The sequence below is a fragment of the Streptomyces albiaxialis genome (assembly GCF_039530985.1).
GTDB lineage: Bacteria > Actinomycetota > Actinomycetes > Streptomycetales > Streptomycetaceae > Streptomyces > Streptomyces albiaxialis.
On sequence record NZ_BAAAPE010000016.1, the window covers coordinates 72493 to 185465 of the forward strand.

Here is a 112973-nt window from a genome sequence, read left to right on the forward strand (position 1 = left end):
GCCGCCCGCGAGGCCGCGGACCGGGCCGCGGACGCCCCCGCCGTGCCCCCGCCCCCCTCGGTCCCGCCGACCGCGGGCCCGCCGACCGCGGGCCCGCCGTCCAGGCCGCCGGTGCCCCCGCCGCCCGCCGCGCCGCCGGAGGAGCCCGGCCACGGCCCCGGCCACGGCCCCGGCCCCGAGGAGGCCGGGGTGCACGGAATGACGACGGTCACGGGCGAGCCCCGCGCCGACGCGCCGACCGCCCCGCCGTCGTACGAGATCCACCGGGCGCCCGAGCCCCCGTCCCGCCCCGGCCGGCGGCGCCGCGCCCTGGCGCTGACCGCCGGCGGACTGGCGCTCGCCCTCCTCACGGGGCTCGGCACCTACTTCGCCCTCGGCGCCCTCGACGACGGGGGGAAAGAGGGCGGGAAGAAGGAGCCGGCGGCCCGGGAGCCCGTGGAGAAGGAGAAGCCGGACGCGGGCGGCGCCGAGGCCGCACCCGAGCCCTCCGCCTCCCGGAAGGGCCCGGCTCCCGCGCCGGGCGGCGGGCTCCCGAAGGAGTTCCTGGGCGCCTGGCAGGCGAACGCGGAGGGGAAGGAGGCCGCCCGCCGGTTCGAGATCGTGCAGGGCGACGAGGGGGACGTCGTCGCCCAGGTGCACACCGTCTTCAAGGGCGGGGTGTGCACGGCCGACGCGGTCCTGCGCGCGTACGACCGCGCCACCGGCCGTATGACCGTGGAGAGCCAGAACGTCCAGGGCCTCCCGCCGGACACGAGGTGCACGTCGGCGGGGCGGCAGACGCTGCGGCCGGCGGGCGACGACAGCCTCGACTGGCGTCGCGGCAAGGGCGGCGCCGACAGCGGGAGGACGCTGGACCGGGTGTCGGACGCCGCCCGTCCCGTGCCCCTCGAACTGCTCCGGGGCGAGTGGGAGTCGGACGACAACCCTCCCGAGGGCAAGGCCCTCATGCAGTTCGAGCAGGGCCGTACGGGGACCGCGACAGTGGACCTGAAGGTCGAGTCGGGCGGCCAGGCCCTGTGCAAGTGGCGGGCCACCCTCGGCGCGGCCAACGGGAAGGTCCTGGCCTACAGCCCGCTCGACGAGCAGAAGCTGGGCAACGGCAGGAAGTGCCAGGACCGGGGTGACACCTCCTTCGAGGTGCGGGTGCGGAGCGACGAGGAGATCGTGGTCACGTACCTCGGCAGCGAGGACGAGACCCGCTACACCAGGTCCGGCTGAGCGCCCGCGCCGCGCCGCACGGCAAACGCCCCCGCCGGGGTTCTTGTCAGCGGCGCGGGCGGGACTTACGGTCACAACCTCACGTATATCTACGCGTGTCGCACGGTCACGGTGGGGCCGGACCCTTGGCGGGGTCGCGTGTCCGGCTGGGGGCCCGGGGGTCATCCCCCGGGCGATGCGGCACGCGTGTCGCACAGGCTTGCCGTCTCCATCGAAGGAGCTGTTCATGCCCGAGGTCGTACGAGCCGCGCTGGTGCAGGCCACCTGGACCGGGGACACCGAGTCCATGGTCGACAAGCATGAGGAGCACGCGAGAGAGGCGGCGAGGCGGGGCGCGAAGGTCATCGGCTTCCAGGAGGTCTTCAACGCGCCGTACTTCTGCCAGGTCCAGGACCCCGCGCACTACCGGTGGGCCGAGTCCGTTCCCGACGGGCCGACGGTCCAGCGGATGCGGGCCCTCGCGCGGGAGACCGGCATGGTCGTCGTCGCGCCCGTCTTCGAGGTCGACGGCTCCGGGTTCTACTACAACACCGCCGCCGTGATCGACGCGGACGGCACCGTCCTCGGCACGTACCGCAAGCATCACATCCCGCAGGTCAGGGGCTTCTGGGAGAAGTTCTACTTCCGCCCCGGCAACCTGGGCTGGCCCGTCTTCGACACGGCCGTGGGGCGGGTCGGCGTCTACATCTGCTACGACCGCCACTTCCCGGAGGGCTGGCGCGAACTGGGCCTGTCGGGCGCCCAGTTGGTCTACAACCCCTCGGCCACCTCGCGCGGCCTCTCCGCGTACCTCTGGCAGCTCGAACAGCCCGCGGCGGCCGTCGCCAACGAGTACTTCGTCGCGGCCATCAACCGCGTCGGCGTCGAAGAGTACGGGGACAACGACTTCTACGGCACGAGCTATTTCGTGGACCCGCGTGGGCAGTTCGTAGGGGAGGTGGCGAGCGACAAGGAGGAGGAGCTGGTCGTGCGCGACCTCGACTTCGGCATGATCGACGAGGTGCGGCAGCAGTGGGCCTTCTACCGGGACCGGCGGCCGGACGCGTACGGAGGGCTGGTGCAGCCGTGACCGCACAGAACGACCCGCACGACGACCTGCACGCCCGGCACCGGGCCGTGCTCCCCGACTGGCTCGCGCTCTACTACGACCGCCCCCTGGAGATCACCCACGGCGAGGGGCGGCACGTGTGGGACGCCGAGGGCAACCGCTACCTCGACTTCTTCGGCGGCATCCTCACCACCATGACCGCGCACGCGCTGCCCGAGGTCGCCAAGGCCGTCAGCGAGCAGGCCGGGCGCATCCTGCACACCTCGACGCTCTACCTCGACCGGCCCATGGTCGAGCTGGCCGAGCGCGTCGCCTCGCTCTCCGGCATCCCGGACGCGCGGGTCTTCTTCACCACGTCCGGCACCGAGGCCAACGACACGGCGCTGCTGCTCGCGACCGCGTACCGCCAGTCGAACCAGGTCCTGGCGATGCGCAACAGCTACCACGGCCGCTCGTTCTCCGCCGTCGGCATCACCGGTAACCGCTCGTGGTCGCCCTCGTCCCTCTCGCCGCTCCACACGCTGTACGTGCACGGCGGGGTGCGCACGCGCGGCCCCTTCGCGGGGCTGGACGACGCGGGGTTCACCGCCGCCTGCGTCGCCGACCTTGAGGACGTGCTCGGCCAGACGCACGGCAACGTCGCGGCGCTGATCGCCGAGCCCGTGCAGGGCGTCGGCGGCTTCACCTCCCCGCCGGACGGGCTCTACGCGGCCTTCCGCGAGACCCTGCAGCAGCACGGCATCCTCTGGATCAGCGACGAGGTGCAGACCGGCTGGGGCCGCACGGGCGACCACTTCTGGGGCTGGCAGGCCCATGACGCGGCCGGGCCGCCCGACGTGCTCACCTTCGCCAAGGGCATCGGCAACGGGATGTCGATCGGCGGCGTCGTCGCCCGCGCCGAGGTCATGAACTGCCTCGACGCCAACTCCATCTCCACGTTCGGCGGCAGCCCCGTCACCATGGCGGCGGGCAACGCGAACCTGGCGTATCTGCTGGAGCACGACCTCCAGGGCAACGCGCGCCGCGTCGGCGGGCTCCTGCTGGAGCGGCTGCGCGCCGTCTCCGCCGGGCTCGGCGTCGTCCGCGAGGTGCGGGGCCGGGGCCTGATGATCGGCGTGGAGCTGGTGCTGCCCGGCACGGACGCGCCCTCGCCCGAGGCCGCCTCGATCGTGCTGGAGACGGCGCGCGAGGGCGGGCTGCTCATCGGCAAGGGCGGCGGCCACGCCACCGCCAGCGTCCTGCGCATCGCCCCGCCGCTGACCCTGACCGTGGCCGAGGCGGAGGAGGGCGCCGCCGTACTCGAACGGGCGCTGCGCGCGGCCGAGACCGAGCTGGGAGGGACGCCCGCACCGTAGACACCCGAGAGCCCCCCTCGCGAGCCCTGCCGCGCGGTGGCCGGAGATGGCCGACCGGACCGAGCGCATGACCCCAACGGCGTACGATCGCTTCGCAGTTGACCGATGAACCACGGACAGCTCGGGGGAGTGGATGGAGCCGTTACGGGTGGGCGACCCGCGGCAGATCGGCGAGTACCGATTATTGGGGAGGCTCGGCGAGGGCGGGATGGGCAGCGTCTATCTGGCGCAGTCCTCGCGCGGACGGACGGTCGCGGTCAAGCTCGTACGGAGCGATCTGGCCCAGCATCCGGCCTTCCGGCGGCGGTTCGAGCGGGAGGTGCGCGCGGCGCGGCAGGTGGGGGGCGAGTGGACGGCGCCCGTGCTCGACGCGGAGACCGAGACGGCCCAGCCGTGGCTGGCCACCGGCTACATCCCGGGCATCTCCCTGGAGGACGCGGTCGAGGAGCAGCCCGATCCGCTGCCCGAGCGCACCGTCCGCATCCTCGCCAACCGGCTGGCACTGGCGCTGGGCAGCGTGCACGAGGCGGGGCTCGTGCACCGCGACGTGAAGCCGTCGAACGTCCTGGTCACCATCGACGGCCCGCGTCTGATCGACTTCGGCATCGCGCGGGCGATGGAGCCCCTCGGCGACATCCAGCTCACCCGGACCGGGGCCCTCGTCGGCTCCCCGGCCTTCATGTCGCCCGAGCAGGCGCGGGGGCAGCGGCTGACGGCGGCCAGCGACATCTTCTCCCTCGGCTCCGCGCTGGTGTTCGCGGCGACGGGCCGCGTCCCCTTCGGCGAGGAGTGCCTCGCCGCGCACGCGGTGCTGTTCCGCGTCGCCGAGGACGAGCCGGACCTGACGGAAGTGCCGGACGGTCTGCGGGAGTTATTGGCCGCGTGCCTCGCCAAGGACCCTCGGGCGCGTCCGGGGCTCGCGGAGATCCTCACCCGTACCGCCGACCCGACGGACGAGCCGGGGCCCGGCGGGCGGGGCGACGGCGCGGCGGAGCCGTGGCTCCCGGCGGGACTGGTCGCCCAGTTGGGGCAGCACGCCGCGCGGCTGCTGGACGCGGAGGTGCCGGGTGCGCGGGAGGCGGCGGACCGTGCGGCCTACGCGTTCGGGATGCCGCTGGCGGCGCCGGAGCCGGAAGAGCCACCGAAGGCGCCGGAACTGCCCCCGGAGTGGCTGGAGGAGCCCGCCCGCCCGGAAACGGGAGCGGCACCGGAGGCCTCACCCGCGGAGGATGGCCCGGAGGGTGACTCGGAGGTCGGTCCGGAGGACGCCCCGTCCGATTCCGACCGCTCCCGGCCCACGGAGCAGCGCCGCCCCCGGCGCGGGCGGGTCCTCCTCGGCGCCGTCCTGGCCCTCGCGCTGCTCGCCGGGGGCGGGGCCCTCCTCGCCGTACGGGGCGTCGATCTGCGCGGGGAGGACGGCGGCACCGGCTCCGGCGCTTCGCCCTCCGCAGTGGGCAAGGCGCGCGCCGAGCGGAAGAGCGGGGACGGGCCCCGGCCCGCGTCCGCCGGAGAGGTGCCGAAGGAGTACCTGGGCACCTGGCAGTCCGCCGTCAGGAGGCCCGACGGCGACGGGGTGGTCACCCAGCACGTCGAGATCGAGCAGGGCCGTAAGGGCGACACGGTCGCGAAGACCGTCAGCGTCTACAAGGACAACCTGTGCTACTCCGAGGCGAGCCTCGTCTCGCACGACGGCGCCCTGCGGCTCAAGGGCGAGATCTCGCAGAGCCGCGGCTCCCAGAAGCCCTGCCCGCAGCACACGCGGCAGAAGCTGGACCACAGGAACGGGGCCCTGGCCTGGAGCGCTCCCGGGGAGCGCGAGGCCCTCTGGCTCGACCGGGTCCGCGGCAAGCGGAAGAAGCTGGTGCCCGAGGCCATGATCGGCCAGTGGAAGATGACCCGCGAGGCGGCCAAGGAGGGCGAGGACATCCGTGTCGACTTCTACCAGGGGCCGGTGGGGGACGCCCTGATGAACTTCGAGTTCACCGGGCGGGGTGCGAAGGAGGCCTGCGAGTGGGTCAAGACGCTGGGCGCCGTGGAGGACGGCGCGTTCCTCTACGGCGGACTGACCGGGCCCATCGCCGCGTGCGGCGACGGCAGCGACCTCGCGGTGCCCATGGTGGGCATGACCATGCAGGTGCCGATGCGCGTGACGATGAACGGCGACGACGAGGTGCGGTTCAACAACCCCGTGGACCCCGGCAGGTCCGTCATCCTCGAACGGGCCGACTGACCCCTCACACCCCCACCACGTACGATCGCTGGGCGGTTGGCGACCACTACTCGGGGGGAACGGATGGAGGCGCTACGGGCGGGGGACCCGCGGCAGATCGGCGACTACCGGCTGCTGGGCAGGCTCGGCGAGGGCGGGATGGGCAGCGTCTATCTGGCGCAGTCCTTGCGCGGACGGACGGTCGCGGTCAAGCTCGTACGGAGCGATCTGGCCGAGGAGCCCGACTTCCGGCGCCGCTTCGCGCGCGAGGTGCGCGCCGCGCGGCAGGTCGGCGGCGAGTGGACGGCCCCGGTGCTCGACGCCGAGCCCGACGCGCCGCGGCCCTGGCTGGCGACCGGCTACCTGCCGGGCGTGCCTCTCGACGACGCGGTCCGGGCCCAGTCCGAGCCCCTGCCCGAGCGGACCGTGCGCATCCTGCTGAACCGGCTGGCGCTCGCCCTGGGCAGCGTGCACGGGGCCGGGCTGATCCACCGCGACGTGAAGCCGTCGAACGTCCTGGTCACCCTCGACGGGCCGCGCCTGATCGACTTCGGCATCGCGCGGGCCCTGGAGCCCGTCGGGGACACGCAGTTGACGCGTACGGGCGCCGTCGTGGGCTCGCCCGCGTTCATGTCGCCCGAGCAGGCGCGCGGCAAGCGGCTGACGGCCGCGAGTGACATCTTCTCGCTCGGTTCCACGCTGGCCTTCGCCGCGACGGGCCGCGTGCCCTTCGGCGACGAGAACCTCTCCGCGCACGGGCTCCTCTTCAGCGTCGCCGAGGACGAGCCGGACCTCGCGGGCGTCCCCGGAGGGCTGCGCGACCTGGTGGCCGCCTGCCTCGCCAAGGACGTCGCCGGGCGCCCCGGCCTCGACGAGATCGTGGCCCGCACGGCGGACCCGGAGGGCGAGCCGGGGCCCGGCGGGCGGGGCGACGGCGCGGCGGAGCCGTGGCTTCCGGCCGGGCTGGTCGCCCAGTTGGGGCAGCACGCCGCGCGGCTGCTGGACGCGGAGGTGCCGGGCGCCCGGGAGGCCGCCGACCGCGCCGCCGTCGCGGACGTCGTCCCGCCGCGCCCGCCCGAGCCGCCCCGCACGGGCTTCGGCCCGGCCCCCGACCCGGGCCCGGCCCCGGGGCAGGGGCCTGTCCCGGGCCCGGGTCGGGGGCCGGGTGCGACGCCCGGACCGGGCCGGACACCGGACCCGCCCCCGCCCGTGACGAACGTCCCGACGGACTCGAACGGTCCCTCCGGCCCCTCGGGTCCCACCGGCCCGAGCGGTCACTCCGGCCCGAACGGCCAGGCCCGCCCCGGGCGTTCGCGGCGTGCGGTCGTCCTCGCGGGTGCCGTGGCGCTCGTGCTGGTCGCGGGCGGCGGGACCCTGCTCGCCGTACGGGCCATGGACGGGGGCGGGTCCGGGGCGGGGGACGACGGCGGGAAGGCGGGCGGCGGTTCGTCCGCGCGGCCCTCGCCGGGCAGGAGCCTGGAGCCGCAGCCCGGCGGGGCCCTGCCCAAGGAGTTCCTGGGCTCCTGGCAGTCCGCCGCGAAGAAGCCCGAGGGCGAGGAGGCGGTCCTGCACCGGGTCGACGTCGAGCAGGGCGCCAAGGGCGAGCCGGTCCTGACGGCCTACGGCACGTACAAGGACACCCTGTGCCGCACCGTGGCGAACCTCGTGTCGTACGACGGCGTCATGCGCGTCCGCAGCGGCCCCTCGAAGCCGTACGAGGACGGGAAGACCTGCCCGCGGCGCGAGGTGCAGGACCTCGTGCACCGCAACGGCGCGCTCGTGTGGACCGCGCCCGGGCAGAAGGCGCCCGTGCGCCTCGCCCGCGTCCGGAACGGCAAGGAGAAGCCCGTGCCCAAGGCCCTGGTCGGCGAGTGGAGGATGACCGGCGAGGCGGCGAAGGGCAGTGAGGGGACCCTCGTCCGCTTCGACCAGGGCAGGGTCGATGTCGCGATGATGCGCTTCGTCGGCAAGGGGCGGAACGAGGGCTGCGAGTGGGCCAAGGTCCTCGGTGCCGCCGACGACGGCACGCTCGTCTACGCGGGGCTCCTGGGGGACAAGGAGGCGTGTGGCGGCGGGGACCAGGACATGGCCGTGCCGATGCGCGTGCGGATGAACGGCGCGGACGAGGCGCGGATCACCAGCCCCGTCGGGCCCGGACGGCCCCTCGTCCTCAAGCGCGCCCGCTGAGCCCGTCCGGCGGCGCGGGGGTTCTTGTCAGCGGCCCGGAGGCGACCTACTGTCGCAGCCTCACGTATGTCTACGCGTGTCGAACAGGCTTGCTGCGCTTGCTGCCCTCGTGAAGGAGCCGCTCATGCCAACCCCCGAGTCCACCGTCATCAGGAACGGCCTCGTCGTCACCGCCTCCGACGAACTGCACGCGGACGTCCTCATCGAGGGCGGCCGGATCGCGGCGCTCGCCGCCCATCACAGCGCCGCCGCCGAGTCGTTCGGCGCCGACCGGACGATCGACGCCACCGACCGCTACGTGATCCCGGGCGGCGTCGACGGGCACACGCACATGGACTTCCCGTTCGGCGGGACCTTCTCCTCCGACGACTTCGAGTCCGGCACCCGCGCCGCGGCCTGGGGCGGTACCACGACCATCGTGGACTTCGCCGTGCAGACCAAGGGGCACGCGCTGCGCGAGGGGCTCGATCTGTGGCACGCCAAGGCCGACGGACAGTGCGCCGTCGACTACGGGTTCCACATGATCCTCTCCGATGTCAACGAGAAGACGCTCAAGGAGATGGATCTGCTGGTGGAGGAGGGCATCACCTCCTTCAAGATGTTCATGGCCTACCCCGGCGTCTTCTACAGCGACGACGGGCAGATCCTCCGCGCCATGCAGCGCACCGCCGCCAACGGCGGCCTGACGATGATGCACGCGGAGAACGGCATCGCCATCGACGTCCTCGTCGAGCAGGCCCTCCAGCGCGGCGAGACCGACCCCCGGCACCACGGAGAGGTCCGCAAGGCGCTGCTGGAGTCCGAGGCCACGCACCGCGCGATCCAGCTCGCGCGCGTCGCCGGCTCGCCGCTGTACGTCGTGCACGTCTCCGCCGAGCAGGCCGTCGAGCAGCTCGCCATCGCCCGCGGCATGGACCTCCCCGTCTTCGGCGAGACCTGTCCCCAGTACCTCTACCTCTCGACGGACAACCTCGCCGAGCCCGACTTCGGCGGCGCCAAGTACGTGTGCTCGACGCCGCTGCGGCCACGCGAGCACCAGGCGGCGCTCTGGCGCGGGCTGCGCACGGGCGACCTCCAGGTCGTCTCCACCGACCACTGCCCGTTCTGCTTCTCGGGCCAGAAGGAGCTGGGGCGCGGCGACTTCTCGAAGATCCCCAACGGGATGCCCGGCGTCGAGCACCGCATGGACCTGCTCCACCAGGCCGTGCTGGACGGCCATCTGACGCGCCGTCGCTGGATCGAGATCGCCTGCGCGACCCCGGCCCGGATGTTCGGGCTCTACCCGAAGAAGGGCACCCTCGCGCCCGGCGCCGACGCGGACGTCGTCATCTACGACCCGCACGCCGAGCAGACGCTCTCGGCCGAGACGCACCACATGAACGTCGACTACTCGGCGTACGAGGGCAAGCGGATCACGGGCCGGGTCGAGACCGTCCTGTCCCGCGGCGAGACCGTCATCGACCGGCGGACGTACACCGGACGGGCCGGACACGGCCAGTACGTCCCGCGCGGCATCTGCCAGTTGTTGAACTGACACAGTCTGAACTGAGGGGTACCGCCATGGACTTCGGCCTCGTCCTGCAGACCGACCCGCCCGGCTCCGCCACCGTCGGGCTGATGCGCCGCGCCGAGCGGAACGGCTTCCGTTACGGCTGGACGTTCGACTCGCCCGTGCTGTGGCAGGAGCCGTACGTCATCCACAGCCGCATCCTCGCCCACACCACACGGCTCACCGTGGGCCCCATGGTCACCAACCCGGGCACGCGCGCCTGGGAGGTCACCGCCTCCACGTTCGCGACGCTCAACGAGATGTACGGCAACCGCACCGTGTGCGGCATCGGGCGCGGCGACTCCGCGATGCGCGTCGCCGGGCGCAAGCCGCACACCCTCGCCCGGCTGGGCGAGGCCATGACCGCCATCCGCGACCTCGCCGAGGGCCGCGAGACCGTGATCGACGGCACGCCGCTGCGGCTGCCGTGGGTGCGGGACGGGAAGCTGCCGGTGTGGATGGCCGCGTACGGGCCGAAGGCGCTGGCCCTGGCCGGGCGGGAGGCGGACGGCTTCATCCTCCAGCTCGCCGACCCCGTGCTCACGGCGTGGATGGTGCGCGCGGTCCGCCAGGCGGCGGCCGACGCGGGGCGCGACCCCTCGGAGGTCACGATCTGCGTCGCCGCGCCCGCCTACGTCTGCGAGGACACCCCGGAGGCGCTGGCCCACGCGCGCGAGCAGTGCCGCTGGTTCGGCGGCATGGTCGGCAACCACGTCGCGGACCTCGTCGCCCGCTACGGGGAGCACTCCGACATGGTGCCCGAGGCCCTGACCTCGTACATCAAGGAGCGTGAGGGGTACGACTACGCCCACCACGGGCGTGCCGGGAACCCGGACACGGCGTTCGTGCCGGACGAGATCGTGGACCGCTTCTGCGTGATCGGCCCCGAGCAGGCGCACACCGCCCGGCTCCGCGAGCTGGCGGGACTCGGCGTGGACCAGTTCGCGCTCTACGCGATGCACGACGCGAAGGAGGGCACGATCGACGCGTACGGCGGCACGGTGATCCCCGCGCTGGAGGCGGCGGGCGCCGCCGGCTGAGCGCCCCGGCCGGGCGCGCCGCCTCAGGCCGGGTCGCCGTCCTTCTCGTAGACCAGGTCCTGGTAGTCGGTGTGCTTGCGGATGTAGCTCGCGAAGAAGGGGCACACGGGGACGACCTTGAGCCCCTCCTCGCGGGCCGCGTCCAGCGCCGTACGGGCCAGGGCGCTGCCCACGCCGCGGCCCTCGTACGCGAGGTCGACCTCGGTGTGCGTGAAGGCGATGACCTCGGACGAGCGCATGTACTGCGCCGTTCCGGCGACGGCGTCCCCGATCCTGGCCTCGTACTGGCCCTCGCCGGGATTGTCGGTGACCGTCACGTCGTCGGCCATGGTCCTACCCTTCCTGAAGCTGAGCGGTGAACATCTCCGGCGTGACGGCGTGCCCGGTGCGGTCCAGGACCGCGACGGGGCGCTCGCCGAAGAAGACGGTCGGGGTCCCCTCGACGCCGCTCTCCCCGAAGGCCCGGGAGACGTCCTCGACCCAGGCCCCGAAGGCGTACTCCAGCACGGCGTTCTCGAACTCGGGGGAGCGCAGTCCCTCGACGTCGTTCGCGAGCCCCAGCAGCGCGCGGGGCTCCGCGAAGGTGTCGTGGTCCTCGTGCGGCTGGTTCGCGTAGAGCGCCCGCAGGTACTCCAGGAACTCGGCCTGCCCGGTGTTGGCCGCGGCTCCGAGGGCGTTCAGCGCCTGGTGGGAGCCCTTGCCGCCGAGCGCCTCGTCGAGGAATGTCGCGAAGTGGTAGTGCAGCCGGAACGTCCCCTCGTCGGCGAGCCGCCGGAAGGTCTCGCCGAGCCCGTTCTCCATGCGCTTGCAGTACGGGCAGCGCGGGTCGGCGTAGACGTGCAGGACCGGGCCCGCCGACTCGCCGTACACGACGGTCGTGCCGCCCTCGCCTGTGGTGTGCGCGGGGATCATGCCCCCAGCCTGGGCGCGCGCCCGCGCACGGGCAACGCGGACGGGCCATTGGTGTCACCCCGCGCCCGGAGGAGGGCGCCCCGCACGCGGTGCGGGGCGCCCTGCCCGGTCAGCGGCCGCTCACGTGTTCCGTCCGCAGGCCGGGGGCCTCGCGGACATCGCGCTCGCAGAAGCGCTCCTTCACCATGCGGCCCGTGGAGAAGAGCTCGGTCTGATCGCTGTAATGGGGCGAGTTCGGGTTCTGCGACTGGGAGTACGTCAGAAGGGTGCGGGCCTGCACGGGGCAGCTCTGGCCCTTGCCCTCACCTTTGCCCTTGCCCTTGCTGAAGGTGACGGCCTGGATGTAGCTGGAGCCGTTGTCGACCTCCCGGTAGCCGCCCTTCGCCTCGTCCCAGACGGCACGCGTCTGGTTCCAGGTGCCCAGGGACTCCGTGCTGCCCGGCATCGGGAGCCGCTCGCCGCCCCGTACCACGTACTGGTGGTCGCCCAGCCGCGCGTCGAGCGGGATGCCGTGCCGGTCCAGCTCGGCGACGGCGCCCGCGAGGGCCGTACGGAACGCGGGCGCGGCCGTGTTCAGGCCGCGCGGCGTGGTGACGGGCGACGCGGGGTCGAACGGGGTGCGCCACAGCTCACCGGGCTTCGCCGTTTCGCTCAGCTTCTGCCAGAACCGGTCGAAGAGCAGCGCGCCCTTGCTGGCCGTCTTCGCCGTGCGGTCCCAGTCCGCGAGGACCCGGCACGCGCGCGAGACGTCCACGGGCTTGCCGTCGCTGCCGGGCGCGGTGCCGCCGGGCAGGGCCGCGCACGCCTTCGCGGCGTCGGCGGCGGCCAGGTCGCCCGCGGGCACCCGGTTGGCGAACTGCTGCTTCCGCAGGTCCTCGACGGTCAGCCCGCCCTCGCGCGTCATCGCCGCGACGTCCTGGACGCCGCCCCTGGTGCGCAGCGAGCGCGGGGTGGCCTGGTCGCCGAAGATGCGCGGGTAGCCGGTGAGGGGGCGGTCGGCGTTGGTGAGCCAGGCGCTGTCGTTGGAGTTCTCCGCGTAGGGCGCGTCCTTGAGGACGGGGACCTCGGACGGGCCGAAGGTGCCCTTCTGGAGCGCGCCGGGGCCCGTCTTCGGGGCGCAGTCCGAGCGCGCGCCGTCGAGGACGGCGAGCCCGGCGGCCGGGAAGGTGAGCTTGCCCAGCGGCGTGTTGCAGCGCTCCGCCAGCGCGTCCGTGACGCGGGGCAGGACCTGGGACTGCGCGAAGTAGCTGTGCCCGGAGGAGTCCGCGGCGATGGTGTTGACCCACGGCAGCCCCTGCGTGGTGCGCAGGGACTCGGCCATGTCGTCCACGGAGCGGGCCTTGCTGAAGCCGAGCCCGGCCTGGGAGAGGCGGAGGTTGGCGGCGTTCGGGTCGTTCAGCGCGTACGCCGTCCCGGCCGTCCAGGGCAGGTCGATCCCCTCCACCGAGGTGACGACGGGGCCGTACCGGGTCCACCACTGGCTGCGGGTGATCCGCTTGCCGTCCTTGTCGCGGACGGTCACTTTCCGCTCCGTCATGCGCTCGGTCTTGCCGTCCACCGTGTACGCCGTGGGGTCGGCCGGGTCGAGCGTGAGCTGGTGGAGGTTGAGGGTGGTGCCGGTGGCGACGGTATGGCTCCAGGCCACGTGCTTGTTGTGCCCGATCGAGACGGTCGGGGAGCCCAGCAGCGAGCCGCCGGAGGCGTCCAGCTCGCCGGGGATGGTCATGTGCGACTGCCAGAAGCGCCGCCCGCCCGACCAGGGGTAGTGCGGATTGCCGAGGAGGGCGCCGCCGCCACTGGCGGTGGTCGAGCCGTGGAAGGCGACCGCGTTCGAGCCCATGTCGGAGTCGCGCCGGTCGAAGAGGCGCCGCGCGGCGCGCGCGGTCTCGCGCTTGCCGGGGGGCTCGGCGTCCTTCTGCGCGGTCGCGCCCGGCGGCTTCGCCGCGGTGATCCCGTCCACCGCGAGGCCCTGGCCGCCCAGGACGGAGAGCGCGAAGGCGCGCCGCGCGACGTCCATCGCGGTGATCGGCTTGACCCAGGGCTCGCCCTTGCAGGCGGGGTCGGTGATCTCGTCGCGGTGCTCGCGCAGCCAGGCGTTGTACCCGGCCGCCCAGCCGCGCGACAGCTCGCGCATCTCGCGGCTGATCCCCCGGGGCGGCGGCTGCCGCAGCAGCTTCTCGACCGTACGGGCCTTCCGTACGCCCGTGAAGAACTGGTCGCTCGCGAGGTTGGTGCTCGCGGAGGAGAGCGAGCCGTCGGGCTCGCCCCGGGCGCCGAAGTACCGGGAGCGCTCGCCGCGCAGGGTGGTGAAGCCGTCGGCGAGGACGCAGATCTGGTCGGTGGCCTGGGCCCACCCGTTGCCGAAGCCGAGCCCCGGATAGTCGTCGGCGGTGATGTGCGGGATGCCGTACTCGGTCCAGCGGATGGTGGCGGCGTATCCGGAGGAGAGTCCGGAACCGTGGTCCTGGGGGTCGTCGGCGCGCGGTGCGGCGGCGGCCGACAGGGCGCCCGCGGGCAGCGCGGTCGCGGCGAGCAGCAGCGCGGCCCCGCCGAGCGCCGCTCTGCGGACCTTCCGCGTCGTCTTCCGCGCCGTACTCCGTGCCGTCTTCCGCGTCGTCTTCCGCGTCGTCTTCCGTGTCGTGCGGACGGCTCTGAGCCGTATGCGCATCGTGCCTCCCAACGAGAGTGCGGGCAGGGCCCGTTGAGCGTACCGATCGGTCGGTATGGCGGGAAGACGGGCGGCGCGTTGACTTCAACCTCACTTCAAGTAGGAGGGTCTTTCCCAGGCGCCGCCCCACCGGGCGGCACGGAACGAAGGAGCATGCCGTGATTCTCGTGACCGGAGCGACGGGCAATGTCGGTGGCCAGGTGGCCGCGCAGCTCCACGCCGCGGGCGTGGACGTACGGGCGCTGGTGCGCGACCCGGCCAAGGCGAAGGGCGTCCTGCCCGAGGGGGTCGAGACCGTGCGCGGCGACCTCACCGACCCGAAGGGCCTCGACGCGGCGCTCGACGGGGTCGACGCGGTCTTCCTGATGTGGCCGATCTTCGGCTGGGAGGGCGCGGACGAGGTCGTGGCCACGATCGCCCGGCACGCGCGCCGCGTCGTCTACCTCTCCACGATCGGCGCGTCCGACGACGACACGAGCGAGCCGGCGGAGGGCATCCTCGGCTTCCACACCGTCCTGGAGCGGCTGGTGCGGAAGTCCGTCCCCGAGTGGGTGGCGGTCCGCCCCGGCGGCTTCGCCACCAACACCCTGCAGTGGGCGCCGCAGACCCGCGCGGGCGACACCGTCCGGATGCCGTACCCCGGCGCCGCGCGCTCGCTCCTCCACGAGGCCGACATCGCCGCCGTCGCCGTCAAGGCGCTGCTCACCGACGAACTCCTCGGCACCGCACCCGAGTTCACCGGGAACGACGTGCTCACCCAGGCCGAGCAGGTGTCCGCGATCGGCCGCGCGCTGGGCCGTACGCTGCGCGTCGAGGAGACGCCGCACGACGAGGCCGTCAAGGAGCTGATCGCCGGTGGCGTCCCCGAGGACTACGCGCTCGGCATCCTGGAGGCCCACGCCGAGATGCAGGCGCACCCGGTGCCGTCCACCGGCGTCTTCGCCGAACTGATGGGCCGCCCTGCCCGTACGTACGGTGAGTGGGCGGCGGACCACGTGGCGGACTTTCGCTAGGGTGCCCGCTGGTTGTGTGCCGGGTGGGGGTTGCCCCGTCGTGTGCGTCGCGGGCCGCGCGTGCGTCGTGGCTGGTCGCGCAGTTCCCCGCGCCCCTTCGGGGCGCACCTGTACCCGGCGCTCTGAAGCAGGCCCCGGAGGGGCCGCTACAGGGGCGCTAGGAACTGCGCGCCAAGCCATGAACTCGGCCGCGGCCGCCTAGTCGAGGGGGAGCGGGGCGTTCCCCGGGCCCTTTTCCTCGATGACGAGGAACGCCAGTTCGGCCTCGCCGATGTTCTTGAGGTCGTGCAGATGGTGCCGCCCCTCGGCGAGCGGGAAGTACAGGGTCTGGCCCCGCACGAACGTGACCTCGCGGCTGCTGCCGTCGCCCGCGTGCTGGCGGGCGTGACCGTCCGTGAGGGCGATCCAGAAGTAGTCCAGGACGTGCCGGTGGACGGGGAGGCGCTCGCCCGGGGCGAGGCGGGTCTCCCAGACGCGCAGCGTGCCGGTCTCCCGTACGAGCGTCTGGCCGGCCCTGCCGCTGTGGGCGAGTTCGGCGAACTCCTTGTGCAGCGGCTCGCTCCACCGCTCGAAGTTCTCGGCGACGACGGTGCTGATCACAGGTCGGCTCCTTCTAGAGGACATCGGACAGGGCCGCCAGGAAGGCGTCGTTCGCGCGGCGGCGGCCCACCGAGACCCGGCACGTGCCGGGCACGAGATGGCCGACGTCGGCGACCATGAGACCCGCCGCGCGGAGCTGGTCCATGGCGCGCTCGTGCTTGTGGAGGCGTACGAGCAGGAAGTTGGCCTCGGAGGGGAACACCCGCTCCACCGCGGGGTGACCGGTCAGCGCGGCGGCCAGCCGCTCCCGCTCGGCGTGGACGGCCCGCACGCTCGCGAACACCCGCCGCGCCTCGGCGAGCCGGGCCCGCACGGCGTGCTGCGAGGCGTCGGTGAACCCGAACGGCACCTGCACCCGGCGCAGCGCGTCCACCAGGCCGGGCCCGGCGAGGGCGACCCCGCAGCGGGCGCTCGCCAGCCCCCAGGCCTTCGACAGCGTCCTGAGGACGATCAGGTTGCCGTGCTCGGCGACCAGCCGGGCGTACGAGGGTTCCGCGCTGAACTCGACGTACGCCTCGTCGATCACCACCACGCCACGCGCACGCGTCACCAGCTCGCGCACCCGTTCCGGGTCGAGGCGGGTGCCCACGGGGTTGTTCGGGTCGCAGAGCAGGGCGACCCGGGGGTCGGCGGCGAGGATGCCCTCGACGTCCAGCTCGTCCAGGTCGGCGCCCTGGAGCGGCACTTCGACGACGGGGAGCCGCAGGACACGGGCGAAGTGGGCGTACAGCTCGAAGGTGGGCGGGGTGACGCAGACCCGGTCGCGGGGCGAGGCCAGCGCCGTCAGCAGCAGCATGACGGCGTCCACCGCGCCGCTGGTGAACAGCGCGTTCCCGGGGCCCAGCGGGTACGCGCCGCCGTGGCCCGGCACCTTTCCGATCGCGTCGAGGTACGCGCGGGCCAGCTCCCTGGTGTCCAGCTCGGGGTAGAGGGTCTCGGGGCCGAGGAACGGGTTGGTGTTGCCGGAGAGGTCCAGCAGGTCGAAGCGCGGACGGTTCCGGAACCGCGCCGGGCCCGGCACCGGGACGGACGCGACGGGCGGCGACGCGTACTCCGACACCCCGGGCTCGACGGCCGGTTCGCGGGGCCGCTCGGTGAGGCCCGGCGCGCGCAGCCAGTGGTCGAGCGGGACGAAGAGGTCGGCCCCCAGGCGGCGCGCGCCCTCGGCGTCGCCCCGCCCGAGGTGCACCCACGCCAGCCCGGCGTCCCGCGCGTGGTGGAAGAGGCGGTACAGCGAGGCCAGATGGAGGTTGTGCCGGGCCACGGGGTCGTCGTGGTCGGCGGCCTGCGTGAGGAGGTGCAGCCCGCGTCCGTTGCGCGCGGTCACCACGAGCCCCGCGTGCACGACGGCGCCGCCCCTGCGGCGTACGCACAGCGCGGCACGGTCCTCCAACGGGCCGCGCGCGAGCGCGTCGAGGGCCTCGGCGGTGTACGGGGTGCCCCCGCTGCCGCCCTCCCTCTCGGCGCGGCGCCGGTGGAGGTCCGCGCACGCGTCCCGCGCCCAGGGCCGGTCGCCGAGCGCGGTCAGCGGGATCCGCTCCCACGTCACCTCGCGGGCGACCGCGCGCTCGCGGCGGCGCAGGTCGCGCAGGCGCGCGCCGCCGAGCCGGGCCCGCAGCACGTCGTCCACCTCGCCCTTCAGCCGCACCACGCACTCGGCCCCGGCGTCCACCGGGACGAACCCGGCGTCCCGCAGCGCCCGCGTGTCCTCGTCGCGCCGCACCCCGGGCACGAGGACCTGGTCCACGCCGAGCGCCTCGGCGCGGCGCACGAGCGCGTCGACCGCGGGCGCCGCGGGCGCCGGGGTGCTCGGCCCGTACGGCGTGCCGGGGCCGACGAGCGTGGGGCGGGCGCGCGTCGCGGCGTCCAGCGCGGCGAACGCGCGCGCGTCCGCGCCCAGCCGGGTCAGGGGCGCCACGGGCGCTTCGGCTCCGAGCGCCGCGCACAGCGCTTCCTGGAGCGCTTCGGTCTCTACGGGCGTGCGCATACCGGGTCTCCACTTCTCCGGGTCGGGAGTGCCGCCGTCGTCATCGCGGTTGTCACCGCCGCCGTCACGCGTGCGCGTCGATCCGGTCGCGGTACTCCTCGAACAGTTCGGCCAGGGTGCGGGCGATCCCGGCCCGCCAGCCGATCTCGCAGTCGCCGATGAGGGCCCGGCGCTCGGTGTGGTCGAAGAGCGCGGTCTCGCGGCTGCGGTCGCCTCGGTCGTAGCGGACAGGCACTCCGGTGAGCGCGGACATGTGCTCCAGCAGGTCGTTGAAGCCGACCTCCTCGTCGCCGCCCCAGTTCACGACGCGCGCGGGCGCCCGCGCGACGTCCCACAGCAGCGGGACCTGGCGGACGACGTCGTCGGTGTGCAGCAGATTGCAGTAGTTCTGCCCCTCGCGCGGCACCGCGCAGGGCCGTCCCTCGCGCATCTGCCGGAAGAGGATCATCGGCACGCCGCCGTGCCCGTACGGCCCGTAGGCGATGTTGAGCCGGGCGATCACCGTGGGCAGGCCGAGGGCTTCGGCGAGGCCGCGCGCGACGCCCTCGGCGGTGAGCTTGGCGACGGGGTACGTCGGCAGCCAGGGCGCGGCGCCGCCCAGCGGGTCGCCGACGCGGTAACGGTGCGTGCTGTCGGCCCTGTTGTAGACGACCCCGGAGGAGACGAACAGGAACGCCTCGGCGTCCGCGCAGTGCGTCATCAGCCGCGCCGTCCCCGCCGCGTTGACCCGTGCGGTCTCCTCGAAGTCCCGCCCGTCGCCGCGCGCCACCGCCGAGTGCAGGACGTGGGTGAAGTCGCGGGGCAGGCCGTCCGTGCCGTCCGACGCCATGTCCCAGGTCACGGTGCGGGCGCCCGCGGCCTCCAGCGCCTTGCGCGCGTTCTCGTCGGTGAACCGGCCCAGGCACCACACCTCGTTGGCGGCGGCGAGCGCCTCCGCGACGGGGCGTGCGACCTGTCCCGTTCCCCCGGTGATGAGGATCTTCTTGCCGTGCATGCTTCAGCGGCTCCTGGTGTCGTCTGCGGAGGCCAGCTCCCGGCGCAGCGTGGCCTGGAAGGTCTGGACGTGCTCCGGGCTCATCAGCGTGTAGTGCTCGCCGTCGACCTCGATGTACGCGTTGGCGGTGCGGGTGAACGCGTCCCACGCGCGGAGCTGGCCGTTCAGCCACTCCTCCTTGGTGCCCTTGAGCGGGGTGCAGTAGAAGACCCGTACGCGCTCGACCGAGCCCGACGGGGTGTAGTCGCGGCCCAGGTGCACCATGTTCTGGGCGAGGTGCACCCAGGCGGTGAACCGCTCGACGGTCAGGTCGAGTTCGGCCAGCCGCCGCGCGGGCGCCCGGCCGACGAGACGCGCGAGCTGCTCGGCCTCGGGCAGCGGGCGGAGCGCGGCGGTGAGGCGGGGGACGTCGCCGGGGTCGATGAGTTCGAGGAAGAGGGCGAGGTTGATCGCGCCGTCGGTGAAGGTGATCTCGTTCATCCGGCCGGCGATGTGCGGCGGGAGGTTGAAGATCCCCACGAAACCGGCCTCGTCGCCGTCGGCCTCCAGCCGCTTGGCGATCTCGAACGCGACGGCCCCGCCGTACGAGTAGCCCGCGACCGCGTAGGGGCCGCTCGGCTGGACGCGGCGGATCGCCGCCACGTATGTGGACACCATCTCCTCGAACGAGCCGAAGTGCGTCTCGCCCTCCCCGAACCCGCGTGCCCGCAGCGCGTAGAAGGGCCGCTCGCCCGTGAAGTACTTGGCGAGGTTCACGAAGACCAGCACCTCACCGAGGCCCGGGTGCACGCAGAACAGCGGCGTGCCCTCGCCGGTGACCTGGAGCGGCACCAGCGGGTCGTAGGCCGCGTCGCCGCCCGCCCCGTGCCCGGCGGTCAGGCGCGCGGCGAGCGCGCGGACGGTCGGGGCCTGGAGGAGCGTCGCCATCGGCACGTCCTCGATGCCGAACGCGGACTGGATCTCGGCCTTGAGCCGCAGCACGTCCAGCGAGGTGCCGCCGAGGTCGAAGAAGCTGGCGGTCGCGGAGACCCTCGGGGCGTCGAGCACCCGGGCGTAGACGGCGGCCAGCGCGGTCTCCGCCTCGCCCTCGGGGGCCGCGTGGGCGCCGAGGAACCGGGCGCTGACCTCCTCGGCCCGGCGGGCCGCCCCGGCCAGGCGTCCTTCCTCGACGGCGGCGCGCAGCCGGGAGCGCTGGACCTTGCCGAGATTGCCGCGGGGGAGGTCGGACGGGGCGACGGGGAGGATCACCTGGGGGCGGAACCCCCAGTGCATCACCGTGGAGCTGCGCACCGCCACGAGGGCGCGGTAGACGGCGGCGTCGTCGGCGGGGTCGCCCGCCGGGACGAAGGCGAGGGCGAGCTGCTCGGAGTCGGCGCCGTCGGGGCGTACGGGAAACGCGGCGACCTGTCCGCGCGCGACCTCGTCCAGCTCGTCGAGGACGGCCTCCAGGTCGTGGCTGTGGTAGTTGACGCCGTTCACGATGATGGAGTCCTTGGTACGGCCCGCCAGCGTCAGCCGCCCGTCTGCGTCGAGGAATCCCAGGTCCCCGGTGCGGAACCAGCCGTCGGGGGTGAAGGCGCGGGCGGTGGCCTCCTCGTCGCCGTAGTACCCCTCGGTGACCATGGGCCCGCTGAACTGGACCTCGCCGGTGCCGCTCCCGTTCCCGCCGTCTCCCTCATCCCTCTCGTCCGCCTCTGCGGCGATACGGACGCGCAGGCCCCGCACCGGGCGGCCCAGCGGCGGGAACTCGGTGCCGAGGTCGCGCGCGGCGAAGTCCCGGTTGAAGACGCTGCCCGCGCACGTCTCGGTCATCCCGAACGCGGGCACGATCACGTCCTCGCGCAGCCCGTACGGCGCGAGCGCGGCGAGGAACGCGCGCACGGTCGCGGTCACGGTGGCCTCGCCGCCCGAGATGATGTGCCGCACGTGCGACAGGTCCGGCGCGCGGCGCGGGCCGCGGCCCTGGGCGAGGGCCTGGTTGATCTGGCCGAAGAGGAAGTTGGGGGTGAACGTCGCCCGTACCCGGTGCTCCGCGAGCAGCGTGAGGAACTCCACCGGGTCCGCCAGCACCGTCGCGGGCGTGACCATGACCTGCCCGGCGCCGGTGAGCATCGGCAGCAGATGCGCCTCGAACGCGGCGATGTGGTCGGCCGAGATCCAGTTCAGCACCGTGTCCTCGGGACCCAGCTCCAGGGCCTCCGCCTTGCCCGCCACCGCCGCCAGCAGATTGCCGTGGGTGAGCCGGACGGCCTTTCCGGCGCCGGTGGACCCGGAGGTGAGCATCAGCAGCGCGAGGGTGCCGGAGGAGACGGCGGGTGCCGGGCGGGACTCCTCCGGCGGCGGCCCGAACTGGCCCAGCTCCTCCACGGTGAGCGTCTTCAGCCCGACGTCGGGCAGTTCCCCGTAGGCCGACTTCGGGACGAGCAGCAGCGGGTCGTCCAGGAGGGTGCACAGGTGCCGCAGCCGGGCGTACCGGCGCTGGGGGTCGGACGGCGGCGCGAGCGGGCACGGCACGACGCCGCTGAGCACGCACCCCCAGAAGGCGGGGAAGAAGCTCTCCGGGTCCTCGGCGGTGAGCAGGGCGCGGTCGCCGGGCGCGGCGCCCTGCTCGCGCAGCCCGTGCGCGATCCGCCGGGCGCTCTCGGACAGCGCGGCGTAGGACAGGAACGAGCCGTCGGCGAAGGTGATGCCGCGCGAGGTGTCACGGGCCGCGCTCTCCAGCAGTCCCGGCAGCGTGGGGAAGGTACGGGTACGGGTACGGGTTTCCGGCATGACAGCGAAGACCTCCGTTCGCAAGGACAGGAAAGAGAAGGAGGAGTGAGGGCTATGCCGGGCTTTCCGCGGATTCCGGGAGCCAGGCCTTTCCGGCGCCGCCGGTCTCGTTGAACCGCACGATGTCCGCGATCAGTTCGCGCAGTTTCCACTCGTCCCGCTCGGAAACGAGCGCGCGTCCGACACTTCCGTACGGGCCGGCGGGCACTTCGGGGGACGCGGAATACTCGATCATGTCGAAGGGGAAATGGCGCTCGAAATCCCCCTGCGTGAGTTCTCCCTGACGGGGGCGCCGCAGCAGGACGTAACCGTGGAAGCGTTCGGGAGGCCGGTCGCCCAGCGGTACATGCGGCTTTTCTCCGAGCGCGAGGCTGATCTCCGCGTCGAAAAGGTCGATGCCGAATGTCGAATGCGCTGCCTGCGGTGAGAGGGCGCCGGGGAGGCGAATGGCGCATTCGCCGAACATGAGCCCCTGTTCCACCGCGAAGAATTCCATGTGGAACACGCAGTCGGGCGCCTCCAGGCTCGCGAGCACGCGCTCCGCGAGCGCCCGCGCCTCGCGGAACAGGTCCGGATGGCGCCGCTCGTCCATGAGGTGCGCGGCGAGCACACCGCCCTGGACGGCGCTCAGCGGGGAGGCGTGGTAGCGCGTGAGCGACGACCACCGCAGGGCGCCGCCGTCCCACACGCCGTCGAGGTAGATCTCCGGCGCGGCCACGTGCGATTCGGCGACGGCCTGCACGTCCGAGGCGCCGGAGAGGGGCTCCAGGGCGCGGGCGTACTCCTCGGGGGTGCGCACGACGCCGGTGCGCAGCGCCCCGGCGCCGTTCGCCGGTTTGACGACGAAGGGTTCCCCCAGCTCGTCGGCGAGTTCGCGGAACGGGGTGCCCGGCGGCACGTGACGGCAGCGCGCGCGGCGTATGTCGGGAGGCAGCGCGCTCTTCTGGAGGCACTTGTCGCGGAAGTAGAGAGTCCCTTTCGGGTCCGCGTTTCCGGGGAGGCGCAACTGCTGGCGCAGAAAGGCGGCCGTGAAGACGCCCATCTCATGGACGCTGAGCGCGCCGGCGGGCTCGGCGATGCCCGCGGCGAGCACCGCGCGCAGAACTTCCTGGGCGTCCTCCATGTCGGTGACACGGGCGAAGCGCCTGTTCCGCGGCGGGTTCGTCGGTTCCTGTATCAGGTAGTAGGGGTCCAGGTCCCTGGATCGCAGAGCCCTGTCGAGATCCTCGCGGTATCCGATGACGATAATCGTCGGCATTCTTGTCCCCCGCATTGCTGCTAGCCAAAACCTCGGTCGAGGCCAACAAGGAGGGATCCTTGCACAGGGGCGGCGGAGATGTGCATATGCCGAATCATGATTCTTTGTGAACGGGGGCGTGACATAGGTCACTTGAGGACGTCAAGAATTCCTCAAGTCTTCTCCGTGTATCGCAAAACGAGTCCGATGTCGTGCTACATGCGGAAATGGCGTCCAGAGCGCGGGGGATCGCGGCGAGCGGCGTGGCATACGGTGGCCGGAAGATCGTCCGGGCCCCGCTGCCCCTCGGCTCTGGAAGGAACGCACGCGCATGGCACACGAGGAATCCCGCGAGGAACTCCGCGAGGAACTCCGCGAGGAAGAGGTCCTGACCGGCGTCGAGGGGCGCCTCGGGCGGATCACGCTGAACCGGCCGCGCGCGCTCAACGCCCTCACGCACGGCATGGTCCGGCGCCTCGACGCCGCGCTGGCGGGGTGGGAGCAGGACCCGGCGGTGGAGGCCGTCGTGCTGACCGGCGCGGGGGAGCGGGGGCTGTGCGCGGGCGGCGACATCCGCGCGATCCACGAGGACGCCCGGGCGCGGGGCGGCGCCTCGGGCCCGTTCTGGCGCGACGAGTACCGGCTCAACGCCCGTATCGCGCGGTACCCCAAGCCGTACGTGGCGGTGATGGACGGCATCGTGATGGGCGGCGGCGTCGGCGTCTCCGCGCACGGGAGCCTGCGGGTGGTCACCGAGCGCTCGCGGGTGGCGATGCCGGAGACGGGCATCGGTTTCGTGCCCGACGTCGGCGGCACGTTCCTGCTCTCCCGGGCGCCGGGCGAGCTGGGCACCCATCTGGCGCTGACCGGCGACGCGGTCGGCGCCGCCGACGCGCTGCTGTGCGGGCTCGCCGACCACTTCGTGCCCTCGGCCGAACTGCCCGCGCTGCTCCGGGACGCGCTGGAGGTTCCCGTCGCGGAGGCGCCGCCCGGGGAGCTGGCGGCGGCGCGCGAATGGATCGACCGCTGCTATGCCGCCGACACGGTCGAGGAGATCCTGGAGCGGCTCCGCGCCGACGGCTCGCGCGGCGCCAAGGAGGCGGCCGGGACGCTGGAGCGCCGCTCGCCGACCTCGCTGAAGGTCACGCTGGCCGCGCTGCGCCGGGCCCGCGAACTGGCCACGCTGGAGGAGGTGCTGGAGCAGGAGTACCGGGTCTCGTGCGCCTGCCTCGACTCGCCCGACCTGGTCGAGGGCATCCGCGCCCAGGTCGTGGACAAGGACCGCAGCCCGCGCTGGAGTCCGGCCACGCTCGCGGAGGTGACCGAAGCCGACGTCGAACGCTTCTTCGCCCCACGCGAGCACGAGGGCCTGGGTCTCGCCCCCTGACCCCCCGGAGGGCACCCGCCCCTCCACGCGCCCGGCGCCCTCGCGCCGCAGGAGGGCTGGCCCCCCCTCCGCCGGGGGCGGAGATATTGCTCCGGGCGGGGCGTCCTCGTGCCGGAGGCCCGGCTCTCTTCCGCCGGCCCGGTGCCCTCTCGCCGGAGGCCCAGCCCCCTCCGCCCCGGGGCGTGGTCCTCAGGCGGAGGGTACGGGCGTCGTGGTGGGCTCGGTTGCGCAGTCCGCCGCGCCCTCCGAGGGGCCCTCGGGCGTGGCGTCACGTCCCGGGCGGAGGATCTGCACTGTGCTCAGCAGCTCTTCCACGATCTCGTCGATCTCCAGCCGCCGCTCGACCGTGCGCAGTTCGCGCATCGGGGCGCGGGTGGTGACGCGGGGCGGGGCCAGGAGCTGGCAGCAGTCCTCGTCGGGGAGGACGGAGATCTCGGCCGTGCCCAGCGACCGGGCCTCGTCGATGATCTCCTGCTTCTCCCAGCCGAGCAGCGGCCGCAGCACGGGCAGGGTCGCCGCCTCGTCCACGGCGGCCATGTTGGCGACGGTCTGGCTCGCGACCTGGCCGAGGCTGTCGCCCGTCACCAGCGCCTCGGAGCGGGCGCGGCGGGCCAGCGCCGAGGCGGTGCGCACCATCAGCCTGCGCTGTGCGACGACCTGGAGCCGGTCGGCGCCCGCCAGCGCGAGCCGCTTCTGCGCCTTGCCCAGCGCCACGACGTACATCCGGCCGCCCGGCTGGTAGCGGTTCAGCTCGCGGGCGAGCGCGTACGCCTTGTAGAGCGAGGCCGGGTTCGTGTACGGGGCGCCGGTGAAGTGGACGTAGTCGACGCGCAGTCCGCGGCGCATCGCGCGGTGCGCGGCGACGGGCGAGTCGAAGCCGCCCGACAGCAGCGCCAGGGCCCGTCCGCTGGAGCCGACGGGCAGCCCGCTCAGGCCCGGCAGGCGGCGCCAGGAGACGTAGCTGACGTCCTGGTCGATCTCGACGGACACCCGGACGTCCGGGTGCGAGAGATCGACCGGCAGCCCGTCCAGCGCCTCCTGTGCGCGGGCCCCCAGCACCCGGGCGAAGTCGGTGCCGGTCATGGGGAACGCCTTGTCGCGCCGCTTGACCCGCACCGCGAACGTGATCCCCGGGCGCTCGGCCCGCGCGGTGCCGAGCGCGTCCAGCACGGCGGCCGTGATGGCCTCCTCGGTGGACGGCACCCGCGCCGCGGGCTCCACCGCGTTGAAGCCGATCACCTGGCGCGCCCGCGCGGTCAGCTCGTCCAGCGGGACGTCGCCGCCGATCACGGTGACGTTGCGCCGCGTACGGACCCAGGTGGGGCCGCTCAGGTCGTCCAGGGCGTGGCGCAGGTTGTCGAGCAGCCGGTGCGTGAACATGTGCCGGTTGCCGCCCTTGAGGTAGACCTCGCCGTGTTTGAGCAGGACACAGTCCCCGTGGGGCGCGTCCGGCGAGGACGAGCCGGACGCGGGAACCTGCGATGTGCCGGGCACGGGCACGGGACTTCTCCTTCACGAGTCGGCGTACGGCCTGCGGGACACGGTGCCCCGGGGCGGGAACGGCGGGCCCCGTCCGGCGAACGGAGGGGACGGTGGTGGCCGGGGGACGGGACCGGAGCGGAGCGACGGCCGTCGCTCTCGCCAAGCCCCTCCGGCGGGGCGCGCCCTCAGCCACGGCGCGGGTCACCGCCATTCTGCACCACGCCCCGCACGGCGCCGGGCGCCACCGCCGGGCACCGCCCGACAGGGCAGCCGGCGGGCGTCCGCTAGCAGGCACCCCGCCGCGGGGGAAGGGCGCCGGCACGTGTCGATCGTGCAGGCGCTTCGCACGGTTTCCTGCGACACCGCTTGATTGTCCGCGGGCCGTCCCGGGCCCACGCTGGGGGTGCGCCGCGGGAGCGGACCCGGTGCGGCGCCCCCTTCCGTACGGTTCCTGAGGAGCGCCATGCGTACGCGAACGACGGATCCCCTGCTCCAGCCCTTCACGCTCAAGCACCTCCGCCTGCGCAACCGCGTCGTCAGCACCTCGCACGAGCCCGCCTTCGGGGAGGGCGGCATGCCCGGGGACCGCTACCGCGCGTACCACCGGGAGAAGGCGCGCGGCGGGGTCGGGCTGACGATGATCGGCGGCTCGGCGGTCGTCTCGCCCGACAGCCCGCCCTCGTTCGGCAATCTGCTGCTCTACCGCGACGAGGTGGTGCCCTGGCTGCGCCGCCTCGCCGACGACGTGCACGCCGAGGGCGCGGCCGTCATGTGCCAGATCACCCACCTGGGCCGCCGCACCAGCAACTACGCGGGCGACTGGCTGCCCGTCCTGTCCGCCTCGCCGCTGCGCGAGCCCGCGCACCGCGCGTTCCCCAAGGAGGCCGAGGAGTGGGACCTGGACCGCGTCGTCCGGGACTACGCCGACGCCGCCGCCCGCTGCGCGCGGGCCGGGCTCGACGGCATCGAACTCCAGTCGTACGGCCACTTCCTCGACAGCTTCCTCTCGCCCGCGACGAACCGCAGGAGCGACGGGCTCGGCGGGAGTCTCGCGCGGCGCATGGCGTTCCCGCGCCGGGTCGTGCGCGCCGTACGGGAAGCGGTCGGGCCCGGGTTCGTCGTCGGGATCCGGATGACGATGGACGAGGACCGGCCGGGCGGGCTGGCCTTCGAGGAGGCGGTGGAGGCGGCCCGTACGTTCGCCGGGGACGGCGTGGACTTTCTCAGCACCGTCCGCGGCACGATCGAGAGCGACGCCACCCTCGCCCGCGCGATCCCGTCGATGGGCACTCCCTCGGCGCCGTTCCTCGGTCTCACGGCGGAGATCAGGCGCCGGATCGACATCCCCGTGATGCACGCCGGGCGCATCGCCGACGTCGCGACCGCGCGGCACGCGGTGCGCGAGGGCATGCTCGACCTGGTCGGCATGACGCGGGCCCAGATCGCCGACCCGCACCTGGTCGCGAAGGTCGCCGCCGGGGCCGAGGACCGGATCCGACCCTGCGTGGGCGCGAGCTACTGCCTGGACGCGATCTACGACTCGGGCGACACCAAGTGCGTGCACAACCCCGCCACCGGGCGCGAGCTGCGGCTCCCGCACACGGTCCCGCGCGCGGCCGACCGGCGCAGGGCCGTCGTCGTCGGCGCCGGGCCCGCCGGGCTGGAGGCCGCGCGCGTGCTGGGCGAACGCGGCCACGACGTCGTGCTGTTCGAGGCGAACGAGCGGCCCGGCGGGCAGATCCGGATCGCCGCGGGCAACCCCCGCAGGAGGGACCTCCTCGGCATCGTCGACTGGCGCGTCGGCGAGTGCGAGCTGCTCGGCGTCGATCTCCGGACCGGCACCCTGGCCGACGCGGACGACGTGCGCGCGGAACGCCCCGACCTGGTCCTCGTCGCCACGGGCGGGCTGCCCGACGCCTCGTTCCTGGCGGCGGGCGCGGACCTCGTGGCCGACACCTGGGACGTGCTCGGCGGGGCCCTGCGCCCCCGGGGGCCCGTGCTGGTCTACGACGACAACGGCGCCTGCCCTGCCCTGGACGCCGTCGAGGTGCTGGCAGCGCGCGGCGTCCCCGTCACCTACGCGACGCCCGAGCGCACCCTCGCGCCCGAGGTCGGCAGCATGAACTCCCCGGCCTATCTGCGGGCGTTCGCCGAGCACGCGGTCACCACGACGCTCGCGCACCGGCTGACCGCCGTGCGCCGCCGGGCCGGGGACGGGGCCGGGGGAGGGGACGGAGGCGGGGACCCGGGCGGGGGCAGGGGCGGGCGTCTCATCGCGACGCTGCGCAGCGAGTACGCGCCGCTGGAGACCGAACTCGCCGTGGACCACGTCGTGGTCGAGCACGGCACGCTGCCGCAGGACGCCCTCTACCGCGCCCTGCTCCCCGGCTCGTCCAACCTCGGCCGCCTCGACCACCGCGCGCTGCTGGCCCGCGAGCCGCAGCGCGAGCGCCCCAACCCCGAAGGCGCGTACCAGCTCTTCCGGATCGGCGACGCGGTCACCAGCCGCAACATCCACGCCGCCGTCCTGGACGCGCTGCGGCTGTGCCTGCCGATGTGACCCGCGCCCCGGCGAACCCAGAGAGAGGAGAGCACCGTGACAGCATCGACGGCCACTTCGCACCAGGACCGGCTCCACGAGGCGGTGGCGCGGCGGCGCCCCGGGCACAGCCTGGAGGGCCCGTTCTACACCGACCGGGAGTTCTACGACCTCGACATCGCCGCGGTCTTCGGCCGCCTCTGGCTGTTCGTGGCCACGGAGGCCGAGGTGCCCGAGCCGGGCGACTGGACGACCGTGGAGATCGGGCCGTACCCCGTCGTCGTGCTGCGCGACGACGCCGGGGGGCTCCGCGCGTTCCACAACGTGTGCCGCCACCGGGGCGCCCGCCTGCTCGGCCCCGGGCGCGGCTCGGTCGCCAACCTCGTCTGCGGCTACCACAAATGGACCTACGGCACGGACGGCGCCCTCCGCCACGCCCCCGCCCAGCCCCCGGACTTCGATCCCTCCTGCTACGGGCTGAAGCCCGTCCATGTGCGCGGCGTCGGCGGGCTCGTGTTCGTCTGCCTCGCCGACGCCCCGCCCGCCGACTTCGACGAGGTCGCCGCGCGCGTCGAGCCGTACCTGCTGCCGCACGCGCTGCGCGAGGCCAAGGTCGCCGCCCGCGTCGATCTCGTCGAGGAGGGCAACTGGAAGCTGGTGATGGAGAACAACCGGGAGTGCTACCACTGCGACGGCCACCCCGAGCTGCTCCGCACCTTCTTCCCCACCTACGGCTACACCGAGGCGAACCTGCCCCCGCACCTGCGCGCCGCCCACGACCGCTATCTGCGGGCCGACGCCGAGGCCCGCGCGACGTACGAGCGCCTCGGGCTGCCCTACGCGCTGATCGAGGAACTGGACGACCGCGTCACCGGGTTCCGGATCCAGCGCGACGCGCTCGACCTCGCGGGGGAGTCCTTCACCCCGGACGGCACGGCCGCCTGCCGCCGCCCGCTGGGCGGCCTGCCCACGCCGCGCCTCGGGCACCTCGCGCTGCACCTCCAGCCCAACTCCTGGTGCCACGTCGTCGGCGACCACGCGATCACCTTCGCCGTCCTGCCCCTCGCGCCCGGCCGCACGCTGCTGCGCACGACCTGGCTCGTGGACCCGGACGCCGTCGAGGGCGAGGACTACGACCCGGACACGCTGCTGGAGGTGTGGACCGCGACGAATGGGCAGGACGCCCGCCTCGTCGCCCGCGCCCAGCACGGCGTCTCCAGCCCGGCCTACGTACCCGGCCCGTACGCCCCGACGGAATACCAGGTCGAGGCGTTCTGCGCCTGGTACACCGCCCGCCTCCGCGAGGAGCTGGGGCGATGACGGAGGCGGAAATGGTCTGCGTCCGCGTCGAGCGCGTCACCCACGACATGAGGACGTTCGTCTTCGCCCCCGCCGGGCCGCCCCGGCTCCCGCGCCACGAAGCGGGCCAGCACCTCGCGTTCACGTTCGACATCGACGGCGAGGAGGTCGAGCGCCGCTACACGCTCGCCTCCCCGCCCACGCGCCCCGACACTCTCGCGATCACCGTCAAGCGCGTCCCCGGCGGCCGGGTCTCCGGGTGGCTGCACGCGCACATGGTTCCGGGCACGGCCGTACGGGCGCGGGGGCCGCTCGGCGTCTTCTCCACGGCCCGCCATCCGGCGCCCGCCTATCTCTTCCTCTCCGGCGGCAGCGGCGTCACCCCGCTCATGTCGATGACCAGGGCCCTGCACGACCTCGGCTCCCCGGCGGACGTCGTCTTCGCGCACAGCGCCCGTACGCCCGACGACGTCCCCTTCCGGCGGGAGCTGGAGGGGATCGCCGCGAGCGCGCCGCCGTACGTCCGCGTCGTCCACATCGGCGAGGACGGTGGGCCACGCGCCCCGGGCCCCGGCGGGCGGCTCACCCCCGCCGTGCTGCGGCGGATCGCGCCCGACCTCGGCGCGCGCGAGGTCTTCGCCTGCGGACCGCCGGGCTACCTGCGCGCGGTCCGCGCGATGCTCGCCGCCTCCGGCTTCCCTATGGACCGCTACCACCAGGAGAGCTTCGAGAGCGCGCAGCCGCACTCCCCGGCGGAGGACGGCGGCGGCGCCACGCACAGCGTCGTCCTGTCCCGTACCGGTACGACCGTCGAGTGCGCGGCAGGGACCTCCGTCCTGGAGGCCGCCGCGCGGGCCGGGATCACGCTCCCGTCCTCCTGCGGCCAGGGCATGTGCGGCACCTGCGTGACCACCCTGGAGAAGGGCTCGGTCGACATGCGCCACAACGGCGGCCTCCGGCCCCGCGACGCCGCGCGCGACAAGATCCTGCTGTGCTGCTCGACGCCGCTGGAGGACCTGGTGATCGACGCGTGACGGGGCCCGGGGGGAGGGCCGGACGTGCACACTGGCCGGGTGATAGACGCCCGGCTCCGGATCCTCCAGATGGTCGCCGAGCACGGCACGGTGACCGCGGCGGCGCAGGCCCTGCACTACACGCCCTCCGCCGTCTCCTACCAGCTCCGGCAGCTCGCCGCCGACGTCGGCGTGGAACTGGTCGCCCACCAGGGCCGGGGCATCCGCCTGACCCACGCCGCCCGTGTCCTGCTGCGGCACGCCGAACGGCTCCAGGAGCAGTGGGAGCTGGCCCGCGCCGAACTGGCCGCCGCGGGCACCGAACCCACCGGGCAGGTGACGCTGTGCGGCTTCTCCACCGCCGCCAGCCGCCTGCTGCCGCCCGCCGCCGCGGCCCTGCGCGACGCCCACCCCCTCCTGACCGTCCGCATCATCGAGGCCGAACCCGACCGCTGCTTCGACCTGCTGCTCTCCGAGGAGGCCGACCTCGCGCTGCTGGTCGTGACGGCGGACTCGCCGCCCATGACCGACCGCCGCTTCGACCAGCGGCCCCTGCTGGACGACCCGCTGGACCTCGTCGTCCCCGAGGGCCACCCGCTGACCCTGCGCGAACGGGTCACGCTCGCCGACGCCGCGCGGGAGGCGTGGATCGTCGGCACCCCGGGCACGACGTACCACCAACTGGTCCTCGCGGCCTGCATGAGCGCGGGCTTCACGCCCCACGTCGCCCATCACGCGGACGAGTGGGACACCGGCACGGCCCTGGTCGCGCACGGCTTCGGCGTGATCCTCGTGCCGCGCCTCGCGCGGCTGCGCGAGGACTCGCCCGTCGTCCGCGTCCCCCTGCACGGCGAACCGGCCCCGGCCCGCCGCATCGTGGCCGTCACCCGCCTCGGCGCCCGCGAGATCCCCGCGCTCACGCACGCCGTCGGGACCATCACCGCGACCGCCGCGCGCCTGCTTCCCCCGCCCTGACGGGACGCGACCCACGCGGGTGCTCGGCCCGGCGGTGCAGACTTGCGTCCATGAAGTACGTGCTGCTCATCCGCGACGACGAGTCGGTGTCACCGAGCGAGGAGGAACTGGTGGCCGACCCCGGGCACCGGGCGTGGCAGGCGGACCTGGACCGGCGCGGGGCCGAGGTGTACGGGGCACGGCTGCGGCCCGTAGCCGAGGCCACCACGGTCCGGTCCCGCGACGGGGAGACGCTCGTGTCGGACGGGCCGTTCGCCGAGACCAAGGACTTCGTCGGCGGCATCGTGGTCCTGGAGTGCGCCGGCCCGGACGAGGCGGTCGAGATCGCCGCCGGGCATCCGTACGCGCGCTGGGGCGCCGTCGAGATCCGTCCGGTGTGGGAATGACCGTGCCCGCCGACGCCGTACCCGACGGCTCCGTACCCGACGGCTCCGTACGCGCCGCCGTCGACGCCGCGTACCGGGAGGAGTGGGGGCAGGTGGTCGCGACGCTGATCGGGGTCACCGGGGACTGGGACCTGGCCGAGGACTGCGCGCAGGACGCGTTCGCCGCCGCGCTGACGGCGTGGGCGCGCGACGGGGTCCCCCGCAGGCCCGGCGCCTGGCTCACCACCACGGCCCGCAACCGCGCCACCGACCGGCTGCGCCGCGACACGGCAGGGCAGCGCAAGCTGCGCCAGATCGCCGTGCTGGCCCGCGAACCGGACGTGCCGCCGGTGGAGGAGATCCCCGACGACCGGCTCCGGCTGATCTTCACGTGCTGCCATCCGGCGCTGCCGTTCGAGGCCAGGGTCGCGCTCACGCTCCGTACGCTCGCGGGGCTGAGCACCGCCGACCTCGCGCGCGCGTTCCTCACGGCCGAACCGGCCATGGCCCAGCGCCTCGTGCGTGCCAAGCGGAAGATCGCCGACGCCGGGATCCCGTACCGCGTCCCGCCCGCCGAACACCTCCCGGAACGCCTCGCCGCCGTCCTCGCGGTGGCCCGGCCGAGGCGCGCGAGGCGTACGAGGAGGCGCTGCGGCTGGCGCCGACGGAGGCGGAGCGCCGCTACCTCGCCACCCGGCTCCGCGAGAGCGCGGAGGCGCCGTAGCCCGGCGCCGTGGTCTCCGGCGCCGTGGTCCGTCGCAGTCGCCCGGCGTCGTGGGCCGGGTGAATTTTTTCCGCCTGCTGTGTCGATCCCGGGCCCTCCCCTTCGTCGGTGGGACGAAGAACCCACCCGAGCGGAAGAAGGAGAGAGCACCATGAGCGAGGACATGGGACCGGGGCTGCCCCCGGTCGTCGACAGGGCCGAGTTCGAGGCCGAACTGGGCGCGCTGCGGGCCCGGGAGAAGGCCCACACCCGGGAGTCGGACGCCATCGCGGCGGCCCGGCGGCGCCTCCCCATGGTCGAGGTGGACGCCGGTCTCGGACTCGTCGGCCCCGACGGGCCGACGACCCTCCTCGACGCCTTCGAGGGGCGCGGCAAGCTCCTCGTGTACTACTTCATGTGGCACCCGGGCCACCCCGCCGCCGAACAGTGCGAGGGCTGCACCTGGTGCGCCTCCCAGGTCGCGGAGCTGTCCTATCTGCACTCCCGGGACATCACCTTCGCGGTCTTCTGCCAGGGCCCGTACGAGGAGGGCGCGCGGTACCGCGACTTCATGGGCTGGACCATGCCGTGGTACTCCGCGCTGCCCTCTCTCGACACGCTCCTCGTCGGGCGCCACGTCGGGATGATGCATCTCGTGTGCTACGTACGGGACGGCGACCGCGTGTTCGAGACCTACTGGACCACGCGCCGGGGCGTGGAGACCATGGACCACAGCTACGCGCTGATGGACCTCACCGTCCACGGCCGCCAGGAGCCGTGGGAGGACTCGCCCCCGGGCTGGCCGCAGGGGTGGACGGGCGACAGCGAACGGCTCCGCACCGAGGGCCGCCCCCTCCCGCAGTGGGCCCGGCTCGCCGCTGGGCACGACGACAGCCTCACGGGCTGACGCACCGTCACCGGTGTCCGGGGACGGTGCCCGAGCGTACGAGGGGCGGCCCGGAGGTAGGTTCTTCCGCGTGGCCCCACCTGGCAACGGCACTGTTCCCCCACCCTTCGGACCGTCGACCGGGAACACGGACCCCAGCACCCGTCAGCTCCGGCTCTTCCTCGCGCTGGGGAGGAGCTGCACTTCGGACGTGCCGCGGCGCGGCTGTTCATGACCCAGCCGGCGTTCAGCCAGCAGATCCGCTCGCTGGAGCGCCGCCCGGGGCTCCAGTTGATCGACCGCACCTCCCGCGCGGTGGAGCTGACCCCCGCCGGGCGCGAACTCCTGCCCCGGGCGCGGGCGGTGACGGAAGCCATGGCGGAGCTGCGGCGCGCGGCATCCAGGTGCTGGACCTGGTGGACGTCCCCGCGTGCACGATGGCCCTCGCGTGGTCCGCCAGGAACCGGGACTGCGACGACATCGCCCTGCTCCGGTCCATCGCACACACGGTCGTACAGGACGCGGCGCTACGGGACACGGCGCTACGGGAAGAGGCCCGCGGCTAGGACCTTTGCCCGGCACCCGGGGGCGGCACGATGCGTGCTGTCCCCTTCGCCAGGTCGACGTGGGAGCGGGGCGGGGCGCCGTCGCTCTCGTCGTCGCGCAGCAGCAGTTCGACGCGGCGCTGCTCCAGCTCCACGGTCTTGTTGCCGTTCACGACCGCCGTGAACTCGTCGAAGGCGATGCTCGACAACGACCGTCCCGTACGCCTGCGCAGCCACGGCATCAGGCCCACGCCCGTGCACCACCGCCACGCGCTCTCCACCAGCGCGAACAGCACCAGCAGACACACGAACGCCGGGAAGGACAGGAGCCAGATCGCCATGCGGCCACTGTGCTGGACCTCCGGAGCGCGGGGATCGGCCCTTCGGAGGATCCGTCTCCGCCGCGCGGGGGAGACGGTTTACGAGGACTCGGCCGCCCTGGTCACGAGGGCGCGGGTCTGGGCGGTGATGTCGCGGCGGTTGCGTTCGAAGTCCGGGTCGGTGATCTCGTCGGTGTTGCCCTCGCCGAACTCCAGGACCGGGGTGTGGAGATGGCCGCCGGGCACGTCGAGGCCGAGGGCGTCGCGCAGCAGCGTGGCGCGGTAGGCGATCTCGTTGGAGAGGTAGTCGCCGCCGCCTCCCTCACGGGCCTGCGAGCCGGGCGTCGGCCCGTCCTTCCGGACCACGGGTTCCGTGCCGCCCGCGGGGATCTCCGTGACCTCCGTGTTGTCGAGGACGGGGAACCGGCCGGTCTCCGAGCCGGCGAGCGCGCCGTACGGCAGCGAGGTGACCGTCCACTGGGGCTGCGGGCGGGGGGAGGGGACGCCGTCGGGGATCGGGACGGTGCCGGTGCTCTCCGCGTTCTCGTTGTCGGCGAAACCGCCGCGCCAGGCGCCGTTGAAGCGCTCGACGTCGAACCTTCCCGGCCGCCCCTGGCTGACGGTGGTGAACATGTCGATCCGGCGCGGCCCGGGGGCGAAGTGCGGCAGCAGCGTCCGCTCGACGGTGCCCTCGGCGAAGTCCCGCCACCGGACGGGGAAGACGACCGTCTCGATCCTGGCCGGGCCGGACTTCGTCCGTACGGTGGTCCCGTCGAGGGCGAGCGCGGCGGCGCCCGAGGGGTTGCCGATCCGGATGTCCCGGTCGAGCGTGAAGGGGTCGAAGCCCGTCACGAGGATGCGCTTGACCTTCTTCCCCCGGGGGAACGCGACCGAGTCCTGGCCCCGCGAGGACCGCTCCAGCCGCGCGAGCAGCCCGTCCCGCTCCCGCTCGGAGACGGCGAAGCCGGGCCGCCACTGCCGCAGCGCGGTGTCGAGGGAGAGCCGGGCCCAGTACAGGGGACGGTCGTCGCCGCCGCGCGGGTCGCGCGCCCGGTCGACCGCGGTCCTCCACAGGGCCTTCGCGTGCCGGTCCACGGCCCGCTGCGCCGCGGGGAGCGAACGCGCCCGGCACAGCTCGCGGACGAACGCGGGCCGCGCCCGGTCGAACCCGCTGCGGTCCAGGATCTCTCGCGGCACCGCCCGCTCCAGCCGCCGCCCCTCGACGGTCACGGCGGCGGAGACGTCGAGGCACCGCGCCCCGGCCGCCTCGCCCCCGCCCCGGGCGGCGGCACCCTGCGCGCCCGGCACGGCGAGTGACGCGTACGCCATGACCGCGGTGACCGCCACCGCGCCGAGGCGTCTCAGTCTGCTGCTGCTCATGGGAATCCTGCCCTCCACCGCACCGACCGGCCCGAACGGGCGCAGCCTAGAGTTTCGTTGAACGATCCGACAAGAGTGCTGCCGATCCGTCCTGTCAGTGGACACGACTAGGGTCCGGTGCTGTCCGAGATTTCCCCTCCCGAGGCAAGGAGCCGCCGCCGTGCCGCAGCCCGAACCGCTCGTCTTCGTCCGCGCCGAAGGGCCCGTGGACCGCCCCGTCACCAAGCTCGGCGGGCAGCCGGTGTGGCAGGGGGAGCCGGAGTGGCCGCTGTCGCGGGAGACCGGCGGCCCGATGGTCTTCATGGGCCAGTTCGCGCTGGACGGCGGACGGCTGGCGTATCTGTTCATGGCCGACGACGCGGAGGGGTACGTCGACGGGACCTGGGACCCCGAGGGCGGCGAGAACGCGCTGCTGGTCCAGCCCGGAGGCCGCGTCCCCGGCTTCCTCACCGTCCGCGCGCAGGCGGAGGGCCCGACGATGGGCCCCGACCATCTGCCGGGGCCCGGCGAGCCCACGGACTCCTTCCAGTTCCTCGGCGGCCCCGGCATCGAGCCGAAGTGGCTCCAGGGGGAGGAGGAGCCGGGCCCGGACTGGCACTTCGTGGTCCAACTGACCGACGGCGAGCCCTTCCACCCCAACTTCGGCGACGCGGGCGTCGGCTACGCCTTCGTCTCCCCGGACGCCGAGGAGGGCCGCTTCCTCTGGCAGTGCGCCTGAGGCCCGGGGGCCGAGAGGGGGCGCCCCGTCAGGAGGCGGGCGGCAGGAGGGCTTCGAGTTCGGCGCTGAAGAGCTCGGCGGGGTCGAAGCCCATCGTGGCGAAGTGGCCCGCGACTTCGAGGGACACGACGCCGTGGAGGCGGGTCCAGAAGGTCAGGGCCAGGCGGAGGGCCGCGGGCGGGGCCGGGTGGGCCTCGGCCCAGTCCCGGTGGTCCGCCAGGTACGCGTCGAACGGCGTGGACGGCGTGGACGGCGTGGACGGAGTGGCCGTCCCGTCCGCGGTCAGGTCCGCGCTCGCGTCGAGCAGGACCTCCATCACCTCGGAGGCGATGCCGGTGACCTCCGCCGGGGCGTGGTAGCCGGGCACGGGGGTGCCGAAGAGGAGCAGATAGCGCTGCGGGTCCTCCAGGGCCCAGGCACGCAGGGCGTGGCCCAGTCCGGCCAGGCCCGCGCCCTCGTCGGCGGCCGTACGGAGGGTGTCGGCGAGGCTCCGGTAGGCGTCCCGGACGAGTTCGGTGATCAGCTCGTCCCGGCCGGAGTAGTAGCGGTAGAGCGCGGGGCCGCTGAGGCCCATCTTCTTGGCGATGGCGTTGAGGGAGAGCGCGGACGCGCCCGCCGTGGCGATCTGCTCCCAGGCCCGTTCCTTGATCTCCGTACGCACCTGGGCGCGGTAGCGTTCGCGCGGGCTCTTCGCCATGGCTTCCCTCGTCACCCCTTCTCCGTCCACCATCTGCCGATATGGGCTCACGTTTTCGTGAGACGTTATCACGCCGGTGAGGCGCCCACTTCTCCGGGTCCGCGCCGAAATCCGTGGCGAAAAATTCGTTCACCTGCCATGGGCTTCTGTCTGATTTGACGAGAAAATGCGGCGAAATGACCGATGTTGTCGGTCGGTAAAGTGACGGCAAAACTCGCCCGCGTCCTCTCACGCGGCTGCCGAGGAAATCGTCCTGCCGTGTGCTCGTCCCAGGGGGAATCGCCGTGCCCAGTTCACGTATGAGTCGGACGCCGCTGCCCGGCATCGGGGTGCGTTACGACGTGAACACCCGTGACCACCGCCGCCTCTCGGTGGTCGCGCGCCGCGACGGCTCACGGACGCTGAACGCGTACGAGCGGGACGACCCCGACGAATGCGCGCTGTCGATGCAGCTCACGGCCGGTGAGTCGGCGGCGCTGATCGACGCGCTGATGCCCTCCCACCACAGCCCCAGCCTGCTGCACACCACCGACCTGGGCCTGGTGGCGGAGCGCGTCGAGCTGTCGGCCCACTCGTACTGGAACGGGCGCGTGCTCGGCGAGACCTGTATGCGCACCGAGACGGGGGTGTCGATCGTGGCGGTCATCCGCCGTACGCACGCGATCCCCTCGCCCGGCCCCGACTTCCGCCTCGCGGGCGGCGACACGCTCATCGTGATCGGCACCCGCGAGGGCGTGGAAGCGGCGGACACGATCCTGGGAAGGGAGTGAGCGGATGCATTCCGCGGTCTTCCTCATCGAATTCGGAGCGATCATCCTCGGACTGGGCCTGCTCGGCAGGTTCGCCGCGCGCTTCCAGTTCTCGCCCATACCCCTCTACCTCCTGGCCGGGCTCGCCTTCGGCGAGGGCGGGCTGCTCCCGCTGGGCACCAGCGAGGAGTTCGTCGCGATCGGCGCCGAGATCGGCGTCATCCTGCTCCTGCTGATGCTCGGGCTGGAGTACACCGCCAGCGACCTGGTCACCAACCTCAAGACCCAGTACCCCGCCGGACTCGTCGACATGACGCTCAACGCCGTCCCCGGCGCCCTGATGGCGCTGCTCATGGGGTGGGGCCCGGTGGCGGCGGTGGTGCTGGCCGGGGTCACCTGGATCTCCTCGTCCGGCGTGATCGCCAAGGTGATGGGCGACCTCGGACGGCTCGGCAACCGCGAGACGCCGGTCATCCTCAGCGTCCTGGTCCTCGAAGACCTCGCCATGGCCGTCTATCTGCCGATCATCACCGCGCTCCTCGCCGGTGCGGGCCTCGCGGCGGGCAGCGTCACGCTGGCCATCGCGCTCGGCGTCGCGGGCCTCGTCCTCTTCGCCGCGGTCCGCTACGGGCGGCTGATCTCGCGCTTCGTCTCCAGCGACGACCCGGAGAAGCTGCTCCTGGTCGTCCTGGGGCTGACACTGCTGGTCGCCGGGGTCGCCCAGCAGCTCCAGGTGTCGGCCGCCGTCGGCGCGTTCCTCGTCGGCATCGCGCTGTCCGAGGAGGTCGCGGAGGGGGCGCACAATCTGCTCTCGCCGCTGCGCGATCTGTTCGCCGCCGTCTTCTTCGTCTTCTTCGGCCTCCACACCGACCCGTCCAGCATCCCCTCGGTGCTCTTCCCCGCGATGGTGCTCGCGGTCGTGACCGCCGGGACGAAGATCGCGACCGGCTACTGGGCGGCGAAGCGCGCCGGGGTCTCGGCCAAGGGCCGCTGGCGCGCGGGCGGCACGCTCGTGGCGCGCGGCGAGTTCTCGATCGTCATCGCCGGCCTCGCCGTCAGCGCCGGGATCGAACCCTCGCTGGGCCCGCTGGCCACGGCGTACGTGCTGATCCTGGTCGTCCTGGGCCCGTTGACCGCCCGCTTCACGGAGCCGGTCGCGACCCGCGTGATCCGCTACCGGCAGCGCCGGGCGGAGGCGGGGGCGGGGGCGGTCGGGGAGGCGGACCAGGCCGCCGGCATCGGTACGAGCACCGGTACGGGCACCGGCACCGACACGAGCACCGGCACCGTCCCGGCACCGCGCGCCGATCAGGACGAGACGGACCGGCTCGGACGGCGATGAACGGACCGATGGTGCCGGAATGGCGGCACTTCGCGCGGGGGCCACGGGCCGTGCCCGAACCCGTGGCCACGCCCTTCATCTGGCTCGCGGCCTCCTTCGGCGCGCTCGCGCTCGTCGGCGTCCTCGACCTGCTGGGCGCCCTCGACCGTACGGAGTTCGCGCTCGCCGCCCTCTCCCTGCTGGCCGGGGCGCTGGGCCTGCGGGGCCGCTTCGCGGCGGCGCCCGGCACGGCCCTGCTGTGCTGGGCGCTGCTGAACATCTGCGCGACGCGGCCCACGGGCGAGATCTCCTGGGCCGGGCACCGGGACCCGGAGTGGGTGGCGTGCCTGCTGGCCGCCGCCGTCATCGGCACGGCGACGGGGCGCGTGGCGCACGCCCGCGCCGCGTACCGCCGCGTCACGCCGTACGACGGCCCCGGCTGACGCGCCCCCCCCGTGTGCGGGACCGCCGCTGTCAGTGCCGTTCCAGCTCCACCTTCGGGAGCAGCCTGGCGAGCGGCGCCGGGAGCCACCAGGCGCGGCGGCCCATCAGCTCCATCGCCGCCGGAACGATCAGGCAGCGGATGATGATGGCGTCCACGAAGATCGCCACCGCCATCCCGAACCCGGTCTGCTGGAGCAGCCGTTCGGGGCTGAGCATGAAGGCCCCGAAGATCACGACCATGATCGCGCCCGCCGCCGTGATGACCGAGCCGGTGTGGGCCAGCCCCTCCCGTACGGCGCGCGACGGGTCGTTCTCGGCGCGCCGCCACTCCTCGTGGATCCGGGAGATCAGGAAGATCTCGTAGTCCATCGAGAGCCCGAAGACGATCGCGAAGACCATCACCGGCAGATACGCCTCGATCGGCCCCGGCTCCACGCCGAACCAGCCCTCCTGGAAGACGAGCGTCATCGCGCCGAGCGCGGCGCCGATGCTGAGGAGGTTCAGCAGCGCGGCCTTCAGCGGTACGAGGACCGAGCGGAAGACCGCCATCAGCAGGAGCACCGAGAGGCCGACGACGATGGCCACGAAGACCGGCAGCCGGTCGGCGAGCTTCGCCGAGTAGTCCTCGGCGGCGGCCGTCGCGCCGCCCACCAGATAGTGCGCGCCGTTCCGTTCGGACAGCTCCGGCAGGACGTCGTCGCGCAGGGTGCCGACGAGGTCGGAGGTCGCCTCGTCCTGCGGCGCGGACGTGGGGAAGGCGAGGACGGTCGCGGCCCTGCCGTCGGGCGTGAGCACCGGCGCGGCGGCGGCCTCGACGCCCGGGGTGCCGTTCAGCGTGCGCGACACGGCCGAGGCGGCCTCCTTCGCACCGTCGCTCCTGCCGCCGTCCGTCACCACCAGCAGCGGGCCGTTGAAGCCGGGGCCGAAGCCCTCGGACAGCAGGTCGTACGCCTGTCGGCTGGTGCTGCCCGTCTCGTCGCTCCCCGCGTCGGAGAAGCCGAGCCGCATGCCCGCCGCCGGGACGGCCAGGGCCCCGAGCAGCACGCCCGCCGTCAGCAGCGCGGCCAGCGGGCGGCGCTGGACGAGGGCGGCGAGCCGGCGCCAGCCGGTGCCCTCGGGGGCCTTGCCGCGCTCCGCGCGCCGCGCGGCGCGGCGGGTGAACTGCCGGGCGAAGCGCCGCCCGAAGACGCCGAGCAGCGCGGGCAGCAGGGTCAGCGCGGCGACCATGGTCACCAGCACGGTCAGGGCCACGGAGAGCGCCATGCCCTGGAGCGAGCCGAGGCCGAACGCGACGAGGCCCAGCAGCGCCATGATCACCGTGCATCCGGCGAAGAACACCGAACGTCCCGCCGCGTCCATCGCGTTCACGGTCGCCCGCTCCGGATCCGCGCCCCGTACCAGCTCGGCGCGGTAGCGGGCGAAGATCAGCAGCGCATAGTCGATGCCCACGCCGAGGCCGACCAGGATCATCACCGGTGGCGTCCAGTCGGCGATGGTGAAGAGGTGCGAGGCCACGACGATCACGCCGACCGTGGACCCGACGGCGAACAGGGCGATGACGATGGGCAGTCCGGCCGCGATGACCGTGCCGAACATCAGCACCAGGATGACGAGCGCCGCCAGCAGACCGGCGCCCTCCGCGGCGCCGGTACCGCCCTCGGACAGCAACCGGGCCGCGTCGCCGCCCAGTTCGGCCCGCAGCCCGTCGCCCTCGGCCTGCTGAGCGGTGTCGAGGATGCGCTGCGTGTCCTCCTTGGGCATGTCCTCGGAGGGCACCTTCAGTACGACCGTGGCGTAGCCGATCGTGCCGCCCTCGGCGAGCGCGCTCGCGCCCTCCGCGTACGGGCTGCTCACCTGGCCGACGTTGGGCAGCCCCTCGACCTTGCCGAGCATGCTCTTCACGCGCTGCTCGACGCCGGGCCCGCGCAGGCCTCCCTCGTCGTGCAGGACGATCTGGACGGTGTCCCCGGCGCGCGCCGCGCCGTGCTCGGCCAGCAGATCGGCCGCCTGCTGCGACTCGGTGCCGGGCAGGGCGCGCTCGTTGCGGTAGTCGTCGCCCACGGCCGCGGCGGCGCCCCACACACCGAGGAGGACCGCCACCCATAGGACGAGGGCGAGCCGTCGGCGGCGGTGGGCGAAGCCCGCGATGCGGACGAACACCCCCTCCTTCGCGGGTGGTCGGGTGCTCGGTGTCGGTTGCTGATCGGTCAGTGTCATGGCCTCTTCCCGGATGTTCGTCGGGCGTCCGCGGGGCGCCCGGGCCGGTATTTGCCTGTTGACGACGCAGCCGTACGAGGTGTGACGCGCGGCCCGTGAGAGGGGGTGTCGCGCCGCCCGTACGAGGGGGGACGCGCCGCCGTGTCACACCCGGCCCGGGCGCGTCGTCAAGAGGGCATGGAGAAGACGGGACCGGACGCACGGGACGGGTGGCAGGCCCGCGAGGGCGAGGAGCTGCTGGCACGGGCCTTCGAGGACAACAGGCCGAGACTGCTGCGGGTGGCGTACACGATAACGGGCTCGCTGGCCGAGGCCGAGGACTGCGTGCAGGAGGCGTGGCTGCGGCTGCGCGGGCTCGACGACCCGGGCACCGTCCGCGATCTCGCGGCCTGGCTGACGACCACCGTCAGCAGGCTCGCGCTCGACGCCCTCGGCAGCGCACGGGCGCGCAGAGAGCAGTACGTCGGCACCTGGCTGCCGGAGCCGCTGGTCGAGGCCCGCTCTGCCGACCCCGCCGACCGGGTCACGCTGGACGAGTCGGTCAGCATGGCCCTGCTCGTCGTCCTGGAGCAGCTCTCCCCGGCGGAACGCACGGCGTTCGTGCTGCACGACGTCTTCAGCGTGCCCTTCCCCGAGATCGCCGAGGTCGTCGGCCGCTCGCCCGCCGCGGTGCGCCAGCTCGCCTCGCGCGGCCGGCGGCGGGTCGAGGGCGGGCGCCCGCGTACGCCCGCGTCGGAGGCCGAACAGCGGGAGCTGGCCGAGGCGTTCATGGCCGCCTGCCGGAACGGCGACCTGCCGGGGCTCATCGCGCTGCTCGACCCGGACGTCGTGCTGCGCGGCGACGGCGGCGGCAAGGCCAGCACGGTGCCGCACGCGGTGCTGACGTCGGAGCGCGTGGCGCCGCTGATGATCGCCAGGGCCGTCGAGGCGGGGAAACTGAACATCCGGATCGCCGACGTCAACGGTGCGCCCGGGCTCGTCGCACGGGACGAGAGCGGCGAGGTGTCGGTCGTGGCGTTCACCGTGGACGCCGGGCGGATCACCGCGATCGACCTCATCCGCAACCCGGACAAGCTCGCGCGGGTCCCGGACCTGGGGTGACAACGGGGGCGGGCCCGGCGGGGGCGGGGCCCGGCCGGAGGGGGGCGGGGCGGGAGGCCGGCCGGAGGGGACCGGGCCTCCCGCCCCGACCGGCCCGGAGCCCCGACCGATCCGCAGCGCCTTCCGGCCCGGAACCCCGTCCCGTCAGATCCCCGGCATCAGGACCGCAGCGCCTCGGCGGCCGGAGCGGCCGAGGCTGCGGGGGCGGCCGTCGCCGGGCCGCCCGGCGCCCGTACGACCGCGCGGCGCCGGGACGGCAGGCCGAGCGTCGGATGGGCCACGCTCCAGGCCGCGCCCTTGCACACCAGCTCCTTGTAGACGGCGGCGAACCGTCCGGTGAGGGCCGCGGGCACGGCGCGGTCGTCGGCGGTCACGTACTGGATGAGGCCCTCCCGGCGCCCCAGCGAGACGCACTGGTTGAAGTAGCGCAGCGGAGCGTTCGGGAGCTTTCCGCCGGTCAGCCGTGCCGCGATGGCGTCGGCGGCCTGCCACGCCATGGGGATGCCCGAGGCGCAGGACATCCGCAGCGGCTTGCCGCCGGGGCCCATCGCCATGGCCGCGTCGCCGATGGCGTACACGTCCGGGTGTGAGAGCGAACGCATGGTCCCGTCGACCACGATCCGGCCCGTGGAGGTGACGTCCAGGGTGGTGGCCCGCGCCAGCGGGTGGACGGCGAATCCGGCGGTCCAGACGGTCGCCGCGGACGGTACGGCAGTACCGTCGGCGAGCGTGACGTGGTCCGGGGCCACGGCGGTGACGGCGGTGCGCTCGCGCACGCTGATGCCGAGCCCGTCGCAGACCTTCCACAGATGGCGGCGGCCCTTGGGCGAGAGCCAGTCGCCCAGACCGCCGCGGACGGCGAGGGTGACGTTCAGCTCGGGCCGCGCCTCGGCGATCTCGGTGGCGGCCTCCAGGCCGGTGAGGCCGCCGCCGACGATCACCACGGGCCGCCCGGCGTCCAGTTCGGCCAGGCGGGCGCGCAGCCGGAGCGCGCCGGGGCGGCTCGCGAGCTGGTGCGCGTGCTCGGCGGCGCCGGGGACATCCCCGTCGTCCCCGTGGCTGCCGAGGGCGTACACGAGGGTGTCGTACGGGAGTTCCTCGCCGCCGCCGGTGCCCTGGTCGCCGCCGATGCCCTCGACGTCCGCGTCCGTGACGGTGACCGTGCGGCGCTCGGTGTCGATGCCGGTGACCTTCGCGAGGCGCAGCGCGACGCCCGTCCCGGCGAACATCTCGCTGAACGGCCGCGACGGCAGGTCCTGACCGGTCGCCACCTGGTGCATCCGGACGCGCTCGACGAAGTCCGGTTCGGCGTTGACGAGGGTGAGGGAGACGTCCTCGCGGCGCAGCCGCCTGGCCAGGCGCCCGGCGGCGGTGGTCCCGGTGTAGCCGGCTCCGAGGACGATGATGCGGTGCTGCATGTCGGTGCTCCTGTCTCGCGAGGGTTCGCCCCCTGAACCGGGCAGCCCGCCGTTTCCTGACAGGGGCACGGTGTGAAGCGGCTCACACGGGGAGCCGCCGCACCGAGGGGCGCGTGACGCGGCGGCCGTCAGAAGGCGTGGAGCAGGGGCTCCCCGTGGTCGCTCGCCGCCCACCGCTCACTGACGCGGCGGAGCTTGTCGGGGTTGACCTGGTTGCGGAACCCGGCGATGCCCTCGGGTGTGACCTCGAAGCACATGACGCCGACGACCTGGCCGTCGAGGACCGCCACGAGCGCGGGATCGCCGTTGACGGTCGTCGCGTGGACGCCGGGCGAGCCGCCGAGCAGGGAGCGCTTGGCCTCGCTCGGCTTGAAGAGGCCCCGCAGGAACTTCGCGACCGCGACGGCGCCCTCGAACGGCTTCGCGCGGGCCGGGATCTTCCCGCCGCCGTCGCCGACCGCGACCGCGTCGCCGGTCAGCAGCCGTACGAGCGGCTCGGTCCTGCCGCTGGTCGCGGCCGTGAGGAACTCCTCGACGATCTTCCGCGCTGCGGCCTCGTCGACCTCCGCGCGGGCCCTGCCCTCCGCGACGCGCTGCTTCGCGCGGTGCAGGATCTGCTGGCTGGCGGCCTCCGTGACGCCGAGGGTCTCCGCGATCTCCCGGTGCCCGTAGGCGAACGCCTCCCGCAGTACGTACACCGCCCGTTCGCGGGGCGAGAGCCGCTCCATGAGGGTGAGGACGGCGTACGACACCGATTCGCGCTGCTCGGCGGTGTCGGCGGGGCCGAGCATCGGGTCCCCGGCGAGCAGCGGCTCGGGCAGCCACTGGCCCACGTAGGTCTCGCGCCGCGCGCGGGCCGAAGTGAGCAGATTGAGGCAGAGGTTGGTGAGGACCTTCGTCAGCCACGCCTCCGGGACCTCGATCCGCTCCACGTCGGCGGCCTGCCAGCGGAGGAACGTCTCCTGCACGGCGTCCTCGGCCTCGGCGGCGGAGCCGAGCAGGCGGTAGGCGAGGGCCTCCAGCCGGGGCCGTGCGGCCTCGAACCGGTCCACGTCGTCCACGGTCAGCGGCATGCGCCGATCTTAGCCCGCGAGCGCGGCCCCGAGCCGCGGAGCCCCTCGGCCACGTGGGTCGGACCCCGACCGGACCCCGACCGGACCCCGACCGGACCGGGACCGGACCGGGCTCGGCGATTCATACTTCCCTGAATTCACGAAGAGCTGTACTGTCAGGGCATGCTGAGACTCGCCGCCGACATCGACGTGCTGGCCCGGTTCGGCCGTGCCCTCGCCGACCCCATCCGCTGCCGCATCCTGCTCGCGCTGCGCCAGGCCCCGGCGTATCCCGCCGAGCTCGCCGACGCGCTCGGCATCTCCCGCACCCGGCTCTCCAACCACCTGGCCTGCCTGCGCGACTGCGGTCTGGTCGTCACCGTCCCGGACGGCCGCCGTACGCGCTACGAGCTGGCGGACGAGCGGCTCGGGCACGCCCTCGACGATCTCCGCGCCGCCGTGGTGGCCGTGGAGGCCGACCGGACCTGCCCGGACGCCGCCGAGAAGGGCTGCTGCTGAATGACCGCGGTCTCCCTCGGCCCCGGCCCGGCACGCCGCGAGGTCCTCACCCGCCGCATACGCCTCCTGGTCGCCGCGACCCTCGCCTACAACGCCGTCGAGGCGGTCGTCGCGCTCACCGCCGGAGCCCTCGCCTCCTCCACCGCGCTGATCGGATTCGGGCTCGACTCCGTCATCGAGGTCTCCTCCGCCGCGGCCGTGGCCTGGCAGTTCTCGGCCCGCGACCACGCGGTGCGCGAGGCCCGCGAGAAGCGCGCCCTGCGCGTCATCGCGCTCTCCTTCTTCGCCCTGGCGCTCTACGTCGCCCTCGACTCCGTACGCGCCCTGGCGGGCAGCGGCGAGGCGGACCACTCGCTCCCCGGCATCGTCCTCGCGGCCCTGTCCCTCGCGGTCATGCCGTTCCTGTCGGCCGCGCAGCGCCGCGCCGGACGCGAACTCGGCTCCGTCACCGCGGTCGCCGACTCCCAGCAGACGCTCCTGTGCACCTATCTGTCCGCCGTCGTCCTGCTGGGCCTGCTCGCCAACTGGCTCCTCGACTGGTCCTGGGCCGACCCTCTCGCGGCCCTCGCCGTCGCCGCTCTCGCGGTCAGAGAAGGCCGCAACGCCTGGCGCGGCAAACCCTGTTGCTGACTCCCCGGGCCCGCGCCCTTCCCGACACCCTCACCGGACGGCCTGGCCCCGGGCTCACGGCACGCGTGCCGTCCATTCCTCGTTGCTGAAGCGGGTGAGGGCGAGTTCCTCGGCGCGGGTCATCTCCTCGGGGGTGACCTGGCCGGGGGCGAGGCCGTAGCGCGTGCGGAAGGAGGCGATCATGCGGTCGATGACCTCGGCCCGGGGCAGGCCCGTCTGGCGGCGCAGGGGGTCGACGCGCTTCTTCGCGCTCCTGGTGCCCTTGTCGGACATCTTCTCCTTGCCGACGCGCAGGACGTCGAGCATCTTGTCGGCGTCGATGTCGTAGGCCATGGTCACGTGGTGGAGCACGGCGCCGTCGCCGCTCGCGAGCCGCTTCTGCGCGGCACCGGCGATCTTGCCGTCCTTGGAGGCGATGTCGTTGAGCGGCTGGTACCAGGCCTTGATGCCCATGTCGCCGAGGGCGGTCAGGACCCAGTCGTCGAGATACGCGTACGACTCGGCGAACGACAGCCCGGAGACCAGCGACGCCGGGACCGAGAGGGAGTACGTGATCGTGTTCTCGGCCTCCACGAACATCGCTCCGCCGCCGGAGATCCGCCGCACCACCGTCACCCCGTGGCGCGCGGCGCCCTCGGGATCGACCTCGTTCCGCAGGGACTGGAAGCTGCCGATGATGACGGCCGGGGAGTCCCACTCCCAGACCCGGAGGGTCGGCGGCCTGCGGCCCGCGGCGACCTCCTCGGTGAGGACCTGGTCGAGGGCCATGTGCAGGGCCGGGGACTGCGGCCGCTCGTGGATGAGCTGCCAGTCGTAGTCGGTCCAGTCGGTGGCCTCGGCCAGGGCCCGGCGGACGGCGACGGCGATGCCCTCCGCGGTGACCCCGTACATCACCGTGCCCTCGGGGAGCGCGGCCTCGACGCGGGCGGTGAGCCCGGACGCGTCGGTGTCGGCGGGGGCGCCTTCGAGCGCGCCGTCGATGGCGGCGAGGGCCTCGTCGGGTTCGAGGAAGAAGTCCCCGGCCACCCGGACGTCGCGCAGCGCGCCGTCCCGGGTGTTCAGGTCCACCACCACGAGCTTCCCACCAGGAATTTTGTACTCGCCGTGCATGCGGCCCGCCTCCGTCGTCGTGATCGGATCCACGATAACGCCGTGTGCGGCGGCCCGCGCCGGGCGCCGGGCGTCAGGCGGTGAAGCCGCCGTCCACGGCGAGCGAGGCGCCCGAGATGTAGCGGCCGGCGTCGCCCGCGAGGTGGGCGACCGAGTCCGCGATCTCCTCCGGCGTGCCGTACCGCCCCAGCGCCGTCAGGGAGGCCTGGGCGTCGGCGCCCTCGCCGTCGGCCGGGTTCAGCTCCGTGTCGACCGGGCCCGGCGCGACCTCGTTGACGGTGATGCCCCGGCCGCCCAGTTCGCGCGCGAGGCTCTTGGTCAGGCCGGTCACGGCCGCCTTGCTGGTGGCGTAGAGCGTCATGCCGGGGAACGGCACGTGCGTGGAGACGCAGCTCGCCACGTTGATGATCCGGCCGCCCTCGGGCAGGTGCGGCACGGCGGCCCTGGCCACCAGGTACGGGCCGCGCACGTTGACGCGCAGCACCTGGCCGATGTCCTGCACGGACGTCTCGTCGATCGGGCCCCCGGCGCCCACGCCCGCGTTGTTCACGAGGATGTCGAGCCGCCCGAACTCGGCGACCGTCTCCTCGACCATGGCCTGCGCCGCCGTGGCGTCGCCGACGTCCGCGCGGATCGCGTGGGCCCGCGCGCCCGCCGCCTTGACGCGGGCGACGACGTCCGTGGCCCGCTCCGGGGCGCTGACGTAGGTGAGGGCCACGTCCGCGCCCTCTTCCGCGAGCCGCAGCGCGACGGCGGCCCCGATCCCCCGGCTGCCGCCCGTGACCAGCGCGACCTTGCCCGCGAGCGTTCCCTTGCCCGTGACCGTGCTCATGACCGTCCCAGCTCCTCGTTCCGTTCCGTTGTGGACGGTTCGATCCTGCGGGGACGGCGCGGGCGGTGCTGGCGGGATACGGACGCCGCGTCCGGCGCGGGCCCGGGCCCAGGCCCGCGCTCAGGCCCGCTCGGCCGCCGCGGACCTGACGTGCGCCGCCGCCGAGCCCGGGTCGTACTCCGGCGGCTTCCCCTCCACCAGCAGGGCGGTCCCGCCGACCGTACGGGTGCGCAGCGGCAGGATCTCCTGGTACGCGGGCGAGCGGTACCAGGCGCGGGCGGCGGCCATGTCGGGGAAGCCGATGACGACGACGTAGCCGCCGAAGTCCCCCTCCAGGACCTCCGGCTGGGGGTCGTGGGCCACGAACCGGCCGCCGTACGGGTCCAGCGTGCCCTGGATGCGCTCCAGGTAGACGGCGATGTCCTCGCCCGGCGGTGCCTCGTGGTGGAGCTGTGCGACGGCGTACGCGCGGAATGCGGGCATGGCGCTCATGGTGTGCTCCCAACGGCTCGGTGCGGCCTGACACATCGATCGTGCCGGGAGCCGGGGGAGCGGTCGATTACGCGCGGGGTAAGCGCTCGAGGGCGCTCAGCCGGACAGGTCCCGCAGCAGCGGGGGCAGCGCCTCGGCGATGGGCTCGCGCACGACCTCGGCGGCGTACGCGTCGTACGGCGTCGGCTCGGCGTTGACCACGATCAGCCGCGCCCCGTTCTCCGCCGCCGTGCCCGCGAGGGAGGCGGCGGGCTGGACCTGGAGGCTCGTGCCGACCGCGAGGAAGACCTCCGCCGCCTTGGCCACCGCCACCGCCTCGGCCAGCACGTCCGGGTCGAGGGTCTGGCCGAACATCACGGTCGCCGACTTCAGGATCCCGCCGCACACCTCGCACGCGGGGTCCGGGTCGCCCGCCTCGACGCGGGCCAGCGCGTCGGTCATCGGGCCGCGAGCCCCGCACTCCACGCACACGTACGTGCGCGAACTCCCGTGCAGCTCCAGCACCTTGCGGGCCGGGAGTCCGGCGGCCTGGTGCAGCCCGTCGACGTTCTGCGTGATCACGCGGACGGGCGTGCCCGCGCGCTCCAGCTCGGCGACGGCGCGGTGCGCGGCGTTCGGCTCCGCGCGCCAGGTGGGGGAGGAGAGCCGCATCTGCCAGGACCGGCGCCGGATCTCGGGGTCCCCCATGTAGTACGAGTACGTCACCAGCTTCTCGGCCTCCGGGTCCCGCCGCCACAGGCCCTGCGGGCCGCGGTAGTCGGGAATGCCCGAGTCGGTGGAGATCCCTGCGCCGGTGAGAAGGGCGACGAGTGTCATGGGGGCAAGGGTAGGACGCCCCGAGCCAGCCGCCCCGAGCCAGCCGCCCCGAGCCAGCCGCCCCGAGCCAGCCGCCCCGAGCCAGCCGCCCCGAGGTAAGCGCCCCGAAGGGGCGCGGGGAACTGCGCGACCGGCCACCGCGCACCCGCAGCCCGCGGAGCACAGGGGCGGCAGCCCCTGCCCGGCACGGGGACGGACGCCAAGGGCGAAGCGCCGGCGGCGATAATGCACACATGATCGACGACGAGCTGATGACGGACGTGGAGCACGCGCTGCGGGAGACCGCCGCGGCGGAGATCACGCCGCGCTGGCGCCGGCTCGCCGAGGACGAGGTCCTCACCAAGAGCGGCCCGCACGACCTGGTGACCGTCGCCGACCAGCGGGCCGAGGCGCGCCTCGGGCGGGCGCTGACCGCGCTGCTGCCCGGCTCGGTCGTCGTGGGGGAGGAGGGCGTCCACGCGCGTCCCGCCGCGTACGAGGCGCTGCGCGGCGAGGACCCCGTCTGGATCATCGACCCGATAGACGGCACCCGGCAGTTCGTCCGCGGCGAGGAGGGCTTCTGCACGATGGCCGCCCTCGCGCGCCACGGGGAGACGCTCGCCTCGTGGACGTACGCGCCCGCACTGGACCGGATGGCCGTGGCCCGGCGCGGGGGCGGGGCGCTGCTCGACGGCGAGGCGCTGACGGCCGGTTCGCCCGCGCCGGGCGCGGTGCTGGAGGTCGCCGTCTCGCACCCCGACTACACCGACGACGCGCAGGAGGCGGCCCTGAGCGGGCTGCGTACGGACGGGGTGCGGCCCCGGCCGACCGGCTCGGCCGGGCTGGAGTACCTGGCGATCGCGAGCGGCACCCTGGACGCCGTCGCGTACACCTGGGAGGCCGCCTGGGACCACGCCGCCGGACTGCTGCTCGTGGCCGAGGCGGGCGGCGCCTCGGCGACGCTCGCGGGGGAGCCGTTCCGGCTCGCGGGCGGAAACGCACTGCCCTTCACGGCGGCGCGTGACGCGGACACCGTGCGGCGTATGGTGGGGCTTCTGCGCGACCGAAGTTGACCAGTGTTACCAGTGTTGACCACGGGTGAGGGGAGACGGCAGTGCCAGCGATCCGGGACGCGGTCGTCGTCGGAGCGGGGCCGAACGGTCTGACGGCGGCGGTCGAGCTCGCCCGCAGGGGCATGTCGGTCGAGCTGTTCGAGGCCAAGGACACGGTCGGGGGCGGGGCGCGTACGGAGGAGCTGACGCTCCCCGGTTTCCGGCACGACCCCTGCTCCGCCGTGCACCCCACCGGCGCGGGTTCGCCGGCCTTCCGCGACATGCCGCTGGACCGGTACGGGCTGGAGTGGCTGCACCCCGAACTCTGCCTGGCGCACCCCTTTCCCGACGGCTCGGCCGCCGTCCTCGCGCGCTCGGTCGGCGAGACGGCCGCCTCGCTGGGGGCGCGCGACGCGGGCGCGTACCGCCGCTTCGTCGCGCCGTTCCTCGGCAAGTGGGACGCGCTGGCCGCCGACTTCCTCGGGTACGGCTCGGTGCTCAACGGGCGCTTTCCGACCGCCCCCCTTCTCCTCGCCCGCTTCGGGCTGGACGCGCTGCTCCCCGTCACCTGGCAGGGGAAGCTCCGCTTCCGGGAGGAGAAGGCGCGGGCCCTCTTCGGCGGCCTGTCGGGGCATGTGATCGCCTCGGTCGACCAGCCGTTCATGACCGCGCCGGGCCTGGTGTTCGCGCTCGCCGCGCACGCCAACGGCTGGCCCGTGCCGCGCGGGGGCTCGCAGGCGATCTCCGACGCGCTCGCCGGGTATCTGCGCGCCCTCGGCGGCACCGTCCACACCGGAGTCGAGGTCAAGCGGCTCGACGAGCTGCCGCCCGCGCGCGCGTACGTCTTCGACACCTCGCCCACCGCGCTCGCCCGGATCGCCGGGCTCGGCAGCGCGTACGACGGCTTCCGGTACGGCGCCAGCCTCTTCAAGATCGACTACGCGATGGACGGGCCCGTGCCCTGGGCCTCGCAGGAGGCCCGCCGCGCCGGGACCGTGCACGTCGGGCACACGCTCCGGGACATCAACGGGGCGCTGCGCGAGGCGACCATCGAGGGCCGCGCCCCGGAGAAGCCCTTCCTGATCACCGCGCAGCCCTCGCTCGTCGATCCCACCCGCGCGCCCGAGGGCAAGCACGTCTTCTGGGCGTACGGGCACGTGCCGAACGGCTGGGAGGGCGACCTCACCGACGCCGTCGAGCGTCAGATGGAGCGCTTCGCGCCCGGCTTCCGCGACCGCGTCCTCGCCCGCGCCACCGCCGGGCCCCCGCAGCTCGCCGCGCGCAACGCGAACTACGTCGGCGGCGACATCGCCTGCGGCTCCGCGTCCGGACTGCGGCTGCTCATCCGCCCCAAGCTCGCCCGCGTCCCGTACGCCACGGCCCACCCGTCCGTCTTCCTCTGCTCCTCCGCGACCCCGCCGGGACCCGGCGTGCACGGGATGGCGGGGCACCACGCGGCGCGCGCCGTGTGGCGGCGGCTGCGCGGCCGCTCCTGACGCGACCTGTAGGAACGCGGGGTGAACGGATAGGGTCTCTCACCGGCGCGACTGCCTGTTCGACGCAAGAGAGACCCAGGGGCAGATACATGACTACGACGGCGCGCGTGCTGATCGCCGCGGACAAGTTCAAGGGATCGCTGACGGCCGTCGAGGTCGCCGAGCGCGTCACGGCCGGGATCCGCGCGGTGCGCGCGGACACCGGGATCGAGGCGGTCCCGGTCGCCGACGGCGGGGACGGCACCGTCGCCGCCGCCGTCGCCAACGGATTCGAGCGCCGCGAGGCGGAGGTCACGGGGCCGCTCGGCGCCCCGGTCACCGCCGCGTACGCGCTGCGGGACGGCACGGCCGTCGTGGAGATGGCGGAGGCCGCGGGCCTCCAGCACCTCCCGCCCGGCGTCTTCGCCCCGCTCACCGCCACCACGTACGGCGTCGGCGAACTGCTGCTGGCGGCCGTGGACGCGGGCGCGCGGAGCATCATCTTCGGCGTCGGCGGCTCCGCGACGACCGACGGCGGCGCGGGCATGCTCGCCGCGCTCGGCGCGCAGCTCCTCGACGAGGACGGCGACCCGGTCCCGCACGGCGGCGGCCCCCTGCGCGAACTGGCCGCGGCGGACCTCTCCGGGCTCGACGAGCGACTCGGGGGCGTCGACGTGGTGCTCGCCAGCGACGTCGACAACCCGCTGACGGGGCCGAAGGGCGCCGCGGCGGTCTACGGCCCGCAGAAGGGCGCGAGCGAGCAGGACGTCGACGTCCTCGACACCGGCCTGCGGCACTTCGCCGAGATCCTGGGCGAGACGGAACGCGCCGAGTCCCCCGGCGCCGGGGCGGCGGGCGGCATCGGCTTCGCCGCGCTCGTCGGGCTGAAGGCGCGCTTCCGGCCCGGGATCGAGGTCCTCATGGAGGAGCTGTCCGTCGCGGAGGCCATCGCCCGCGCGGACCTCGTCGTGACGGGCGAGGGCTCGCTGGACGAGCAGACGCTGCACGGCAAGGCGCCCGCGGGCGTCGCCGCTGCGGCCCGCGAGGCGGGCAAGCCGGTCGTGGCGGTCTGCGGGCGCCTGGCGATCGGCAAGAAGGAGCTGAAGGCCGCGGGCATCGGCCAGGCGTACGCCCTCACGGACCTCGAACCGGACGTCGCCCGCTGCATCGCCGAGGCGGGCCCCCTCCTGGAGAAGCTCGCGGCCAAGCTCGCGGAGGACCACCTCTGATCCGCGCGGGCGCGGTGGCTGCCGCCGGGACCGCCGCCGGGACCGGGACGGCTGCCACCGTGCGGGACGGTCAGACGCGGTCGTGGAGCGTGACCCGGTAGCCGTCGGGGTCCGCGAAGGTGAAGGTCCGGCCGAAGGGGCCGTCGACCGGCGCGGAGACGATGGTGTGCCCGTCGGCGGCGAGGGCGTCGTGGATGGCCTGGACGTCGGTGGCGTGCAGCCAGATCGCGACGCCGATGCCGGGCTGGGCGACGGAGTCGAGATCCGTGCCGGGAACGATGTCGCGGACTGCGAACGCGATCGGCTTCGTGTCGAAGACGACGGCGTGCGGCGGTCCGGCGGGCGAGCGGACGAGGCCGAGATACCGCTCGTAGAACGCCTGCGAGGCGTCGAGGTCGCGCACTTGGAGCGAGAGGAAGTCGGGGCCGGTGGCGGGCATGGCGGTACTCCTTATTTCCGTGTCAGATGTCTGACACGAGGCAATGTATGTCAGACTACTGACATGAATCAAGACGGTTCCGGCGTCGACCTGGACAAGTCACTGGGCTACCTGCTGAAAGAGGCGTCGAGCGCCCTGCGCGCGGCCATGGAGGAGGTGCTGCGGCCGCTCGGGATGACCGTGACGCACTACTCGTGCCTCGAACTGCTGGCCCAGCGGCCGGGCCTGTCGAACTCCGAGCTGGCGCGGGGCGCGTTCGTGACGCGGCAGTCGATGAACGTGCTGCTCCAGGCCCTGGAGCGGGACGGCTCTGTGACCAGGCCCGCGGCGGCGCCCGTCGGGAAGGCTCTTCCCGCGCGGCTCACGCCCCGCGGCCGGCGGAGCCTGGAGAAGGCGAGCGCGGCGGTCCGGTCCGTCGAGGTGAGAATGCTGGCCGGACTGAGCGGGGCCGAGCAGGAGAGCGCGCTGCGGATCCTGCGGAGCATGATCCATTCCCTGCGCGACGGCGGCGACGGCAGCCACGACGGCGACGACGGCGGCGCTGATGGCGGCGGCACCGGCAGCACCGGCGCGTAGCCCGTCCCCCGGCGCGCCGCCCGGGGAACGGGCTCACCCCGCCTACGCCGACGCGCGTGCCCGCGCGTAGTCCCTGAGCGTGAAGCCGGGAGCCGAGGCCTCCTCCGGGGTGGGCCGGAGTCCGGGGGCGGACAGGAGGCGGCGCGCCGCCATGTGGTCGCCGGGGCGGTTCACGGACTCGGCCGCGCGCAGTTCCGCCCCCTCGAAGAGCAGCACGGAGAAGGCGCCCGAGGCCTCCTCGCCGAGCACCACCTCGGTGTCATGGCCCCCGCCGAGCCCCGCGATCTGCACCGTCGAGTCGAACTGGCCGCTCCAGAACCAGGGGAGTGCCCCGTACGCGGCCTCCGCGCCCGTGGCGATGCGGGCGGCGGCGAACTCGGCCTGGCCGAGAGCGTTCGGCACCGATTCGAGGCGTACGGGCGCGCCCGTACGGGGATCGGGGAACGCGGCGCAGTCGCCGACCGCCGAGACCGCCGGGTCGGCGGTCAGCAGCCGGGCGTCGACGGCCACGCCGTCCCCGGCCGCGAGCCCCGCCTCGCGGGCGAGCCCCGTGCGCGGGGCCGCCCCGGCGGCGACCAGCACCAGATCGGCGTCGAGCACCCGCCCGTCGCCCAGTTCGACGGCGGCCACCCGGCCCGCGCGTCCGTGGAAGGCCGCCACGCGCCGCCCGCAGAGCAGTTCCGTCCCCCGTTCCCGGTGCAGCCGTGCGACGTGCGCGGCCGTACGGGCTCCCGCGACGCGGGACAGCGGACGGTCCAGGGCCTCGACGACCGTCACCCGGCGGCCCGCCGAGCGGAAGGCCGCCGCGCACTCCAGGCCGAGATAGCCCGCGCCGGCCACGACGACGCGGTCCGCGCGCGCCAGGTCGGCGCGGAGCGCCCGCGCGTGCGCGAGGGTGCGCAGGGTGTGGACGCCGGGCAACTCCGCGCCGGGCACGGGCAGGACGCGCGGCGCGGAGCCCGTCGCCAGGACCAGGTGGTCGTAGGCGTACGTACGGCCGTCCGCGAGGCGCACGGCGCGCCCCGCACGGTCGAGCGCTGTCACGGCGCCCCGCACCAGCTCGACCGAGTGCCGCGCGTAGTACGCGGGCGGGCGTGGCCACAGCTCCTCCTCGGGCAGGTCTCCCGCGAGGAACGCCTTGGAGAGCGGCGGCCGTTCGTACGGCACCGGGGACGCGGTCTCCTCGCCGACGAGGACGACGCGCCCGGCGTGGCCGTGCGCGCGCAGGGAGGCGGCGGTCTGCTGACCGGCCGTTCCCGCCCCGACGATGACGACGGCGTCCGTGCGTCCGGCCGGTCCGCGGTCGGCGCCCATCAGAGCTGCCGCTCGGCGACGCGGACGACCAGCCCGTCGAGGGCCTCGGTCACCTTGAGCTGGCAGCTCAGCCGGCTGTCGGGCTCGCGAGGGCAGGCCGTGAAGTCGAGCATCGCGTCCTCGTCGGGGCGCACGGGCTCCAGCTCGGCGGTGCTCTCCGGCAGGACGTGGACGTGGCAGGTGCCGCACTGGGCGTTGCCGCCGCACTGCGCGACGATGCCGTCCACGTCGTTCGTGACGGCGCCGCGCATCACGCTGGTGCCGAGGGGGACGTCGAGGGTGGTACGGGCGGAATCGTCCGCCGAGACATAGGTGATCTTGGGCATCGCGGTGCTCCTGGGTGTGGTCCGTGAAGAGGGGCCCCGGACGGGACGCCTCCTGGCACGGGCCGTGGGCACGCGACTCCCTTGGCCAGTGGTCGGCAGTGCCGGAGCGTAACAGAACGCACCGGCGGGCCGTCACTGGAGTCCGGGGTGCAGCATGCTCCGCAGCGAGCGGCCCGTCGTGAACTCCCGGAAGGCGCGCCCGGCTTCCGACAGATGCGCGCCCCGCCGCCACACCAGCGTCAGCACCCGGTGGCAGTCCGGCGCGTCCACGCGCGTCCAGGCGACCGGCGCGTGCGTGCCGACCTGGCGGGCGACCTGATGGGACATGGCCGGCACCAGACCGATCCCGAGGCCCGCGCTGATCAGGTCCTGGGTGGCGCCCGGCTCGTCGCCCTCGCAGGTCACCTCGGGGGTGCGGCCCTCGGCGGCGAACAGCCGGTCGAGCAGGGCCCGTTGCCAGTTCCCCGGGCGCGTGGCGACGAAGGACTCCTCGGCGATCTCCGCGATCGTCACGCTCTCGCGCCCCGCGAGCCGGTGCCCGAGCGGCACGGCGAGCAGCACCTCCTCGCGCATCAGCTCGACCGAGTCGAGATCCGGCCCCGTGAGCGCCTGCGAGGCCACGCAGAAGTCCACCTCGCGCGCCCGCAGCCGGCGCTCCATCTCGGCCGCGTCCGCCTGGAAGAGCCGCACGTCGGCGCGCGGAAAGGCGGCGCGGAAGCGCGCGAGGAGCCCGGCGATCGTCAGCAGGGTCTCGCACGCGACCGAGACCTTGCCCAGGCCCCCGCCGCGCGCCTCGCGCAGCGCCCTGCGACCGTCGTCCAACTCGCTGAGCGCGCGCTCGACATGGCGCAGGAACACCGCCCCGTACTGGTTGAGCCGGATCCTGCGGCCCTCGCGGTCGAAGAGCGGCGTGCCCAGCTCGGCCTCCAGCCGGGCGACGGTGCGGCTGAGCGACGGCTGCGAGACGTGCAGCTCGTCGGCGGCCCGGCTCATGTGCTCGTAGCGCGCGACCGTACGGAAGTAGCGCAGTTGCAGCAGGTCCATCGTCCCGCCCCCGATCTTCTTCATGTCTCCACGCGCATGAACTCATGGCGAATTTGGCCTTGGAAAGCATAAGCGGGTTGTCCGTACGGTCGCTGCGGGGCCGCCGCACAGGGCGCCGACGACAGCGTCGACACCCTGCACACGCGAGCGGCGGCCCCCGATTTCCCTTCCGTTTCCCCTGCCAGAGAGAGGCCGACCATGGGCCCAACGGATCTGGCCCGCCTCCAGTTCGCGGGCACCACCGGGATCCACTGGCTGTTCGTGATCCTGACGATGGGACTCGTCCCGCTCGTCGCGGTCCTGCACACCCGGGCCGCCCGCACCCGCGATCCCGCCCGCCGCGCCGTCCTCGAACGGGCGACGCGCTTCTGGGGCCAGCTCTACGTCATCAACTACGCGGTCGGCATCGTCACCGGCCTCGTCATGGAGTTCCAGTTCGGGCTGAGCTGGAGCGGGCTGAGCGCCTTCGCGGGCAATGTCTTCGGCGCCCCGCTGGCGCTGGAGACCCTCATCGCCTTCTTCGCCGAGTCCACGTTCCTCGGCATGTGGATCTTCGGCTGGGGCCGTCTGCGCGCCGGGGTCCACGTCACGCTCATCTGGCTGGTGGCCCTGACCGCCTACGCCTCCGGGTACTGGATCCTCGTCGCCAACGGCTTCATGCAGCACCCCGTCGGCTACGAGGTACGGGACGGCGTCGCCCACCTGACCGACTTCGGGGCGATGCTCACCAACCCCAGCGCCCTCCTCGCGCTCGGCCACGTCGCGCTCGCCGCGCTGACGACGGGCGGCGTCCTCGTCGCCGGGATCAGCGCCTTCCATCTCGCCCGGGGCACGCGGGAGACCGAGCTGTACCGGCTCTCCCTGCGGCTCGGGGTGGTCGTGGGCACGATCGCCTCGTTCTTCGTCATCATCGTCGGCGACTTCCAGTTCCCGCTGCTCGAACGGACCCAGCCCGCGAAGCTCGACGCGCTGGAGGACCCGGACGCGCCCTGGCACGGCGTGCTGGTGACGGCGATGGACGGCATGACGCTCATCGGCAACACCGTCTCGACGATCACCCTCATCGCCCTGCCCCTGCTGTGGCGGGACTGGCTGGTGCGGTTCAAGCCGCTCGCGTACCTGATGACGGCGATGATCCCCTTCCCGTTCCTGGCCTCCATCGGCGGCTGGGTCTTCCGCGAGGTCGGCCGCCAGCCGTGGCTCATCCACGGTGAACTCACCGTCGACGAGGCGGTCTCGCACGTGAGCACGGGGACGCTGGCCGTCTCCTGCGCCGCGTTCCTGACCGTCTTCCTCGCCCTCGCGGCGGTCAACTGGACGCTGATCACCCGCTTCGCGCTCCGCGGCCCGGACGCCGTCCAGCTCGGCACCACCGACCCCCTCCCCGACGACGACGCCGACCACCTCCGGGACCTGGAGGCGTACGACATGAAGGTGACGACATGACCCTCGAATCCGTCTGGCTGGCCCTCCTCGGCCTGCTCCTCGGCGGGTACTTCGTGCTCGGCGGCTACGACTACGGCGTCCAGATGCTCGCCCTCCGGCCGGGCGGGGAGAAGGCCGGGCACGAGAAGGCCGGGCAGCGCGACACGGTCTCCGCGATGGCGCCGTTCTTCCTCGGCAACGAGGTCTGGCTGGTCGCCTTCGTGGGCGTGCTGTTCGGCGCGTTCCCGCACCTGGAGGGGCACCTGCTCTCCGGCCTCTACCCGGTCTTCGCCGCCCTGGTCCTCGGCCTCGTCCTCGGCGGAGCCGCCGTCCAGCTCCGCGGCAGGGCGCGCGGGGCGGGGGCGCACCGGGTCTGGAGCGCGCTGCTCGTCCTCGGCGGGGCGCTGCCCGCGCTGTGCTGGGGCCTCGTCCTCGGACTGCTGACCCGCGGCGTCCCGCGCCGCGCCGACGGCTCCTTCCACATCGGCCCCGACGAAGTGCTCCACCCCTACGTCCTGGCCTGCGGCCTCGCCGCCGTACTGCTCTTCGCCGCGCACGGCGCGACGTTCCTCGCCCTGCGCGGCGGGCCCGAACTCGCCGACGGGGCCCGGCGCACGGCCCGTACGCTGCTGCGCGCCACGCTCGCCGCCGCCGTCCTCCCCGCGCTGCTGACGCTCGCGGGCGCGGGCGCCGCGCTGCGGCACCCGGGCACGGCGTCCGTCCTTCTCGCCCTCCTCCTCGCCGCGCTGGCAGCCACCCGGTGGCTGCTGGCCGGGCGCGGCACGCCCGGCCGTGCCTTCGCGGTGAGCTGCTGCGCGGCGCTGCTGCCGGTGCCGCTGCTGGGCGCCGGGCAGTACCCGTACGTGCTGGCCGCGCGCGGCGGGGGAGGGATCACGGTCGGCGAGGCCGCCGCCGACGAGGTCACCCTCAGGACGCTGCTCGCCTTCGGCGTGGTGCTCGTCCCGGTGATCCTCGCCTACCAGGCCTGGAACTGGTGGGTCTTCCGTGGCCGCACCGGCCTCCGCCACCCCCGCTACTTCTGAGGCGGCGCCGGAATGAGAACTGTGGAGCGCCGCCTGCGGCGCGAACTCCCCGTCCTGCGGCGGCACCTGGCCGTCTCCGGCGTGCTCGCGCTCCTGACCGCCGCCGCGATCGTCGCGCAGGCCGACCTGCTGGCCACGGCCCTCGCCGACGGCTTCGCGGGCCGGGAGACAGGGGGTGCGGGGGGCGCAGCGGGTACGGGGGGTGTGCTCGTCGCGCTCGCGGCCGTCATGGCGGTGCGCGCGCTGCTCGCCTGGGCGCGCACGGCACTCGCCGGGCGCGCGGCGGCCGAGGCCAAGCGCCTGCTGCGCGTACGCGTCACGCGGCACCTCGCCCGCCTGGGCCCGCGCCAGGGCGCCTCCCGCGCCTCCCATGCCTCCCGCGCCCCTCAGGCCACCCACGGCGAGACCGCCACGCTGCTCACCCGCGGCCTCGACGCGCTCGACCCGTACGTCACGGGCGCCCTGCCCGCGCGCGTCGCCGCCGTGATCGTCCCGCTCGCGGTCGTCGGACGGGTCGCCGTCGCGGACTGGAGCTCGGCGCTGATCATCGTGGTGACGCTGCCGCTGATCCCCGTCTTCGGCGCGCTGGTCGGCGCGCACACGGCACGCCGTACGGCGCGCCAGTGGCGGCTGCTGGCCCGGCTCGGCGGCCACTTCCTGGACACCCTCGCCGGACTGCCCACCCTGCGCGCCTTCGGCCGCGAACGGCACCAGGCCCACGTCGTACGCGGCATGGCCGACGCCCACCGCCGCGCGACCGTCCGCACCCTGCGGGTCGCCTTCCTCTCCGCGTTCGTCCTGGAGACGGCCGCCACGCTCTCGGTCGCCCTGGTCGCCGTCCCCCTCGGCCTCCGCCTCCTCGGCGGCGAGGCCGAACTGCGCACGGCGCTCCTCGTCCTCTTCCTCGCCCCGGAGGCGTACCTCCCGCTCCGCGCCGCGGGCTCGTCCTTCCACGAGTCGGCGGAGGGCCTCGCGGCAGCGGACCGCGCCTTCGCCCTCCTCGACGAGCGGCCACCCGCGTACGGCCCCGCCGGTCCTGCCGGTCCTGCCGGTCCCGCCGGTGCCGCCGGTGCCGTCGCCCGGAGCGTCCCTGCCCGGGGCAGCCTCGGCAGGGGCGGGCTCGCGCTGGACCGGGTCACCGTGCGGTTCCCGGAGCGGGGGGCACCTGCGCTGGAGGGCCTGTCCCTCGATGTCCGGCCCGGCGAGCACGTCGCCCTGGTCGGGCCCAGCGGGGCGGGGAAGTCCACGGTGCTGGGCCTGCTGCTCGGGTTCGTCGTGCCGGACGCGGGCACCGTCCGCGTCGGCGGCGACGACCTCGCGGGGCTCGACCTGGAGGCGTGGCGCGCGCGGGTGGCCTGGGTCCCGCAGCGCCCGCACCTGTTCGCGGCGACGGTCGCCGACAACATCCGGCTGGGCCGCCCCGACGCCACCGACGAGGAGGTACGCGCGGCGGCCCGCGCCGCCGCCGCCGACCGCTTCGTCACCGCCCTCCCGCAGGGCTACGCCACCCCGCTCGGCGAACACGGCACCGGCCTGTCCACCGGCCAGCGCCAGCGCCTCGCCCTGGCCCGCGCCTACCTGCGCGACGCGCCCGTCCTCCTCCTCGACGAGCCCACCGCCCACCTCGACCCCCGCCACGAGGACGAGGTCACGCGTGCGACCGCCCGCCTGATGAGGGGCCGCACCTGCCTCGTCGTCGCCCACCGCCCGACGTTCCTCCCCCACGTGCACCGCACGGTCACGCTCCGACCCCCGGGAGCCCGCCCATGAACCCCGCCGCGCTGCTCCTCCGGTGGCTCGCCCCGTACTGGCGGCGGCTCGTGCCCGCCGTACTGGCCTCCGTCGCGGGCGAGGCCGCCGCCGTGGCGCTGCTGGGCACGGCCGCCTGGCTCATCACCCGGGCCGCGCAGCAGCCGCCCCTCCCGGCGGTGGCCGTGGCCATCGTCGCCGTACGGGCGCTCGCGCTGGGACGCGGCCTCCTGCGGTACGGGGACAGGCTCCTCGGGCACGACGCGGTGCTCCGCGCGATCGCGGGCGTCCGTACGCGGATGTACGAGGCGCTGGTGCCGCTCGCGCCCGGCGGCGCGGCCGCGTTCCGGAGCGGGGACCTGCTGACGCGGCTCGTGGACGACGTGGACGCCGTGCAGGACCTGCTGCTGCGGGTGCTGATGCCCGTCGCGACGGCGCTCGTGGTCGCGACCGGTACGACCTGCGTCGCGGTCGCCCTGCTGCCGGAGGCGGGGCTCGTGCTGGCGCCCGCACTGGCCGTCGCGGGGCTGCTCGTGCCCTGCGTGGTGCTCGTCCGTTCCGGGCGGGACGGGGGCGCGGCGAAGGAGACGCGCGCCGAGCTGGCGGCGGTCTCCGTGGACCTCGTGCGCGGCGCCGCGGACCTCGCGGCGTACGGCGCCGCGGAACGCGTGAGCGCCCGGGCGTGTCGCGCCGGTGACCGCCTCGCCGCGCTGGAGCGCCGCGAGGCCCTCACCACCGGCCTCGCCACGACCGCCGTCCTGCTGCTCCAGGCCGCCGCGACCGTCGGCGTGACCGCCCTGGGCCTGCGCGCGCACGCCTCCGGCGGGCTGCCCGCCACCACCCTCACCGTGCTGGCGGTGCTGGCCCTCGTCGCCTTCGAGCCCCTGGCGGCGCTGCCCGCCGCGGCACGGCGCCTCGCGGACGTACGGGCGAGCGCCCGGCGGCTGGCCGCGCTCCTCGCCGCCCCGGCGCCGGTCGCCGAGCCCGCGCGCCCGGCCCCGTTCCCGTACGGGCGTCCGCTCGCGCTGGAGGTCAGCGGCCTGCGCGTACGGCACGACCCCGCCAGGCCGCCCGCGCTCGACGGCCTGGACCTCCGGCTGCCGCCCGGCCACCGGGTCGCCCTGACGGGCGCGAGCGGCGCGGGGAAGTCCACGCTGCTGGCGGTGCTGATGCGATACGTCGAGTACGAGGCGGGGAGCGTGCGGCTCGGCGGCCGCGAGCTGCGGGAGTACGACGGCGCCGACGTACGCCGGGCCGTCACCGGCATGACGCAGGACGCGCACGTCTTCCACACCGGCCTCCGGGCCAATCTGCTCCTCGCCCGCCCCGACGCCACGCACGAGCAGCTCCGCGAGGCGGCGCGGCAGGCGCGCCTGCTGGACTGGATCGAGTCGCTCCCCGAGGGCTGGGACACGGTGCCCGGCGAGGACGGCACGACCCTCTCCGGCGGCCAGCGCCGCCGTCTCCTCCTCGCCCGCGCGCTCCTCGCCGACCCGCCGGTCCTCGTCCTGGACGAGCCCACGGAGGGGCTCGACCCCGACACGGCGGACGAGGTCCTGGCCGACATCCTGGACGCCACGAGAGGCCGCACGACGCTCCTGATCACCCACCAGCCACTGGCCCTCTCCTCGGTAGACGCGATAGTGCCCCTAGCTTGACCGCCCCGTAAGGGGCGCGGCCCTCCTCGCGGGGCACGCGGCGCAGGGGGGCTGCGCTTGCCAGCCCTGCGCCTTCGCGCAGACTTCCCAAGCACAGCAGGGAGCGGCGAAGGTGCCCCGTAAGGGGCGCGGGGAACTGCGCGACAAGCCACAACGCGCCCGCAGCCCGCGATGCACACCCGGGGGAACCCCGGGCGCGGCCCTCACACGGGGGGGCGGGAACGGAAAGAGGCCCACCGGGGAGATCCGGTGGGCCTCTTTCGTGAGCGGGAGGGCGTCAGCCCTGGGCGGCGGCCCGGGCCTCGCGGCGGTTGTCGCGGAAGGCATACACACGGCGCGCAGTGGCGAAGAGCGGAATGACCGCACCCAGCACGACCTGCAGCGCGCAGCCCGTCTGGAGCAGCAGCTCACCGCCGGGCGCGTCGAACGCCCACGCCGCCAGCAGGCCCATGCTCAGCACGATCCAGCCCAGCATGGCGACCGCGAGCCGTCCGCGCGGCTTCGGGTACTCCACGCGGCTCGCCATCAGCCATGCGACGCCCACGATCGCGATGACCGTCGGCACGAACGGCAGCTCCAGCAGCACGATCGAGACGACCGTCAACGCCCCGAAGGGGCTCGGCATCCCCTGGAAGATGCCGTCACGCAGCGTCACGCAGGAGAATCTCGCAAGCCGCAGCACCACCGCCAGCAACACGATGATCGCGGCGGCCACGCCGACCCGCTGGTGCGCGTCGTTGGCGACCATCCCCCAGACGACCACGAAGTACGCGGGCGCGAGCCCGAAGCTGATCAGGTCCGAGAGGTTGTCCAGCTCGGCCCCCATCGCGGAGCTGCGCAGCTTGCGCGCGACGAGCCCGTCGAAGAGGTCGAAGACCGACGCCATCAGCATCAGCACGACGGCGGTCGCGGCGCTGTGCCGCGCCATGCCGCCGTCCTCGCTGCCGGTGAGGTGCGGGATCAGCACGCCGGTCGTCGTGAAGTAGACCGCCATGAAGCCGCACGTGGCGTTGCCCAGCGTGAGCGTGTCCGCTATCGAGAGCCGCGTCGACAGTGGCATCTCATCCGTGGCGTCGTCCGGGTCGCCGGTGTCGGCGTCACTCTCGGGGACCCAGGCGGCCTGGGTGTCGGGATCAATCACGGTCAAGGCGAGTCACCCCCGCTGTCGTGGCCTGGCCGACCTCCACGGCGGGTTCGATTCCCTCGGGGAGGTAGAGGTCCACACGGGAGCCGAACCTGATCAGCCCGATGCGCTCGCCCTGCTCGACCTTGGTGCCCTGCGGAACGTAAGGAACGATGCGCCGCGCCACCGCGCCGGCGATCTGGACCATCTCGATGTCGCCCAGCTCGGTGTCGAAGTGCCAGACGACGCGCTCGTTGTTCTCGCTCTCCTTGTTGAACGCCGGAACGAACCCGCCGGGGATGTGCTCGACGGAGTCGACCGTGCCCGCGAGGGGGGCGCGGTTGACATGGACGTTCAGCGGGCTCATGAAGATGGCGACGCGGGTGCGGCCGTCCTTCCACGGCATGATGCTCTGCACCACGCCGTCCGCGGGGGAGATCACCCGTCCCTGGGTGATCTCGCGCTCGGGGTCGCGGAAGAACCACAGCATGCCCGCCGCGAGCGCGGTGGCGGGCACGGCGACCGCGGCGGCGCGCCCGGACCGGCGGGCCCGGGCGAGGCTGACGGCGGCGGTGGCCACCGTCGGCAGCAGCCACGGCGATGCTCCTCGGGCGAGCCGGACTCGACCGCCCGGGGTGTCGCTGGGTGCGGAGGATGGGCTGTGGGGCATGAATGACCTTCGTAGCGGAGGGAGCCGCGTAGGTTGACAGGGGGACGGCGGCCTTCCCGGGATGCTATCGGTTTCTGATGGCAACTGGGCAAGCCAGAGGGCCAGTCAGTGTCCGAAGTCCCAGTTCGGGGTGTGACCTTGATCCCCAAGAAAACACCCCGAAAAGGACATTCGACCCTGGTGTCAACCCTGCGGGCGGTACTCCTCCAGCAGGCGCCGGCCCACGATCATTTTCTGGATCTCGGCGGTTCCTTCACCGATCAAGAGCATCGGCGCCTCGCGGTAGAGCCGCTCGATCTCGTATTCCTTACTGAAACCGTACCCGCCGTGGATGCGGAAGGCGTCCTCCACGACCTCCTTGCAGTACTCGGAGGCGAGATATTTCGCCATTCCGGCTTCGAGGTCGTTGCGTTGACCGGAATCCTTCTTCCGGGCGGCGCCCACCATCAGCGCGTGTGCCGCCTCGACCTTTGTGGCCATCTCGGCGAGCTTGAACTGAATGGCCTGGTGCTGTGCGATCGGCTTTCCGAAGGTGTGCCGCTGCTGTGCGTAATCAATACCCAGCTCGAACGCACGCTGCGCGACGCCGCAGCCACGCGCCGCGACATTCACGCGGCCGACCTCGACGCCGTCCATCATCTGGTAAAAACCGCGGCCGGTCTCGCCGCCGAGCACCCGGTCGGCGGGCAGCCGCAGGCCGTCCATGATCAGCTCGGTCGTGTCGACGCCCTTGTAACCCATTTTGTCGATCTTGCCGGGAATCGTGAGACCCGGCCTGACCTCGCCGAAGCCTGGCTCTTTCTCGACCAGGAACGTGGTCATCGACTTATGCGGAGCAGTACCCTCCGGATGGCCCTCGTCCGTACGGCACAGCACCGCGACGAGCGTCGAGGAACCGCCGTTCGTCAGCCACATCTTCTGGCCGTCGAGCACGAAGCCCCCATCGTCCCGCACGCCCTTGGACGTGATGGCCGAGACGTCCGAGCCGAGGCCCGGCTCCGACATCGAGAACGCGCCGCGGACCTCGCCCGTCGCCATCCTCGGCAGGAAGTGGTCCTTCTGCTCCCGGGTGCCGTGCTGCTTGAGCATGTACGCCACGATGAAATGCGTGTTGATGATGCCGGACACGCTCATCCAGCCGCGGGCGATCTCCTCCACGCACAGCGCGTAGGTGAGCAGGGACTCACCCAGCCCGCCGTACTCCTCGGGAATCATCAGCCCGAAGAGCCCCAACTCCTTGAGGCCCTCCACGATCTCCGTCGGGTACTCGTCCCGGTGCTCCAGTTCCGTGGCGACCGGGAGTATCTCCTTGTCGACGAAGTTCCTGACCGTGGAGACGATTTCCCGCTGGATCTCCGTCAGGCCCTCGGTCTGCGCGAGACGTCCCATCTCACTTCTCCTTCTCGGCCAGGGTCGGCCGGCCCGGCTGCTCGCCGCCGCGCTCCTTGATGTACGCCTCGGTCGGCACCATCACCTTCCGGCGGAAGACGCAGACGAGGGTGCCGTCCTGCTTGTATCCCTTGGTCTCGACGTGCACGATCCCGCGGTCGTTCTTGGACTTCGAGGGAACCTTGTCCAGGACGGTCGTCTCGCCGTAGACCGTGTCGCCGTGGAAGGTCGGCGCGACGTGCTTGAGCGACTCGATCTCCAGATTCGCGATGGCCTTCCCCGACACGTCGGGAACGGACATGCCGAGCAGCAGCGAGTAGATGTAGTTCCCCACCACCACGTTCTTTCCGAAGTCGGTCGTCGACTCCGAGTAGTTCGTGTCCATGTGCAGCGGGTGGTGATTCATGGTGAGCAGGCAGAAGAGGTGGTCGTCGTACTCGGTGACCGTCTTTCCCGGCCAGTGCTTGTACGTCTCGCCGACGGTGAACTCTTCAAAGGTGCGGCCGAACTGCATGTTCTGGTCTCCTGTGGGCGGCTGATGGGGTGGGGCACGTTCGCCGTCGCCGGGCGCGGGTGCCTCGTGGTCGCTCGCGCAGTTCCCCGCGCCCCTGCGGGGCGCGGCACGCCCGCCTATGCCTCCGGAGGGGTGAAGGAGGTCGTCCGGGACATGCCCGCCGCGCGGCCCTTGCCGGAGACGACCAGGGCCATCTTGCGGCTGGCCTCGTCGATCATCTCGTCGCCGAGCATCGCCGAGCCCTTCTTGCCGCCCGCCTCGGAGGTGTAGTACGCGTACGCGTCGAGGATCAGCTCGGCGTGGTCGTAGTCCTCCTGGGAGGGCGAGAAGACCTCGTTCGCGGCGTCGACCTGGCCCGGGTGCAGCACCCACTTGCCGTCGAAGCCGAGCGCGGCGGCGCGGCCGGCGACCTCGCGGAAGCCGTCGACGTTCTTGATCTGGAGGTAGGGGCCGTCGATCGCCTGGAGGTCGTTGGCGCGCGCCGCCATGAGGATCTTCATCAGGATGTAGTGGTACGCGTCGGCCGGGTAGCCCGGCGGCTGCTCGCCGACGACCAGGGACTTCATGTTGATGGACGCCATGAAGTCGGCCGGGCCGAAGATGATGGTCTCGATGCGCGGGGAGGCCGCCGCGATCTCGTTGACGTTCTCCAGGCCGCGGGCGTTCTCGATCTGCGCCTCGATGCCGATCTTGCCGACCTCGAAGCCCATTGTCTTCTCGATCTGGGTCAGCAGCAGGTCCAGCGCCACGATCTGGTCCGCCGTCTGGACCTTCGGCAGCATGATGCAGTCCAGATTGGGCCCCGCGCCCTCGACGACGGTCACGACGTCGCGGTACGTCCACTCGGTCGTCCAGTCGTTGACGCGGACCACGCGCGTCTTGCCGGTCCAGTCGCCCTCGTTGAGGAACTTCACGATGGTGTGCCGCGCGTCCGGCTTCGCGAGCGGCGCGCACGCGTCCTCCAGGTCGAGGAAGACCTGGTCGGCGGGGAGGCCCTGGGCCTTCTCCAGGAAGCGGGGATTGCTGCCCGGGACCGCCAGACAGGAGCGGCGGGGACGAAGCCGGTTGACCTCGGTCATGCGGGGACCTCCACAGGGGTGTACGAGTCGAGCTGGGTGGAACGGCGGATCTCGTCGACGATACGGCCGATGATCTCCGTGATGCCGAAGTCCTTGGGCGTGAAGACCGCGGCGACTCCGGCCTCGCGCAGCGCCCGCGCGTCGGCGGACGGGATGATGCCGCCCACGATCACGGGCATGTCGTCGGCCCCCACCCGGCGCAGCCGGGCCAGGACGTCCGGCACGAGCTCGGCGTGCGAGCCGGAGAGGATGGACAGGCCCACGCAGTGCACGTCCTCGGCGACGGCCGCCGCGACGATCTCCTCGGGCGTGAGCCTGATGCCCTGGTAGACGACCTCGAAGCCGGCGTCGCGGGCGCGTACGGCGATCTGCTCGGCGCCGTTGCTGTGCCCGTCGAGCCCGGGCTTGCCGACGAGCAGCCGCAGCTTGCCCACGCCCAGTTCGTCCGCCGTGCGGGCGACCTTCGCGCGGACGGCCGCCAGTTCCGAGCCCTCCTCGGCGGTCACGGCCACGGGGGCGCTGCTCACGCCCGTCGGCGCGCGGAACTCGCCGAAGACCTCGCGCAGGGCGCCCGCCCACTCGCCGGTCGTCACGCCCGTACGGGCGCACTCCAGCGTGGCCTCCATCAGGTTCTCGTCGGTGGCCGCGGCCTCCTTGAGCTGCCGGAGGGCCTGCTCGGCGCTCGGGTGCAGGGCCGGATCGCGGGTGCCCTCGCGCCAGAACGGCTCGTCGCGGGTCTCGCGCCAGCGCCCGATCGCCTCGACGACCGCCGCCTCGCCCGCCGGGTCCACGGTCATGATCGCCGTGTCGAGGTCGGCGGTGAGGGGGCTGGGCTCGGTGGACTCGTAGCAGTTGACGCCGACGATCTTCTCCTCGCCGGACTCGATACGGGCCCGCCGCTCCGCGTGCGAGGAGACGAGCCGCGACTTGAGGTAGCCGGACTCGACGGCGGCCATCGCGCCGCCCATCTCCTCGATCCGCGCCATCTCGGCCATCGCCTCGTCGACCAGCTCGTCGACCTTCTTCTCCACCACGTGCGACCCGGCGAACAGGTCGTCGTACTCCAGCAGGTCGCTCTCGTGCGCGAGCACCTGCTGGATACGCAGCGACCACTGCTGGTCCCAGGGGCGGGGGAGGCCCAGCGCCTCGTTCCACGCCGGGAGCTGGACGGCGCGGGCGCGGGCGTCCTTGGAGAGGGTGACGGCGAGCATCTCCAGCACGATGCGCTGGACGTTGTTCTCCGGCTGGGCCTCGGTCAGGCCGAGCGAGTTGACCTGCACGCCGTAGCGGAACCGGCGCTGCTTGGGGTCGGTGATGCCGTAGCGCTCGCTCGTCACCGTGTCCCAGATGCGGGTGAACGCCCGCAGCTTGCACATCTCCTCGACGAAGCGGACGCCCGCGTTCACGAAGAACGAGATCCGCCCGACGACCTTCCCGAACTGCTCCGGCGGCACCTGCCCGCTGTCCCGCACCGCGTCCAGCACCGCGATGGCCGTGGACATGGCGTACGAGATCTCCTGGACCGGCGTGGCACCGGCCTCCTGGAGGTGGTAGCTGCAGATGTTGACGGGGTTCCACTTGGGGATGTGGGCGACGGTGTACGCGATCATGTCCGTCGTCAGCCGCAGGCTCGGCCCCGGCGGGAAGACATGTGTCCCCCGCGACAGGTACTCCTTGACGATGTCGTTCTGCGTCGTCCCCTGCAGCTCCGCGATGTCCACGCCCTGTTCCTCGGCGACCACCTGGTAGAGGGCCAGGAGCCACATGGCGGTGGCGTTGATGGTCATCGATGTGTTCATCCGGTCGAGCGGGATGCCCTCGAACAGCCGCCGCATATCACCCAGGTGGGAGACCGGCACGCCCACCCGGCCGACCTCGCCGCGCGCCAGCACGTGGTCGGGGTCGTAACCGGTCTGGGTGGGCAGGTCGAAGGCGACCGAGAGGCCGGTCTGGCCCTTCTCCAGGTTGCGGCGGTAGAGCGCGTTGGACGCCTCGGCCGTCGAGTGCCCGGCGTACGTCCGCATCAGCCACGGACGGTCCTTGTCGGCCATCAGACGTTCCGGAACCTGTTGATCGCGTCGAGGTGCTGGTCCCGCTTCTCCTGGTCGCGCACGCCCAGCCCCTCCTCGGGGGAGAGCGCGAGCACGCCGACCTTGCCCTGGTGGAGGTTGCGGTGCACGTCGTACGCGGCCTGGCCGGTCTCCTCCAGGCGGTATGTCTTGGAGAGTGTCGGGTGGATCTTGCCCTTGGCGATCAGGCGGTTGGCCTCCCACGCCTCGCGGTAGTTGGCGAAGTGCGAACCGACGATCTGCTTGAGCTGCATCCACAGGTACCGGTTGTCGTACGTGTGCTCGTACCCGGAGGTCGAGGCGCAGGTGACGATCGTGCCGCCCTTGCGCGTGACGTAGACGGAGGCGCCGAAGGTCTCGCGGCCCGGGTGCTCGAAGACGATGTCCACGTCCTCGCCGCCGGTCAGCTCGCGGATCCGCTTGCCGAAGCGCTTCCACTCGCGCGGGTCCTGGTTGTGCTCGTCCTTCCAGAAGCGGTAGTCCTCGGCCTTGCGGTCGATGATCGCCGTGGCGCCCATCTTCCGGCAGATCTCGGCCTTGTCCTCGCTGCTCACGACGCAGATCGGGTTGGCGCCGCCCGCGAGCGCGAACTGCGTGGCGTACGAGCCGAGTCCGCCGCTCGCGCCCCAGATCAGCACGTTGTCGCCCTGCTTCATGCCCGCGCCGTTGCGCGAGACGAGCTGGCGGTACGCGGTCGAGTTGACCAGCCCGGGGGCAGCCGCCTCCTCCCAGCTCAGGTGGTCCGGCTTGGGCATGAGCTGGTTGGACTTGACGAGCGCGATCTCGGCGAGGCCGCCGAAGTTGGTCTCGAAGCCCCAGATGCGCTGCTCGGGGTCGAGCATCGTGTCGTTGTGCCCGTCGGCGGACTCCAGCTCGACGGAGAGGCAGTGCGCCACGACCTCGTCGCCGGGCTTCCAGGAGTTGACCCCGGCGCCGGTGCGGAGCACGACGCCCGCGAGGTCGGAGCCGATGACGTGGTACGGCAGGTCGTGCCGCTTGGTGAGCGGCGAGAGGCGCCCGTAGCGCTCCAGGAAGGCGAAGGTGGAGAGCGGTTCGAAGATCGAGGTCCACACCGAGTTGTAGTTCACGGAGGAGGCCATGACGGCCACCAGGGCCTCGCCCGGCCCGAGTTCGGGGACCGGCACCTCGTCGAGGTGCAGCGACTTGCGCGGGTCCTTGTCCCGGGTCTCCAGCCCCGCGAACATCTCGGCCTCGTCCTTGTGGACGGTGACCGCGCGGTAGCTCTCGGGGAGCGGGAGGGCGGCGAAGTCCTCCGGCGGAGTGTCGGACGCGAGGATCGCGTCGAGGATCTCGTTCACGGTATGCCTCCGGCGAAGCGCGATGAGGGGAGGGACGGACGCTTGAGGTGTCGTCGGGTGTGAGGCAGTGCCGTCGGTTCGGCGAGTGCGGTGCGCTGCCGCGCGGGTGTGCGCGGGATTGGCGGGTGTGCCTGGGTGCGTGCCTGTTGTGCCTGTTGTGTGCCTGTGACGCAGGCGTCCGGACAGCACGGGCTGTACGCCCATGGGGACCGTGCCCGGACTGGCTTCACCGTATGACACGCAGTGCCAGCCGACAAGACACCGGGTGCCAAAATTCTCAGTTGTCCGGATCACTTCTCATCTGAGCGATGATCGATCATCGCAGGTCAGGGGGGCATCCGACTGCGCCGGGCACCGGGTGCCCCGCCTGAGGGGCGCTTCAGGGTGCGCCCCGAAGGGGCGCGGGGAACTGCGCGAGCAACCACGACGCGGCGGCGGCCCGCCGGGCACCGCACGCGGCAGCCCCTGCCCGGAGCCCTCAAGAGGGCAAGCGGGACAGGGGCTGAAGGGCGAAGGGGCGGTCAGTCCTTTTCGAGGGCTCGCTCGATCGTGGCCATGATCTCGCCGAGGGGCGCGTCCGTACGCGCCACCGTCACCAGGACCTCGCCCGTACGCTCGACCTCGGCGGCGGCCGGCCGCGAGGGCCGGTTCGCCCCGAAGCCGGTGCCGAACGTCCGCCGTACGATCGCGAACGCGTGGTCGAGCTGGCCCTCGACATCGCCGATGCCGCCCCCGCGCAGCCAGCGCCGCAGCACATGGTTGTGCGCGGTCACGACCGCCGAGGCGGCGACCTCGGCGAGCAGCGGCTCGTCGAAATCGCTGACGCCGTCACGGTGGGCCGCCTCGTCGAAGTGGCCCAGGAGATAGCGGGTGAACAGGCGCTCGTAGCGCGCGACCGAGGCGATCTCGCGCTCGCGCAGCGCGGGCACCTCGCGCGTCAGCTTGTACCGCTCGACGCTGCCCTTCGGGCTCGACGCGTACATCTTCATGACCTCTTTGATGCCGCGGCACACCGTGTCGAGCGGGTTCTCGTGCGGCGGTGCGGCCTCCAGCACGGCCTGGGCGCGCACCAGGGTCTCGTCGTGGTCCGGGAAGATCGCCTCTTCCTTGGAACGGAAGTGCCGGAAGAAGGTGCGGCGGGCGACGCCCGCGGCCGCCGCGATCTCATCCACCGTCGTCGCCTCGTAACCCTTCGTGGCGAACAGCTCCGTGGCCGCCGCCGCCAACTCCCGGCGCATCTTCAGACGCTGGGAGGCTGCGGCATTCGTACGCGTAGCGGTCGTACGGGAGTTCTTCGCGGGCTCTGGCATGTGGTGAACGTTACATGCTGTGACGGGTTCGGGGGACGGGCCGCCGCCCGGAGGTTCCAGCAGCCCGCCCCAGGCGGGGCCCACCGGGGGCCCCGCCCACCCGGGGCTTCGGTTCACCGGTTCACCGGCTCGCGTACTCGCGGAAGCCCCGCCCCGACTTCCGGCCGAGGCAGCCCGCGGCGACGAGGTGCTCCAGCAGCGGCGCCGGCGCGAGGCCCGGGTCGCGGAACTCGCGGTGCAGCACGCGTTCGATCGCGAGCGAGACGTCCAGCCCGACGACGTCCAGCAGCTCGAACGGGCCCATCGGGTAGCCCCCGCCCAGCCTCATCGCCGCGTCGATGTCGTCGAGCGAGGCGTAGTGCTCCTGGACCATCTTCACGGCGTTGTTCAGGTACGGGAACAGCAGTGCGTTGACGATGAAGCCCGCCCGGTCGCCGCAGTCCACCGGGTGCTTGCGGACGCGCGCGCAGACCTCGCGGACCGTGGCGTGCGCGTCGTCGGCGGTCAGCACCGTCCGCACGACCTCGACCAGCTTCATCGCGGGCGCCGGGTTGAAGAAGTGCATGCCGACCACGTCCTGCGGGCGCGAGGTCGCGCGGGCGCAGGCGACGACCGGCAGCGAGGACGTGGTCGTGGCGAGCACCGCGCCCTCCTTGCACACCTTGTCGAGGGTCGCGAAGAGCTGCCGCTTGATCTCCAGGTCCTCGGCGACGGCCTCCACCGCGAGATCGACCCCGGCGAGCGCGTCGAGCGAGCCCGCCGTGGTGATCCGGGCCAGCGCCGCCTCCCGGTCCTCGTCCGACATCCGGCCCTTGGCGACGGAGCGGCTGAACGAGGAGGCGATCCGGGCCTTCGCCGCCTCGGCCTTCTCCTCACTGCGGGCGACCAGCACGGTGTCGTACCCGGCCTTCGCGAAGACCTCCGCGATGCCGCTGGCCATCGTGCCGGAGCCCGCGACCCCGACGGAGGCGACGGGACGTCCGGCGGTGCCGCTCCCGGCCGGGTCGGGGGTGAGGGAGTCGGGGACGACGGTGGCCGAGCCCGGTCCCTCGTACGTGTAGAAGCCGCGGCCCGCCTTGCGGCCGGTCAGCCCCGCGTCGCTGAGCTGGCGCAGCACGGGCGCGGGGGCGTGCAGCCGGTCGCGGGACTCGGCGTACATCGCGTCGAGCACCGTGCGGGCCGTGTCGATGCCGATGAGGTCGAGCAGGGCCAGGGGGCCCATGGGCAGCCCGCAGCCCAGCCTCATCGCCGCGTCGATGTCCTCGCGGCTCGCGTAGCGCGCCTCGTACATCGCCGCGGCCTGGTTCAGATAGCCGAACAGCAGCCCGTCCGCGACGAATCCGGGCCGGTCGCCGACCGCGATCGGGTCCTTGCCCAGCTCCCTGGCGAGGTCGGTGACGGCGGCCACGGCCTCCGGCGAGGTCAGCACGGACGAGACGATCTCGACGAGCTTCATCGCGGGCGCCGGGTTGAAGAAGTGCAGCCCCAGCACCCGTTCGGGCCGGTCGGAGTCGGCGGCGAGGCGGGTCACGGAGAGGGCGTTGGTGCCCGTGGCGAGGATCGTGCCGGGCTTGACGACGGTGTCCAGGGCCGCGAAGACCTGGCACTTGGTGTCGTAGTCCTCGGGCACGACCTCGATGACCAGCTCGGCCTCGGCGGCCGCCTCGATGTCGGGGTACGTGCGGAACCGGGAGAGCACTTCCCGGCGTTCGGGCTCGGACATGCGCTCCAGGCGCACCGAACGCGCCGTGGAGGCCTCCAGGGCGGCAACGGCGTGCCGCGCGGCTGCGTCGTTCGTGTCAATGCCGATGACCTCGCGACCGGAGCGGGCGAGAATGTCGGCGATGCCGGTGCCCATGGTGCCGAGACCGACAACGGCGATGGTGCGCAGGGCAGGACGGTCCATCACGGGACTCCAGGAAGTTCGGGACACAGGCCCCTGCCGGGGCGTGGCAGACGAGGGTGAGGTGAGGGTGCTGTGCACATGCGTGTGCCGCCGCACTCACTGCCGGGCCCTGTCCCGGGGCCCCGGCGTGCTGACCGCGCAGAACGCGCGGCATACGAGCCGAACCGAACCGACTGCACTCGTGGCGGCTGCGTCACCAGGCCGCCTGAGCGGGGGTGCCGCTCTGATGAGCACCTTAACTAGTGGGTAACCAGAAAGCCAGGGGTAGGACAAATTCCAGAGCTGTGGCATGTGGCACGTAAGGGGGAGCGGGAGTGGGCGACCCATTCCGAGCGCTGATCGACAGGGTGCGGCCCGACGCCGAACCGGTCGAGTACGCACGCCTGGTGACGCTCGCCAGGCAGCGCGGGCCGGACGCGCGCGACCAGCTCGCGTCCGTGCTCGTCGAGACCGAACGCCCGCTGTGGGCGCGGGAGATAGCGGCCTTCGCGCTGGGCAGCGCGGGGGACCGCAGAGCCTTCGAGACGCTGGTGTTCCTGCTGAATTACAGGGACCCCGTGTGCTGCGCGACGGCGGCACAGGCGCTGGAGCGGCTCCGCGATCCCCGGACGGCCAAGGCGGCGGCGGCGCTCGCCACGAACGAGTTGCGCACGGCTTACGCGCTCTATCCCGTGCGCCTCCTCACCGCGCTGCGCGCCCCCGAATCCGTCCCCACGCTGATCAACGTCCTCCAGCGGCTGCTGATCGGGCCCCTGCACTACTGGCCCATCGCGGAGGCGTGCGTCCAGGGCCTGGGCGCGCTCGGCGACCGCCGGGCGATCCCCGTGCTGGACGCGGCGGCGGAGATGCACCGGCTGTCCCCGGCGGCGAAGGCGGCTCTGGCGCGGATACCGGGCTGACGGACCGGGCGGGGGACCGGGCCGACGGACTAGTGGGCTGCCCGTCCGAGGCGGACGGGCAGGCGGGTGTGGCCGTTCGAGACGAAGCTGCTGACCTTCGCGATCTCCTGGCCGGGGACGTCGGCGGCGAGTTCGGCCTGCGGGAAACGGTCGAAGAACGCGGGCAGTGCGATCTCGGCCTCCAGCCGGGCCAGCGACATGCCCAGGCACAGATGGGTGCCGTAGCCGAAGGCCAGGTGGGACTTGTCCGTCCTGGTGACGTCGAAGACGTCCGCGTCCTCGCCGTGCCAGGACGGATGCCGCCCGGCGGCTGCGAACGCCGCGAGGATCGGCTCGTTCCGCCGGAACACCAGCCCGTCGCCGAGGTCCAGGTCCTCCACGGGGTAGCGCAGAGGCAGATACGGCACGGACGGCTCGGCCCGCAGCGTCTCCTCCGCCGCGTCGCTCCACGTGGCCCGGCCGGCCCGTACGTGCGCGAGCTGGTCGGGCCGGGTGAGCAGATGGAAGAGGGCCTGGTCGAGCAGGTTGACGGTGGTCTCGTGCCCCGCGGAGATCATCAGCAGCAGGGTGTCGAGCAGCTCCTGCTCGTCCAGCGCCGTGCCGTGCTCCTCGTCGCGCGTGGCGATCAGGAAGCTGGTGAGATCGTCGTCCGGCTCCTTGCGCTTGCTCTCGGCCAGCTCCGCGAGCAGCGCGTACATGGCCTTGCCGTTCTCCTCCGCCTCCTCGGCGGTGAGCGTCGTGTCGAAGATCCCGTTCACCCGCGCGCGGAAGCGCGGCGCCAAGGACTCCGCGACGCCCATGAGTTCGCAGATCACCTGGATCGGCACCTGGTAGGCGAACCGGTCGCGCACGTCCACGACCTCGTCCGGACCGACGCGCGCCATGTCGTCGAGCAGCGCCTCCGTGATGGCCTCGACGCGGGGCCGCATCGCCTTGGTGCGGCGCGCGGTGAACGCGGGCGCGATGAGCCGCCGCAGCCGGGTGTGGTCGGCGCCGTAGGCGGTGAACATGTTGCGGACCGCCACCCAGATGAGCATCGGCCAGTCGCGCGTGATGCGCCCGTCGGCGAAATCCGGCCAGTGCCGGGCCGCGTCCTTGGAGACGCGGGGATCGGCCAGGAGCTGCTTGAGGAGCACGGGGTCGGTCACCGCCCACGCGTGCACGGGGCAGACGTCGCCGGGCAGCTTCACCCACGCCGCCCGCCCCCGCGCGCGCAGCGCGGCGCCCTCGGCGTGGATGTCGGATCCGGTGGCGTCCAGGGCGTACGGCGGGGCGTAGGGCTGGTCCATGCGGTGCCTCCCGAGGGGATCGAGGGGTGGGCGTACGGCGCATGACGCCCGACGGCCAGCCTGCCGCCCCTCCGCGCCACGCGGAACGCCATGTCCAGCCGTATCTAGTCGGGGATCCGGCCGAGAACGCCGGGAAGCGGCACCGCGACCTCCGCCCACACCGTCTTGCCGGGCCCGCCGTCCGTACGCGGATGCCAGTCCCAGCGCGTGGCGAGCGCGGCCACCAGCGCGAGCCCGCGCCCGTGTTCGGACAGGGGCGGCAGATCCTTCGTCCGCTCCGGGATCCGCTCCCCGCGCGTGTCCGTGACCTCGACGCGTACGGCCGCGCCGTGCGGCACCGTCCCCAGGCGGAGCCGGAAGTCCCGGCCGCTCACATGGCCGTGCCGTATGGCGTTCGCGCACAGCTCCGCGAGAACGAGCGTGACGGTGTCGTGCGCCTCGGAGCCGTACGGGACTCCCCACGCGTGCAGCCGCTCCGCCGCGAGACGGCGCGCGAGGCGCGCACCGCGCGGTGTCGAGCTGAATCGCATCGAGAACTCGTGGAATTCGCTGGTCATGACGCCAAGCGTTGCCCCGGTGGCGTAGCGTGACCAGCGGTGACTCTCCGACGACGGCGTTTCTGTACGCGCCTGTCCGGCGGGTGTACGTGGGCGGAGGAGGCGTTCGGGGTGGAACAGCCGGGTCAGTTGGACGAGGGTGAGGGCTCGGGCCTCGTCGTGGCGTTCGGCAAGCAGGTGAAGGCGTTGCGGCTGCGGGCCGGGATCGAGAGGGAGGAGTTCGGGAACCGGGTCGGATACTCGGCGTCCACGATCGCCTCGTTCGAGCAGGGCCGCCGCATCCCGCCCGAACGCTTCATCGACCGCGCCGACGAAGTGCTGGGCGCCGATGGTGTTCTGACCGCGATGAAGGAGCAGTTGCGGCAAGCGCAGTATCCGGCGTTCTTCCGGGATGCGGCTCGTTTGGAGGCGAGGGCCGTCGCCGTCCATGTGTATGCCGTTTACGGCATGCCTGGTCTGTTGCAGACGGAGGATCACGCTCGCGCGGTGTTCGGGATGTGGCGACCGCTCCTGGGCGAGGAGACGTTGGCACAGCGCGTCGAGGCGCGCCTGGCACGCCAGGAGATCTTCTCGTGGAAGCAGATGCCCACGCTGAGCTTCGTGGTGGAGGAGTCGGTCCTGCGACGGCCGATCGGGGGCAGGCACATCATGCGTGCCCAGTTGGAACACGTGCTGCTGCAGAGCCACCAGCGCAACGTCGAGATCCAGGTGATGCCGACCGGGCGCGAGGAACACTGCGGGCTGGGCGGCCCGTTCACCTTGATCGAGACCCGGGATGGGCGCAGGGTCGCGTACGTTGAGGTGCAGGGGAACAGCCGTCTGTACACCGCGAGGACGATGGTGCGCGAGTTCGAGGAGCAGTACGGGATCCTGCGCGCGCAGGCGCTGACCCCTCGTGAGTCGATGGGCTTCATCGAGAAGCTGCTGGGAGAGCAATGAGAACCCACCCACCGGAATCAGCCTGGACCAAAAGCAGTTACAGCGCCGGGAACGGCGGAGAATGCGTGGAGGTCGCACGCGCGGCGGGGCGCATCCTCGTGCGGGACTCGAAGGACACCACGTACCCGTACCTCACGGTGAGCCCCGACGCGTGGGACCGGTTCGTCAGGGGCGCGGGGCGAGGAGCCTGACGTAACGGACCTCGGGGACGGTCGTACCGTCGATCTCGAAGTCGGCCACCTGGCCGTCGGCCGTGAAGCCCGCCGCCTCATAGAAGCGGCGGGCTCGCGCGTTGTCGCGGAGGACCCAGAGGAGCATGCGGGTCGCGCCCGTCGCCGCCGCGGCGTCGAGGACGGCTGCCATGAGGGCGCGGCCCGTACCCGTGCCGATACGGTCGGGGAGCACGTACAGCGCGTACAACTCGACGTCCTCGGGCGAGGGCGGGGGCGAGGACGAGGTCGCGTCGGACCGGTACGGCCCCCACGCGGCCCAGCCGATGACCTCGCCCTCGCCCCCCTCGTTCTCGTCCTCGGCCACGAGCGACGGCACCGGGGTCATGCGGCGCCGGTGGGCGGCGTCCTCAGCGGGGTCCAGGGCGTCCAGGGCGCGCTGCGGGATCAGGCCCGCGTACGCGAACCGCCAGCCGCGTACGCGCAGCACGGACACGGCGTCGATGTCGGCCTCGGTCATATCTCTCACATGCATGGGGGAGAGCTTCGCAGGAATCTGGACAGAGGTTGTCGGAATTCTTCGCGAGCCTGGACGTATGGAGAATGGAAAGAGCTGGCAGGACGTACAGGCCGCGGAACCGGAGTTCGCGAAGACCGTGGAGGCGCGCTACGGCGCGTACCGGCATCACGTCCTCGGGACGCTGCGCGCGGACGGCGCGCCCCGGCTGACGGGGATCGAGGCGGACTTCCGGGGCGGCGAACTGTGGCTGGGGATGATGCCGAACTCGCGCAAGGCGCTGGACCTGCGGCGCGACCCGAGGTTCGCGCTGCACGCGAACCCGGGGGCGGGCGCGGAGATGGACGAGGGCGACGTACGGATCTCGGGGCGCGCGGTCGAGGTGACGGACCCGGACGAACTGGCGGAGTGGGCGTCGCACGCGCCGGAGGGTGAGGTTCCGGAGACGTTCCATCTCTTCAGGACCCGGATCGAGGAGATCACGCGGGTGTCGATCGAGGGCGAGGAGATCGTCTTCCGGGTGTGGAACCCGGGAAGGGCGCTCCGGACGATCAGGCGGGGGAACGACGACGCGCCGCCGAGGGAGGACTAGGCTCCGTCCGCCGGTTCGAGCTGTTCCCGTCGGTACACGTGGCCGGCGGCCGAGTGGTCCACCTCGTGGGCGACGGCCACGTCCCGGAGACCGCTCGGACCGATCCGATCCAGGCGGCGCTGGCGTTCCAGGAGCAGGGCGCGCGGTGGCTGCACCTGGTGGTCGCCGAGGACGAGGGCGAGGGCGGCGGACTGGCCGAGGCCCGCCGGATCATCGACGCGGTGGACCTCGACGTGCAGCTCATGTGCCGGGCGGGCATCCATGACGACGCGGCGCTGAACGCGGCCCTCGACACCGGCTGCGCCCGACGGGCGAGCCCTGTACGCGGGAGCGTTCACCCTGGCCGAGGCGCTGGCGTGCACGGCCGCCCTGCTCCGGGGAGAGGGCTGACGAGACGGGGCCCCGCCGATCGCCGACCGCCGGGATGAGACCGGGGCGCCTCGGACCCTGGTCCCGGTCCCGGTCCCGGTCCCGGTCCTGGTCCCGGTTCCGGCGTGGTCGTGTCGGTCGGCCAGAAACTAGGCGGCTCCGGCCGAACGGCTGTCGGCGTCCGACGGCCGCGCCACCGCACAGCGGCCGTCCTCGCAGGAGCGCCGGAGGCGGCCCCGGGAGACGGTCTGCGCCAGCCCGACGGCCCAGCACATCGGGCACCCGCGCAACGCGAGCACCCCGACCGGCAGCAGCGCCAGGCCGACCGGACCGACGGCGGGCAGGAGCGCGAACGAACCGGCCAGCGCGCCGAACCCCACCGCGCCCCGCACCAGATGCCGCGCCACGGAGGCACTCGCGAAGTCGGGCCCGTCGGCTGTCGAGCGGGTCATCGGTTTCCTCCCGTGGGCGAGTCGGGCGCGGGACGGAGCGCCTGCTGAACGGTGCGGCGGGCGCGGTGCAGGCGAGACTTCATCGCCGCCGTACTGAGCCCGAGCGCATCGGCGACCATCCGGCCGCTGAGCCCCTGCACGTCCCGCATGATCAGTACCTGCCGCTGGTCGGCCGGCAGGGCGGCGATCGCCTCCGCCGTCCGGCTCACCTCCAGCCGCCGCAGGGCCTCGTCCTCGGCGGACTCGACGGCGGCGTCCGGCACGGGCGGGTGGCGCGGGTGGCCCCGGGCCAGCGCCCGCGCGCGCCGCAGGCACTCGTTGCGGACGATCCGGAACATCCACGACGCCAGCGCGCCGGACGCCCGCAGCATCCCGATCTTGCGGTACAGGATGATCAACGCTTCCTGCGCCGCGTCCTCCGCGTCCTCCGGGCTCGCGCAGAGAGAACGGGCGAACCGGCGCACGTTCGGATGCGAGCCCGACACCAGCGCGGCGATCGCCTCGGCATCACCGCGCTGCGCGGCGACGATCACCGGCTCACTCGGCCAGCCCGCCTCAACCACGCGAGCCCCGCCCGCGCTTCAGCACGAACACACAGGTGCAGAGCAGCACCATTCCCACGACGACTGCGATGCCGATACCGATTCCCACGCTCACGACAACCTCCAGCTTCCGTCCCGACGTTCGTCGGTACAAGGACTAGAGGCCCGGCGGGCGCAAAAGGATTCAGCCCGGCGAACCCCCTCCGAGGAGCGCCCGCCGGCCCGGTGCCGTGCCGCACCCGTCCCCACGGTCACGGCACGGCCGGTCCGCTCCGTGTTCCGCTCTCCACGGCACGGCACGGCACGGCACGGCACGGCACGGCAGGGCAGGGCACGGCCCAGCCGGGGGAGTTCAGGCGCGGGCGCCGTCAGCCACGGTCGCCCACCAGCTCCCGCAGGGGTGGGATGGGTGATGTCGGGTGCCGACCGGGCCCGCTGCCCGGGGGGTGACGGCGTCAGCTCATCGGGAGGTCAGTCCGTGAGGACGGCGGGGAGGACCACCGCGTCCACGTATCTCTCCAGGAAGGTGGGGTCGGCCTCGTGGCCGTCTATGATCCGCTGCCCCACCATCACGCCCAGCATGAGATGGGGGACGAACTCCAGCGCCGGATTGCCCTCCGAGACCTCGCCTCGGCCTATCGCGCGCTGGAGCATGGTGTCGAAGAACTGGATCTCGGGCTCGATCAGCACCGAGCGGACCGCCCGCTCCAGGTCCGTGTCGCGCTGCATCGCGTGGCCGAGGCCGCTCAGCAGCTCGGTGTCACGCCCTATCTCACCGCTGACGCGCCGCTGCATCTCGTGGAGGTCTCCGGCGAGCGTCCCGGTGTCGATATCGGCGATGGTCACGCGCTGCTCGGCCAGCAGTGCGCGGGCCACCAGATTCGGCTTGCTCTCCCACTGCCGGTAGAGCGTGGCCTTGCTGGACTTGGTGCGGGTGGCGACGGAGTCCATCGTCAACGTGTCGTACCCGTCCTCCCTCACGGAGTCGAGCACCGCCTGATAGATCTCCCGCTCCCGCTCGGGCGTGAGTCTGCTGCGGCGCTGCCCGGCGGCGGGAGCCGCGGAGGCGGAGGCCTGTCCGGCCATGAGTCCCCCTGTCTGCCGCGCGGCCCGGGGGGCGGGCGACGCGAACGAAACGGTGTCGTACACGAAGACAGTACCCCGCGACCGGATCGAAACGCAAGAGTATCGAAACGACTCCGTTCCTCGGCTTCGCTCGACTACCCTCGCTGCCCTCCGTCGGATCAGCAGAAGAGGAACATGTGAGCCGGGAGTTATTGACCCCTGACGCCCCTCAGCGCATCGGTCCGTACTGGATCGCGTCCGTGCTCGGGGCCGGCGGACAGGGAGTGGTCTATGAGGCGTACGACAGCGCGGGGGAGCGCTGTGTGGTGAAGGTGCTGCGCGCGGAGGGCGCGGCTCACGACTTCGCCAAGGACAGGTTCGGCAAGGAGGTCGCCGCGGCCCAGCGGGTCGCGTCCTTCTGCACCGCCCGCGTGCTGGACGCGGACCTGGAGGCCGATCCGCCGTACATCGTCAGCGAGTTCATCAACGGCCGCGACCTGCACGCCGCGGTCCGCCAGGACGGTCCCCTCCGGGGCGACGATCTGGTGCGCCTGGCCACCGGGATCGCCACCGCCCTGGCCGCCATCCACGCCTCGTCCGTCGTGCACCGGGACCTGAAGCCCGGCAACGTGCTGCTCGGCCCCGACGGGCCCCGCGTCATCGACTTCGGGATCGCCCGCACACAGGAGATGTCGCTCACCGAGACCGGCAAGATGATGGGCACGCCCGGCTACATGGCGCCCGAAGTCCTGCGCGGCGCGCGGGCCGACGGCAAGAGCGACGTGTTCGCCTGGGGCGCCGTGATGCTCTTCGCGGCGAGCGGCGAGGCGCCCTTCCACGGTGAGAACCTCGGCGAGATCGTCGTTCGGGTCACCGAACTGGAGCCCGATCTCACGCCCGTACCCGAACGGCTGCGGCCCCTGGTGGGCGCCGCGCTGTCCAAGGACCCCGCCTCCAGGCCCAGTTCACAGCAGTTGCTGCTGGGCCTGCTGGCCGACGGCCTCCCGGCTCAGCGTCAGTCCCCGTCCCCGTCCCCGTCCCCGCACCCGTCCCCCTCGCCGCCCGCGCCCCCCGCCACCGATCTGCTCGCCCAGGGCGCCAGCGCGGCGGCGCTGCCGCACTCCTCCGGGCACGCCCCCACGCCCCTGCCGGACTGGGGCGACGTGGCCGAGCAGGTGTTCACGGGGCTGGATCCCGCCGCCAGGGCGGCGGCCGAGGAAGTGCTGCTGCGGCTCGTCGTCCCGGGCGAGGCGCCCGACGGCTCGCAGGACGGGGTACGCACCGCCTCCCACGGAGAGCTGCTGGAGGGCCGTCCCGCCCACGAGTCGGCCGCGATCCACCAGGCGCTGGACGCCTTCCTCGCGGAGTCCGTGCTCGTCCGCGAGCCCGACGGCTCCGTACGTCCGGCCAGCGCGGCCCTGCACCGGGCATGGCCCCGCCTGGCGGCCTGGACGGCCGAACACCGTGCCGAGCTGCGCGTCCTGCGCAGGACCGGTGACGCCGCGCGGGCGTGGGACGAGGCCGAGCGGGACCCGGACCATCTCCAGCAGGGGAGGGCCCTGCGCGCGGCACTTGACCAGGCCGCCACCGCCCACGCCGCGGTGCGGCCGAACCGGCTGGAACGGGTGTTCCTGGCCGCGGCCCGCGCGCACGAGTCGCGACGGCACCGCCAGCGCCGCCGGCTGCGCGGTGGGATAGCGGTGCTGCTGGTGCTCGCCCTGGTGGCGAGCGTCGTCGCCTGGCAGTTCCAGCGCTCGAACGCCGAACAGCGGGCCCTCGCCACCTCGCGGGACGTCGCGTCGGTCGCCGACGGCATGCGCGCGACCGACCCGGGGACCGCCGCGCTGCTGAGCATCGCCGCCTGGCGGGTGTCCCCCTCGGAGGAGGCGCGCGGGGCGCTGTACCAGTCGGCGTGGCAGCGGGAGAAGGCGCTCTTCAAGGACCCCACGGAAGAGCCGGAGAGCTTCGAGTCCGGCATGTCCCGCACGCTGTCCCGCGACGGCCGTGTCCTGGTGTCCCAGACGCTCGGGGCCCTGAACGGCACGATGCACCGCTTCGACACCCGTACGGGGAAGAAGCTCCCTCTCCGTACCGGTGGCGTGCCGGTGGAACGCTTCGGCGCGGTGGCGGCGGACGGGCGTTTCGCGGCGACCGACGACGGCACCGTACGGAATCTCGCCACAGGGGAACGCGCAGGGAAGGTGAAAATCGGCGACAAGGAGATCCGGGCGCTCTCGACGGACGGCACCCGCATGCTCGTCGGCACCGACAGCACCAAGCTCTCCGTCATCGACACCCGTACGGGCCGCACGCTGCTCGGAGTGTCCGACCAGTACGCCAAACTGACCGAGAACGGGCGGCACCTGCTCTCCTGCCGTACGGGCCATCGCCCGGTCCTGTACGACATCACCTACGGCGGTTCGACCGAGCTGCGCGGCCAGGAGACCGACGCGTGCGGCGACACGGTCTCGGTCTCCTCCAGTGCCGACGACACCACGGTGGCGATCCTCAACGACGGGGAGCTGTCCACATGGGACACCCGGACAGGGAAGCCGCTGTCGACCACCGCCCTGGAGGCCGAGGACACCACAGCCGATCCCCCTGCCGACGGAGCCCTCGTCATGAGCGCGGACGGCGACACCGTGGCCACCATGGCCGACGGCACGCTCAGCGTCGCCCGCAGTTCCCAGTTGGACCGGCCCCTGCTGACGCACAAGGCGCACACACCGGATGAGGAGACGGCCTCCCAACTCACGGAGGGCCTGCTCGGCATCGACCCCCGTTCCCGTGAACTGCGCTATGTGGACGGCCCTTCGGTGCACACGCTGGACCTGAGAGCGCTCGACCTCCCCCGTAAGGAGACCGGGAACACCCTCGGCCACTACGGCCCGGGAGCGAGGAGCCTGCTGACCGCACACACTGTCGGGGACGGCTCGCGCCTGCGGACCTGGACGGTGCCCGAAAAGGAGCCCAAGGCGGAGCCCGCGACGGGGAAGAAGCCCGGCTTCCCGGCCCGGGCCCTCGCGCCCCTGGGTGGCGGTGAGGGTCAGTTGCCCTCCGCGCTCAGCCCCGACGGGACGACACTGGCCTATCCCCACGACGAGACGGGACACGGGAAACAGGTCGAGGTCGCCCTGCACGACACGCGGACGGGGAAGCACCGTCTCGTCGGCCTGGGCGGACGCAAGCGCGGCGCGGTGGAGACGCTGGCTTTCAGCCGTGACGGCCGGACCCTTGCCGTGAGCCGCACCGCGGGCGACGACCGCGAAGCGTGGTCCATCGACATCGTGGACGTCCGGAAGGGCCGAAAGACCCGCACGGTCGAACAGGTCGGCGGGCACTGGCTCGCGCTGAACGGCTCAGGCGACGACCGCGTCCTCGTGACGAGTTCGGGCGACCGGGTGGACCTGGAGACGGGGAAGACGGCCCGGCGGGCGCTGGGAACCGCGGACCTGACCGATGTGGCCTTCAGCCCGGACGGGCAGACCCTGGCCGTCAGCGAACCCGACGGAGTCGCGCTGTGGAACCACGACGCGACCCAGCGGCTGGGCCGCCTGCCCGGCCCGGCCGAGGCGTCCGACGGACAGGCCACGCGGCTGCGGTTCTCCCCCGACGGCCGGTCGCTCGTCGGCGTCGTCGGGGACAAACGCGTCCAACTCTGGGACGTGCCCTCCCGCCAGCGACTGGGCGGCCTCCTGCCCGGTATCGAGGCCGATCTGCTCGACGTGGCGTTCGACGAGCGGGGCGATCTGCACCTGACCGGGGGACGCGTCCTCTCGTACAGGATGAACCTCGATCCGGACGAGCTGGCCGACTCGCTCTGCCGGCGGACCGACGGGCCGAAGAACCTGACCAGGGCCGAGTGGAAGCAGAACGTGCCCGGTGTGCCGTACCGGAAGGTCTGCGACTGAGGAGGGAGGGCCGGGGGAGGACCGGTCGGCCGGAGGGCGGGCGTCAGAGCAGAGTGAGCTGTGTGCAGTGCGGGTTGTCCTGCTCCTCGGAGCGCTCCTCGGACGGTGACTCGGCGGGCTCCGGACGGATCTCGACGCGGCGGTGCTCGCCCGGCGCCGACGGGCCGAGCCCGTACTCGGCCGCCAGTTCGTGCACCTGGCGCGTGATGCGCCGCTGGTACCAGGTGGGGGCGTACGGGCCGTTCGCGTAGAGCGCCTCGTAGTGGCGGACGAGGTGCGGGTGGTGCTCGGCGAGCCAGCGCATGTACCACTCGCGGGCGCCGGGGCGCAGATGGAGCGCGAGCGGCGTGACGGAGTGCGCGCCCGCTGCCGCGATGGCGCGCACCGTGGTACGGAGCTGCGCGGGGGAGTCGCCGAGGAACGGGATGACCGGGGCCATCAGGACCCCGCACGGGATGCCGTGCTCGGCGAGCGTACGGACGACGTCGAGGCGGCGCTCGGGCGCGGGCGTGCCCGGCTCGACGGTGCGCCACAGCTCCTCGTCGGTGAAGCCGACGGAGACCGAGACGCCGACGTCGGTGATGGCGGCGGCCGAGCGCAGCAGGTCGAGATCGCGGAGGATCAGCGTCCCCTTGGTGAGGATCGAGAACGGGTTCGCGTAGTCGCGCAGGGCGGTCAAAATGCCCGGCATCAACCGGTATCGTCCCTCCGCCCTCTGATAACAGTCGACGTTGGTCCCCATCGCGATGTGCTGCCCGTGCCAGCGCGGGCCGCTCAGCTCCTTGCGCAGCAGATCGGGCGCGTTGACCTTGACGACGATCTGGGAGTCGAAGCCCTCGCCGGTGTCGAGGTCGAGATAGCTGTGCGTCTTGCGCGCGAAGCAGTAGACGCAGGCGTGGGTGCAGCCCCGGTAGGGGTTCACCGTGTATTCGAACGGCATGCGCGAGGCGCCCGGCACCTTGTTCACGATCGAACGGGCGCGGACCTCGTGGAAGGTCACGCCTCTGAACTCAGGGGTGTCGAACGTGCGGGTGACCGCGTTCGTGCCGAACAGCGCGGGGGCCGCGGAAGGTCCCTCGCCACTCAGATCGTCCCAGCGCATGGCGGCCTCCTCCGTGTCTCACCCGTGTCGTCCGTCTCTCTCGAACCTAGAATAGAACACATGTTCCCTTCCCTTGTGTCAAGCCGGATTTTGGCGGGTGGCGGGTTGGTGGTTGGCTGAACGCCCCGTTCCGTAATCCACTGACAGGAGGAGTAATGGCGCAGGTCGAGGCGACCACCCAGCGTGAGATCGCGGCCAGGCCGGACGACGTGTTCGACGCCCTCGCCGACTACGGCGAGGTCCGCGAGAAGCTGCTGCCGGGGCACTTCAGCGAGTACGAGGTCCGGGAGGGTGGCGACGGCGAGGGGACCGTCGTCCACTGGAAGCTCCAGGCGACCAGCAAGCGCATCCGGGACTGCCTGATGGACGTGACCGAGCCCACGGACGGAGAGCTGGTCGAGAAGGACCGCAACTCCTCCATGGTCACCACGTGGCGCGTCACCCCGGGGAACGGCGAGGGTACGGCGCGGGTCACCGTCACCACCGTCTGGAACGGCGCGGGCGGCATCGGCGGCTTCTTCGAGAAGACGTTCGCCCCGAAGGGACTCGCACGGATCTACGACGAGCTGCTGGTCAAGCTCGCCGCCGAGACGGAGAAGGCCGAGCGGGCCCGTAAGACGGAGGAGAAGAAGGCGGGGGAGGGCGAGAAGGCGGCTCCGGAGGCGGCTGAGGCCGCGGAGTCCGCCGGTGCGGCGAAGGGCGCTGCCGAGGCCGACGAGTCCGCCGAGAGCGCCAAGCCCGACGAGTCCGCCGAGTCCGCGGAGAGCGCCAAGTCCGCGGAGAAGGAGGGCGAGTCCGCGGCGAAGAAGGACGAGGCGCCCGAGGAGGAGAGCGCCAAGCCCGCGGAGGGCGAAGCGGGCACCGCCGGGGACACCGAGAAGTAGTCGCGCGCCACGCGCAGTTGCTCACCGGTTCGAGTGGTTTTCGCGGCGGCGAACGCGGGCGTCGGCCGTACGGTCACCGTGCGGCCGACGTCGCGAAATCCCTGCTGAACGCCTGGTGAGCGCCCGATGCGCGCTACGCGCCGGGCAGTTGAGCCCCTCCCGTCACATGCGCCACGCCCGTTCCCGGTTGCTCCTGCTTGTCGTGCAATGCGAGTAATACTCCCCCGGAACCGGCGGCAAGGGGAGAGTGATGAGCGGGACGGGCGGGGCGACCCTCAGGATCAGGGAAGATCAGGCACCCGGGAGCGTGGGCGCCGAGGAGGATCCCGGCGCCGTCGAGGTGACCCTGGAGATTCCCGACTACGTGCTGCCGCTCCCGGCACAGCACGGGCCGGACGGGCCTGACGGATCTGAGGGACCTGAGGGATCGAAACGGTCGGCCCATTCGGACGACCCGGTCGCCGTGCTAAATGACGATCACGCCGAACCGCCGCTCAGCGGCGAGGCGTTGCCCGTGCGGCCCGCCGTCGGGAAGACCGCGCCCGCGCCCACCGCGATGCCCGGAGCGGCCGAGGAGCCCACGGGCCCCGGAGTGTGGCGGCGGCTGACCGCGCTGCTCGGGGTGGCGCTCGCCGTGGCGGTCACGGCGCTCGAACAGACCGTGATCGCCCCCGCGTTGCCCCAGCTCACCGGCGAACTCGGCGGCACGGACCGGACGTTCTGGATGCTGGCCCTCCCGCTGGCCGCCATGGGCTTCGGACCGCTCCTCTTCGGGTGGCTGGGCGACCGCTGCGGCCACACGGGCTCGTTCGGGCTCGCGCTCGCCGTCTTCACCGCCGGTTCCGCCGTCGCGGGCTGGTGCGGCGCCGTGCCGGAGCTGATCGCCTTCCGGATCGTGCAGGGGGTCGCGGCGGGCGGCGTGCTCGCCGAGGCCCGCTGGGTCGCCTCCGGCACGGGCCCCGTTCGTACGAGCGGACGCCGACTGGGCTTCCTGCTCGTCGTCTTCGGGCTCGGCGCGGCGGCGGGGCCCGGGCTCGGCGGATGGCTCACGGAGGCCCACGGCTGGCGCTGGTGCCTGTGGCTGGCCCTTCCGGTGGGGCTGCTGGCCCTGGCGCTGGGCGCCTTCGCCGTGGACACGGGCGCGCGTACGCGCGGGTCGCGCTCCCCGCGTTCCTCCCGCGCCGTCCGCACCGCCATGCCCCGGCCGCACGCCCTGCTCCTCTGCCTCGTCCTCGCGGTCGCGGCGGTGGGCGCGGCGGACGCGCTGCCGCACTACCTGTGGCTGGTCGACGCGGCGGACGGCGAGGGCGCCGCGCGGGCGGGACTGCTACTGCTCCCGCTGCTCGGCGGCGTCCTGCTGGCCTCGCTGCTGGCGGCCGAACTCATCGCCCGCACCGGCCACTTCAGGACCTTCCCCGTCGTGGGCTGCGCGATGGGCGTCGAGGGCATGTGGCTCCTCGCGCAGGTCGAGGCCGACACCTCGGAGGCCGTGTTCGGCATCTGGTCGGCCATCCTCGGGCTCGGGATCGGCTTCACGCTGCCCGTGCTCGTCCGCGCCGCGGCGGGCGCGCTGAGCGCCACGGGCGCTGCGGGAGCCACGGACACTACGGGCTCAACGGGAGCCACGGGTGTGTCCGGGGGCGCGCAGCGCGACTGGGTGCGCCGGACCGCGGGCGGCCTCGGGGCCGCGCTCGTCGCCGTCCTGCTCCTCCACCGGCTCGCCGCCGCCCTCGCGCCCGGGACCGACGGGCTGCCGGACGCGCTGCGCGACATGTACGAGAACGCGTACGCCGACGCGATGCCGCGTGCCTTCCTCTCCCTTCTGCCGATGCTCCTCCTGGGGCTTCTGCTCGCACTCTTCCTCAAGGAGAACTCCCTGGTGACCCAGCACACTTCCGTTCCCCAGGCACGCGCCTCCGACGCCGTCACGGCATCCGTCGGCGAAGTCGGGGCCGCCGGTGCCCTCGGGACCGTCGGCAGCGCCGGAGCCCCGATGAGCGCCGGGGTCCCGGTCTGCGGCAGCGTCCGGCACCACGACGGCAGCAGCGTCCCGCACGCGGCTCTCACCCTCGTCGACACCGCCGGCCGCCAGGTCGGGCGCGGCGCGACGGGCGAGGACGGGCGGTACGCGCTGAGCACGCCGGGCGAGGGCGCGTACGTCATGATCGCCTCCGCCGGGGGCCACCAGCCGCGTGCGGTCAGCGTCACCGTCGGCGAGCGCCCCGTCGAACTGGACGTGGTGCTCGGCGGCGCCGGGCGGCTCGCGGGCAGCGTGCTCACGGCCGACGGGCAGCCGGTCAAGGACGCGGCGGTGACGCTGACCGACGTGCGCGGCGAGGTCGTCGCCACGACGCACAGCGGACGCGAGGGAACGTACGTCATCGGCGACCTGGTCGCGGGGGAGTACACCCTCGCGGCGAGCGCCCCCGTCTACCGGCCCGCGGCGCTCCCGGTGTCCGTGCAGGCCTCGCGCGAGACCCGGCAGGACATCGAACTGGCGGGCGGCGCCGTGCTGCGCGGCACCGTGCGCGCCGGGGGCGGGCGGCCCGTCGAGGAGGCGCGGGTGACGCTGCTGGACGCGGCGGGCAACGTGGTGGACACGGTGACGACGGGCGCGGACGGCGCGTTCCGGTTCGTCGATCTGTCCTCCGGCGAGTATACCGTCGTGGCGGCCGGATATCCGCCGGTGGCCACGGTCCTCCAGATCGCCGGGGGCGGGCGGACGGAGCGGGACCTCCAACTCGGCCACGAGGACTGACGCGGCGGCTGCTCCGGCGCGCCGATGAGGGCTGAACGGGCAGGTCAGCGCGGTGACCAACGGCCGTTAGTGGTATAGACCTTCAACAGTTATCCACAGGTCTGTCCTTGTCTTGAACGACCGCGTAACGTTCCAGACATGAAGATCCTCATCAGCGCCGACATGGAGGGCGCCACGGGAGTCACCTGGCCCGGTGACGTCTTGCCGGGGGCCTCCCAGTGGGAGCGGTGCCGCCCGATGTTCACCTCGGATGTGAACGCAGCGATCACAGGCTTCTTCGAAGCGGGCGCCGACGAGGTGCTGGTGAACGAGGCGCACTGGTCGATGCGCAATCTCCTCATCGAGCAGTTGGACGAGCGCGCCCAGATGCTCACCGGAAGACACAAGTCCCTCAGCATGATCGAGGGCGTCCAGCACGGCGATGTCGACGGGATCGCCTTCATCGGCTATCACGCGGCGGCCGGTGACGAGGGCGTCCTCGCCCACACCTATCTGGCGAACTCGCTCACGGGAGTCTGGGCCGACGGCGTCCGGGCCAGCGAGGGCCTGCTCAATTCCCTGGTGGTCGCCGAGTACGGGGTCCCGGTCGTCCTCGTCACGGGCGACGACCGCACGATCGAGGACGCGAAGGGATACGCGCCGGACGCCGAGGGCGTAGCCGTGAAGGACTACGTCTCGCGGTACGCGGCGGTGTGCCGCACCCCCGCCCGCACCGCCGCCGACATCCATGCGGCCGCCTCCCGCGCCGTCGCCCTCGCCGGGCGCCGGACACCCGCCGAGCCCCAGCCGCACACCATCGAGATGGAGTTCGACGCCGAGCATCTCGTCGGCGCCGCCACGGTGGTGCCCGGCGTGCGCAAGACCGGCGAGCGCCGGGTGTCCTACACCTCGCCGTCCGCGTACGACGCGATCCGCTGCTTCAAGGCCGTCACCACCGTCGTCTCGTCGGCCGTGGAGGAGCAGTATGGCTGAGCACTCGGGGACCGGACCCGCCGGACACGTGGACCAGCAGGCCCTGGACGAGGTCGTCACGGCCACCTCGGACCTGATCCGTATCGACACCACGAACAGGGGCCAGGGAGAGGGCGGCGAGCGCCCCGCCGCCGAGTACGTAGCGGAGCGGCTGGCCGACGCCGGGATCGAGCCCACGCTGCTGGAAAAGAAGCCGGGCCGGACGAATGTGGTGGCGCGGATCCCCGGCACCGACCCGTCCGCCGACGCCCTGCTGCTCCACGGCCACCTGGACGTCGTCCCCGCCGACCCGTCCGAGTGGACCGTCCACCCCTTCTCGGGCGAGATCCGGGACGGCGTGGTGTGGGGCCGGGGCGCCGTCGACATGAAGAACGCGGACGCGATGATGCTCACCGTCGCCCGCGCCTGGGCCCGGGCGGGCGTGCGTCCCCCGCGCGACATCGTGCTGGCCTTCACGGCCGACGAGGAAGACAGCGCCGAGTTCGGCTCGGACTATCTCGCCGACCGGCACGCGGGATTGTTCGAGGGCTGCACCGAGGGGATCAGCGAGTCCGGCGCGTTCACCTTCCACGCCGGAGGGGACCTGCGGATCTACCCCGTGGCGGCCGGTGAGCGCGGCACGGCCTGGCTCAAGCTCACCGCCCACGGCCGCGCGGGCCACGGCTCGAAGGTCAACAAGGAGAACGCGGTCAGCAGGCTCGCCGCCGCCGTCCAGCGCCTCGGCGAGCACGAGTGGCCCCTCCGGCTCACCCCCACCGTGCGTGCCGCGCTCGACCGCCTCGCCGAGCTGCACGACCTGCCGTCGCTGAGCGAGGAGGCCGGGGCGGCAGAGGTGGACGCGCTGCTGGCCAAGATCGGCCCCTCCGCCTCACTCGTCGAGCCCACCGTGCGCAACAGCGCCAACCCCACCGTGCTCGACGCGGGTTACAAGGTGAATGTCATCCCCGGCACCGCCGAGGCCCTGGTCGACGGGCGGATGCTGCCCGGCGGCGAGGAGGAGTTCCACGCCACGCTGGACCGGCTCACGGGCCCCGACGTGGACTGGGAGTTCCAGCACCGGGAGATCCCGCTCCAGGCCCCCGTGGACTCCCCGCTGTTCGGGGCGATGCGCGAGGCGCTGGAGCACTTCGACCCCGGCGCGCACGTCGTGCCGTACTGCATGTCGGGCGGGACCGACGCCAAGCAGTTCTCCCGCCTCGGCATCGTGGGATACGGATTCTCGCCGCTCCGGCTCCCCGAAGGCTTCGACTACCAGGCGATGTTCCACGGCGTGGACGAGCGGGTGCCGGTCGACGCCCTGCACTTCGGAGTCCACGTGCTCGACCGCACCCTGCTCGGATCAGGAGGCTGACCCCAGATGACCACCCAGGCCCCCTACGGCACCTGGCCCTCGCCCCTCGACGCCCGGCTCGTGGCGGCCCACGACGGGCGGCCCGAGTTCCTCGGCGCCGTCGGCGACGAGCTGTGGTGGACCGAGCCCCGCCCCGAGGAGGGCGGCAGGCGGGCCCTGATGCGGCTCACCGTCGAGAGCCGCTGCGAGGGCAGCCCCGAGGCCCGGTCCGAGGAGGGCCGTCAGGACGGGGAAGGCGCCGTCTCCGTCCTCCCGGCGCCGTGGAACGTGCGCAATCGCGTCATCGAGTACGGCGGCCAGCCCTGGGCCGGAGCCCCCCGGACGCCCGAGGAGGGCGGCCCGCTGATGGTCTTCACCCACTTCGCCGACCAGAGGCTCTACGCGTTCGCGCCCGACGCGCCCGACGCCCCCGTGCCGCTCACCCCGCTCTCCGAGGTCACCGAGCACGGGCTGCGCTGGTGCGACCCCGTGGTGCTGCCCGGGCGGGGCGAAGTGTGGTGCGTGATGGAGGAGTTCACGGGCCAGGGGCCCACGGACGTGCGGCGCGCCCTCGTCGCCGTCCCGCTCGACGGCTCGGCGGCCGGGGACCGCTCGCGGGTGCGGGAGCTGACCGACGACGCGGACCGGTTCGTGACCGGGCCCCGCCTCTCGCCCGACGGCCGCCGCGTCGCCTGGATCGCGTGGAACCACCCGGCGATGCCCTGGGACACCACCCGCGTCAAGACCGCGAGGGTCACCGAGGACGGGGACCTGACCGAGGTCAGCGTCGTCGCGGGCGGCGAGGGCCAGTCGGTGGCACAGGCCGAGTGGGCCGCCGACGGCACACTGCTCATCGCCTCGGACGCCAGCGGCTGGTGGAACCTGCACCGGCTCGACCTCGACGCGGCGGGCGGCCAGGGGCGCCCGCTGTCGAAGGCGCTCTGCCCGCGCGAGGAGGAGTTCGCGGCGGGGATCTGGAAGATCGGCCAGCGCTGGTTCGCGCCGCTGCCGAACGGGCTGGTGGCCACCCTGCACGGCCGCGGCGCCATGACCCTCGGCGTGCTCGACCCCGAGACGGGCGACCTCGTCGACACGGCGGGCCCCTGGACGGAGTGGGCCCCGTCCCTCGCCGTCACCGGGACCCGGGTCACGGGCATCGCCGCCAGCCCCCGGAGTTCGTACGAGATCGTGGAGCTGGACACCCGCACGGGCCACAGCCTCGTGGTCGCGGCCCCGCACCGTGACCAGGTGGACCCGGCGTATTATCCGGAGCCCCTGATCCGCACCTTCGTCGGCCCCGACGGGCGGGACATCCACGCGCACATCTATCCGCCGCACCACCCGCACCGCACCGCGCCGGACGGAGAGCTGCCGCCGTACGTGGTGTGGGCGCACGGCGGGCCCACGAGCCGGGCGCCGCTCGTTCTCGACCTGGAGATCGCCTATTTCACCTCCCGCGGCATCGGCGTCGCCGAGGTCAACTACGGCGGCTCGACGGGTTACGGCAGGGAGTACCGCGACCGGCTGCGCGAGCAGTGGGGCGTGGTCGACGTCGAGGACTGCGCCGCCGTCGCCCGCACCCTGGCCGAGGAGGGCACCGCCGACCCGGCCCGGCTCGCCATCCGGGGCGGCAGCGCGGGGGGCTGGACCAGCGCGGCCTCGCTGACCTCGCCCACGGTCGCGGGGCTCTACGCGTGCGGGACCATCACCTACCCCATCCTCGACCTGGAGGGCTGGGCGACCGATGAGACGCACGACTTCGAGTCGCAGTACCTGGAGTCGCTGGTCGGTCCCCTCGCGGACTATCCCGCGCGGTATCGCGAGCGTTCGCCGCTGCACCGTGCGTCGAACCTGTCGTCGCCGTTCCTGCTGCTCCAGGGGCTCGACGACGTGATCTGCCCGCCCGTCCAGTGCGAGCGCTTCCTGGAGCAGGCGGAGGGGCGCGAGGTGCGGCACGCGTATATCGCGTTCGAGGGCGAGGGACACGGTTTCCGCCGCGCGGAGACGATCGTCCGGGCGCTGGAGGCCGAGCTTTCCTTGTACGCACAGACGTTCGGCATCGCGCGGACCGATGTCCCGGCCCTGGAGCTGAGCAAGTGAGCGGCGCCCAGGCGGGCCAGTCGGGCCCGTCGGTCCCGCCGCTCCCCGTCGGGGAGCCCTCGATGTCCGTCGCGGAGCCGCACGCGCTGCTGGAGGGCTATCTCGACTTCTGCCGGAGCGCCCTGCTGCGCAAGCTGGAGGCCCTCCCGGAGAGCGAGCTGCGCCTCAGCAGCCTGCCCTCCGGGTGGACGCCGCTGGAGCTGGTCCGCCATCTCACCTACGTCGAGCGGCGCTGGCTGCGCTGGGGGTTCGAGGCCGAGCAGCTCCCCGACCCCTGGGGCGACCGGGGCCCCGAGGACCGCTGGCACGTGCCGGCGGAGACGACGGCGGAAGAGGTGATCGAGGAGTTCCGCGCGGAGGCCGAGCGCTCGCGGAAGATCACCGGCGCCGCCGCGCTCGGCGACCGCGCCCGCACGGGCGGCCGCTTCCGCGCGGAGGGCGGGGAAGCGGAACAGGAAAAGGAAGGGGCAGGGGCCGGAGCAGGGGAAGAGGAAGCGGACGGCCGGACGGCCGCGGTGCCCGCGCTGAGCTGGATCCTCTTCCACCTCCTCCAGGAGTACGCACGCCATCTCGGGCATCTGGACGTGGTGGTCGAGCTGGCGACGAGGGAGACGGGGGAATAGGGAAGCAGGGGCAGGCGGCGGGCCGGTCAGAGTCCGGCGACGTCCGCGAGGATGCGGGCCTGGCGGAGGAGGGTGACGCTGTTGTCGAGGGTGTCGTCCTCGTCGACGGACCACAGGGCGTATTCGATGTGACGCGCGACCGACCAGGCCCGCACGCGGTCCCGGTCCTCGCCCAGCGCGTCCGCCACGAGCGCCGTGCGGTGGGCCAGCACGGCGTGCGGGTCCGGCTTCGCGAACGGGTCGTCGACCTGCTCTATCAGCGGCCAGGGCTCGAAGGCCGGGTCGCCGGTGAGCGGGTGCGGGTCGATCGCCAGCCAGGGCGCGCGCTCGGCGGCCATCAGATTGCCGGGGTTGAAGTCGCCGTGGACCACCACCTCGCGCCGGGTGCCGCGCGGCAGCTCGCGGAAGAGCCCGGCGCCGAGCCGGAAGAGGCCCGCGTCCAGCTCGGGCGGCCAGGTGCGGGACGCCTGCTCCTCGGCCAGGTCGGCCCATTCGGCGGTGAGTTCGCCGACGGTCTCCAGGCCGAGGGTGCGTCCCTCGGCGAGGTCGGCGCGCCAGAGTTCGCGCATGACCTCGCAGCCGAGGAGCAGCCGTTCGTCCGCCGGGATGTGGGTGGACCGGCCCAACTCGGTGCCGGGCTCGCACCGTTCGAGCAGCAGCGCGTAGTGCTCGGGGTCGTGTGCGTGGACCCGGACCGCCCCGCGGCCGTCCCACAGTCGCAGTGTCGGTCCCTCCGGCACGGCCTCGCGGTGGGGCCAGGTCACCTTGAGCACGGCGGGGGAGCCGTCGGCGCGCTCGACCGGCGCCACCCATGACGAACTCCCGCCGTGGTACGGGGCGCCGAGCCGCAGCTCCCACTGCTCCCGCATCCGTTCCACCAGCGCGGGCAGCCCGGCCAGCCACTCCCGTCCGCTCTCGGTCCGGCGCATCTCCGTCATCACGGGCAGGGTCTGCGGGAAGAGCTCGTACGGGGTCACGGATGTCACGGGCGTGCCTCTCTGGGATCCACGCGAAAGTGATCACCTGGTGACCGGGTGGGATCGGCCAGGGATCACCGGGGACCGCCATGGTAGGCACCCAAGTCCGGCGTATCCGGCACGGGGTTGCCGAAGTAGTCCCGTCCGCCGTCGTCCGGCACGGCGACGCCCGCGCCGAGCGCCGGGGAGCCCTTCAGCAGCGCGATGCCCTCCGGCGAACCCGGTGTCGTACCGCCCGCGCCGCCCGTGAAGAGCGGGTCGCCGGTCGCCGCGCCGCCGTCGCCGGAGGGGACCTGCGGGACGCGGAAGTAGAGGTTGTGGTCGAAGGTGTTGGGCGCGGCGGAGACGGCCGATCCGCCCGGGGCGCCCGCGAGGACGTTGTTGCGGAACGTCACGCCGCCGGGTCCGTTCCCGCTGACCAGCGGCGTGCCCTCGACGCCGGTCGCGATCGTGTTGTTGTGGACCAGGGTGCGGGTGGAGGGCCCGCAGACGACGGAGACGACACCGTAGGGAGCGGAGCGGTTCTGGTCGTCGAGGCTGACGTTGTAGCGGACGGTGTTGCGGTCGGAGGTCATGCCGTCGCCGTTGCAGACGAGGAGGAAGCCGCCCTCGTTGTCGTGGCTGTAGTTGTACTGGATGACGTTGCCGTTGTTGCCGCCGTCGATGTCGAAGGCCTGGGAGTCCCGGGTGCCGTGGCCGCCGGAGACCTCGTTGAACTGGGTCACGACCCGGTCCGAGTTCCAGGACCAGACCCCGGCGTTGTAGCCCGCCGAGCGCATGTTGAAGCCGTGCACGCGGTTGTGCTCGACGCGGGCGCCGACCGCGTTGTGGGTGACGATGCCGTCGCCGCCGACGTCCCGTACGTCGTTGCCGCGCACCGCGAGGCGGGTGATGGGGGCGAACGTGGTGCCGGGCCCGTTCGGGTGTTCGGGGCGCTTGCCCCAGGTGGAGGCCGTGCCGATGCCCGTACGGTCGACGTGCGCGACGGAGTTGCGGCGCACCGTCACGCGGTCGAACGCGGTCGGCCGCTTCTCGCCCGCCGCCGCGAAGAGGATGCCGCCGGAGCCCTCGACGTCCTTCACGTCGGCCCCGTTCACGTCGCGGACCTCGTTGTCCTCGACCACGTAGTGCCGGCCCATCCCGTGGTCGGTGAGGCGGACGAGGATCCCGGCGCGGGGCTCGGTCGTGGTGGCGGGGCCCTTGTTCGTGACCCTCAGGCCGCGCAGCTCCCAGCCCTCGACGTTCTCCAGCAGGACCGCCGCGCGGGCGCCGCCGCCCGCGATCTCCGGCCGCGCCGCACGCCGCTCGCCGCGGGCGGCGCGGTCCCCGTACGCCCCGGCGCGGATCGGGGCCTCGGCGGTGCCGGAGCCCTTGGGGGCGAAGGTCCCCAGGCAGCGGGTGCCGCGCGCGAAGAGGACGCGGTCGCCGGGCGCGTACGTGCGCGCGCTCGCCTTCGCGAGCGTGCGCCACGCGGAGCCCTGGCCGGTGCCGGGCGCCGAGTCGTCGCCGTCGGCGCAGTCCACGTAGTACGTGGTGCCGGATCGCGCAGCCGCCGTCGAGGGGGCGGCGGCCGGCGGGACGAGCGCGGCGGCCGCGACGGTCGTGACGGCCGCGGCGGCGGCGAGTGCCGAGCTGCTGCGCATGCGCATGGGCCCTCCCGGGTCGGGGACCTGCAGGGTGCCGTCCGGGGCGGGGGAGGGGGAAGGGACAAACGCGGGGCGGGACTTGGACGTTTCGCGGCCCGCGACGGCCGCTCCAGACCGCTCCAGGTCGCTCCAGGTTCCGGACACGCTCAGGTAAGTTCTCCCTATGATCACGAGCCTCCGCGTCCTCCGGGTGTCCGCGCATGTCGCGGAGGCGAGGACCCCTTCCGCGTACGCCACGCTCTCCCGGGACGAGTGCGACCGCGCCGAGGCGTTCCTGCGGGACGCCGACCGGGACCGGTATCTCGTGGCGCACACCGCGCTCCGCCGCGAGCTGGGCACCCACCTCGGGGTCCCGCCCGGCGAGGTCCCGCTGACCCGGGCCGACTGCCCGGTCTGCGACGGCCCGCACGGCCGCCCGTCCGTCGCCGGGGACCCGGTGCACTTCTCGCTCTCGCACGCCGGTGACCTGGTGCTGATCGCGCTGGCCGACGAGACGGTCGGCGTGGACGTCGAGGAGCACCCGGGCGCGAAGACCGTCGCCGAGACCACGTCCGCGCTGCATCCGCGCGAGCGCGCCGAGCTGGAGGCGCTGCCCGAGGCCGCGCGCCCCGCCGCGTTCGCGCGGTGCTGGACGCGGAAGGAGGCGTACCTCAAGGGCACGGGCACGGGCCTGGCCGAGGACCCGGCGCTGACGTACGTGAGTACGCTCGGCGCCCCCGCCGACCCGCCCGGCTGGCGGCTCGCGGACGTCGAGGTCCCGGAGGGCTACGCGGCGGCCTCGGCCCTCGCCACGGACAGGCCCCCGGAGCGGCCCCTCACCCGGTAGGACCGGCCCGCCGGGCGGCGGGCCGCCGGGGTCCCCAAGGTGGAGCCATGAGCCCCAAGACCTCCGGGACGCGTTCCCGGGGCGGCTCCGGCCGCCTGATGACCACGGGCCGCGTCACGCTGGGCGTGATCGTGGTCCTCGCGATCGTCTTCATCTTTGAGAACACGCGCCAGACGAAGATCCGGCTGCTGATCCCCGAGGTGACGATGCCGCTCTGGATGGCCCTGCTGGGCATGGGCGTGGTCGGCTGGCTCGCGGGCCAGTTCATGATCCGCCGCCGCTGACCCGCTGCCGCTGCCCAACCGCCGCTGACCCGCTGCCCAACCGCCGCTGAGGCAGTATTACGGGTGCCGGTGCCGGTGCCGGTGCCGGTGCCGGTGCCGCCGCCGGTGCCGCGTCAGTCGTCCGCCTGGCCGTCCCCGTCGAAGGCGGCTCCCACGAGGCCGTAGCCCGCGCCGTAATCGTCGGCGTTGATGATCGTGTCGTCGTAGGCAGGCGTGAGCCCTCCGCATCCGAAGGCGGGCGCACAGGTGTCCACGGTGCCGTCTCCGTCGCTCGCCGCCGCCGTGCCGCCCGTGAGCCCGACGCCGCCTCCCGCGACCACGGCCACCGCGACCGCCGCCGCCAGCTTCCTCGCGCGCATGCGTACCCCCTCGTCCTGTACCGGATCGGAAGTGGCATGGTCCGTGGCGGGCGCGGAGGGCCGCGAGGTGTTTCGGTCGGGCCCGAAACCGGCGGCCCCGCTCCCCCCGGGGCGGCCCGGCCTCGGCGCTCCCGCCCGCCCGGAACGCCCCGCACCCGGCGAGCAGGCGAAACTTCCGCCACTCGAACACCGGAGCGAGACATAATGCGGGCATGAGTCGTCGCACCGTATTGATCGAAGCGCCCTCGAACCTGGGCCTGAAGCCGCCCGTGCCCGGGAGCGTGCCCGGGTGTGCCAAGCTCGCCGGGGCGCTGCGCGAGCAGGGGCTGCCGGGGAGGATCGGCGCGCTGGACGGCGGGGTCGTCGTGCCGCCGCGTTACGACAGGGGGGACTGGAAGCCCGGCGACGGGGTGTTCAACGCCGCGCAGCTCGCCGCGTACACCCCGCGCCTCGCCGACCGGATCGAGCGGCACGTGCGCGTGGGCGACTTCCCCGTCGTCCTCGGCGGGGACTGCTCCATCGTGCTCGGCTCGGCGCTGGCGCTGCGCCGCCTCGGGCGCTACGGGCTGGCGTACTTCGACGGCCACGACGACTTCCGCCACACCGGGAACGCGCCGCACGTCGGCGCCGCCGGGGGCGAGGACGTGGCGCTGGTGACCGGCCGCGGCCAGGCGGACCTCACGGACCTGGAGGGGCTGCGCCCGTACGTACGCGACGAGGACGTGCACCTCCTCGGGCTGCGGGACGCGGAGAACGAGCCGGAGAACGTGTTCGACGAGCTGACCTCGCTGGGCATCGCGCACACGGCCGTCGCCGTCGTCCGCGAGAAGGGGCCCGAGGCGGTGGCGCGGGAGGCGCTCGCGCGGCTCGCCTCCCAGGAACTCGACGGCTTCTGGCTGCACATGGACGCCGACGTGCTCGACCCGACGGTGCTGCCCGCCGTCGACAGCACCGAGCCGGGCGGGCTCTTCCCGGACGAACTCCGCGCGCTGCTGCGCCCGTTGGCCGACTCGCCGCGCTGCGTCGGATTCCAGCTCACGATCTACGACCCGGACCGCGACCCGGAGGCCGAGGGCGCCCGGCTGCTGACGGATCTCGTGGCCGATGTGCTGGGGGACCTCTCGCCCGTGGCGTGAGACGGGTCCCGCAGCCAGCCGGAATCGGCTCTGGCGAAGCGGGACCGAAGCGTGTTCCATGGTCATCGGGGGTCCCGGTCAGGCGGCGGCGCCCATGAGCGAACGACCGAAGCGAGGTTGCCGTGGCCACGACCGTACGACGCAGCACCCGGACCCTTCCCGCCGCGCCCCTCGGCCCGGAGAACCCGCTGCCCGCGCTGCTGCCCCTCGACGAGGCGCACACCCTCGACGAGGAGGAACGGGCGGGCCTGCCACCCGGAATGGCCCGCCAGGTCGGGTACGGGCCGCTGCGCTCGGTCCTGCCCGTCCGGCTGCGTGACGGCTTCTCGCGCTCGCGCACGCCGCTCGCGCTCGACACGATCGTGATCGAGAACGAGCGGCTGCGCGCGACCGTGCTGCCCGGCCTCGGCGGCCGTATCGCCTCGCTCTTCCACAAGCCCACCGAGCGCGAACTGCTGTACGTGAACCCGGTCTTCCAGCCCGCGGACTTCGCGCTCAACGGCGCCTGGTACTCGGGCGGCGTCGAATGGAACATCGGCGCGACGGGCCACACGACGTTCTCCTGCGCGCCGCTGCACGCCGCGCAGGTGCCCGCGCCGGACGGGGACGGGCAGATGGTGCGGCTGTGGGAGTGGGAGCGGCTGCGCGACACCCCGTTCCAGGTGGACCTGTGGCTGCCCGACGAGAGCGACTTCCTGTACGTCGGCGTCCGGATCCGCAATCCGCACGACCGCGCCGTCCCGGTCTACTGGTGGTCGAACATCGCGGTCCCCGAGGACCCGCACACCCGTGTCCTCGCCCCCGCCGACCACACCTGGTACTTCGCGTACGAGCGCAGGCTCCGCCGGATACCGGTGCCCGAGTGGGAGGGCGTCGACCGGACGTACCCGCTGCGCAGCGAGTTCCCCGCGGACTTCTTCCACGAGGTGCCGGACGGTTCCCGCAAGTGGATCGCCTCGCTCGACGCCGAGGGGCGGGGCCTGGCGCAGACCTCGACCGATCTGCTGCGCGGCCGCAAGCTGTTCGTCTGGGGCTCGGGCCCCGGCGGGCGCCGCTGGCAGCGCTGGCTGACCGAGGACGGCACGCCCGGGTACGCTGAGATCCAGGCGGGCCTGGCCACCACCCAGCTCGAACATGTCGCGCTGGAGGCGGGCGGCGAGTTCGCCTGGCTGGAGGCGTACGGGCCGCTGGCAGCCGACCCCGCGACCGTCCACGGGCCGGACTGGACCGCGGCGCGCGGGCACGCGGAGGAGCGGCTGGAGGAGGCGCTGCCGCGCGCCGCCGTGGACGCCGCGTTCGCCGCGTGGCGCCCGCACGCCGACGAGGAGCCCAAGGGCGAGCCCCTGGCCGCCGGTTCGGGCTGGGGCGCGCTGGAGGTGGCCCGGGGCGGATACGCGCTGCCGGGCACGCCCTTCGACCCGTCCACCCTCGGGCCCGAGCAGCGCCCCTGGGAGGAGCTGCTGCGCACCGGCGTGCTGCCGGACGGCGACGGCGCGGGCACGGTCCCGGGGCCCACCCTCGTCTCGCCCGAATGGCGCGAACTCCTGGAGTCCGCCCAGCCGCAGGCCGCCCGCCGCGCACACGAGCTGGACTACCACCTGGGCGTCGCGCAGTGGCACGCGGGCGACCGCTCGCAGGCCGTACGGAGCTGGGAGCGCGCGGTCGTACGGGGCGGGGAGTGGCCCGCGCTGCGCTGCCTCGCCGTGGTCGACCTGCGCGAGGGCCACACCTCGCGCGCGGCCGAGCGGTATCTCGCCGCCGTCCGCGACGCCAGGGAACGGACGCCCGAGGCGTCGGCGGCGCGTGCCGCGCTCGCGCGCGAGGCCGTCGCCGCGCTGCTGGCGGCCGGGCGGCCGGACGACGCCGAGTCCGTGCTGGACGGGCTCGACACCGAGACGCGGCTGCGGGGGCGTTTCCGGCTGCTGCGTGCCCAGGTCCTGCTCGCCCAGGGCGAGACGAAGGCGGCACGTGCCGTGTTCGACCAGGGGTTCGACGTCGATGATCTGCGCGAGGGCGAGGAGGCCCTCAACGACACGTGGGCCGCGCTGACGGCCGATCCCCTGCCGGCCCGTTACGACTTCCGGATGCGGCCGACGTCGTAGGCCCGCCGTGCCCAGGGGCAGCCTCTACCTGTTGCCGGGAAGGGGCTGCCCCTTGCCGTTCGTCGCGGACCGCGGGCGCGTCGGATCGCCGGCGCGTCTCGCCTGGTCGCGCGGTTCCCCGCGCCTCTGATCGGTGAAGCCCCGCTAATCGGTGCCCGGGCCCTGACGGTCCACGTACTCGAAGACGCTGCCGTCGGGATGCCGGGCCACCAGGTTGCGGCCGATGGGCGTCGGCTTGGGGCCCGCGATGATCTCGGCGCCGACCGTGTGGAGATCGACCAGGGCCTCGTCCACGTCCTTCACGGCGAGCGTGGCGGCGATCTTGCGCAGCACTTCGAGGTGCCCCTCGGGCCCGCTCATCAGGAAGAAGGGGCCGACGGCGGCGACGGCGACGGGGCCGTTCTGGAAGCGCACGGCCTCCGCGTTGGCCAGTTTCTCGTACACCGGCACCGCCGCGTCCAGATCGTCGACACAGACGCGCAGCGAAGTCCCCAGAATATCCATGCCGACCAGCCTAGTTGGGGTCGCGGGGCACGTCAGGCACGGCAGAGGATCTCGCCGTTGACGACGGTGAACCAGGCGTCCGGGTGGGCTCCCCAGGCGCGCCAGGTCTCCGCGATCCCGGCCAGCTCCTCCGCGCTCGCGTGGCCGCCGCCGACCGCGACGTCCGCGTACGTGGAGGCGACGGTGCGCTCGGCCCACAGGCCGCTCCACCACGCGCGCTCCTCCGGCGAGGCGTAGGTCCAGGTGCCGGTGGTCACGGTGACGTCGGTGAAGCCCGCTTCGCGCGCCCAGGCGTGTAGCCGGCGCCCGGCGTCGGGGACCCCGCCGTTCGCCCGCGCCACCCGGCGGTAGAGGTCGAGCCACTCCGCCATGCCGGGCACCTCGGGGTACCAGAGCATGCCGCCGTAGTCCGCGTCCCGTACGGCGACGAGGCCGCCCGGCGCGCAGACGCGGCGCATCTCGCGCAGCGCGTGCACCGGGTCGCCGACGTGCTGGAGCGTCTGATGGGCGTGCACGACGTCGAACGTGTCGTCCGGGTACGCCAGATCGTGCACGTCGCCCGTCTCGAACGTGAGGTTCCACAGCCCGCGCTTCTCCGCCTCGGCGCGGGCCAGGTCCAGCACGCCCTCGTCCGCGTCGAGCCCGATGACCGCTCCCTCGTGGGCGAGCGCGGCGAGGTCGGCGGTGATCGTGCCGGGGCCGCAGCCGATGTCCAGGAGGCGGGAGGTGGGCTCGATGTGGGGCGTCAGGTACGCCGCGGAGTTGGCGGCGGTGCGCCAGCGGTGGGAGCGCAGCACGGAATCGTGGTGACCGTGGGTGTAGACGGCGGTTTCGGCCGCCTCGTGTGCGTGTGGCATGCACGTACGATCGCGTACGTCTCGCTATGCGAGCAACGGTGTTTCATTATTCGGACTGCATCGGCCGGTAGACCGTCAGCGCCTCGTGCTCCTTGGTCAGCAGCAACCGCTCGGGCGCGGGCGCCACTTCGCCGTCGTACGCGAGGGACGCGCCGCGCGGGATGCCCGTGATGAGCAGCCGCCGCAGCATCGCCGCGTTCCGCCTGTGCCGGTGCCCCAGCACGCCGCCGAGCGCCGACCACAGCAGCCGGGTGCGGGCCCAGTGGCCGCCCCGTACCACGCGGACGTCCAGCAGCCCGTCGGCCAGGTCGTGCCGCCGTACGGGCGCCAGGCCGACGCCCCGGTAACCGCAGTTGCCCGCGAACAGCAGCCACAGCGTGCGCGGATGCCCGGCCAGGCCCGCCTCGACGGGCCGCGCGTTGCGCAGCACGTGCCACGCCGCCAGCAGGACGGCGGGCCCCGAGCCGATCCGGTCCGCCCACCGTTCGCGGACGCGCACCAGTTCGGGATACGAGCCCAGGCTGAAGGTGTTCACGAAGACGCCGCCGCCGTCCGCCGCTCCCTCAGCGCCCGCCGGGTCGGTGAACCGGCCGAGGTCCACGGCGACCGCCTGGCCCGCCGTCACCGCGTGCCGTACGTCGTCCGCCGTCTCGATGCCCAGGTCCGCGGCGAAGTGGTTGCGGGTGCCGCCCGGCAGCACGGCCAGCGGGACGCCGTGCCGCACGGCGGCACGCGCCCCCGCGTTCACGGTGCCGTCGCCGCCGCAGACGCCGAGCGCGCCCCCCGCGGCGGCGGCCTCGCGCGCCGCCGTGTCCAGCGCCTCGGCCAGGTCGTCGGTCCCGGGGTCGCACAGCACGGTGCCCGCGCCGGGCAGCGCGCCGCGCAGCGCGGTCAGCACGCCGGGCTCGTCCTCCGTCCCGCCCGCCCCGTCGGCCCCGGACGTGGAATTGGCGACCACCGTCAGGCCCGTACCGTCCGGGAGCGCGGGGGCCTCGGCGACCGGGCGCGCGGGCGCGGGCAGTTGGGAGCGCGAGGGGGCGAGGCCGCGTACGGCGAACGCCGCGCCGACGCCCAGCGTCATGCCCGCCAGGACGTCGCTCGGGTAGTGGACGCCCGTATAGACGCGGGAGAACGCGACGGACGCGGCGAGCGGAGCCACCGCCAGGCCCCAGCCGCGCGACTCCAGCGCCACCCCCGCCGCGAAGGCCGCCGCCGACGCGGAATGGCCCGAGGGGAAGGAGCTGGTGAAGGGCTGCCGGTGCAGTCGCCGCACCAGCGGCACCGCGTCCAGCAGGGGCCGCTCGCGGCGCACGGAGCGCTTGGCGAGCGTGTTCACGGCGAGGGAGGCCAGGGCCAGCGAGGCCGTGCCGCGCAGCGCGGCGCGCCGCGCGCGCGTCCCTCCCGTCGCGCCGAGCCCCGCCGCCACCGCGAACCACAGCCGACCGTGGTTCGCGCTGCGGCTCAGCCGGGGCAGCACGCGCTCGGCGCCCGGCCAGTGCCGCCCCGCGACCAGATGGAAGGCGGCGCGGTCCCAGGCGGAGTACAGCCCGCGCAGGGTGCGCGGGCTGAGCCGCCGCTCGGTTCCCCTCAGGGGGCTCACGGCGTCCAGTTGAGCGCTCCTTCCTCGGTCCAGGTGTCCGGCGCGGCCCGGCTGATCTCGGCCAGCGCCGAGTCCGGGTCCCGCTCGCGCGCCAGGTCACCGATGCTCACCATGCCCGTCAGCCGCTCGTCCGCGACCACCGGCAGCCGCCGTACGGCGTGCGTCCGCATCAGTCCGACGGCGGCGTCGATCTCCGCCTCCGCGTCGACCGTCACCGGGTCCGGGGTGCACACCGACTGGCAGGTCACGCTCAGCGGATCGACGCCGTCGGCGACCGCGCGCAGCGCGATGTCCCGGTCGGTGAGGACGCCCAGGAGCTGGCCGTCCCTCGCCACGAGCACGTCCCCGATGTCCTGGGCCCGCATGAGCTGGGCGGCCTCGACGAGCGAGGCGTCCGGACGCACGGTGGTGGCGGCGGGTGTCATGACTTCCCGTACGTACGTTGCCATCGTGATCAGCCTTCCCCTGATGGGCTGTCCTGTTCTTCCGGCACTCGCGGAGTCCCGGGGTTCTGGAGGGGGGTGGGTACCCGCGCGCGAGGGATCGACACTCGCCCCGTTCGTGCCCGTGGGACGTTTGCCGCCCGGAGAGCCGGGCACCCGGAATCTCGTGCTTCGGAATGCAGGCACATCCGCGGGAGCGTCCTGTGCGTCATCACACGCCCCGCTGTCTGCTCCCGCGGTGACTGGAATGTCCGATCTCCGTCACCTGTAGGGGAGAGCACAGGAAATGACCGTACGACCGCGTACGAAGCGTGCAAGGCACCCTCACGACGACGCCCCCGACACAGCGGCCGACTTCCGGCGTATCGCTGAACTGCCGGACGGCGAGGAGAAGGAGGAGCTGCGGCAGCGGGTGGTGCGGGCGTGGATGCCGATGGCCGGGCGGCTGGCCCGGCACTTCCGTAACCGCGGCGAGGCGCTGGAGGACCTCGAACAGGTCGCCGCGCTCGGCCTCGTGAAGGCCGTCGCCCGCTACGACCCCTCGCGCGGATGCGCGTTCGAGAGCTTCGCCGTCCCGACGATCGTCGGCGAGGTCAAGCGCCACTTCCGCGACCACATGTGGGGGCTGCACGTGCCGCGCCGCGTGCAGGAGCTGCGCAACCGCGTACGCTCCAGCCAGCGCGAACTCAGCCTGACGCAGGACGGGCGCAGCCCCTCCGTGCGGCAGATCGCCGAGCACAGCGGCATGACCGAGGAGGACGTCCTCGTCGGCATGGAGGCGCTGGAGAGCTACAGCACCCTGTCCCTCGACGCCGAACTGCCGGGCGCCGACGACGGCTACTCGCTCGTGGACACCCTGGGCGGGCCGGAGCCCGGCTTCGACCAGATCGTCTACCGCGAAGCGGTGAAGCCCCGCCTCCGCATGCTGCCGGAGCGCGAACGGCGGATCCTCTACATGCGCTTCTTCTGCGACATGACGCAGAACCGCATCGCCGAGCAGCTCGGCATCTCACAGATGCACGTCTCCCGGCTCATCAGCCGTACGTGCAGCCAGATCCACCGCGAGGTGGAGAACGACGCCCCGTGCCCCGAGCTGCCGCGCCAGCGCGACCGCCGCGTACGGCGCCGGGCCGTCGCACACGCCCACTAGGGAACGGGCCGCGGACACCGGAGGCCGGCGCGACGGGCGGCCTCCGGTCCCCCGGCTCACGACCACCGGTGCAGCGCGAGGGCCAGATGCCGGGCCATCCGGGACACCGCCCCGGCCTCGGCCATCGCGAACGGCCTCCGGCCCCCGGTGCGCAACAGCGTCAGCGCCCCGAGCACCGTCCCCGACGGCAGCTCCAGTGGTACGCAGACGAGCGAACTGGCCTCCGTCCTCACGAGGACGGGGGCCCCGCCCTCGTCCTGGCCGAGCACCCCCGGCGCCTCGGGCCGCACCTGGAGCGCCTCGCGGCCCCGCTCCACCGCGTCCACGACGAGCGGCACCCGCGCCGGGTCCTGGGCGGCGACGGCCTCCCGCACCGCCGGATCGGCGTCGCAGGAGACCCGTACGGCCGCGCGGCGCAGCGGGCCGTCCGCGTCGGTGCGGGTGTCCACGACCACCCAGTCGGCGAACCGCTCCTGGAGCACCGCCGCCGCCCGCTCCACGGCCTCCTGCGCCGAGGCGGCCACCAGCAGCTCCGAGGCCATGTCGTCGACCAGGTCCAGCAGTTCCGCGTGGCGCGTCATCTCCGACAGCGCGGGGGGCCGCGTGACCAGGTCGCCGTGGACCGGGGCGCCGTCGACGCTCACCTCGCCGTCCACGTCGCCGGGCGGGCGGGTCGCCGGCGCCGCCGCGTTCTGCGCGGCGAGCTGGAAGACCGCGAGCACCGCGCTGCGCTGCTCCCGGGGCGGGCGCAGCGGCGTGAGGGTGGCCCGCAGCTCGCCCCCGGCCGGGTTCTCCGGGTCCGGCACGCCCAGCAGCCGCACCCGCAGGCTCCGCGCGCCCTCCCCCCGGGCCACGGCCGCCACCTGGGAGCGGAACGCCGCCCGCACGCCGTGGTTGAGCGCGCCGGTCAGCGCCCGGCCCGAGGCATACCCCGGGCGGATCGCGAACAGCTCGGACGCCGCCACGTTCAGCCTGCGCACCACGCCGTCCCGGTCGAGCAGCACGACGGGCATCGGCAGCCGCTGGAAGAGCGCGCGCAGGAGCTGCTGCTCGCGGGTGTCCGGGTGCTCGCCGCCGCCGTGCCGTCCCGACGCCGCCAGGAGTTGCACGTACCGGGGCCACAGGACGTCGACCACGTGTTGGAGTTCGAAGAGCGCCGCGTCGAGGGCCGACATCGGCTCCCCCTGCGGCAGCGCGCGCGCCGACTTGAGCTCTTCGACCCTCCTGCGGAAATCTGCGAGCTCGGAACCGTATTCCTCTACCCCGGCCATGGGGTTCAACGTATCCGGACGGAGCCCCTTCGGACCCCGTCTCGCAGCTTTGGCCAAGAATCTAGGTCAAGCTGAGGGGATACGACCGTTTTTCGATCTCCTGGACGGGGCAGCCGTGCGCCATGAGGTACTCCCGGCACACCCCGCACCCGTCCGGAGCTGCTGAAGAGACGCAGCTCGACCCGGACGAACGGGCCCCGGGAGAAGCCTCCCTCGGCCGGAGCCTCGCCACCGTGGCCGAGCAGACCGCCCGGTTCAGCCCCGACTGCTGTGGCGCCATCGCCACCCTCACCGACGACACCGCCGCGTCCGCCGCCGAGCCGCCGGACGCCACCGGGCTGCCGGACGGGCCCGGCGAGGTGGCGGCCACCCACCCCGACCTGGCCGCGCTGGTCGCCGTGCAGCGCGCCTGCGGCGACGGGCCGCTGCTCACCGCGCTGGAGACCGGCCGCCCCGCGGGCGGCGACGATCTGCTCACCCTCGACCGCTGGCCCGACTACCGGGCCAAGGCGCTCGACTCGGGCCTCCGCTCGTGTACCACGCTCCCGTACCGGCGCGACGGGCTCACGCTCACCCTCACCGTCTGCTCCTTCCGCCCCAACCGGCTGGACGAGGCGGTCCGCAGCAGCACCGCGCTGCTGGGCGAGCTGGCCGCCTCCGTCCTGGTGCGCGAGGTGCGCTACCAGGCCGCGCTGGAGGAGGTCGAGCAGCTCGACTCCGCGCTGCGCTCCCGGCCCGTGGTCGACCGGGCCTGCGGCATCGTGATGGCCGTGACGGGCTGTGACGACGACGAGGCGTTCGCCCTGCTGCGCACCCTCTCCCAGCGCGGCAACCGCAAGCTCCACGACATCGCCGAGGCCATCGTGCGCACGCGCGGCCGCGGCCTGCCCGACAAGCTCCGCAAGCTCGGCCGTTGGCCGTAGGCCGCCGCACGGGTGGCGGCGGCGGGGGAGTGTCGGCGCTCTCCGCCGTCACACCCTTCTGCCAAGGTGTACGGATTGCAAGGGTTGTCTGACGTACACACAGGCAGCGGCGGAGGCAGGGACGGATGCGGCGCACCGACCAGGACCGGGCCGGAACCATCGGCACCATCGACGTGGAGGCCAGCGACTTCTGGAACCGGCGCGGCATGCGCACGGACCCCACCCAGGTGGCCGCGGCGCCCGGCGCCCCGCTGCTGCTGCTCGCCGTGCTGGCGGCCGTCGGGGGCGGCGTGCTGCTGCCCCGCCCCTGCTCCGCGTGGTTCGCGCCGCAGGCCCGGCTCCTCGGCCGCCCCGTGCGCGGAGTGCCGGTGCCCGCGGAGTGCGGCGGCGTGCCCGACCCGTTCGCACTGCTGGAGACGGTGCGCCGGGCCCGCGAGGAGGGCGACGAGCCCCGGCTGCTGGTGCTCTCCGTCGCCGACGACGTCACGGGCACGGCCGCGCCCCCCGAACTGCTGCACGAGGTGTGCGAGGCGGCGGCCGGCGAGGGCCTCGTGCTCGTCAGCGACGAGAGCTGGCGCGACACCTCGCACGACCCGCACGACACGGTGACCGTCAGCCCCGTCGAGATGATGGAGGGCACCCCGCACGCGGACGCCGTCGTGGTCCTCGCCGCCCTCGGCGCCGCGCTCCTCGCGCCCGGGCTGCACGCGGGCGTCGCGCGCTTCCCCGCCCACGGCAGGGGACGGGCGCTCGGCGAGGAGGTCCGCGGGATCCTCGCCGCGCTCCACACCGAGCTGTCGGACCCGGTCGCCGCCGCGGCGGCCGAGGCGCTCTCCGAGCCGGAGGACGAGCGCCGCAGACGCGCCGAGGCCGCCCGGCTGCACGGCGAGCGGGGCGCCGCGCTGTGCCGGGCCGTCACCGACGCCGGAGCCCTGTGCCGCCCGCCGCACGCCGGGCGGCATCTCTACGCGGACATGGAGCAGGCCCGTTCCCGCCTCGCCGCGCGCGGTATCACCGACGCGGCGGGCCTGGAGGCCGAGCTGGTGCGCCGCCTCGGTCCGTACGCGGACGGGGGCCACCGCTTCGGCGACGATCCGCGCGCCCTGCGCGTCCGGCTCGCCACCGACGTCCTCGCCGAGGTGCGCGGGTCCCCTCTGACCACGCAAGATGGTCGGGCCGCGCAGGAATCACTCGGCGCGGCCCAGGCGTTGGTCACTGTGCAGTCGGTGCTCGCGGATCTCACGGATGGGAGCCCTCAGTAGATGACCGAACGGACCGAGCGGACCGGACAGACCGAGCGAGCCGGGCAGACCGAACGGACCGGACAGGCCGAGCGGATCGGAGAGGCCGAGCGGATCGGACAGACCGGCGAGCGCGCCGGGCGTTCCGAGCGCGCCGGGCGCTCAGGGCGGCCCGAGGTGCCCCCCGAGGGCGGCGGAAGCGGCGAAGCGGCTCACACGCACCTGCTGACGATCTCCCCGCCCCCTTCGCGCCCCCGCCCCGCCGAGCGCTCCGAGGCGCATCCGCTCGGCGCGAAGCGGCTGTGGCCCCGCTCGTTCGCCGACCGGCTCACCTCGCCGCTGCCCGGCGTGCGCGCGATGGCGCGGATGGCCAGGGAGGGCGCGATGCGGCCGAGCGCGGTGGCGCTGCGGGAGGAGATCCCCCGGCTGCCGTTCGCGCCGGGCCCGCTCCCCGAGCCCGACGCCGACACCCTCGCGGTCACCTGGGCGGGGCACGCGAGCTGGGTCGTGCGCATCGGCGGGCTCACGGTCCTGACGGACCCCGTCTGGTCCCGGAAGATCCTCGGCACCCCGGCGCGCGTCACGCCCGTCGGCGTCGCCTGGCAGGACCTCCCGAAGATCGACGCCGTGGTCATCTCCCACAATCACTACGACCATCTCGACGCCCCCACCCTCAAGCGCCTCCCGCGCGACACGTATCTGTTCGTCCCCGCGGGGCTCGGCGACTGGTGCCGCAGACGGGGCTTCACGACCGTGACCGAGCTGGACTGGTGGGAGGGCGCCGAGCTGCCCGCCCCCTGGGGCGCCAAGGTGCGGTTCGACTTCGTCCCCGCGCACCACTGGTCCAAGCGCACCCTCACCGACACCTGCCGTTCCCTGTGGGGCGGCTGGGTCCTCACCGACCGCCACGGCCAGCGGCTCTATTTCGCGGGCGACACGGGTTACGGGCACTGGTTCTCCGAGATCGGCCGCCGCTACCCCGGCATCGACCTCGCGCTCCTCCCCATCGGGGCGTACGACCCGCGCTGGATGCTCCGCCCCGTCCACACCGACCCCGAGGAAGCGGTGCTGGCCTGCCAGGACGTGGGGGCCCGCCGGATGGCCCCGATGCACTGGTCGACGTTCCTGCTCTCGGGCGAGCCGCCCCTCGAACCACTGCGCCGGGTGCGCGCGGCCTGGGCGGACGCGGGCCGCCCCCGCGAGGCGCTCTGGGACCTGCCGGTCGGGGCCTCGCGCGTCCTGGAGTAGCGGTGGCCCCGCAGGCCTCGGGTCTCAGGTGTCAGGTTCAGGCCTCAAGGCTCAGGCCTCAAGGCTCAGGCCTCAAGGCTCAGGCCTCTGGGGCCGAGGCCCGTTCGCGGCCCCTGGCGCGCAGGCGACGCCAGACCGAGGGCGCGGCGCTGATCACCAGGGTGAGGCCGACCGCCGCCGCGATCCCCTCCCACGGCTCGGGGAAGAGGGCCCCGCCCGCGATGCCGATCAACTGGTAGGCCGCCGCCCAGGCCAGGCACGCGAAGACGTCGCCGCGGGCGAACGTCCGTAGCGGCATACGGGCCAGCAGGCACGCCAGCATGACCGGGATCCGCCCCGCGGGCACCAGCCGGGACAGCACCAGTACGGCCACGCCGTGCTCGCGCAGCTTGCGGTCCGCCTGCTCCAGCCGCTCGGGCGCGGCGCGCTCCCGCAGCGCCGCCAGCCAGCGCGAGCCGTTCTTCGAGCCGACCCCGCGCTTGCCCAGCCAGTACAGCCCGATGTCCCCGAGGAACGCGGCGAACGCCGCGACCCCGAACACCGTCAGCAGCGAGAAGACCGGCAGGCTCTGGTGCAGCGCGACCACGGCGGCGCCGGAGACCAGCGCGCCCGTCGGCACGACGGGCACCAGCGAACCGACGACGACCAGCAGGAAGAGCGAGGGATAGCCCACCGCCTGCTGTGTCGCCTCCGGCGGCGCCACCACCTGCCGCGCCACCACGTCCGCGATCTCGGAGAGGCTCGTCACCGGGCCTCCTCCAGCCGGACGCTCTCCCCGTGCCCCAGCAGATGCACCGCGACCTCCGGTGCGGGGACGGCGGCGAGGCGGACGAACTCGGTGCCGGGGG

General features: G+C 73.5%; 98 protein-coding genes and 3 pseudogenes (1 of these 101 running past the window's edge). 52 read left to right on the top strand and 49 right to left on the bottom strand.

Features of this window, described 5'->3' with window-relative positions; all coding sequences use genetic code 11:
• The first annotated feature begins 1444 nt into the window (after window positions 1–1444).
• The 6 genes from ABD343_RS31825 (at window position 1445) to ABD343_RS31850 (ending at window position 10606) form a co-directional block, all read left to right on the top strand.
• Window positions 1445–2287, top strand: a complete 843-nt coding sequence (locus ABD343_RS31825; protein ID WP_344533197.1) for a nitrilase-related carbon-nitrogen hydrolase — start codon at window positions 1445–1447, stop codon at window positions 2285–2287.
• A complete protein-coding gene (locus ABD343_RS31830) occupies window positions 2284–3621 on the top strand; it encodes an aspartate aminotransferase family protein (protein WP_344533198.1) in 1338 nt (445 codons plus the stop codon). Before ABD343_RS31825 ends, ABD343_RS31830 begins: the two co-directional genes overlap by 4 nt.
• A 148-nt stretch (window positions 3622–3769) precedes the next feature.
• Window positions 3770–5851: a serine/threonine-protein kinase gene (locus tag ABD343_RS31835; protein WP_344533199.1), complete on the top strand. Its 2082-nt coding sequence runs from the start codon at window positions 3770–3772 to the stop codon at window positions 5849–5851.
• Window positions 5852–5914: 63 nt separating this feature from the next.
• Window positions 5915–8017: a serine/threonine-protein kinase gene (locus ABD343_RS31840; protein ID WP_344533200.1), complete on the top strand. Its 2103-nt coding sequence runs from the start codon at window positions 5915–5917 to the stop codon at window positions 8015–8017.
• A gap of 124 nt (window positions 8018–8141) precedes the next feature.
• The gene (gene hydA, locus ABD343_RS31845) at window positions 8142–9551 is read left to right on the top strand and encodes a dihydropyrimidinase (protein ID WP_344533201.1); all 1410 of its coding nucleotides are present in this window, start codon (window positions 8142–8144) and stop codon (window positions 9549–9551) included.
• Between the two features lie 26 nt (window positions 9552–9577).
• On the top strand, window positions 9578–10606 hold the full coding sequence (locus tag ABD343_RS31850) for a TIGR03842 family LLM class F420-dependent oxidoreductase (RefSeq protein ID WP_344533202.1): 1029 nt from the start codon (window positions 9578–9580) through the stop codon (window positions 10604–10606).
• Between the two features lie 23 nt (window positions 10607–10629).
• On the opposite strand, the gene ABD343_RS31855 is transcribed toward ABD343_RS31850, so the two are convergent.
• The 3 genes from ABD343_RS31855 to ABD343_RS31865 all read right to left on the bottom strand — a co-directional run bounded on the left by ABD343_RS31855 (window position 10630) and on the right by ABD343_RS31865 (window position 14186).
• On the bottom strand, window positions 10630–10935 hold the full coding sequence (locus ABD343_RS31855; protein WP_344533203.1) for a GNAT family N-acetyltransferase: 306 nt from the start codon (window positions 10933–10935) through the stop codon (window positions 10630–10632).
• 4 nt (window positions 10936–10939) lie between these two features.
• On the bottom strand, window positions 10940–11518 hold the full coding sequence (locus ABD343_RS31860) for a DsbA family protein (RefSeq protein ID WP_344533204.1): 579 nt from the start codon (window positions 11516–11518) through the stop codon (window positions 10940–10942).
• Window positions 11519–11627: 109 nt separating this feature from the next.
• On the bottom strand, window positions 11628–14186 hold the full coding sequence (locus ABD343_RS31865) for a penicillin acylase family protein (RefSeq protein ID WP_344533205.1): 2559 nt from the start codon (window positions 14184–14186) through the stop codon (window positions 11628–11630).
• Window positions 14187–14344: 158 nt separating this feature from the next.
• Between ABD343_RS31865 and ABD343_RS31870 the strand changes: the two genes are divergently transcribed.
• Window positions 14345–15199 carry an SDR family oxidoreductase gene (locus ABD343_RS31870; protein ID WP_344533206.1) on the top strand — a complete coding sequence of 285 codons (855 nt, stop codon included), beginning with the start codon at window positions 14345–14347 and terminating at the stop codon, window positions 15197–15199.
• 198 nt (window positions 15200–15397) lie between these two features.
• Here the strand turns inward: ABD343_RS31870 and ABD343_RS31875 are convergent, their stop codons facing one another.
• From ABD343_RS31875 to ABD343_RS31895, 5 genes are all read right to left on the bottom strand, one after another.
• The gene (locus tag ABD343_RS31875; protein ID WP_344533208.1) at window positions 15398–15799 is read right to left on the bottom strand and encodes a cupin domain-containing protein; all 402 of its coding nucleotides are present in this window, start codon (window positions 15797–15799) and stop codon (window positions 15398–15400) included.
• 13 nt (window positions 15800–15812) lie between these two features.
• On the bottom strand, window positions 15813–17786 hold the full coding sequence (locus ABD343_RS31880; protein WP_344533210.1) for a histidinol-phosphate aminotransferase family protein: 1974 nt from the start codon (window positions 17784–17786) through the stop codon (window positions 15813–15815).
• Window positions 17787–17850: 64 nt separating this feature from the next.
• Window positions 17851–18780 carry an NAD-dependent epimerase/dehydratase family protein gene (locus tag ABD343_RS31885; RefSeq protein ID WP_344533212.1) on the bottom strand — a complete coding sequence of 310 codons (930 nt, stop codon included), beginning with the start codon at window positions 18778–18780 and terminating at the stop codon, window positions 17851–17853.
• A 3-nt stretch (window positions 18781–18783) separates the two neighbouring features.
• Window positions 18784–21552 carry an alpha/beta fold hydrolase gene (locus tag ABD343_RS31890; protein ID WP_344533214.1) on the bottom strand — a complete coding sequence of 923 codons (2769 nt, stop codon included), beginning with the start codon at window positions 21550–21552 and terminating at the stop codon, window positions 18784–18786.
• Window positions 21553–21604: 52 nt separating this feature from the next.
• Window positions 21605–22810 carry an ATP-grasp domain-containing protein gene (locus tag ABD343_RS31895; protein ID WP_344533216.1) on the bottom strand — a complete coding sequence of 402 codons (1206 nt, stop codon included), beginning with the start codon at window positions 22808–22810 and terminating at the stop codon, window positions 21605–21607.
• Window positions 22811–23120: 310 nt separating this feature from the next.
• Here ABD343_RS31895 and ABD343_RS31900 point away from each other — a divergent pair, with 310 nt between their 5' ends.
• The gene (locus tag ABD343_RS31900; RefSeq protein WP_344533218.1) at window positions 23121–24176 is read left to right on the top strand and encodes an enoyl-CoA hydratase/isomerase family protein; all 1056 of its coding nucleotides are present in this window, start codon (window positions 23121–23123) and stop codon (window positions 24174–24176) included.
• Between the two features lie 189 nt (window positions 24177–24365).
• Here the strand turns inward: ABD343_RS31900 and thiI are convergent, their stop codons facing one another.
• Window positions 24366–25670 (bottom strand): tRNA uracil 4-sulfurtransferase ThiI, encoded by a 1305-nt coding sequence (gene thiI / locus ABD343_RS31905; RefSeq protein ID WP_344533852.1) that lies wholly within the window; start codon window positions 25668–25670, stop codon window positions 24366–24368.
• Between the two features lie 451 nt (window positions 25671–26121).
• Here thiI and ABD343_RS31910 point away from each other — a divergent pair, with 451 nt between their 5' ends.
• The 9 genes and pseudogenes from ABD343_RS31910 (at window position 26122) to ABD343_RS31950 (ending at window position 34004) form a co-directional block, all read left to right on the top strand.
• Window positions 26122–28218 carry an oxidoreductase gene (locus ABD343_RS31910; RefSeq protein WP_344533220.1) on the top strand — a complete coding sequence of 699 codons (2097 nt, stop codon included), beginning with the start codon at window positions 26122–26124 and terminating at the stop codon, window positions 28216–28218.
• Between the two features lie 36 nt (window positions 28219–28254).
• Complete coding sequence (locus ABD343_RS31915; RefSeq protein WP_344533222.1) at window positions 28255–29517, top strand: aromatic ring-hydroxylating oxygenase subunit alpha; 1263 nt, start codon at window positions 28255–28257, stop codon at window positions 29515–29517.
• Complete coding sequence (locus ABD343_RS31920; protein WP_344533224.1) at window positions 29514–30530, top strand: FAD-binding oxidoreductase; 1017 nt, start codon at window positions 29514–29516, stop codon at window positions 30528–30530. The genes ABD343_RS31915 and ABD343_RS31920 overlap by 4 nt, the downstream gene beginning before the upstream one ends.
• A 39-nt stretch (window positions 30531–30569) precedes the next feature.
• Window positions 30570–31484 carry a LysR family transcriptional regulator gene (locus ABD343_RS31925; RefSeq protein ID WP_344533854.1) on the top strand — a complete coding sequence of 305 codons (915 nt, stop codon included), beginning with the start codon at window positions 30570–30572 and terminating at the stop codon, window positions 31482–31484.
• Between the two features lie 50 nt (window positions 31485–31534).
• A complete protein-coding gene (locus ABD343_RS31930; protein WP_344533226.1) occupies window positions 31535–31870 on the top strand; it encodes a YciI family protein in 336 nt (111 codons plus the stop codon).
• Window positions 31867–32376: pseudogene (locus tag ABD343_RS31935) on the top strand (sigma factor); the annotation flags it as partial. The gene ABD343_RS31930 and the pseudogene ABD343_RS31935, both read left to right, overlap by 4 nt.
• A gap of 348 nt (window positions 32377–32724) precedes the next feature.
• On the top strand, window positions 32725–33459 hold the full coding sequence (locus ABD343_RS31940; protein WP_344533855.1) for a DUF899 family protein: 735 nt from the start codon (window positions 32725–32727) through the stop codon (window positions 33457–33459).
• Between the two features lie 210 nt (window positions 33460–33669).
• Window positions 33670–33717 (top strand): annotated as a pseudogene (locus ABD343_RS41050) (hypothetical protein); the annotation flags it as partial.
• Between the two features lie 137 nt (window positions 33718–33854).
• Entirely contained in the window at window positions 33855–34004 is a 150-nt protein-coding gene (locus tag ABD343_RS31950; protein ID WP_344533227.1) for a hypothetical protein, read from the top strand.
• On the opposite strand, the gene ABD343_RS31955 is transcribed toward ABD343_RS31950, so the two are convergent.
• Entirely contained in the window at window positions 34001–34324 is a 324-nt protein-coding gene (locus tag ABD343_RS31955; RefSeq protein ID WP_344533229.1) for a DUF6191 domain-containing protein, read from the bottom strand. The two genes, ABD343_RS31950 and ABD343_RS31955, sit on opposite strands and share 4 nt — an antisense overlap.
• 78 nt (window positions 34325–34402) lie before the next feature.
• Window positions 34403–35683 (bottom strand): pyroglutamyl-peptidase I, encoded by a 1281-nt coding sequence (locus ABD343_RS31960; protein WP_344533231.1) that lies wholly within the window; start codon window positions 35681–35683, stop codon window positions 34403–34405.
• Between the two features lie 160 nt (window positions 35684–35843).
• Here ABD343_RS31960 and ABD343_RS31965 point away from each other — a divergent pair, with 160 nt between their 5' ends.
• Window positions 35844–36401 carry a hypothetical protein gene (locus ABD343_RS31965; RefSeq protein WP_344533233.1) on the top strand — a complete coding sequence of 186 codons (558 nt, stop codon included), beginning with the start codon at window positions 35844–35846 and terminating at the stop codon, window positions 36399–36401.
• 28 nt (window positions 36402–36429) lie between these two features.
• On the opposite strand, the gene ABD343_RS31970 is transcribed toward ABD343_RS31965, so the two are convergent.
• Complete coding sequence (locus tag ABD343_RS31970; protein ID WP_344533857.1) at window positions 36430–37098, bottom strand: TetR/AcrR family transcriptional regulator; 669 nt, start codon at window positions 37096–37098, stop codon at window positions 36430–36432.
• 299 nt (window positions 37099–37397) lie between these two features.
• Between ABD343_RS31970 and ABD343_RS31975 the strand changes: the two genes are divergently transcribed.
• From ABD343_RS31975 to ABD343_RS31985, 3 genes are read left to right on the top strand one after another with little or no spacing between them, the layout of a single operon-like run.
• Window positions 37398–37868 carry a cation:proton antiporter regulatory subunit gene (locus tag ABD343_RS31975; protein ID WP_344533234.1) on the top strand — a complete coding sequence of 157 codons (471 nt, stop codon included), beginning with the start codon at window positions 37398–37400 and terminating at the stop codon, window positions 37866–37868.
• Window positions 37869–37872: 4 nt separating this feature from the next.
• Window positions 37873–39189, top strand: a complete 1317-nt coding sequence (locus ABD343_RS31980; protein ID WP_344533235.1) for a cation:proton antiporter — start codon at window positions 37873–37875, stop codon at window positions 39187–39189.
• Window positions 39186–39611 carry a hypothetical protein gene (locus ABD343_RS31985; RefSeq protein ID WP_344533236.1) on the top strand — a complete coding sequence of 142 codons (426 nt, stop codon included), beginning with the start codon at window positions 39186–39188 and terminating at the stop codon, window positions 39609–39611. Before ABD343_RS31980 ends, ABD343_RS31985 begins: the two co-directional genes overlap by 4 nt.
• Before the next feature lie 31 nt (window positions 39612–39642).
• On the opposite strand, the gene ABD343_RS31990 is transcribed toward ABD343_RS31985, so the two are convergent.
• Window positions 39643–41829, bottom strand: a complete 2187-nt coding sequence (locus ABD343_RS31990; protein ID WP_344533237.1) for an MMPL family transporter — start codon at window positions 41827–41829, stop codon at window positions 39643–39645.
• Between the two features lie 177 nt (window positions 41830–42006).
• Here ABD343_RS31990 and sigJ point away from each other — a divergent pair, with 177 nt between their 5' ends.
• Window positions 42007–42930 carry an RNA polymerase sigma factor SigJ gene (gene sigJ, locus ABD343_RS31995; protein WP_344533238.1) on the top strand — a complete coding sequence of 308 codons (924 nt, stop codon included), beginning with the start codon at window positions 42007–42009 and terminating at the stop codon, window positions 42928–42930.
• Between the two features lie 158 nt (window positions 42931–43088).
• Here sigJ and ABD343_RS32000 read toward each other — a convergent pair whose 3' ends face one another.
• Window positions 43089–44348 carry an NAD(P)/FAD-dependent oxidoreductase gene (locus tag ABD343_RS32000; protein WP_344533240.1) on the bottom strand — a complete coding sequence of 420 codons (1260 nt, stop codon included), beginning with the start codon at window positions 44346–44348 and terminating at the stop codon, window positions 43089–43091.
• A gap of 128 nt (window positions 44349–44476) precedes the next feature.
• Window positions 44477–45421: an RNA polymerase sigma-70 factor gene (locus tag ABD343_RS32005; protein WP_344533242.1), complete on the bottom strand. Its 945-nt coding sequence runs from the start codon at window positions 45419–45421 to the stop codon at window positions 44477–44479.
• Window positions 45422–45583: 162 nt separating this feature from the next.
• Between ABD343_RS32005 and ABD343_RS32010 the strand changes: the two genes are divergently transcribed.
• Window positions 45584–45919: an ArsR/SmtB family transcription factor gene (locus ABD343_RS32010; RefSeq protein WP_344533244.1), complete on the top strand. Its 336-nt coding sequence runs from the start codon at window positions 45584–45586 to the stop codon at window positions 45917–45919.
• Window positions 45920–46549 carry a cation efflux transmembrane domain-containing protein gene (locus ABD343_RS32015; protein ID WP_344533246.1) on the top strand — a complete coding sequence of 210 codons (630 nt, stop codon included), beginning with the start codon at window positions 45920–45922 and terminating at the stop codon, window positions 46547–46549.
• Window positions 46550–46603: 54 nt separating this feature from the next.
• Here the strand turns inward: ABD343_RS32015 and lplAB are convergent, their stop codons facing one another.
• The 4 genes from lplAB to ABD343_RS32035 form a co-directional block, all read right to left on the bottom strand.
• On the bottom strand, window positions 46604–47659 hold the full coding sequence (lplAB, locus tag ABD343_RS32020; protein WP_344533859.1) for a lipoate-protein ligase LplAB: 1056 nt from the start codon (window positions 47657–47659) through the stop codon (window positions 46604–46606).
• A 73-nt stretch (window positions 47660–47732) separates the two neighbouring features.
• Complete coding sequence (locus ABD343_RS32025) at window positions 47733–48491, bottom strand: SDR family NAD(P)-dependent oxidoreductase (protein WP_344533248.1); 759 nt, start codon at window positions 48489–48491, stop codon at window positions 47733–47735.
• Between the two features lie 120 nt (window positions 48492–48611).
• On the bottom strand, window positions 48612–48974 hold the full coding sequence (locus tag ABD343_RS32030; RefSeq protein ID WP_344533250.1) for a DUF1330 domain-containing protein: 363 nt from the start codon (window positions 48972–48974) through the stop codon (window positions 48612–48614).
• A gap of 105 nt (window positions 48975–49079) precedes the next feature.
• Window positions 49080–49799 carry an SIR2 family NAD-dependent protein deacylase gene (locus ABD343_RS32035; protein ID WP_344533252.1) on the bottom strand — a complete coding sequence of 240 codons (720 nt, stop codon included), beginning with the start codon at window positions 49797–49799 and terminating at the stop codon, window positions 49080–49082.
• Between the two features lie 233 nt (window positions 49800–50032).
• Here ABD343_RS32035 and ABD343_RS32040 point away from each other — a divergent pair, with 233 nt between their 5' ends.
• From ABD343_RS32040 to ABD343_RS32050, 3 genes are all read left to right on the top strand, one after another.
• On the top strand, window positions 50033–50851 hold the full coding sequence (locus ABD343_RS32040) for an inositol monophosphatase family protein (protein WP_344533254.1): 819 nt from the start codon (window positions 50033–50035) through the stop codon (window positions 50849–50851).
• Between the two features lie 41 nt (window positions 50852–50892).
• Complete coding sequence (locus ABD343_RS32045) at window positions 50893–52326, top strand: phytoene desaturase family protein (RefSeq protein WP_344533256.1); 1434 nt, start codon at window positions 50893–50895, stop codon at window positions 52324–52326.
• 89 nt (window positions 52327–52415) lie between these two features.
• Entirely contained in the window at window positions 52416–53534 is a 1119-nt protein-coding gene (locus tag ABD343_RS32050; protein ID WP_344533257.1) for a glycerate kinase, read from the top strand.
• A gap of 70 nt (window positions 53535–53604) precedes the next feature.
• On the opposite strand, the gene ABD343_RS32055 is transcribed toward ABD343_RS32050, so the two are convergent.
• Window positions 53605–53973 carry a VOC family protein gene (locus tag ABD343_RS32055; protein ID WP_344533258.1) on the bottom strand — a complete coding sequence of 123 codons (369 nt, stop codon included), beginning with the start codon at window positions 53971–53973 and terminating at the stop codon, window positions 53605–53607.
• A gap of 63 nt (window positions 53974–54036) precedes the next feature.
• Here ABD343_RS32055 and ABD343_RS32060 point away from each other — a divergent pair, with 63 nt between their 5' ends.
• Window positions 54037–54549, top strand: coding sequence for a MarR family winged helix-turn-helix transcriptional regulator (locus ABD343_RS32060; protein WP_344533259.1), 513 nt, complete (start codon window positions 54037–54039; stop codon window positions 54547–54549).
• 42 nt (window positions 54550–54591) lie between these two features.
• Here the strand turns inward: ABD343_RS32060 and ABD343_RS32065 are convergent, their stop codons facing one another.
• The 3 genes from ABD343_RS32065 to ABD343_RS32075 form a co-directional block, all read right to left on the bottom strand.
• The gene (locus tag ABD343_RS32065; protein WP_344533260.1) at window positions 54592–55863 is read right to left on the bottom strand and encodes an NAD(P)/FAD-dependent oxidoreductase; all 1272 of its coding nucleotides are present in this window, start codon (window positions 55861–55863) and stop codon (window positions 54592–54594) included.
• Window positions 55863–56189 (bottom strand): 2Fe-2S iron-sulfur cluster-binding protein, encoded by a 327-nt coding sequence (locus ABD343_RS32070; protein ID WP_344533261.1) that lies wholly within the window; start codon window positions 56187–56189, stop codon window positions 55863–55865. The genes ABD343_RS32065 and ABD343_RS32070 overlap by 1 nt, the downstream gene beginning before the upstream one ends.
• 132 nt (window positions 56190–56321) lie before the next feature.
• Window positions 56322–57233 (bottom strand): LysR family transcriptional regulator, encoded by a 912-nt coding sequence (locus ABD343_RS32075; RefSeq protein ID WP_344533861.1) that lies wholly within the window; start codon window positions 57231–57233, stop codon window positions 56322–56324.
• A 198-nt stretch (window positions 57234–57431) separates the two neighbouring features.
• Between ABD343_RS32075 and ABD343_RS32080 the strand changes: the two genes are divergently transcribed.
• Genes ABD343_RS32080 through cydC form a run of 4 tightly spaced genes read left to right on the top strand, consistent with a single transcriptional unit; the run spans window position 57432 to window position 63108 of the window.
• Window positions 57432–58679 (top strand): cytochrome ubiquinol oxidase subunit I, encoded by a 1248-nt coding sequence (locus ABD343_RS32080; RefSeq protein WP_344533262.1) that lies wholly within the window; start codon window positions 57432–57434, stop codon window positions 58677–58679.
• Window positions 58676–59701 carry a cytochrome d ubiquinol oxidase subunit II gene (locus ABD343_RS32085; protein WP_344533263.1) on the top strand — a complete coding sequence of 342 codons (1026 nt, stop codon included), beginning with the start codon at window positions 58676–58678 and terminating at the stop codon, window positions 59699–59701. The genes ABD343_RS32080 and ABD343_RS32085 overlap by 4 nt, the downstream gene beginning before the upstream one ends.
• Before the next feature lie 12 nt (window positions 59702–59713).
• Window positions 59714–61471: a thiol reductant ABC exporter subunit CydD gene (gene cydD / locus ABD343_RS32090; RefSeq protein ID WP_344533264.1), complete on the top strand. Its 1758-nt coding sequence runs from the start codon at window positions 59714–59716 to the stop codon at window positions 61469–61471.
• Window positions 61468–63108 carry a thiol reductant ABC exporter subunit CydC gene (gene cydC / locus ABD343_RS32095; protein ID WP_344533266.1) on the top strand — a complete coding sequence of 547 codons (1641 nt, stop codon included), beginning with the start codon at window positions 61468–61470 and terminating at the stop codon, window positions 63106–63108. The genes cydD and cydC overlap by 4 nt, the downstream gene beginning before the upstream one ends.
• A gap of 277 nt (window positions 63109–63385) precedes the next feature.
• On the opposite strand, the gene pssA is transcribed toward cydC, so the two are convergent.
• From pssA to ABD343_RS32140, 9 genes are all read right to left on the bottom strand, one after another.
• Window positions 63386–64255, bottom strand: coding sequence for a CDP-diacylglycerol--serine O-phosphatidyltransferase (gene pssA, locus ABD343_RS32100; protein WP_344533268.1), 870 nt, complete (start codon window positions 64253–64255; stop codon window positions 63386–63388).
• Window positions 64242–64901, bottom strand: a complete 660-nt coding sequence (locus tag ABD343_RS32105; protein WP_344533270.1) for a phosphatidylserine decarboxylase — start codon at window positions 64899–64901, stop codon at window positions 64242–64244. Before ABD343_RS32105 ends, pssA begins: the two co-directional genes overlap by 14 nt.
• Window positions 64902–65084: 183 nt before the next feature.
• Window positions 65085–66290, bottom strand: a complete 1206-nt coding sequence (locus ABD343_RS32110; protein ID WP_344533272.1) for an acyl-CoA dehydrogenase family protein — start codon at window positions 66288–66290, stop codon at window positions 65085–65087.
• Between the two features lies 1 nt (window position 66291).
• Window positions 66292–66804: a MaoC family dehydratase gene (locus tag ABD343_RS32115; protein WP_344533273.1), complete on the bottom strand. Its 513-nt coding sequence runs from the start codon at window positions 66802–66804 to the stop codon at window positions 66292–66294.
• Between the two features lie 116 nt (window positions 66805–66920).
• The gene (locus ABD343_RS32120; protein WP_344533274.1) at window positions 66921–67883 is read right to left on the bottom strand and encodes an HpcH/HpaI aldolase/citrate lyase family protein; all 963 of its coding nucleotides are present in this window, start codon (window positions 67881–67883) and stop codon (window positions 66921–66923) included.
• The gene (locus ABD343_RS32125) at window positions 67880–69934 is read right to left on the bottom strand and encodes a protein meaA (RefSeq protein ID WP_344533276.1); all 2055 of its coding nucleotides are present in this window, start codon (window positions 69932–69934) and stop codon (window positions 67880–67882) included. The genes ABD343_RS32120 and ABD343_RS32125 overlap by 4 nt, the downstream gene beginning before the upstream one ends.
• Window positions 69934–71271, bottom strand: a complete 1338-nt coding sequence (gene ccrA, locus ABD343_RS32130; RefSeq protein ID WP_344533278.1) for a crotonyl-CoA carboxylase/reductase — start codon at window positions 71269–71271, stop codon at window positions 69934–69936. The genes ABD343_RS32125 and ccrA overlap by 1 nt, the downstream gene beginning before the upstream one ends.
• A gap of 521 nt (window positions 71272–71792) precedes the next feature.
• Window positions 71793–72581, bottom strand: a complete 789-nt coding sequence (locus ABD343_RS32135) for a TetR family transcriptional regulator (protein WP_344533280.1) — start codon at window positions 72579–72581, stop codon at window positions 71793–71795.
• A gap of 121 nt (window positions 72582–72702) precedes the next feature.
• Window positions 72703–74487: a 3-hydroxyacyl-CoA dehydrogenase family protein gene (locus tag ABD343_RS32140; protein ID WP_344533282.1), complete on the bottom strand. Its 1785-nt coding sequence runs from the start codon at window positions 74485–74487 to the stop codon at window positions 72703–72705.
• Window positions 74488–74801: 314 nt separating this feature from the next.
• Between ABD343_RS32140 and ABD343_RS32145 the strand changes: the two genes are divergently transcribed.
• On the top strand, window positions 74802–75386 hold the full coding sequence (locus ABD343_RS32145) for a HEAT repeat domain-containing protein (protein WP_344533284.1): 585 nt from the start codon (window positions 74802–74804) through the stop codon (window positions 75384–75386).
• A 29-nt stretch (window positions 75387–75415) separates the two neighbouring features.
• Here ABD343_RS32145 and ABD343_RS32150 read toward each other — a convergent pair whose 3' ends face one another.
• Together ABD343_RS32150 and ABD343_RS32155 are read right to left on the bottom strand one after the other, a co-directional pair.
• Window positions 75416–76675 (bottom strand): cytochrome P450 family protein, encoded by a 1260-nt coding sequence (locus ABD343_RS32150; protein WP_344533286.1) that lies wholly within the window; start codon window positions 76673–76675, stop codon window positions 75416–75418.
• A 104-nt stretch (window positions 76676–76779) separates the two neighbouring features.
• The gene (locus ABD343_RS32155) at window positions 76780–77232 is read right to left on the bottom strand and encodes an ATP-binding protein (RefSeq protein ID WP_344533288.1); all 453 of its coding nucleotides are present in this window, start codon (window positions 77230–77232) and stop codon (window positions 76780–76782) included.
• Window positions 77233–77343: 111 nt separating this feature from the next.
• Here ABD343_RS32155 and ABD343_RS32160 point away from each other — a divergent pair, with 111 nt between their 5' ends.
• Window positions 77344–78171 carry a helix-turn-helix domain-containing protein gene (locus tag ABD343_RS32160; RefSeq protein ID WP_344533290.1) on the top strand — a complete coding sequence of 276 codons (828 nt, stop codon included), beginning with the start codon at window positions 77344–77346 and terminating at the stop codon, window positions 78169–78171.
• A 65-nt stretch (window positions 78172–78236) separates the two neighbouring features.
• On the top strand, window positions 78237–78362 hold the full coding sequence (locus ABD343_RS32165) for a DUF397 domain-containing protein (protein WP_344533291.1): 126 nt from the start codon (window positions 78237–78239) through the stop codon (window positions 78360–78362).
• Here the strand turns inward: ABD343_RS32165 and ABD343_RS32170 are convergent.
• Complete coding sequence (locus ABD343_RS32170) at window positions 78337–78876, bottom strand: GNAT family N-acetyltransferase (protein ID WP_344533293.1); 540 nt, start codon at window positions 78874–78876, stop codon at window positions 78337–78339. The genes ABD343_RS32165 and ABD343_RS32170 overlap by 26 nt on opposite strands.
• 61 nt (window positions 78877–78937) lie before the next feature.
• On the opposite strand from ABD343_RS32170, the gene ABD343_RS32175 reads away from it, so the two are divergent.
• On the top strand, window positions 78938–79450 hold the full coding sequence (locus ABD343_RS32175; RefSeq protein ID WP_344533294.1) for a pyridoxamine 5'-phosphate oxidase family protein: 513 nt from the start codon (window positions 78938–78940) through the stop codon (window positions 79448–79450).
• 65 nt (window positions 79451–79515) lie between these two features.
• Window positions 79516–79878, top strand: coding sequence for a HisA/HisF-related TIM barrel protein (locus tag ABD343_RS41055; protein ID WP_425578337.1), 363 nt, complete (start codon window positions 79516–79518; stop codon window positions 79876–79878).
• A 90-nt stretch (window positions 79879–79968) separates the two neighbouring features.
• Here ABD343_RS41055 and ABD343_RS32185 read toward each other — a convergent pair whose 3' ends face one another.
• The 3 genes from ABD343_RS32185 to ABD343_RS32195 all read right to left on the bottom strand — a co-directional run bounded on the left by ABD343_RS32185 (window position 79969) and on the right by ABD343_RS32195 (window position 81899).
• On the bottom strand, window positions 79969–80271 hold the full coding sequence (locus ABD343_RS32185; RefSeq protein WP_344533297.1) for a hypothetical protein: 303 nt from the start codon (window positions 80269–80271) through the stop codon (window positions 79969–79971).
• Complete coding sequence (locus tag ABD343_RS32190; protein ID WP_344533299.1) at window positions 80268–80804, bottom strand: RNA polymerase sigma factor; 537 nt, start codon at window positions 80802–80804, stop codon at window positions 80268–80270. The genes ABD343_RS32185 and ABD343_RS32190 overlap by 4 nt, the downstream gene beginning before the upstream one ends.
• Window positions 80805–81284: 480 nt before the next feature.
• The gene (locus ABD343_RS32195) at window positions 81285–81899 is read right to left on the bottom strand and encodes a TetR/AcrR family transcriptional regulator (RefSeq protein ID WP_344533301.1); all 615 of its coding nucleotides are present in this window, start codon (window positions 81897–81899) and stop codon (window positions 81285–81287) included.
• A gap of 176 nt (window positions 81900–82075) precedes the next feature.
• Here ABD343_RS32195 and ABD343_RS32200 point away from each other — a divergent pair, with 176 nt between their 5' ends.
• Window positions 82076–85789 (top strand): protein kinase domain-containing protein, encoded by a 3714-nt coding sequence (locus ABD343_RS32200; RefSeq protein WP_344533303.1) that lies wholly within the window; start codon window positions 82076–82078, stop codon window positions 85787–85789.
• Window positions 85790–85832: 43 nt separating this feature from the next.
• Here the strand turns inward: ABD343_RS32200 and ABD343_RS32205 are convergent, their stop codons facing one another.
• Entirely contained in the window at window positions 85833–86891 is a 1059-nt protein-coding gene (locus ABD343_RS32205) for an Rv2578c family radical SAM protein (RefSeq protein WP_344533305.1), read from the bottom strand.
• Between the two features lie 155 nt (window positions 86892–87046).
• On the opposite strand from ABD343_RS32205, the pseudogene ABD343_RS32210 reads away from it, so the two are divergent.
• The 6 genes and pseudogenes from ABD343_RS32210 to ABD343_RS32235 form a co-directional block, all read left to right on the top strand.
• A pseudogene (locus ABD343_RS32210) lies at window positions 87047–87490 on the top strand (SRPBCC family protein); the annotation flags it as partial.
• A gap of 748 nt (window positions 87491–88238) precedes the next feature.
• Window positions 88239–90533 (top strand): MFS transporter, encoded by a 2295-nt coding sequence (locus ABD343_RS32215; protein WP_344533307.1) that lies wholly within the window; start codon window positions 88239–88241, stop codon window positions 90531–90533.
• Between the two features lie 138 nt (window positions 90534–90671).
• Window positions 90672–91505 (top strand): M55 family metallopeptidase, encoded by an 834-nt coding sequence (locus ABD343_RS32220; protein WP_344533309.1) that lies wholly within the window; start codon window positions 90672–90674, stop codon window positions 91503–91505.
• Window positions 91498–92856, top strand: a complete 1359-nt coding sequence (locus ABD343_RS32225; RefSeq protein ID WP_344533311.1) for a M20/M25/M40 family metallo-hydrolase — start codon at window positions 91498–91500, stop codon at window positions 92854–92856. Before ABD343_RS32220 ends, ABD343_RS32225 begins: the two co-directional genes overlap by 8 nt.
• A gap of 6 nt (window positions 92857–92862) precedes the next feature.
• Window positions 92863–94935: a dipeptidyl-peptidase 5 gene (locus ABD343_RS32230; protein WP_344533313.1), complete on the top strand. Its 2073-nt coding sequence runs from the start codon at window positions 92863–92865 to the stop codon at window positions 94933–94935.
• Window positions 94932–95558 (top strand): mycothiol transferase, encoded by a 627-nt coding sequence (locus ABD343_RS32235; protein WP_425578327.1) that lies wholly within the window; start codon window positions 94932–94934, stop codon window positions 95556–95558. The genes ABD343_RS32230 and ABD343_RS32235 overlap by 4 nt, the downstream gene beginning before the upstream one ends.
• Window positions 95559–95584: 26 nt before the next feature.
• Here ABD343_RS32235 and ABD343_RS32240 read toward each other — a convergent pair whose 3' ends face one another.
• On the bottom strand, window positions 95585–96544 hold the full coding sequence (locus ABD343_RS32240) for an aminoglycoside phosphotransferase family protein (RefSeq protein ID WP_344533315.1): 960 nt from the start codon (window positions 96542–96544) through the stop codon (window positions 95585–95587).
• Window positions 96545–96609: 65 nt separating this feature from the next.
• A complete protein-coding gene (locus ABD343_RS32245) occupies window positions 96610–98178 on the bottom strand; it encodes a right-handed parallel beta-helix repeat-containing protein (protein WP_344533317.1) in 1569 nt (522 codons plus the stop codon).
• Between the two features lie 166 nt (window positions 98179–98344).
• On the opposite strand from ABD343_RS32245, the gene ABD343_RS32250 reads away from it, so the two are divergent.
• Together ABD343_RS32250 and ABD343_RS32255 are read left to right on the top strand one after the other, a co-directional pair.
• Window positions 98345–99007: a 4'-phosphopantetheinyl transferase family protein gene (locus ABD343_RS32250; protein ID WP_344533318.1), complete on the top strand. Its 663-nt coding sequence runs from the start codon at window positions 98345–98347 to the stop codon at window positions 99005–99007.
• A 47-nt stretch (window positions 99008–99054) separates the two neighbouring features.
• A complete protein-coding gene (locus ABD343_RS32255; RefSeq protein ID WP_344533320.1) occupies window positions 99055–99291 on the top strand; it encodes a LapA family protein in 237 nt (78 codons plus the stop codon).
• 113 nt (window positions 99292–99404) lie between these two features.
• Here the strand turns inward: ABD343_RS32255 and ABD343_RS32260 are convergent, their stop codons facing one another.
• Complete coding sequence (locus tag ABD343_RS32260; RefSeq protein WP_344533322.1) at window positions 99405–99650, bottom strand: hypothetical protein; 246 nt, start codon at window positions 99648–99650, stop codon at window positions 99405–99407.
• A 212-nt stretch (window positions 99651–99862) separates the two neighbouring features.
• Between ABD343_RS32260 and ABD343_RS32265 the strand changes: the two genes are divergently transcribed.
• The gene (locus ABD343_RS32265; protein ID WP_344533324.1) at window positions 99863–100786 is read left to right on the top strand and encodes an arginase family protein; all 924 of its coding nucleotides are present in this window, start codon (window positions 99863–99865) and stop codon (window positions 100784–100786) included.
• Window positions 100787–100908: 122 nt separating this feature from the next.
• Window positions 100909–102888 carry a DUF5107 domain-containing protein gene (locus ABD343_RS32270; RefSeq protein ID WP_344533326.1) on the top strand — a complete coding sequence of 660 codons (1980 nt, stop codon included), beginning with the start codon at window positions 100909–100911 and terminating at the stop codon, window positions 102886–102888.
• Window positions 102889–103032: 144 nt separating this feature from the next.
• Here the strand turns inward: ABD343_RS32270 and ABD343_RS32275 are convergent, their stop codons facing one another.
• Genes ABD343_RS32275 through ABD343_RS32290 form a run of 4 tightly spaced genes read right to left on the bottom strand, consistent with a single transcriptional unit; the run spans window position 103033 to window position 106298 of the window.
• Window positions 103033–103392 (bottom strand): VOC family protein, encoded by a 360-nt coding sequence (locus tag ABD343_RS32275; protein ID WP_344533327.1) that lies wholly within the window; start codon window positions 103390–103392, stop codon window positions 103033–103035.
• A 32-nt stretch (window positions 103393–103424) separates the two neighbouring features.
• On the bottom strand, window positions 103425–104249 hold the full coding sequence (locus tag ABD343_RS32280) for a methyltransferase domain-containing protein (RefSeq protein WP_344533328.1): 825 nt from the start codon (window positions 104247–104249) through the stop codon (window positions 103425–103427).
• Window positions 104250–104295: 46 nt separating this feature from the next.
• On the bottom strand, window positions 104296–105849 hold the full coding sequence (locus ABD343_RS32285; RefSeq protein ID WP_425578328.1) for a bifunctional phosphatase PAP2/diacylglycerol kinase family protein: 1554 nt from the start codon (window positions 105847–105849) through the stop codon (window positions 104296–104298).
• Complete coding sequence (locus ABD343_RS32290) at window positions 105846–106298, bottom strand: CBS domain-containing protein (RefSeq protein ID WP_344533330.1); 453 nt, start codon at window positions 106296–106298, stop codon at window positions 105846–105848. Before ABD343_RS32290 ends, ABD343_RS32285 begins: the two co-directional genes overlap by 4 nt.
• A gap of 280 nt (window positions 106299–106578) precedes the next feature.
• Here ABD343_RS32290 and ABD343_RS32295 point away from each other — a divergent pair, with 280 nt between their 5' ends.
• On the top strand, window positions 106579–107442 hold the full coding sequence (locus tag ABD343_RS32295; RefSeq protein ID WP_344533332.1) for a SigB/SigF/SigG family RNA polymerase sigma factor: 864 nt from the start codon (window positions 106579–106581) through the stop codon (window positions 107440–107442).
• A gap of 56 nt (window positions 107443–107498) precedes the next feature.
• Here the strand turns inward: ABD343_RS32295 and ABD343_RS32300 are convergent, their stop codons facing one another.
• Window positions 107499–108713 carry a PAS domain-containing protein gene (locus ABD343_RS32300; protein ID WP_344533334.1) on the bottom strand — a complete coding sequence of 405 codons (1215 nt, stop codon included), beginning with the start codon at window positions 108711–108713 and terminating at the stop codon, window positions 107499–107501.
• A gap of 122 nt (window positions 108714–108835) precedes the next feature.
• Here ABD343_RS32300 and ABD343_RS32305 point away from each other — a divergent pair, with 122 nt between their 5' ends.
• From ABD343_RS32305 to ABD343_RS32315, 3 genes are all read left to right on the top strand, one after another.
• Window positions 108836–109636, top strand: a complete 801-nt coding sequence (locus tag ABD343_RS32305) for an ANTAR domain-containing response regulator (protein ID WP_344533336.1) — start codon at window positions 108836–108838, stop codon at window positions 109634–109636.
• A 125-nt stretch (window positions 109637–109761) separates the two neighbouring features.
• Window positions 109762–110898: an aminotransferase class I/II-fold pyridoxal phosphate-dependent enzyme gene (locus ABD343_RS32310; RefSeq protein WP_344533338.1), complete on the top strand. Its 1137-nt coding sequence runs from the start codon at window positions 109762–109764 to the stop codon at window positions 110896–110898.
• The gene (locus ABD343_RS32315) at window positions 110899–112125 is read left to right on the top strand and encodes an MBL fold metallo-hydrolase (protein ID WP_344533340.1); all 1227 of its coding nucleotides are present in this window, start codon (window positions 110899–110901) and stop codon (window positions 112123–112125) included.
• A 79-nt stretch (window positions 112126–112204) separates the two neighbouring features.
• On the opposite strand, the gene ABD343_RS32320 is transcribed toward ABD343_RS32315, so the two are convergent.
• Both ABD343_RS32320 and ABD343_RS32325 read right to left on the bottom strand, forming a co-directional pair.
• Window positions 112205–112873, bottom strand: coding sequence for a DedA family protein (locus ABD343_RS32320; protein WP_344533342.1), 669 nt, complete (start codon window positions 112871–112873; stop codon window positions 112205–112207).
• Window positions 112870–112973, bottom strand: partial view of an MBL fold metallo-hydrolase gene (locus ABD343_RS32325; RefSeq protein WP_344533344.1) — the final stretch only. 673 nt of this gene lie beyond the right edge of the window; only the last 104 of its 777 coding nucleotides appear in the window; its start codon lies off the right edge, out of view; its stop codon occupies window positions 112870–112872. The genes ABD343_RS32320 and ABD343_RS32325 overlap by 4 nt, the downstream gene beginning before the upstream one ends.

What these genes read in the sequence shown, in the direction of transcription:
- ABD343_RS32120 (WP_344533274.1), bottom strand. Translation starts at nt 67,883, where the DNA reads ATGACCGAGGTCAACCGGCTTCGTCCCCGCCGCTCCTGTCTGGCGGTC.
- cydD (WP_344533264.1), top strand. Translation starts at nt 59,714, where the DNA reads ATGAGAACTGTGGAGCGCCGCCTGCGGCGCGAACTCCCCGTCCTGCGG.
- ABD343_RS32105 (WP_344533270.1), bottom strand. Translation starts at nt 64,901, where the DNA reads ATGCCCCACAGCCCATCCTCCGCACCCAGCGACACCCCGGGCGGTCGA.
- ABD343_RS32000 (WP_344533240.1), bottom strand. Translation starts at nt 44,348, where the DNA reads ATGCAGCACCGCATCATCGTCCTCGGAGCCGGCTACACCGGGACCACC.
- ABD343_RS32010 (WP_344533244.1), top strand. Translation starts at nt 45,584, where the DNA reads ATGCTGAGACTCGCCGCCGACATCGACGTGCTGGCCCGGTTCGGCCGT.
- ABD343_RS32300 (WP_344533334.1), bottom strand. Translation starts at nt 108,713, where the DNA reads ATGGCCGGGGTAGAGGAATACGGTTCCGAGCTCGCAGATTTCCGCAGG.
- ABD343_RS32310 (WP_344533338.1), top strand. Translation starts at nt 109,762, where the DNA reads ATGCGGCGCACCGACCAGGACCGGGCCGGAACCATCGGCACCATCGAC.
- ABD343_RS31930 (WP_344533226.1), top strand. Translation starts at nt 31,535, where the DNA reads ATGAAGTACGTGCTGCTCATCCGCGACGACGAGTCGGTGTCACCGAGC.
- ABD343_RS32030 (WP_344533250.1), bottom strand. Translation starts at nt 48,974, where the DNA reads ATGCCCGCATTCCGCGCGTACGCCGTCGCACAGCTCCACCACGAGGCA.
- ABD343_RS32075 (WP_344533861.1), bottom strand. Translation starts at nt 57,233, where the DNA reads ATGGACCTGCTGCAACTGCGCTACTTCCGTACGGTCGCGCGCTACGAG.
- ABD343_RS31910 (WP_344533220.1), top strand. Translation starts at nt 26,122, where the DNA reads ATGCGTACGCGAACGACGGATCCCCTGCTCCAGCCCTTCACGCTCAAG.
- ABD343_RS32035 (WP_344533252.1), bottom strand. Translation starts at nt 49,799, where the DNA reads ATGACACTCGTCGCCCTTCTCACCGGCGCAGGGATCTCCACCGACTCG.
- ABD343_RS31960 (WP_344533231.1), bottom strand. Translation starts at nt 35,683, where the DNA reads ATGAGCAGCAGCAGACTGAGACGCCTCGGCGCGGTGGCGGTCACCGCG.
- ABD343_RS32255 (WP_344533320.1), top strand. Translation starts at nt 99,055, where the DNA reads ATGAGCCCCAAGACCTCCGGGACGCGTTCCCGGGGCGGCTCCGGCCGC.
- ABD343_RS31840 (WP_344533200.1), top strand. Translation starts at nt 5,915, where the DNA reads ATGGAGGCGCTACGGGCGGGGGACCCGCGGCAGATCGGCGACTACCGG.
- ABD343_RS31990 (WP_344533237.1), bottom strand. Translation starts at nt 41,829, where the DNA reads ATGACACTGACCGATCAGCAACCGACACCGAGCACCCGACCACCCGCG.
- ABD343_RS32170 (WP_344533293.1), bottom strand. Translation starts at nt 78,876, where the DNA reads ATGCATGTGAGAGATATGACCGAGGCCGACATCGACGCCGTGTCCGTG.
- ABD343_RS32175 (WP_344533294.1), top strand. Translation starts at nt 78,938, where the DNA reads ATGGAGAATGGAAAGAGCTGGCAGGACGTACAGGCCGCGGAACCGGAG.
- ABD343_RS32260 (WP_344533322.1), bottom strand. Translation starts at nt 99,650, where the DNA reads ATGCGCGCGAGGAAGCTGGCGGCGGCGGTCGCGGTGGCCGTGGTCGCG.
- ABD343_RS32040 (WP_344533254.1), top strand. Translation starts at nt 50,033, where the DNA reads ATGATCGACGACGAGCTGATGACGGACGTGGAGCACGCGCTGCGGGAG.
- ABD343_RS32225 (WP_344533311.1), top strand. Translation starts at nt 91,498, where the DNA reads ATGGCTGAGCACTCGGGGACCGGACCCGCCGGACACGTGGACCAGCAG.
- ABD343_RS31860 (WP_344533204.1), bottom strand. Translation starts at nt 11,518, where the DNA reads ATGATCCCCGCGCACACCACAGGCGAGGGCGGCACGACCGTCGTGTAC.
- ABD343_RS32025 (WP_344533248.1), bottom strand. Translation starts at nt 48,491, where the DNA reads ATGAGCACGGTCACGGGCAAGGGAACGCTCGCGGGCAAGGTCGCGCTG.
- ABD343_RS32140 (WP_344533282.1), bottom strand. Translation starts at nt 74,487, where the DNA reads ATGGACCGTCCTGCCCTGCGCACCATCGCCGTTGTCGGTCTCGGCACC.
- sigJ (WP_344533238.1), top strand. Translation starts at nt 42,007, where the DNA reads ATGGAGAAGACGGGACCGGACGCACGGGACGGGTGGCAGGCCCGCGAG.
- cydC (WP_344533266.1), top strand. Translation starts at nt 61,468, where the DNA reads ATGAACCCCGCCGCGCTGCTCCTCCGGTGGCTCGCCCCGTACTGGCGG.
- ABD343_RS32055 (WP_344533258.1), bottom strand. Translation starts at nt 53,973, where the DNA reads ATGCCCGCCACCGGCCCCGACTTCCTCTCGCTCCAAGTGCGCGACCTC.
- ABD343_RS31890 (WP_344533214.1), bottom strand. Translation starts at nt 21,552, where the DNA reads ATGCCGGAAACCCGTACCCGTACCCGTACCTTCCCCACGCTGCCGGGA.
- ABD343_RS31865 (WP_344533205.1), bottom strand. Translation starts at nt 14,186, where the DNA reads ATGCGCATACGGCTCAGAGCCGTCCGCACGACACGGAAGACGACGCGG.
- ABD343_RS32220 (WP_344533309.1), top strand. Translation starts at nt 90,672, where the DNA reads ATGAAGATCCTCATCAGCGCCGACATGGAGGGCGCCACGGGAGTCACC.
- ABD343_RS32155 (WP_344533288.1), bottom strand. Translation starts at nt 77,232, where the DNA reads ATGACCAGCGAATTCCACGAGTTCTCGATGCGATTCAGCTCGACACCG.
- ABD343_RS32205 (WP_344533305.1), bottom strand. Translation starts at nt 86,891, where the DNA reads ATGCGCTGGGACGATCTGAGTGGCGAGGGACCTTCCGCGGCCCCCGCG.
- ABD343_RS31900 (WP_344533218.1), top strand. Translation starts at nt 23,121, where the DNA reads ATGGCACACGAGGAATCCCGCGAGGAACTCCGCGAGGAACTCCGCGAG.
- ABD343_RS32115 (WP_344533273.1), bottom strand. Translation starts at nt 66,804, where the DNA reads ATGCAGTTCGGCCGCACCTTTGAAGAGTTCACCGTCGGCGAGACGTAC.
- ABD343_RS31920 (WP_344533224.1), top strand. Translation starts at nt 29,514, where the DNA reads ATGACGGAGGCGGAAATGGTCTGCGTCCGCGTCGAGCGCGTCACCCAC.
- ABD343_RS31825 (WP_344533197.1), top strand. Translation starts at nt 1,445, where the DNA reads ATGCCCGAGGTCGTACGAGCCGCGCTGGTGCAGGCCACCTGGACCGGG.
- ABD343_RS31880 (WP_344533210.1), bottom strand. Translation starts at nt 17,786, where the DNA reads ATGCGCACGCCCGTAGAGACCGAAGCGCTCCAGGAAGCGCTGTGCGCG.
- ABD343_RS32250 (WP_344533318.1), top strand. Translation starts at nt 98,345, where the DNA reads ATGATCACGAGCCTCCGCGTCCTCCGGGTGTCCGCGCATGTCGCGGAG.
- ABD343_RS32005 (WP_344533242.1), bottom strand. Translation starts at nt 45,421, where the DNA reads ATGCCGCTGACCGTGGACGACGTGGACCGGTTCGAGGCCGCACGGCCC.
- ABD343_RS32275 (WP_344533327.1), bottom strand. Translation starts at nt 103,392, where the DNA reads ATGGATATTCTGGGGACTTCGCTGCGCGTCTGTGTCGACGATCTGGAC.
- ABD343_RS31980 (WP_344533235.1), top strand. Translation starts at nt 37,873, where the DNA reads ATGCATTCCGCGGTCTTCCTCATCGAATTCGGAGCGATCATCCTCGGA.
- ABD343_RS31940 (WP_344533855.1), top strand. Translation starts at nt 32,725, where the DNA reads ATGAGCGAGGACATGGGACCGGGGCTGCCCCCGGTCGTCGACAGGGCC.
- ABD343_RS31855 (WP_344533203.1), bottom strand. Translation starts at nt 10,935, where the DNA reads ATGGCCGACGACGTGACGGTCACCGACAATCCCGGCGAGGGCCAGTAC.
- ABD343_RS32185 (WP_344533297.1), bottom strand. Translation starts at nt 80,271, where the DNA reads ATGACCCGCTCGACAGCCGACGGGCCCGACTTCGCGAGTGCCTCCGTG.
- ABD343_RS32305 (WP_344533336.1), top strand. Translation starts at nt 108,836, where the DNA reads ATGAGGTACTCCCGGCACACCCCGCACCCGTCCGGAGCTGCTGAAGAG.
- ABD343_RS32290 (WP_344533330.1), bottom strand. Translation starts at nt 106,298, where the DNA reads ATGGCAACGTACGTACGGGAAGTCATGACACCCGCCGCCACCACCGTG.
- ABD343_RS31975 (WP_344533234.1), top strand. Translation starts at nt 37,398, where the DNA reads ATGAGTCGGACGCCGCTGCCCGGCATCGGGGTGCGTTACGACGTGAAC.
- ABD343_RS31985 (WP_344533236.1), top strand. Translation starts at nt 39,186, where the DNA reads ATGAACGGACCGATGGTGCCGGAATGGCGGCACTTCGCGCGGGGGCCA.
- ABD343_RS32265 (WP_344533324.1), top strand. Translation starts at nt 99,863, where the DNA reads ATGAGTCGTCGCACCGTATTGATCGAAGCGCCCTCGAACCTGGGCCTG.
- ABD343_RS32245 (WP_344533317.1), bottom strand. Translation starts at nt 98,178, where the DNA reads ATGCGCAGCAGCTCGGCACTCGCCGCCGCCGCGGCCGTCACGACCGTC.
- ABD343_RS31850 (WP_344533202.1), top strand. Translation starts at nt 9,578, where the DNA reads ATGGACTTCGGCCTCGTCCTGCAGACCGACCCGCCCGGCTCCGCCACC.
- ABD343_RS32125 (WP_344533276.1), bottom strand. Translation starts at nt 69,934, where the DNA reads ATGGCCGACAAGGACCGTCCGTGGCTGATGCGGACGTACGCCGGGCAC.
- ABD343_RS31955 (WP_344533229.1), bottom strand. Translation starts at nt 34,324, where the DNA reads ATGGCGATCTGGCTCCTGTCCTTCCCGGCGTTCGTGTGTCTGCTGGTG.
- ABD343_RS31895 (WP_344533216.1), bottom strand. Translation starts at nt 22,810, where the DNA reads ATGCCGACGATTATCGTCATCGGATACCGCGAGGATCTCGACAGGGCT.
- ABD343_RS32050 (WP_344533257.1), top strand. Translation starts at nt 52,416, where the DNA reads ATGACTACGACGGCGCGCGTGCTGATCGCCGCGGACAAGTTCAAGGGA.
- ABD343_RS32060 (WP_344533259.1), top strand. Translation starts at nt 54,037, where the DNA reads ATGAATCAAGACGGTTCCGGCGTCGACCTGGACAAGTCACTGGGCTAC.
- ABD343_RS32110 (WP_344533272.1), bottom strand. Translation starts at nt 66,290, where the DNA reads ATGGGACGTCTCGCGCAGACCGAGGGCCTGACGGAGATCCAGCGGGAA.
- lplAB (WP_344533859.1), bottom strand. Translation starts at nt 47,659, where the DNA reads ATGCACGGCGAGTACAAAATTCCTGGTGGGAAGCTCGTGGTGGTGGAC.
- ABD343_RS32295 (WP_344533332.1), top strand. Translation starts at nt 106,579, where the DNA reads ATGACCGTACGACCGCGTACGAAGCGTGCAAGGCACCCTCACGACGAC.
- ABD343_RS32080 (WP_344533262.1), top strand. Translation starts at nt 57,432, where the DNA reads ATGGGCCCAACGGATCTGGCCCGCCTCCAGTTCGCGGGCACCACCGGG.
- ABD343_RS32315 (WP_344533340.1), top strand. Translation starts at nt 110,899, where the DNA reads ATGACCGAACGGACCGAGCGGACCGGACAGACCGAGCGAGCCGGGCAG.
- ABD343_RS32015 (WP_344533246.1), top strand. Translation starts at nt 45,920, where the DNA reads ATGACCGCGGTCTCCCTCGGCCCCGGCCCGGCACGCCGCGAGGTCCTC.
- ABD343_RS32195 (WP_344533301.1), bottom strand. Translation starts at nt 81,899, where the DNA reads ATGGCCGGACAGGCCTCCGCCTCCGCGGCTCCCGCCGCCGGGCAGCGC.
- ABD343_RS32280 (WP_344533328.1), bottom strand. Translation starts at nt 104,249, where the DNA reads ATGCCACACGCACACGAGGCGGCCGAAACCGCCGTCTACACCCACGGT.
- hydA (WP_344533201.1), top strand. Translation starts at nt 8,142, where the DNA reads ATGCCAACCCCCGAGTCCACCGTCATCAGGAACGGCCTCGTCGTCACC.
- ABD343_RS32135 (WP_344533280.1), bottom strand. Translation starts at nt 72,581, where the DNA reads ATGCCAGAGCCCGCGAAGAACTCCCGTACGACCGCTACGCGTACGAAT.
- ABD343_RS32070 (WP_344533261.1), bottom strand. Translation starts at nt 56,189, where the DNA reads ATGCCCAAGATCACCTATGTCTCGGCGGACGATTCCGCCCGTACCACC.
- ABD343_RS32085 (WP_344533263.1), top strand. Translation starts at nt 58,676, where the DNA reads ATGACCCTCGAATCCGTCTGGCTGGCCCTCCTCGGCCTGCTCCTCGGC.
- ABD343_RS32065 (WP_344533260.1), bottom strand. Translation starts at nt 55,863, where the DNA reads ATGGGCGCCGACCGCGGACCGGCCGGACGCACGGACGCCGTCGTCATC.
- ABD343_RS31885 (WP_344533212.1), bottom strand. Translation starts at nt 18,780, where the DNA reads ATGCACGGCAAGAAGATCCTCATCACCGGGGGAACGGGACAGGTCGCA.
- ABD343_RS32150 (WP_344533286.1), bottom strand. Translation starts at nt 76,675, where the DNA reads ATGGACCAGCCCTACGCCCCGCCGTACGCCCTGGACGCCACCGGATCC.
- ABD343_RS31970 (WP_344533857.1), bottom strand. Translation starts at nt 37,098, where the DNA reads ATGGCGAAGAGCCCGCGCGAACGCTACCGCGCCCAGGTGCGTACGGAG.
- ABD343_RS32230 (WP_344533313.1), top strand. Translation starts at nt 92,863, where the DNA reads ATGACCACCCAGGCCCCCTACGGCACCTGGCCCTCGCCCCTCGACGCC.